The 98,649-nt window shown below is 72.4% G+C and carries 92 protein-coding genes and 1 pseudogene (1 of these 93 cut by a window edge); 43 read left to right on the top strand and 50 right to left on the bottom strand.

The annotated features are described in order from the left end of the window. Positions 1–129: 129 nt before the first annotated feature. Positions 130–771, bottom strand: a complete 642-nt coding sequence (locus tag AB0L37_RS29055; protein ID WP_365511633.1) for a MerR family transcriptional regulator — start codon at positions 769–771, stop codon at positions 130–132. A gap of 135 nt (positions 772–906) precedes the next feature. On the opposite strand from AB0L37_RS29055, the gene AB0L37_RS29050 reads away from it, so the two are divergent. From AB0L37_RS29050 to AB0L37_RS29030, 5 genes are all read left to right on the top strand, one after another. Then, entirely contained in the window at positions 907–1,893 is a 987-nt protein-coding gene (locus tag AB0L37_RS29050; protein ID WP_365511631.1) for an AfsA-related hotdog domain-containing protein, read from the top strand. Then, a complete protein-coding gene (locus tag AB0L37_RS29045) occupies positions 1,890–2,546 on the top strand; it encodes an HAD family phosphatase (protein WP_365511628.1) in 657 nt (218 codons plus the stop codon). Before AB0L37_RS29050 ends, AB0L37_RS29045 begins: the two co-directional genes overlap by 4 nt. 50 nt (positions 2,547–2,596) lie before the next feature. Beyond that, a complete protein-coding gene (gene fabG / locus AB0L37_RS29040; protein ID WP_365511625.1) occupies positions 2,597–3,301 on the top strand; it encodes a 3-oxoacyl-ACP reductase FabG in 705 nt (234 codons plus the stop codon). Positions 3,302–3,335: 34 nt separating this feature from the next. Further along, complete coding sequence (locus tag AB0L37_RS29035) at positions 3,336–3,779, top strand: ester cyclase (RefSeq protein ID WP_365511623.1); 444 nt, start codon at positions 3,336–3,338, stop codon at positions 3,777–3,779. Positions 3,780–3,859: 80 nt separating this feature from the next. Beyond that, complete coding sequence (locus AB0L37_RS29030) at positions 3,860–5,278, top strand: MFS transporter (protein WP_365511620.1); 1,419 nt, start codon at positions 3,860–3,862, stop codon at positions 5,276–5,278. Here the strand turns inward: AB0L37_RS29030 and AB0L37_RS29025 are convergent. The 5 genes from AB0L37_RS29025 to AB0L37_RS29005 form a co-directional block, all read right to left on the bottom strand. Then, positions 5,172–5,579, bottom strand: a complete 408-nt coding sequence (locus AB0L37_RS29025; protein WP_365511670.1) for a MaoC/PaaZ C-terminal domain-containing protein — start codon at positions 5,577–5,579, stop codon at positions 5,172–5,174. The two genes, AB0L37_RS29030 and AB0L37_RS29025, sit on opposite strands and share 107 nt — an antisense overlap. A 14-nt stretch (positions 5,580–5,593) precedes the next feature. Further along, on the bottom strand, positions 5,594–6,013 hold the full coding sequence (locus tag AB0L37_RS29020; protein WP_365511617.1) for a MaoC family dehydratase N-terminal domain-containing protein: 420 nt from the start codon (positions 6,011–6,013) through the stop codon (positions 5,594–5,596). Positions 6,014–6,190: 177 nt separating this feature from the next. Further along, complete coding sequence (locus tag AB0L37_RS29015; RefSeq protein ID WP_365511614.1) at positions 6,191–7,291, bottom strand: beta-ketoacyl synthase N-terminal-like domain-containing protein; 1,101 nt, start codon at positions 7,289–7,291, stop codon at positions 6,191–6,193. Beyond that, positions 7,288–8,505 (bottom strand): beta-ketoacyl-[acyl-carrier-protein] synthase family protein, encoded by a 1,218-nt coding sequence (locus AB0L37_RS29010; RefSeq protein ID WP_365511611.1) that lies wholly within the window; start codon positions 8,503–8,505, stop codon positions 7,288–7,290. The genes AB0L37_RS29015 and AB0L37_RS29010 overlap by 4 nt, the downstream gene beginning before the upstream one ends. Further along, positions 8,498–8,773, bottom strand: coding sequence for an acyl carrier protein (locus tag AB0L37_RS29005; protein ID WP_365511608.1), 276 nt, complete (start codon positions 8,771–8,773; stop codon positions 8,498–8,500). The genes AB0L37_RS29010 and AB0L37_RS29005 overlap by 8 nt, the downstream gene beginning before the upstream one ends. A gap of 189 nt (positions 8,774–8,962) precedes the next feature. Between AB0L37_RS29005 and fabD the strand changes: the two genes are divergently transcribed. The 3 genes from fabD to AB0L37_RS28990 are packed head-to-tail and all read left to right on the top strand — an operon-like array spanning position 8,963 to position 12,111. Further along, entirely contained in the window at positions 8,963–9,943 is a 981-nt protein-coding gene (fabD, locus tag AB0L37_RS29000) for an ACP S-malonyltransferase (RefSeq protein WP_365511605.1), read from the top strand. After that, the gene (locus tag AB0L37_RS28995) at positions 9,940–11,598 is read left to right on the top strand and encodes an NAD(P)/FAD-dependent oxidoreductase (protein ID WP_365511602.1); all 1,659 of its coding nucleotides are present in this window, start codon (positions 9,940–9,942) and stop codon (positions 11,596–11,598) included. The genes fabD and AB0L37_RS28995 overlap by 4 nt, the downstream gene beginning before the upstream one ends. Positions 11,599–11,601: 3 nt before the next feature. Further along, a complete protein-coding gene (locus tag AB0L37_RS28990; RefSeq protein ID WP_365511599.1) occupies positions 11,602–12,111 on the top strand; it encodes a helix-turn-helix domain-containing protein in 510 nt (169 codons plus the stop codon). On the opposite strand, the gene AB0L37_RS28985 is transcribed toward AB0L37_RS28990, so the two are convergent. Beyond that, positions 12,085–13,104: a Ku protein gene (locus AB0L37_RS28985; RefSeq protein WP_365511596.1), complete on the bottom strand. Its 1,020-nt coding sequence runs from the start codon at positions 13,102–13,104 to the stop codon at positions 12,085–12,087. The two genes, AB0L37_RS28990 and AB0L37_RS28985, sit on opposite strands and share 27 nt — an antisense overlap. 67 nt (positions 13,105–13,171) lie before the next feature. Here AB0L37_RS28985 and ligD point away from each other — a divergent pair, with 67 nt between their 5' ends. Next, positions 13,172–14,053, top strand: a complete 882-nt coding sequence (gene ligD / locus AB0L37_RS28980; RefSeq protein WP_365511593.1) for a non-homologous end-joining DNA ligase — start codon at positions 13,172–13,174, stop codon at positions 14,051–14,053. Next, positions 14,050–14,940, top strand: coding sequence for an ATP-dependent DNA ligase (locus AB0L37_RS28975; protein ID WP_365511590.1), 891 nt, complete (start codon positions 14,050–14,052; stop codon positions 14,938–14,940). Before ligD ends, AB0L37_RS28975 begins: the two co-directional genes overlap by 4 nt. On the opposite strand, the gene AB0L37_RS28970 is transcribed toward AB0L37_RS28975, so the two are convergent. The 14 genes from AB0L37_RS28970 to AB0L37_RS28905 form a co-directional block, all read right to left on the bottom strand. Continuing rightward, on the bottom strand, positions 14,886–15,575 hold the full coding sequence (locus tag AB0L37_RS28970) for a 4'-phosphopantetheinyl transferase superfamily protein (RefSeq protein WP_365511587.1): 690 nt from the start codon (positions 15,573–15,575) through the stop codon (positions 14,886–14,888). The two genes, AB0L37_RS28975 and AB0L37_RS28970, sit on opposite strands and share 55 nt — an antisense overlap. Next, entirely contained in the window at positions 15,575–17,140 is a 1,566-nt protein-coding gene (locus AB0L37_RS28965; protein ID WP_365511584.1) for a condensation domain-containing protein, read from the bottom strand. The genes AB0L37_RS28970 and AB0L37_RS28965 overlap by 1 nt, the downstream gene beginning before the upstream one ends. A gap of 76 nt (positions 17,141–17,216) precedes the next feature. Then, positions 17,217–18,497, bottom strand: a complete 1,281-nt coding sequence (locus AB0L37_RS28960) for an ATP-grasp domain-containing protein (protein WP_365511582.1) — start codon at positions 18,495–18,497, stop codon at positions 17,217–17,219. Next, positions 18,497–19,303: an alpha/beta fold hydrolase gene (locus tag AB0L37_RS28955; RefSeq protein ID WP_365511580.1), complete on the bottom strand. Its 807-nt coding sequence runs from the start codon at positions 19,301–19,303 to the stop codon at positions 18,497–18,499. The genes AB0L37_RS28960 and AB0L37_RS28955 overlap by 1 nt, the downstream gene beginning before the upstream one ends. Continuing rightward, positions 19,300–21,111, bottom strand: coding sequence for a non-ribosomal peptide synthetase (locus AB0L37_RS28950; protein ID WP_365511577.1), 1,812 nt, complete (start codon positions 21,109–21,111; stop codon positions 19,300–19,302). Before AB0L37_RS28950 ends, AB0L37_RS28955 begins: the two co-directional genes overlap by 4 nt. Positions 21,112–21,155: 44 nt before the next feature. Further along, positions 21,156–21,419: an acyl carrier protein gene (locus tag AB0L37_RS28945; protein ID WP_365511575.1), complete on the bottom strand. Its 264-nt coding sequence runs from the start codon at positions 21,417–21,419 to the stop codon at positions 21,156–21,158. Then, entirely contained in the window at positions 21,416–23,320 is a 1,905-nt protein-coding gene (locus AB0L37_RS28940) for an HAD-IIIC family phosphatase (protein ID WP_365511573.1), read from the bottom strand. The genes AB0L37_RS28945 and AB0L37_RS28940 overlap by 4 nt, the downstream gene beginning before the upstream one ends. A 26-nt stretch (positions 23,321–23,346) precedes the next feature. Beyond that, a complete protein-coding gene (locus tag AB0L37_RS28935) occupies positions 23,347–24,363 on the bottom strand; it encodes a 3-oxoacyl-[acyl-carrier-protein] synthase III C-terminal domain-containing protein (RefSeq protein ID WP_365511570.1) in 1,017 nt (338 codons plus the stop codon). Between the two features lie 80 nt (positions 24,364–24,443). After that, positions 24,444–25,922, bottom strand: coding sequence for a M20/M25/M40 family metallo-hydrolase (locus tag AB0L37_RS28930; protein ID WP_365511567.1), 1,479 nt, complete (start codon positions 25,920–25,922; stop codon positions 24,444–24,446). A 65-nt stretch (positions 25,923–25,987) separates the two neighbouring features. After that, the gene (locus AB0L37_RS28925) at positions 25,988–31,330 is read right to left on the bottom strand and encodes a condensation domain-containing protein (RefSeq protein WP_365511564.1); all 5,343 of its coding nucleotides are present in this window, start codon (positions 31,328–31,330) and stop codon (positions 25,988–25,990) included. A gap of 16 nt (positions 31,331–31,346) precedes the next feature. Continuing rightward, positions 31,347–32,588 carry an MFS transporter gene (locus tag AB0L37_RS28920; RefSeq protein WP_365511562.1) on the bottom strand — a complete coding sequence of 414 codons (1,242 nt, stop codon included), beginning with the start codon at positions 32,586–32,588 and terminating at the stop codon, positions 31,347–31,349. Further along, a complete protein-coding gene (locus AB0L37_RS28915; protein WP_365511559.1) occupies positions 32,585–33,343 on the bottom strand; it encodes a thioesterase domain-containing protein in 759 nt (252 codons plus the stop codon). Before AB0L37_RS28915 ends, AB0L37_RS28920 begins: the two co-directional genes overlap by 4 nt. Before the next feature lie 36 nt (positions 33,344–33,379). After that, on the bottom strand, positions 33,380–34,639 hold the full coding sequence (locus tag AB0L37_RS28910; RefSeq protein WP_365511556.1) for a cytochrome P450: 1,260 nt from the start codon (positions 34,637–34,639) through the stop codon (positions 33,380–33,382). Then, on the bottom strand, positions 34,636–36,369 hold the full coding sequence (locus AB0L37_RS28905; RefSeq protein WP_365511553.1) for a non-ribosomal peptide synthetase: 1,734 nt from the start codon (positions 36,367–36,369) through the stop codon (positions 34,636–34,638). Before AB0L37_RS28905 ends, AB0L37_RS28910 begins: the two co-directional genes overlap by 4 nt. Positions 36,370–36,591: 222 nt before the next feature. On the opposite strand from AB0L37_RS28905, the gene AB0L37_RS28900 reads away from it, so the two are divergent. After that, complete coding sequence (locus AB0L37_RS28900; RefSeq protein WP_365511550.1) at positions 36,592–36,810, top strand: hypothetical protein; 219 nt, start codon at positions 36,592–36,594, stop codon at positions 36,808–36,810. Positions 36,811–36,875: 65 nt separating this feature from the next. Here the strand turns inward: AB0L37_RS28900 and AB0L37_RS28895 are convergent, their stop codons facing one another. Together AB0L37_RS28895 and AB0L37_RS28890 are read right to left on the bottom strand one after the other, a co-directional pair. Next, on the bottom strand, positions 36,876–39,821 hold the full coding sequence (locus tag AB0L37_RS28895) for a BTAD domain-containing putative transcriptional regulator (protein ID WP_365511667.1): 2,946 nt from the start codon (positions 39,819–39,821) through the stop codon (positions 36,876–36,878). A 150-nt stretch (positions 39,822–39,971) separates the two neighbouring features. Next, complete coding sequence (locus tag AB0L37_RS28890) at positions 39,972–40,775, bottom strand: nuclease-related domain-containing protein (protein WP_365511548.1); 804 nt, start codon at positions 40,773–40,775, stop codon at positions 39,972–39,974. 214 nt (positions 40,776–40,989) lie between these two features. Between AB0L37_RS28890 and AB0L37_RS28885 the strand changes: the two genes are divergently transcribed. From AB0L37_RS28885 to AB0L37_RS28850, 8 genes are all read left to right on the top strand, one after another. Further along, positions 40,990–41,268 carry a hypothetical protein gene (locus tag AB0L37_RS28885; RefSeq protein ID WP_365511545.1) on the top strand — a complete coding sequence of 93 codons (279 nt, stop codon included), beginning with the start codon at positions 40,990–40,992 and terminating at the stop codon, positions 41,266–41,268. 41 nt (positions 41,269–41,309) lie between these two features. Further along, on the top strand, positions 41,310–41,939 hold the full coding sequence (locus AB0L37_RS28880; RefSeq protein WP_365511543.1) for a class F sortase: 630 nt from the start codon (positions 41,310–41,312) through the stop codon (positions 41,937–41,939). A 52-nt stretch (positions 41,940–41,991) separates the two neighbouring features. Beyond that, entirely contained in the window at positions 41,992–42,660 is a 669-nt protein-coding gene (locus AB0L37_RS28875) for a hypothetical protein (RefSeq protein ID WP_365511540.1), read from the top strand. Further along, positions 42,657–43,931, top strand: a complete 1,275-nt coding sequence (locus AB0L37_RS28870) for a HAMP domain-containing sensor histidine kinase (protein WP_365511537.1) — start codon at positions 42,657–42,659, stop codon at positions 43,929–43,931. Before AB0L37_RS28875 ends, AB0L37_RS28870 begins: the two co-directional genes overlap by 4 nt. Before the next feature lie 115 nt (positions 43,932–44,046). Further along, positions 44,047–44,403 carry an SH3 domain-containing protein gene (locus AB0L37_RS28865; protein ID WP_365511534.1) on the top strand — a complete coding sequence of 119 codons (357 nt, stop codon included), beginning with the start codon at positions 44,047–44,049 and terminating at the stop codon, positions 44,401–44,403. Positions 44,404–44,453: 50 nt separating this feature from the next. After that, positions 44,454–45,839: an FtsW/RodA/SpoVE family cell cycle protein gene (locus AB0L37_RS28860; protein ID WP_365511531.1), complete on the top strand. Its 1,386-nt coding sequence runs from the start codon at positions 44,454–44,456 to the stop codon at positions 45,837–45,839. Then, positions 45,836–47,305 (top strand): penicillin-binding transpeptidase domain-containing protein, encoded by a 1,470-nt coding sequence (locus AB0L37_RS28855; protein ID WP_365511528.1) that lies wholly within the window; start codon positions 45,836–45,838, stop codon positions 47,303–47,305. Before AB0L37_RS28860 ends, AB0L37_RS28855 begins: the two co-directional genes overlap by 4 nt. A 75-nt stretch (positions 47,306–47,380) precedes the next feature. After that, positions 47,381–47,833, top strand: coding sequence for a DUF3291 domain-containing protein (locus AB0L37_RS28850; protein ID WP_365511525.1), 453 nt, complete (start codon positions 47,381–47,383; stop codon positions 47,831–47,833). Here the strand turns inward: AB0L37_RS28850 and AB0L37_RS28845 are convergent. Then, positions 47,814–48,641, bottom strand: a complete 828-nt coding sequence (locus AB0L37_RS28845) for a hypothetical protein (protein WP_365511523.1) — start codon at positions 48,639–48,641, stop codon at positions 47,814–47,816. The genes AB0L37_RS28850 and AB0L37_RS28845 overlap by 20 nt on opposite strands. A gap of 49 nt (positions 48,642–48,690) precedes the next feature. Then, positions 48,691–49,797, bottom strand: coding sequence for a ferritin-like domain-containing protein (locus AB0L37_RS28840; RefSeq protein WP_365511520.1), 1,107 nt, complete (start codon positions 49,795–49,797; stop codon positions 48,691–48,693). 141 nt (positions 49,798–49,938) lie between these two features. Here AB0L37_RS28840 and AB0L37_RS28835 point away from each other — a divergent pair, with 141 nt between their 5' ends. The 4 genes from AB0L37_RS28835 to AB0L37_RS28820 all read left to right on the top strand — a co-directional run bounded on the left by AB0L37_RS28835 (position 49,939) and on the right by AB0L37_RS28820 (position 53,376). Continuing rightward, positions 49,939–50,877, top strand: coding sequence for a diiron oxygenase (locus tag AB0L37_RS28835; RefSeq protein WP_365511517.1), 939 nt, complete (start codon positions 49,939–49,941; stop codon positions 50,875–50,877). 189 nt (positions 50,878–51,066) lie between these two features. After that, positions 51,067–51,792 (top strand): TetR/AcrR family transcriptional regulator, encoded by a 726-nt coding sequence (locus AB0L37_RS28830; RefSeq protein ID WP_365511515.1) that lies wholly within the window; start codon positions 51,067–51,069, stop codon positions 51,790–51,792. Positions 51,793–51,812: 20 nt separating this feature from the next. Further along, positions 51,813–52,082 (top strand): hypothetical protein, encoded by a 270-nt coding sequence (locus AB0L37_RS28825; protein WP_365511512.1) that lies wholly within the window; start codon positions 51,813–51,815, stop codon positions 52,080–52,082. 136 nt (positions 52,083–52,218) lie between these two features. Then, complete coding sequence (locus AB0L37_RS28820) at positions 52,219–53,376, top strand: NlpC/P60 family protein (RefSeq protein WP_365511509.1); 1,158 nt, start codon at positions 52,219–52,221, stop codon at positions 53,374–53,376. A gap of 4 nt (positions 53,377–53,380) precedes the next feature. Here the strand turns inward: AB0L37_RS28820 and AB0L37_RS28815 are convergent, their stop codons facing one another. From AB0L37_RS28815 to AB0L37_RS28795, 5 genes are read right to left on the bottom strand one after another with little or no spacing between them, the layout of a single operon-like run. Further along, a complete protein-coding gene (locus AB0L37_RS28815) occupies positions 53,381–54,637 on the bottom strand; it encodes a styrene monooxygenase/indole monooxygenase family protein (protein WP_365511506.1) in 1,257 nt (418 codons plus the stop codon). Positions 54,638–54,688: 51 nt separating this feature from the next. Continuing rightward, on the bottom strand, positions 54,689–55,318 hold the full coding sequence (locus AB0L37_RS28810) for an ATP/GTP-binding protein (protein WP_365511503.1): 630 nt from the start codon (positions 55,316–55,318) through the stop codon (positions 54,689–54,691). Further along, positions 55,299–55,706: a DUF742 domain-containing protein gene (locus AB0L37_RS28805; protein WP_365511665.1), complete on the bottom strand. Its 408-nt coding sequence runs from the start codon at positions 55,704–55,706 to the stop codon at positions 55,299–55,301. The genes AB0L37_RS28810 and AB0L37_RS28805 overlap by 20 nt, the downstream gene beginning before the upstream one ends. Positions 55,707–55,723: 17 nt before the next feature. After that, positions 55,724–56,218, bottom strand: a complete 495-nt coding sequence (locus AB0L37_RS28800; RefSeq protein WP_365511501.1) for a roadblock/LC7 domain-containing protein — start codon at positions 56,216–56,218, stop codon at positions 55,724–55,726. After that, positions 56,215–58,878 (bottom strand): nitrate- and nitrite sensing domain-containing protein, encoded by a 2,664-nt coding sequence (locus AB0L37_RS28795; RefSeq protein ID WP_365511662.1) that lies wholly within the window; start codon positions 58,876–58,878, stop codon positions 56,215–56,217. Before AB0L37_RS28795 ends, AB0L37_RS28800 begins: the two co-directional genes overlap by 4 nt. Positions 58,879–59,322: 444 nt before the next feature. Between AB0L37_RS28795 and AB0L37_RS28790 the strand changes: the two genes are divergently transcribed. Then, a complete protein-coding gene (locus AB0L37_RS28790; protein ID WP_365511498.1) occupies positions 59,323–60,111 on the top strand; it encodes a protein phosphatase 2C domain-containing protein in 789 nt (262 codons plus the stop codon). Between the two features lie 22 nt (positions 60,112–60,133). Here AB0L37_RS28790 and AB0L37_RS28785 read toward each other — a convergent pair whose 3' ends face one another. Beyond that, the gene (locus AB0L37_RS28785; RefSeq protein WP_365511495.1) at positions 60,134–62,878 is read right to left on the bottom strand and encodes a hypothetical protein; all 2,745 of its coding nucleotides are present in this window, start codon (positions 62,876–62,878) and stop codon (positions 60,134–60,136) included. Between the two features lie 52 nt (positions 62,879–62,930). Further along, entirely contained in the window at positions 62,931–63,431 is a 501-nt protein-coding gene (locus tag AB0L37_RS28780; protein WP_365511659.1) for a MarR family transcriptional regulator, read from the bottom strand. Positions 63,432–63,715: 284 nt separating this feature from the next. Between AB0L37_RS28780 and AB0L37_RS28775 the strand changes: the two genes are divergently transcribed. Then, a complete protein-coding gene (locus AB0L37_RS28775; protein WP_365511493.1) occupies positions 63,716–64,540 on the top strand; it encodes a lysozyme in 825 nt (274 codons plus the stop codon). Between the two features lie 73 nt (positions 64,541–64,613). Here AB0L37_RS28775 and lon read toward each other — a convergent pair whose 3' ends face one another. Beyond that, positions 64,614–67,028 carry an endopeptidase La gene (gene lon, locus AB0L37_RS28770; RefSeq protein ID WP_365511491.1) on the bottom strand — a complete coding sequence of 805 codons (2,415 nt, stop codon included), beginning with the start codon at positions 67,026–67,028 and terminating at the stop codon, positions 64,614–64,616. A 164-nt stretch (positions 67,029–67,192) separates the two neighbouring features. Between lon and AB0L37_RS28765 the strand changes: the two genes are divergently transcribed. Continuing rightward, positions 67,193–67,849, top strand: a complete 657-nt coding sequence (locus AB0L37_RS28765; RefSeq protein ID WP_365511488.1) for a GNAT family N-acetyltransferase — start codon at positions 67,193–67,195, stop codon at positions 67,847–67,849. Between the two features lie 110 nt (positions 67,850–67,959). Here AB0L37_RS28765 and AB0L37_RS28760 read toward each other — a convergent pair whose 3' ends face one another. After that, complete coding sequence (locus tag AB0L37_RS28760) at positions 67,960–68,643, bottom strand: rhomboid-like protein (protein ID WP_365511656.1); 684 nt, start codon at positions 68,641–68,643, stop codon at positions 67,960–67,962. 304 nt (positions 68,644–68,947) lie between these two features. On the opposite strand from AB0L37_RS28760, the gene AB0L37_RS28755 reads away from it, so the two are divergent. From AB0L37_RS28755 to AB0L37_RS28735, 5 genes are all read left to right on the top strand, one after another. Beyond that, positions 68,948–69,634 carry a spermidine synthase gene (locus tag AB0L37_RS28755; RefSeq protein ID WP_365511485.1) on the top strand — a complete coding sequence of 229 codons (687 nt, stop codon included), beginning with the start codon at positions 68,948–68,950 and terminating at the stop codon, positions 69,632–69,634. A gap of 94 nt (positions 69,635–69,728) precedes the next feature. Further along, positions 69,729–70,466 carry a response regulator transcription factor gene (locus AB0L37_RS28750; protein WP_338700385.1) on the top strand — a complete coding sequence of 246 codons (738 nt, stop codon included), beginning with the start codon at positions 69,729–69,731 and terminating at the stop codon, positions 70,464–70,466. Continuing rightward, positions 70,463–71,590 carry a HAMP domain-containing sensor histidine kinase gene (locus tag AB0L37_RS28745; protein ID WP_365511482.1) on the top strand — a complete coding sequence of 376 codons (1,128 nt, stop codon included), beginning with the start codon at positions 70,463–70,465 and terminating at the stop codon, positions 71,588–71,590. The genes AB0L37_RS28750 and AB0L37_RS28745 overlap by 4 nt, the downstream gene beginning before the upstream one ends. A 239-nt stretch (positions 71,591–71,829) precedes the next feature. Next, positions 71,830–75,642 (top strand): multifunctional oxoglutarate decarboxylase/oxoglutarate dehydrogenase thiamine pyrophosphate-binding subunit/dihydrolipoyllysine-residue succinyltransferase subunit, encoded by a 3,813-nt coding sequence (locus tag AB0L37_RS28740; protein WP_365511479.1) that lies wholly within the window; start codon positions 71,830–71,832, stop codon positions 75,640–75,642. Between the two features lie 69 nt (positions 75,643–75,711). After that, positions 75,712–75,894: a DUF6104 family protein gene (locus AB0L37_RS28735; RefSeq protein ID WP_019058231.1), complete on the top strand. Its 183-nt coding sequence runs from the start codon at positions 75,712–75,714 to the stop codon at positions 75,892–75,894. 8 nt (positions 75,895–75,902) lie between these two features. Here the strand turns inward: AB0L37_RS28735 and AB0L37_RS28730 are convergent, their stop codons facing one another. Continuing rightward, complete coding sequence (locus AB0L37_RS28730; RefSeq protein ID WP_365511475.1) at positions 75,903–76,715, bottom strand: hypothetical protein; 813 nt, start codon at positions 76,713–76,715, stop codon at positions 75,903–75,905. Positions 76,716–76,882: 167 nt separating this feature from the next. Here AB0L37_RS28730 and AB0L37_RS28725 point away from each other — a divergent pair, with 167 nt between their 5' ends. Together AB0L37_RS28725 and AB0L37_RS28720 are read left to right on the top strand one after the other, a co-directional pair. After that, positions 76,883–77,767 carry a DUF4097 family beta strand repeat-containing protein gene (locus tag AB0L37_RS28725; protein WP_365511472.1) on the top strand — a complete coding sequence of 295 codons (885 nt, stop codon included), beginning with the start codon at positions 76,883–76,885 and terminating at the stop codon, positions 77,765–77,767. Then, positions 77,767–78,765: a helix-turn-helix transcriptional regulator gene (locus AB0L37_RS28720; protein ID WP_365511470.1), complete on the top strand. Its 999-nt coding sequence runs from the start codon at positions 77,767–77,769 to the stop codon at positions 78,763–78,765. The genes AB0L37_RS28725 and AB0L37_RS28720 overlap by 1 nt, the downstream gene beginning before the upstream one ends. Positions 78,766–78,789: 24 nt before the next feature. On the opposite strand, the gene AB0L37_RS28715 is transcribed toward AB0L37_RS28720, so the two are convergent. The 4 genes from AB0L37_RS28715 to AB0L37_RS28700 form a co-directional block, all read right to left on the bottom strand. After that, positions 78,790–79,347, bottom strand: coding sequence for a Clp protease N-terminal domain-containing protein (locus AB0L37_RS28715; protein ID WP_365511654.1), 558 nt, complete (start codon positions 79,345–79,347; stop codon positions 78,790–78,792). Further along, complete coding sequence (locus AB0L37_RS28710; RefSeq protein ID WP_306323449.1) at positions 79,347–79,556, bottom strand: helix-turn-helix domain-containing protein; 210 nt, start codon at positions 79,554–79,556, stop codon at positions 79,347–79,349. Before AB0L37_RS28710 ends, AB0L37_RS28715 begins: the two co-directional genes overlap by 1 nt. Before the next feature lie 126 nt (positions 79,557–79,682). Beyond that, on the bottom strand, positions 79,683–80,645 hold the full coding sequence (locus AB0L37_RS28705) for a zinc-binding dehydrogenase (RefSeq protein ID WP_365511467.1): 963 nt from the start codon (positions 80,643–80,645) through the stop codon (positions 79,683–79,685). Between the two features lie 126 nt (positions 80,646–80,771). Beyond that, complete coding sequence (locus AB0L37_RS28700) at positions 80,772–81,986, bottom strand: NADP-dependent malic enzyme (RefSeq protein ID WP_365511464.1); 1,215 nt, start codon at positions 81,984–81,986, stop codon at positions 80,772–80,774. A 584-nt stretch (positions 81,987–82,570) separates the two neighbouring features. Here AB0L37_RS28700 and AB0L37_RS28695 point away from each other — a divergent pair. The 3 genes from AB0L37_RS28695 to AB0L37_RS28685 are packed head-to-tail and all read left to right on the top strand — an operon-like array spanning position 82,571 to position 85,270. Further along, positions 82,571–83,524 (top strand): ABC transporter substrate-binding protein, encoded by a 954-nt coding sequence (locus AB0L37_RS28695; protein ID WP_365511461.1) that lies wholly within the window; start codon positions 82,571–82,573, stop codon positions 83,522–83,524. Between the two features lie 42 nt (positions 83,525–83,566). Then, positions 83,567–84,505, top strand: a complete 939-nt coding sequence (locus AB0L37_RS28690; protein WP_365511458.1) for an amino acid ABC transporter permease — start codon at positions 83,567–83,569, stop codon at positions 84,503–84,505. Between the two features lie 3 nt (positions 84,506–84,508). Beyond that, a complete protein-coding gene (locus AB0L37_RS28685; RefSeq protein ID WP_365511456.1) occupies positions 84,509–85,270 on the top strand; it encodes an amino acid ABC transporter ATP-binding protein in 762 nt (253 codons plus the stop codon). 235 nt (positions 85,271–85,505) lie between these two features. On the opposite strand, the gene AB0L37_RS28680 is transcribed toward AB0L37_RS28685, so the two are convergent. Continuing rightward, positions 85,506–86,282 carry a class I SAM-dependent methyltransferase gene (locus tag AB0L37_RS28680; RefSeq protein ID WP_365511453.1) on the bottom strand — a complete coding sequence of 259 codons (777 nt, stop codon included), beginning with the start codon at positions 86,280–86,282 and terminating at the stop codon, positions 85,506–85,508. Positions 86,283–86,370: 88 nt separating this feature from the next. On the opposite strand from AB0L37_RS28680, the gene AB0L37_RS28675 reads away from it, so the two are divergent. Then, positions 86,371–87,000, top strand: a complete 630-nt coding sequence (locus AB0L37_RS28675; protein WP_365511450.1) for a CGNR zinc finger domain-containing protein — start codon at positions 86,371–86,373, stop codon at positions 86,998–87,000. Here AB0L37_RS28675 and sodX read toward each other — a convergent pair. Then, positions 86,904–87,347, bottom strand: a complete 444-nt coding sequence (sodX, locus tag AB0L37_RS28670) for a nickel-type superoxide dismutase maturation protease (RefSeq protein WP_365511447.1) — start codon at positions 87,345–87,347, stop codon at positions 86,904–86,906. The genes AB0L37_RS28675 and sodX overlap by 97 nt on opposite strands. A gap of 167 nt (positions 87,348–87,514) precedes the next feature. On the opposite strand from sodX, the gene sodN reads away from it, so the two are divergent. Next, the gene (gene sodN, locus AB0L37_RS28665; protein WP_365511445.1) at positions 87,515–87,910 is read left to right on the top strand and encodes a superoxide dismutase, Ni; all 396 of its coding nucleotides are present in this window, start codon (positions 87,515–87,517) and stop codon (positions 87,908–87,910) included. A gap of 150 nt (positions 87,911–88,060) precedes the next feature. Continuing rightward, positions 88,061–88,903 carry a hypothetical protein gene (locus tag AB0L37_RS28660; protein WP_365511442.1) on the top strand — a complete coding sequence of 281 codons (843 nt, stop codon included), beginning with the start codon at positions 88,061–88,063 and terminating at the stop codon, positions 88,901–88,903. A gap of 4 nt (positions 88,904–88,907) precedes the next feature. Here AB0L37_RS28660 and AB0L37_RS28655 read toward each other — a convergent pair whose 3' ends face one another. The 5 genes and pseudogenes from AB0L37_RS28655 to AB0L37_RS28635 form a co-directional block, all read right to left on the bottom strand. Continuing rightward, positions 88,908–89,351 carry a group II truncated hemoglobin gene (locus AB0L37_RS28655; RefSeq protein ID WP_365511439.1) on the bottom strand — a complete coding sequence of 148 codons (444 nt, stop codon included), beginning with the start codon at positions 89,349–89,351 and terminating at the stop codon, positions 88,908–88,910. A gap of 74 nt (positions 89,352–89,425) precedes the next feature. Then, positions 89,426–90,346: a hypothetical protein gene (locus tag AB0L37_RS28650; RefSeq protein WP_365511436.1), complete on the bottom strand. Its 921-nt coding sequence runs from the start codon at positions 90,344–90,346 to the stop codon at positions 89,426–89,428. Continuing rightward, positions 90,343–90,891 carry a sugar O-acetyltransferase gene (locus AB0L37_RS28645; RefSeq protein WP_365511651.1) on the bottom strand — a complete coding sequence of 183 codons (549 nt, stop codon included), beginning with the start codon at positions 90,889–90,891 and terminating at the stop codon, positions 90,343–90,345. The genes AB0L37_RS28650 and AB0L37_RS28645 overlap by 4 nt, the downstream gene beginning before the upstream one ends. A 33-nt stretch (positions 90,892–90,924) precedes the next feature. Then, positions 90,925–91,242: pseudogene (locus AB0L37_RS28640) on the bottom strand (DUF952 domain-containing protein); the annotation flags it as partial. Positions 91,243–91,284: 42 nt separating this feature from the next. Next, entirely contained in the window at positions 91,285–91,872 is a 588-nt protein-coding gene (locus AB0L37_RS28635) for a dihydrofolate reductase family protein (protein WP_365511434.1), read from the bottom strand. A gap of 111 nt (positions 91,873–91,983) precedes the next feature. Between AB0L37_RS28635 and AB0L37_RS28630 the strand changes: the two genes are divergently transcribed. After that, the gene (locus AB0L37_RS28630) at positions 91,984–92,574 is read left to right on the top strand and encodes a TetR family transcriptional regulator (protein WP_365511431.1); all 591 of its coding nucleotides are present in this window, start codon (positions 91,984–91,986) and stop codon (positions 92,572–92,574) included. Between the two features lie 27 nt (positions 92,575–92,601). On the opposite strand, the gene AB0L37_RS28625 is transcribed toward AB0L37_RS28630, so the two are convergent. The 3 genes from AB0L37_RS28625 to AB0L37_RS28615 form a co-directional block, all read right to left on the bottom strand. Continuing rightward, positions 92,602–93,210: a GNAT family N-acetyltransferase gene (locus AB0L37_RS28625; protein WP_365511428.1), complete on the bottom strand. Its 609-nt coding sequence runs from the start codon at positions 93,208–93,210 to the stop codon at positions 92,602–92,604. A 328-nt stretch (positions 93,211–93,538) separates the two neighbouring features. After that, positions 93,539–94,657 carry a family 2 encapsulin nanocompartment cargo protein polyprenyl transferase gene (locus AB0L37_RS28620; RefSeq protein ID WP_365511425.1) on the bottom strand — a complete coding sequence of 373 codons (1,119 nt, stop codon included), beginning with the start codon at positions 94,655–94,657 and terminating at the stop codon, positions 93,539–93,541. 112 nt (positions 94,658–94,769) lie between these two features. Beyond that, entirely contained in the window at positions 94,770–96,176 is a 1,407-nt protein-coding gene (locus AB0L37_RS28615) for a family 2B encapsulin nanocompartment shell protein (protein ID WP_365511422.1), read from the bottom strand. A gap of 222 nt (positions 96,177–96,398) precedes the next feature. Here AB0L37_RS28615 and AB0L37_RS28610 point away from each other — a divergent pair, with 222 nt between their 5' ends. The 3 genes from AB0L37_RS28610 to AB0L37_RS28600 all read left to right on the top strand — a co-directional run bounded on the left by AB0L37_RS28610 (position 96,399) and on the right by AB0L37_RS28600 (position 98,383). After that, positions 96,399–96,632 (top strand): hypothetical protein, encoded by a 234-nt coding sequence (locus tag AB0L37_RS28610; protein ID WP_365511419.1) that lies wholly within the window; start codon positions 96,399–96,401, stop codon positions 96,630–96,632. Between the two features lie 125 nt (positions 96,633–96,757). Beyond that, a complete protein-coding gene (locus tag AB0L37_RS28605) occupies positions 96,758–97,348 on the top strand; it encodes an N-acetylmuramoyl-L-alanine amidase (RefSeq protein ID WP_365511417.1) in 591 nt (196 codons plus the stop codon). Between the two features lie 30 nt (positions 97,349–97,378). Continuing rightward, positions 97,379–98,383 (top strand): pyridoxal-phosphate dependent enzyme, encoded by a 1,005-nt coding sequence (locus tag AB0L37_RS28600; RefSeq protein WP_365511414.1) that lies wholly within the window; start codon positions 97,379–97,381, stop codon positions 98,381–98,383. On the opposite strand, the gene AB0L37_RS28595 is transcribed toward AB0L37_RS28600, so the two are convergent. Beyond that, on the bottom strand, positions 98,362–98,649 hold the final stretch of the coding sequence (locus tag AB0L37_RS28595; RefSeq protein ID WP_365511411.1) for a Na+/H+ antiporter. Its footprint extends 1,311 nt past the window's final position; only the last 288 of its 1,599 coding nucleotides appear in the window; its start codon lies off the right edge, out of view; the stop codon is at positions 98,362–98,364. The two genes, AB0L37_RS28600 and AB0L37_RS28595, sit on opposite strands and share 22 nt — an antisense overlap.

Below are 98,649 nucleotides of genomic sequence, written 5' to 3'. Positions count from 1 at the left end.
TTCCCCGCGCCCCTGAAATGCAGACGCTTCGCGTCGCATTTCCCCGATGAAGGCTGCGCGCAGCGCATGCCTTCAGGGGCGCGGGGAACTGCGCGGCCAGCCCCCACCGGGCCCGCAGACGCACAACCCTCAGGCCGAGCGCCGGGCCCCCTGGAGCTTCGACGACGCGTCCTCCTGGGCGATACGGCGCAGGGCACTCATCGCCGCGTCACCCAGGACCGTGCCGAGGACGACGCCCTCGACCTTGCCGTCCGTGCTCGGCGCGTGCGCCAGCGCCGCGAGTTCCGCCGAGGCGAGGTCGCCCGCCGCCGCCGCGTACTTGTCGAGCAGGACGAGGAGGTCGCCGCGGTCCAGGTCGCGGTAGGTCACGACGATCTGGACCAGCGACTGCCACCCGGGGTTCTCGGGCTTGGCGGCCCAGCCGTGGCGCCGGACCAGGTCGGAGACCTCCGCCTCGGCGCGCTCCCAGTCCTCCTGACTGCCGCGCTCCGATGCGGACTTGGTGACGGCGGACTGGGCGACGCCGAGCGCGCCGTGCACGGTGCGGTGCGGGGAGTCGACCTCGGCGAGGACCTCGCGGGCCGCGGCGATGGACAGGCCGCCGACCTCGAGCATCGCCCGGATCAGCTTGAGCCGGCGCACGTGCCCGTCGTCGTACGCCACCTGGTTCGGACTGGTGCGCTCGCCCGCGGGCAGCAGGCCCTCGCGCGAGTAGTACTTGATGGTCGGCACCGGAACTCCGGTCCGCCGCGCCAGTTCTCCGATACGCATTCCACGAGGATACCCGGACGGGCCCGCACCACCCCTGGCCGCTTTTATCGGCGTTGAATTCCGCTGCCATTCGAGTTCCACCGGCCACTGCGACGCTGCCGGGGCAAGACCGTTCCCCTGCCAAAGGAAACAGGTATGACCACAGACGTGGCTCCGGAGATTTCTACGGCGCCCGCGGAACTCAGTTACGGGCGCACCGTCGACCGCTCCCTGGTCCACCGGGCCGCGGTCTCTGAGGTCTTCGTCACCGACATCCGTCCGCTGGCCGAGAAGCGGGTGCGGACCGCCGTCCAACTCCCGCTCACCCACGGCTACTACAGCGACCACGCGCAGCGCCCGGCCGTCTACGACCCGCTGCTCCTCCTGGAGTCCGGCCGGCAGGCCGCGATGGCCGGGTCGCACGCGCACATCGGTCTGTCGCACGGCACCACGATGATCGTCGACACGTTCCGGATTCAACTGGGCGATCTGAAAGGCCTGTTGGTGCGGGACGAGCCGGGGCGGCTCGTCATCGACACCGAGTACGTGGGGCGGCCGACCCGGCGCGGGCGCTACCGCAAGGGCACCGTCGTGCAGCACTACACGCTCGACGGCGCCGACATCGGCGACCACGAGATGGACGTCCTCTTCCTCAACCAGCACGAGAACGAGGTCCTGCGGCATGCCCAGCGCGGTACGCCCGCCCCGCTGACCTCCGAGTTCTGTGACGGGGCGGCTGAGAGCGGGCTCGACGTCGAGCCCGGCGCCGTGGGCCGCGGCAACCCGCTCAACGTCGTCCTGTCCCGGCATCGGGCCACGGCCGCCGCCGTCACCGCCGAGGTCACCCCGCGCTTCGACAACCGGGCGCTGTTCGACCACGTCTACGACCATCTGCCGGCCATGACGCTCGTCGAGGCCGCGCGTCAGCTGGCCCTGCTCTCCACGGGCGAGCCCGCCGTCACGTACGCGACCGGTTTCGAGGCGCGCTTCTCGCGCTTCGCAGAGCTGGACGACGTCGTGACCGCCGAGGCCCCGCGGATCGGGCCCGGCGAGGGGCGGCGGGCGCTGCCCGTGCGCTTCCTCCAGGACGGCGCCGAGATCGCGTCCGTCACCGTCACCGTGACCTCGGGGAGCGAACTGTGAGCCAGGACCGCACCACCCGCCGGATCGCCGTGTGGACCGACTTCGGCGGCGTCCTGACCCCGCCGATCGCCCACACCATGGGCACGTTCTGCGCGAGCCAGGGCATCGACCCGGGGGCGCTGCACAGCGCTCTCGGCACGGTCACCGCCCGCTACGGCACCGCCGACATCATGGAGCCGATCGACACCCCGCTGGTCTCCGAGGCGGAGTGGCTCGGGCAGGTCAGCGAGGTGCTCGCGGCCGAACACGGCGTCACCGGCCTGCACTTGACGACGCTCGCCGACGCCTGGTTCGACGGGCGCGAGACCAACCACGCCTGGGTGGCGACGCTGCGCAAGGCGCGGGAGAGCGGCGCGTTCGTCGGGCTGCTCTCCAACATGGTGCCGACGTGGGACGCGCACTGGCGCCGCATGGTCGACCCCGCCGAGCTCTTCGACGACGTCCTGCTGTCGTTCGAGGTCGGCCACCGCAAGCCGTCCCCCGGCATGTTCGCGCTCGCCGCCGAGCGGGCCGGGGCGCGCCCCGCCGACTGTGTGCTGATCGACGACCTCGCGCACAACTGCGCGGGCGCCGAGGCGGCCGGCTGGCAGGCGATCCACTTCACCGACACCACCGCCGCGGCCGACCGGCTCGCGGAACTCCTCGCGGCCTGAGAACCGGACGCCGTGTCCCTCGCCGCCACGCAACCACAAGGAGCCCGTCCGTGAGCCGTTCCGTGCTCGTCACCGGTGGCAACCGGGGCATCGGCCTCGCCACCGCCCGCGCCCTCGCCGCACAGGGCGACAAGGTCGCCGTCACCTACCGCTCCGGCGAGCCGCCCGAGGGCCTGTTCGGCGTGCGCTGCGACGTCACCGACCCCGTGTCCGTGCGCCGCGCGGTGGAGGAGGCCCGGATCCAGCACGGCCCGATCCAGGTCCTCGTCTCCAACGCCGGGATCACCCGCGACCAGCTGCTCGTCGGCATGGACGACGCGGACTTCCGCGACGTCATCGAGACGAACCTGCTGTCGGCGGTGACCGTCGCCAAGGAGGTCGTCCCCGACATGCTCAAGGCCCGCTGGGGGCGCATCGTGTTCATGTCGTCGATGAGCGCGATGGCGGGCGCCCCCGGACAGACCAACTACGCCGCGTCCAAAGCCGGGTTGATCGGTTTCGGGCGGTCCCTCGCACGCGAGGTCGGCCGCCGCAACGTCACCGTGAACATCGTCTCCCCCGGCCTCATCGAGACCGACATGGTCAAGGACGTCACGGACGCCCGCCGCGAGCACGTCCTGAGCCAGACCTCCCTGTTCCGCGCCGGACGTCCCGAGGAGGTCGCGGCGGCCGTGCGGTTCCTGGTGAGCGAGGAGGCCTCGTACATCACCGCCGGCGTGATCCCGGTGACGGGCGGCCTCGGCGTCGGCCACTGACCCCCACCCATTCCCGTAACCAGAAAGGCAGTTCATGTCCAACGACACCGTTCTGGAGATCGCCCAGCAGATGGGGCGCGTCTTCAACGACCTCGACGAGAAGACCGCGTACGACCTGGTGGCCGACGACTTCGTCGACTACGAGGCCCCGCCCGGCACCCCGGGCGGCCCCGGCGGCTACCTCGGCACCGCCCGCTGGATGAACTCCGTGTTCTCGGAGGCCAGTTGGGACCACATCGACTCGTTCGCCGACGGCGACAAGGCCGTGATCCGGGTCCGCTTCACCGGCATCCACACCGGTGACTTCCTCGGCTTCCAGGGCACGGGCAACAAGGTCGACGTGGAGCACATCCACATCTACCGGGTCGGCGACGACGGCCTCGTGCACGAGCACTGGGCCTGCCGCCAGGACCTGTTCCTGCTCGCGCAGATCGGCGCCGTCGAGCTAAAGCTGCCGCCGACCGGTACGCAGGCTTAACCCCCTCCCCCACCCAGGCCGCCGGACCCGTCACCGTACGGGCCCGGCGGCCTGTCGTACGTACGAGAAAGGAACGAACGATGAAGGAGAAAGGGGCCGCGTGGGCGCTGATCGCGACCTCCGTGCCCATGTTCATGGTCGCGATCGACAATCTCGTCGTCACCAACGCGCTGACCACCATCGCCGACGACCTCGACACCCGGCAGGCGGGCCTGCAATGGGTCGTCAACGGGTATGTCCTCGCGTTCGCCGGGCTGCTCCTGGCCGGGGCCGCGCTCGGTGACCGGATCGGGCGGCGGCGGGTGTTCCTGTGGGGCATCGGACTGTTCACGGCGGCGTCCGCGGTGTGCGCGCTCGCGGACTCGGCGGGCGCGCTCGTCGCCGCCCGCGTGGTGCAGGGCGCCGGGGCCGCCGCCGTCCTGCCGGTGTCGCTGACCCTCGCCGTCGCCTCGGTCGGCGCGGACCGCAGGCCGCTCGCGGTGGGCGTGTGGGGCGGCGTCAACGGCCTGGGCATCGCGCTCGGGCCGATGGCCGGCGGCCTGGTCACCCAGGGCCTCGACTGGCACTGGATCTTCTGGATCAACGTGCCGATCGGCCTGCTCGCGCTGCCGCTCGCCCGCTGGGCGATCGCCGAGTCGAAGGGCGCGCCGCGTCCGCTCGACGTGCCCGGGGTGGCGCTGGTGACGGGCGCGGTGGTGGCCGCGGTGTGGGGCATCGTGCAGTTCGCGGACGGGTCGGCGGCCCTGGTGCGCTCGCTCGGCGGGCTCGCGCTCGCCGGGCTGCTGCTCGCCGCCTTCGGGGCGTGGCAGCGCCGGACGCCGACGCCGCTCGCGCCGCTGCACCTGTACCGGATCCGGCCGTTCATGCTGAGCAACGCGCTGGCCCTGGCGATGTACTTCGGAGTGTTCGGGTCGATCTTCTTCCTCGCCCAGTTCATGCAGGGGCCGATGGGCTACTCGCCGGTCGAGGCGGGGCTGCGGACGCTGCCGTGGACGGCGGCGCCGATGGTCGTGGTGCCGGTGGCCAGCGCGCTCGTGGGCCGGGTCGGCGGGGGCCGGCTCCAGGCGCTCGGCTGCCTGTGCCAGGCCGGCGCCCTGGGGTGGCTGGCGCTGATCTGCCGGCCGGGTCTGTCGTACGGGGCGATGGTCGGCGCGATGATCCTGGCGGGGGTCGGGATGGGCCTGGTGTTCGCGGCGAACCCGGCGACCGTCATCGGGTCGGTCGCCGAGCACGAGCACAATCTGGCGTCCGGCGTGAACAACACGGTGCGCGAGTTCGGCGGCGCGCTCGGCATCGCCGTGCTCACCGCCGTGTACCTGCACGGCGGCCTCCGGAGCGCGGTGCTCACGGGGGCCGCCGTGGTGTTCCTCGGGGCGTTCGCGGGGCTTGCGATCAGGCCGGCGGCCACGTCGTCGCCAGGACGGCCCGCGTCCGGGCCAGCACCTTCTGCCCGGCGCAGCGCACCGTCAGATCGACCCGCACCGTCCCGTCTGCCCTGACGTCGGCGACGACGCCGTCGACGGTGAGGTCCACGCCGTCGGCGGTGTCCGGGACGGGCACGGGGCGCGTGAAACGGGTGCCGTACCCGACGACCCGCACGTCCGCGCCGGCCGCCTGCCGCGCCCAGTCGGTGACGGCGGTCGCGGCCAGGCCCATGCTGAGCATGCCGTGGGCGATGACACCGGGGAGCCCCACCGCCTCGGCGCGGGTGTCGGACCAGTGGATGGGGTTGTGGTCGCCGGAGGCCGCGGCGTAGGCGACGAGGCGTTCGCGGGTGATGCGGAAGGTGCGGGCCGGCATCGTGTCCCCGGGGTTCACGGGGTCTCATCTCCCTTGCGCGATACGAGTGTCGAGGTCGTCGTGCAGACGAGGGCGCCGCCCTCTCCCGCCTCGCGGACGTGGCCGCGCAGGGTGACCACGTCGTTGCCGTCGACGGTCTCGGCGGCGACGACCTCGACGGTGACGGTGAGGCGGTCGCCGGGGCGGATCGGCCGGACCTGGTCGAAGCGCTGGTCCCGGTGGACGACGCGGCTGAAGTCGAACCCGAAGCCGGGGTCGTCGGTGACCTGCTTCTCGGCGCGCATGCTCAGGACGATGGGGTAGGTGGGCGGCGCCTCCGGCCCGGGTTCGGTGCCGAGGACGGCGGCGAACTCGCGCAGCGCCTCGCGGCCGATCTCGTAGGGGGCGGTCGGGGGGTAGGTGCGGCCTGCGTAGGCCGTGTCGAGAGGTGACACCGGGGCTTCCCTTTCGGTACGCGGACGGCTCGGGTGGTTGGTGTTCGGTGGCGAGTGCGGCGTGCGTCGTGGCTGGTCGCGCCCCGCGGCGGAGCCGCGGATCGACACGGCATCGCGCCCCTGACGGCGACGGCGCCCGCGGGATGAACCCACGGGCGCCGTCGCGGAAGGGACGCGTCAGGCCGGGCAGCGGACCACCATCGCCGCCGCGTTCCCGTCCCGGCCGATCGACGTGACCAGCGAGATCCCGGCCGGCCCTGCGGCCAGCAGCGCCGCCAGCTGGAGCGCGCCGCTCGCGCTGTACGTCTCGCCGAGCGCGTCGGCGACGCGGAGGACGCGGGGCGGCAGGGATCCGCCCAGTGCCCGGCGCAGCCCGCGCTCCTCGACCCGACCGAGGCCCCGGTGGTGGGCCGCGCCGAGGGACACCGCCGCGATGTCCGGCGCCGCGACCCCGCTGCGGCCGAGGGCACGGGTGATCGCGTCGGCGAGCCCGTCCGCGTACGACCGCGCGTCCGGCGTGAACCGGACCTCGCAGGCCAGGAGTTCGGCGAGGACGGCCCCCGCGGGCCGCTCCCGCTGGACGGTGAAGACCGCGGCGCCCTCCCCGAGCGCCGCGCCCTCGCGCAGGACGCCGGTGCGGTGCCAGGCCCAGGCCGCGGGCGCGCTGAGCTCCTCCACGCCGCCGACGAGCAGCCGGTCGGCGCGGCCCAGGGTGAGGGCGAGCCGGGCGTGCCGGAAGGCGAGCAGGGAGGCGCTCTGGCCGCCGGCGACGGTGGCGTTGAGGCCGCGCAGCCCGTTGCGGATGGCGATCTGGCCCGAGGTGCTGTTCATCACCGTGTTCGGGAAGCGGCCCGGGTTGACCAGGTACGGCTTCTCCATGGTGAGGGTGTCGTGCAGCAGCGTGCTGTGCGTGGACACCGACCCGGTGTTGGTGGCGAGGACGACGCCGGTGCGGTCCGGCGCGGCGTCCCCGGCGTCCGCCTCCAGGAGCTCCTTGCACGCCACCAGGCCCAACGAGGTGAGCCGGTCCAGGTACTTGGTGCCCTTGCGGCCGAGCCGCGCCTTCACGTCGAAGTCGCGTACGGCACGGACCGGGCGTCGCGGGTAGTCGGCCGCGTCGTCACCGAGCGGCGACGACTCCAACTCGCTGTCGGTGCGCAGGAGTTCGGCCAGCGGTTCCAGACCGTCGCCCGCCGCGGTGATGACCCCGGCGCCGGTCACGTAGAGCGGCTCGACGGGGGCCGCGGGACGGGCCCGTACGGCCGTCGCGGTGGTCACGAGACCCTCCCCAGGATGGTGATGACGTTGTTGCCGCCGAACGCGAAGCCGTGGTTCTGCACGATGTCCAGGCGGGCCGGGCGGCCGGTGCCGGGGACGCAGTCCACGCCCTCGCCGAGCGCCGGGTCGGGCACCTCGACGTTGGCGGTGGGCGGCAGGAAGTCCTGCTCCAGGGCCTTGCAGCAGGCGATCGCGCCGAAGCCCGATGCCGCGCCCATGGTGTGGCCGAGCATCGACTTGATCGAGCTGATCGGCGGGATGCGGTCGCCGAACACCGCGCGGGCGGCGGCGACCTCGGTCGTGTCGTTGGTCGGTGTGCCGGTGCCGTGCGCGCAGATGTAGTCGATCTGCGCGGGCTCGACGCCGGCCGCCCGGTGCGCGGCCTCGATGCACGCGGCGATGCTGGTGGCGTCGGGGTGCACCATGTGGGCGGCGTCGCAGTTGGCCGCGTACCCGAGCACCTCGGCGTAGATCCGGGCGCCGCGCGCCTTCGCCCCGTCGTACGTCTCCAGGACGAGGACGGCGCCGCCCTCGCCGGTGACGATGCCGGAGCGGTCGGCGGCGAACGGCCGGGGGACGTCCTCGGCCATGGCGCCCAGCGCGTAGAACCCGGCGTGCGTCAGTCGGTTGACGGCGTCGGCGCCGCCCGCGAGCATCACGTCGGCCTCGCCGCTGCGCACCAGGTCGTAGGCGTAGCCGAGGGCGTAGTTGGAGGCCGAGCAGGCCGTCGGGATGGTCTGCGTCTCGCCGGTGAGGCGCAGTTCGGCGCTGACGGCGTTGGCGATCCTGGAGGCCGGGGTCTGTCCGGCCAGTTCGCCGTCGACGGCGGACAGACCGTCCGCCACCCACTGCTCGGCCAGGGCCTGTACGACGGCGGACTCGCCGCTGGTGGTGCCGAGGATGGCCCCGGCGCCGGCCGCGGTGAGCTGCTCCTCGTCGATGCCGGCGTCGGCGACGGCGAGCCGGGCGGCGGCCGCGGCGAGCAGTCCGCTGCGGCCCCAGCGCGCCGGGTCGAGCCGCTTGAGGTGGTCGGCCGGGTCGAAGTCGAGGACCTCACCCGCGTTGGCCCGCGGGAAGGCGCTCGCGTCGAAGCTCTCGATCGGTCCGGTGCCGACGGCGCCCGCCCGTACGGCGTCGGCGAAGACGTCGGCGCCGATGCCGACGGGCGACACCGCGCCGAGCCCGGTGATGACGACGCGGCGGCCCTCAGGCATCCGCGTTCACCTCGCCGTGCTGCACGACGGCGGCGACCAGCAGGCGCAGGTTCACCAGGTCGCCGAGTTCCGTCTTGGGTATGGCCACGCCCAGCTCCTTCTCGATGCGGGAGACGACCGTGATGAGGGAGAGCGAGTCGCTCTCGTAGTCGTCGATGAAGTGGCCGCCGTCGGTGAGCTCGCCGTCCTCCAGCTCCAGTTCCTCGACGACGATCCGGCTCACCTGCTCGCGGACGTCCTGTTCGGTCCGTACGGTCTGCGCGGTCATGTCCGTTCCTCTCCTCACCTGCCGACCCCAACCGGCCGGACCTGATGGACCGTAGGAGCGCCTGGTGAAAGGCGCGTCGAGGCCGGATGAAACGCCCTTTCATCGGTACGCGATCCGGGCTCGATCGGCGTTTCAGAGGAGCCTGTGAGCATCGGCGCGTCCGCTGGATCCCTGGCAGGGAAGAGGTCGATGAACGACATGAACGGTCCACGCCTGGCACTGGTCTTTCCCGGTCAAGGAGCGCAGCAGCCCGGAATGGGGCGCCCCTGGGTGGGCCGTCCCGGCTGGTTCCTCGCGGAGCGGGCGAGCGAGGTGTCGGGGCGCGACGTCCAGGAGCTGCTGCTGCGCGCCGACGCGGAGCAGCTGCGCCGCACCGACAACGCCCAACTCGCCACGTTCGTCCTGGAGATGGTGATCCTTACCGAGCTGCGCCAGGCGTTGCCCGCGGCGGGCCGGCCGACGGTCTGCGCGGGGCACAGCCTCGGCGAGTACGCGGCCCTGGTCGCGGCCGGAGTGCTCGGCTTCGCCGACGGGGTACGCCTGGTGACGGCGCGCGGCGAGGCGATGCGGGCGGCCTGTGCGGCCCGCCCCGGCACCATGGCCGTCGTCCTCGGGCTGCCCGCCGCCGACCTGGAGCAGGCCGCCGATGAGGTCCGCGCGGAGGGCGGGCAGGTGTGGGTCGCGAACCTCAACTCGCCGCAGCAGACCGTGCTTTCGGGCGCCGCGGACGGGGTCGCGCGGTGCGCCGCGCTCGCCGAGGAGCGGGGCGCGACGCGCGTCGTGCCGATCCCGGTGGGCGGCGCCTTCCACACGCCGCTGATGGCGCCGGCCGCGCGCTCCCTCACCGCGACCCTGGCCAGGACCGAGCTGCTGCACGGCTTCGCGCCGGTGGTGGCCAACGTGGACGCGCGGCCGCGGCGCGGCGCGGACGACTGGCGGGCCCTGCTGCGGGAGCAGTTGACGGCGCCGGTGCGGTGGACGGACTCGGTGCGCACGATGGCCGACGAGCTGCACTGCGACATGTTCGTGGAGGTCGGCCCGGGCCGCACCCTGACGGGTCTGGCCCGCAAGATCGCCCCGCAGGTCTCACGGCTCACGGTGAGCGAGCCGGGCCAGCTGCCCGCCGTGCCGTCGCCGGTGCCGTCGACGCCGGTGCGGAGCGTGGCGTGAGCGGCCCGGCCGCGCGGGGCGCGGAGCGCTGGGACGCCGTCGTGATCGGCTCCGGGATCGGCGGCCTGGTGTGCGCGGCGTATCTCGCCGTGGCCGGGAAGCGGGTCCTGGTCGTCGAGCAGGCGAACGTCGCGGGCGGCAACAGCCATGTGTTCCGCAGGCGACGGGCCTACGAGTTCGACGTGGGCGTGCACTATCTCGGGGACTGCGGGCCCGGCGGGCTGCTGCCCGCGATCCTGGACGGGCTGGGTCTCGCCGGCCGGATCGAGTACCGGCCGATGGACCCGGACGGCTTCGACCGGGTCGTCGTACCGGGCGCGACCGTGGACGTACCGGCGGACTGGGACACGTACCGCACCCGGGTCCAGGCGGCGTGCCCGCCGGAGGACGCGCCGGGGATCGCCGCGTTCCTCGACGTGGTGGCGGGTCTGGGCGCGGAGCGGCGGGACGCGATCGTCGCCGCCGAGGACGTGCCGATGGCCGAACTCCCGCGGCACGCACCGCAGTCGGTGGCATGGGGGCGGCGCACGCTCGCCGAGCTCTTCGCGCACTGCGGGCTCTCGCCGCTGGCCCGCACCCTGCTCGCCGCCCAGTCCCCCAACTACGGGATGGCGCCCGACGAGGCCACGGTCGCCCTGCACGCGACCGTCACCGACCACTATCTGCGCGGCGCCGCCTACCCGCGCGGCGGCGGGCAGATGCTCGCGGCCGGGCTCCTGGAGGTGATCCGCGCGCACGGCGGCGCGCTGCGCACCCGCTGCCGGGTCACGCGGATCGAGACGGAGGGCGCGCGGGCGCGCGGTGTCGCGTTCGCCGACGGCACGGCGGTGCGGGCCGACGTCGTGGTGTCCAACGCCGACTACCGGCGCACCATGCTCGACCTGGTCGGCACGGAGCAGCTCCCCCGCAGGCTCGCCACCAAGACCCGCGACGCCCGGATGGCGCTGCCCTGGGCCGCGGTCTATGTGGCGCTCGACCGGGACATCGGGCGGCGCGCCAACCTGTGGTGGTACCGCGACGGCGACATCGAGCGGTTCTACGAGCGGCTGCGTGCCGGCACCGTGCACGGCGGCACCGACTTCCTGTTCGCGTCGTTCGCCTCGGGCAAGGACCCGGACACCCGCCGGATCTGCCCGCCGGGGCACTCCAACTTCCAGCTGATGACGCTCTGTCCGCCCGGGTTCGAGCACTGGGGCGTCACGGCGGGCGAGGCGTACCGGGACAGCCCCGACTACCGCAAGCACAAGGCGCGCCTTGTCGAGGACGTGCTCGACACCGCCGAGGAACTCCTCGGTCCGCTACGGGGACACCTCACGCACGTCGAAGCGGCGACGCCGCTGACGCACGAGCGGTACACGCGCTCCAGCGGCGGCACACCGTTCGGCATGGCGCGGTGGGGCGCTCCCGGCGCGCGCCCGGACAGCGCCACGTTCATCGAGGGCCTGTACACGGCGGGCGCCGACAGCAAGTACGGCAACGGCATCACCGGGTCCGCGGTCAGCGGCATCGCCTGCGCGGGGCAGATCCTCGGCCGCCGCCTGATGCACGAGGTGCACACCGGAGCCGTGCTCGGTGACCCGTCGCTGCTGCCGGAGCGCCCCGCTGACTGGGACCCCCTCGCGGTGTCCCGGGCCGGCCGCGGCGCACTGGTGTGACCCGTGGGGACGCTTCCGGTCCGCCGCGAGCAGGTCGTCCGCGCCGCGGTCGCCGAGTTCGCGGCGGGCGGGTTCCACGGGACGACGACGGCCGTGATCGCGGCGCGCGTCGGCGTCTCGCAGCCGTATCTGTACCGCCTCTTCCCGGACAAGCGGGCGCTGTTCACGGCGGCGGCCGAGCACTGCTTCGACGTCCTGGCCCGGACGCTGGAGGCGGCATGCCGGGGGCTGCGCGGCGAGCGGGCGCGGGCGGCCGTGGACCTGGCGTGCTCACAACTCGTGGCGCAGCGGCGCGAGATCGTCCTGCTGGTGCTCCAACTGGCCGCCGCCGCACCGTCGTTGCCCGAGGACGGCCGACAGCTGCGCGCGGCGTGGCTCGCCCTCGGGGACGGGCTGGCCGCGCGGACCGGCCTGAGCGCTCGGACGTTCGGCGTGTGCCTGGCCAGGAGCCTGGCCGCCGACGCCCTGCGGGGTGCGGCCCGGCCGTCAGGCCGAGGCGCGCTTCCTCGGTGACGCCGTCTTCTTCGCGGAGGCGGACTTCTTCGTCGAGGCGGTCTTCTTCGTGGCCGCGGTCTTCTTCGCGGTCGACTTCTTGGCCGTCGACTTCGAACCCGACTTCGCCGAGGCCGACTTGGACGCCGTCGCCTTCTTCTTCGGCGCCGCCTTCTTGCGGGTGCGTCCGGCGAGGTGCGTGACCTCCGCGACGTCGTCGGAGGCCGGCTCGCCGCGGGCCTCCTTCGCCGCGCGCACACTGCTCTCCAGCGCGGCCATCAGGTCGATGACCTTGCCGCCGCCGGACGCGGGCGCGGCGGGGGCCTCGGACGGCTCCTCGCCCGACGTCTTCGCGGTGATCATCTCCTCGACGGCTTCCCGGTAGTCGTCGTGCAGCGAGTCCATGTCGACCTCGCCGAGCGTGTCCATCAGGGCGTCCGCCAGGTCGAGTTCGGCGTCGCGCACCGTGACGTGGGTGTCGGGCGCGGCCTCGTCGGGTGCGCGGATCTCGTCCGGCCACAGCAGGCCGTGCATCGCGATGACGTCGTCGACGACGCGCAGCATCCCGAGCCGTTCGCGGCCGCGCAGCGCGAACTTGGCGATGGCCACCTTCTTGCTCCGCTTGAGGGCCTCGCGCAGCAGCGTGTACGGCTTGGCCGCGGGGACGCCGTTCGCCGAGAGGTAGTACGCCGTGTCCATCTGGAGCGGGTCGATCCGGTCGGCGGGGACGAAGGCGACGATCTCGATGGTCTTGGCCGTGGGGATCGGGAGGGCGGCGAGGTCGTCCTCGGTGATCGGGATGATCGAGCCGTCGGCGTCCTCGTACCCCTTGCCGATCTCGGCCGCCGTGACCTCCTTGTCCTCCAGCTCGCACACCTTGCGGTAGCGGATGCGGCCGCCGTCCTCCAGGTGGATCTGGCGGAAGGAGATGGAGTGGTTCTCGGTGGCGTTGACCAGCTTGATCGGGATGCTGACCAGGCCGAAGGAGATGGCGCCGTTCCATATGGAGCGCACGGTGGACCTCCCGGGTTTCCCGTTGGCCGGTTATGCGGAGATTGTCGGATTCCTATCGTATGGCGGCATGACGCCCATCACAGAAGTGGAAGGGCGGCGGATCCCCCTCAGCAATCTGGACAAGGTGCTCCACCCGGCCACCGGATTCACCAAGGGCGAGCTGCTGCACTACTACGCGACGACGGCCGGTGCGCTGCTGCCTCACCTGTACGACCGGCCGGTCTCCTTCCTGCGCTATCCGGACGGACCCGGGGGGCAGCGCTTCTTCACCAAGAACGTGCCGCCGGGGACACCCGCATGGGTGAAGACCGCCGAGGTGACCCGGTCGGACGGCATCTCGCGGCAGATCCTCGTCCAGGACCTGCCGACGCTGATGTGGGCGGCGAACCTCGTCACCGAGTTCCACACGCCGCAGTGGCGGGCGGACGCGCCGGCGCGGGCCGACCGGCTCGTGTTCGACCTCGACCCCGGGGCGCCGGCCGACATCGTGCAGTGCTGCGCGGTCGGCGTCTGGCTGCGGGAGCGGCTCGCCGCCGACGGGCTGCGCGCCTACGCGAAGACATCCGGGTCCAAGGGGCTGCATCTGCTCGTCCCCCTGGAGCCGACGCCGTCCGAGCAGGTCAGCGCGTACGCGAAGGGTCTCGCGCAGGAGGCCGAGCGGGAGCTGCCCGCGCTCGTCGTGCACCGGATGGCCAAGGCGCTGCGGCCGGGCAAGGTCTTCGTCGACCACAGCCAGAACGCGGCGGCCAAGACCACCGCGGCCCCGTACACGCTGCGCGCCCGCACGGAGCCGACCGTGTCGACGCCGGTCACCTGGGACGAGGTGGAGAGCTGCGGGCACGCCGCTGACCTGGTGTTCCTGGCGGACGACATCGCACCGCGCCTCCAGCGGTACGGGGATCTGCTCGGGCCGCTCATCAACCTCAACGCGGCCGGGCGGCTGCCGTGAAGGTGCCGGTCGACGTCGCTCTGGCGGAGTCCGTCGACGCCTTGCCGGCCGGGGGCGGATGGGCCTACGAGCCGAAGTTCGACGGGCATCGGATGGTGATCCTGCGCGAGGACGACGCGGCGGTTCTCCAGGCGCGGTCGGGGCGGCTGGTGGGGCGGGCCTTCCCGGATCTCGTCGCCGCGGCGCTCGCGCTGCCCGCCGGGACGGTCCTGGACGGCGAGGTCGTCGTCTGGCACGGCGGCCGCACCGACTTCGCGGCGGTGCAGCGGCGGGCGGCCGCGGCGTCGGCGGCCCGGGCGCGGGTCCTGGCGCGTGAGCTGCCCGCCTCGTACGCCGCCTTCGACCTGCTCGCCGAGGACGGCGCCGACCTGCGGCGGCTGCCGTACGCGCAGCGCCGGGCCCGCCTGGTCGCGCTGCTCACGCCGGTGGGCCCGCCACTCCAGGCGGTCCCGTCGACGACCGACCGCGACACCGCGCTGACCTGGTACGAGGCCCTGCCCGCGACCGGCGTCGAGGGCCTTGTCGCCAAGCGGCTCGACGGGCGGTACGCGGGCGGCCGGCGGGCCTGGCTCAAGGTGCGGCACAGCGACACCCGGGACGCGCTGGTCGTCGGCTTCACGGGGCCGCCGGCCGGCCCGCGCGCCCTGGTGGTCGTCCTGCCGGGCGACGGCTCACCGATCCTGACGACCCCGCTGCCGGGCGCCCTGCGCGGCGAGGCGGCGCGGTTGCTGCCCGCCCCCACGGGTGAGAGCGGTGTCGTCACCGCGGTGGGCGTGGGCGAGGTGACGTATCAACTCGTCGCCCCGGAGCCGGAGTTGACCCTTGAGGTGCGTCAGCGCTCCACGCGGCACGGCGCGTTCTCAGCCGAGCCGGTCAGGTTCCGCTGAGCGGGCTGTGCGGGCAGCGTGACGGCCGTCGTGAGCAGGCCCGCCGTCACCGCCCAGCGGCCGTGCAGCTCCGTCGTGGCCAGGCGGGCGGTGAAGCCGCCGGAAGCCGGGTCGAGCGCCACCTGCGCGTCATGGAAGTCCAGCCACTCGCCGGTGAGCGGGTACCAGGCCTTGAAGACGCTCTCCTTCGCGGAGAACAGGAGGCGGTCCCAGTGCACCCGCGGGTGTTCCGTCGCCAGCCGGCGCAGCGCGGCCCGTTCCCCGGGGTCCGCGATGAGCGCGCGGACCTCGGGCGGCAGCGCCTCGTGCGGTTCGGCGTCGATGCCCACCGCGCGGATCCGGGCGGTGGGCGCGACGGCCGCCGCCCGGTAACCGGTGCAGTGCGTCATGCTGCCCACCGCGCCGGCCGGCCAGCGCGGCGCCCGGTCGGGGCCCGGCAGCAGCGGCCCCGCCCGGAACCCGGCTGCCGTCAGCGCGCGCCGGGCGCACTGGCGTACCTGGAGGAACTCCGCGCGCCGTGCCGGGACCGCGTGCGCGATGTGGTCCAGCTCCTCCGGGAAGGCCGACGGCTGCCGCGGGGCCGTGCCCCCGTCGCTCTCGGCCACCGCCACGCAGGCCGGCAGGAGCCCGCGCATCACCGGACGCCGACCGGCCCGTCGGGGGTGGTGACCAGGGCGTGGACCGCGCCGAGCAGCCGGGCGAGCAGGTCGGCGGGCAGGTCGGCGCCGCACCGGTTCACATCGGCCGTGACGTGCAGGCTCAGGCCCGAGCCCGCCGTCTCGTTGAGCGCCTCGATGCGCACGGGCAGGCTGGTGTGGTCGCGCATGTCCTCCTCGACGGCGAGCAGGCCGGCGCTGAGCAGTTCGTCGCGCGGGTGGAAGCGGACGTAGTTGAACGTCACCTCGAACGGGTTGTGCCCGAGCAGCCTGCGCACCTCGGAGTGCGGGAAGCGGCGGTGCGGCAGGAGATCGTTCTCGGCGTCCAGGGCGAGCCGGCCCGCGGTGCGCCAGTTCGCGCCGGTGAGGTCGAGGCGGACCGGGAGCTGGTTGAGGAAGAGGCCGAGGGTGAGGTCGGCGCCGGTGCGCTCGGGCCGCCCGTTCAGGAGCAGGCCGACCACGGGGGTGGCCGTCTCCCAGGCCCCTCCGACGGCGGCGCAGGCGGCGGCGAGCAGCAGGCTCTTGACGGGCAGCCCCGACGCCGCGGCCAGCTCGTCGAGGCGGCGGGCGTCGTCGGCCGGGACCGGGGCGCTGACCTTGCGGTGGTCGGGGGCCTCGACGCTCGTGGTGCGCTGCGCGGGCAGCAGTCCCTTGAGCCCTTCGAAGTGCCGGGCGCTGCCGGCGTCGGCGACGGCCTCCCGCTCCAGGCGGACGAACTCGGCGTACGGCACGGGCTCGGCGAGCGCGAGTTCCTCACCGGCCAGCAACGCGGCGTATCCGCGCACGAGTTCGTTGAAGAAGACGGCCTCGCTCCAGCCGTCGAGGATCGCGTGGTGGAAGGAGTACGAGAGCCGGAACCGGCCGGCGTCGAGGCGGGCCGCGTGCACCCGCAGGAGCGGGGCCCGCTCCGCGTCGAAGGGGCGGCCGAGGCTGGCCATCGCCTCCTCGTAGCGGGCGGCGGCGCTCGTCACGTCGAGGCCCTCGTGGTCGTCGAGGGTCAGCGGGATCGGGGCGTCGCGCAGCACCAGCTGCATCGGCTCGCTGAACGTGCCGAGGTCGAAGCGGGTGCGCAGGGCGGGGTGGCGGCGCGAGAGCCGGTCGAGGGCGGCGCGCAGCACGTCGGCGTCGAGCGGACGGTTGACGGTGCGGGAGATGACGTCGAGGTAGAAGGCGCCGTCGCTGACCAGGCTCTCGTAGATCAGGCCGAGCTGGAGCCGGGCGGCGGGGAAGGCGTCCTCGGCGTCGTCGGGGACGCGGGCCCGGTCGAGGGGGCTGAGCAGGTCGGCGGCGCGGCCCCGGGCGGCGGGGGCCGCGTCGGCCAGGGCGCGGCAGGCGCCGCGCGGCGTCGGATTGCGGAACAGGTCGAGCAGGGACAGCGTCAGGCCCTGTTCCTGGGCGGCGCCGATGACCTGGAGGGCGAGCAGGGAGTCGCCGCCCAGGGAGAAGAAGTCGTCGTCGGGGCCGACCTCGTCGGCGCCGAGGATGTCCTTCCAGATCTCGGCGAGCAGGACCTCGGGAGCCAGTGTCGTGGAGCTGTCGTTCATCGTGGTGTGTCCCTCTCGGTGATGCTCGGGGTGCTCGGTGGTGTGCGGGTCCGCACGGGATACGCGGCGTACGCGGTCAGAGCGCGCCCAGGTCGGCGCCCGTGACCTCGCGGGGGCCCTCGGCGTCGAAGGCGAAGCGGTAGCGCAGGACGGCGTCGATGTCCTTGGCGATGGCGCCGAGTTCGGCGACGTCGTCGGCTTCGCCCATGACGATGTCCAGCTCCAGGGTCTGGACGCCGCCGGGCAGCGGGGTGCCGGGCCGCGCGTACGGGCGGTAGAGCGTGACGCCGGGCAGCCGCTTGACCTCGTCGGCGCCGTCGATGCCGAGGAGGGTGCCGGGGGTGCGGGGCGCGGGGTGGAACAGCTGGAAGTAGGCGCGGCCCGCGTAGGGGGCGGGCAGCTCGGGCCGTTCGCCGAGGGCGATGCGGCCGCCGAGCTCGATCAGGTCGAACCGCTGGGCGCGTACGGAGAGTTCGTTGATGCCGCCGCCGAGCCGGCCGTTGACCTCGATGAGCCGGGGCCCCTGCGGGGTCAGCTTGATCTCGGTGTGGGTGAGTCCGTCGCGCACGCCGAGCGCCTCGACGGCGCGGCGGGCCAGGTCGCGGCAGACGTCGTCCTCGTCGGCGGTGAACGGCGAGGGCCAGAACCGGCCGGTCTCGCGGAAGGGGGGCACCATCGGGAACTTCCCGGTGACGGCGAGGTCGGTGACGGCGCCGCCCTGGACGACGGCCTCGACGGACACGTAGTCGCCGAACGGGCCGCAGTCCCTGCCGTGCAGGTACTCCTCCAGGACGAGGGTGCCGCCCGCGACGAGTCCGGGCCGCTCGTCGCCGAGCAGGGATCGGGCCAGCTCGCGGCCCGCGTCGGCGTCAGTGACGTAGAAGGTGTTGCGGCTGCCGCCGCCGTGCGCGGGCTTGAGCACGGCGGGCAGACCGGTCTCGGCGACCGCGTCGTCCCAGTCGGCGAGCCGCTCGACACGCCGACAGCGCACGACGTCGACGCCGGCGGCCGACAGGGCGGCGCGCTGCTGCCACTTGTCGGTGAGCAGCCCGAGGGTGCGCCGGTCGTGGAAGGGCAGGGCGAGCTGCTCGGCGAGCGCGGCGGTCAGGTGCAGGGCGCGTTCGCTGTACGTGACGATGCCGTCGGGGGCGTGGGCGCGCAGCCGCTCGGCGGCCTCCGGCACGGATGCGGTGAGCACGACGGGCCCGAACTGGGCGAGCAGCGGCTCCATCGCTCGGGTGTGGGCGTCGGGTTCGGCGACGAAGACGATGTCGGCCCAGGAGGCGAGGCCGACGGCGATGTCACCGGGGTGCGCGGCGCCGTCCGCGTACACGACGACGAGGGTCTTGCGGGACATCAGAGGTGCCTTCCGGTGCTGAGGGCGGCACCGGCGGTCGCCGGATGACGCAAGCGGGAGCGGATCAGGGTGGCGAACTCGGCGGTGGCGCCCCGGTAGTAGAAGTGGTCGCCGGGCAGGACCGCCGCGGCGAACGGGCCGGTGGTCCAGGACTGCCAGGCGTCGAGGTGGGGGCGCTCCACCCAGGGGTCGGCGGCGCCGCCGAGGGCGAGCAGGGGAGCGGTCAGGGGGCGGGGCGGTCCGGCCTCGTAACGCGCCAGGAGCAGGTAGTCGGCGCGCAGGACCGGTATCGCGAGGTCGGCGACGTCGGCCAGCGGGGACTCGCCGAGGCCGGCGTTGCCGCCCGTGGCGAGCTCCTCGATCCAGTCGTCGCGGGTCATGGCGAGGACCACGGCCGGGTCGAGGCGCTGGAGGTCGGGCGGGCGGGCCGCGGACACAGCGACCAACTCGACGTCCCTGCCGCGCAGTTCGAGGCGGTGCGCGATCTCGTAGCTGAGGACGGCGCCGAGGCTGTGGCCGGCCAGGACGAGCGGCCCGTCGGTGTGGGCGGCGATCTCGTCGGCCGCGTCCTGGGCGAGCGCCATCAGGTCGGTGGCGTGCGGCTCGGCGGAGCGGGGCCCTCGCCCCGGGTACTGGAGCACGAGGGCCCGCTCCCCCGGGGCGCGCAGGTCGGGCAGCCACTCGCCGAGCGCGTACGCGCTGCCACCGCCGAACGGGGCGAGGACGAAGGTGCGCAGCGGGGGCTCGGGGTCGGCCTCGCGCGGCATGAACTCCCACAGCAGCGGGGTGAGCCGGCGGCGCCTCACAGGTCGACCACCGTGGCGCGTACGGGCTCGGGATCGGCCTGGGCCGGGGCGCCGGTCAGCGCGGCGGCCAGCTCGGCGATCGTCGCGTGCGCGTACAGCTGCGCGATGACCAGGTCGGGGTGGTGGCGGCGCAGCCGGGCGAAGACGGTGAGCGCCTTGAAGGAGTCGCCGCCGATGTCGAGGAAGCGTTCGTCGCGGCCGATGCCGGTGCGGCCGAGCGCCTCCTCCCAGATCCCGGCGATGAGCTGCTCGGCGCCCTCGCGGGGTGCCTGGGCGGGCGTCGCGGCCGATACGGGCGCGGCGGTGCGTACGGTCTCGCGCAGCGCGGCGAAGTCGGTCTTGCCGTTCAGGTTCGTCGGGATCGCGGCGACGGAGTGCACGGCGCCGGGCACGAGGGCGGAGGGCAGCGTGGCCCGCAGGTCGGCCAGGAGAGCGCGCGGGTCGGCGTCGCCCACGAGGTAGGCGTGGAGCTCCAACGGCGCGTCCGGCGTGGGCCGTTCGCCGGTGACGACGGCCTGGCGCACCCCGGGGCGGGCGAGGAGCGCCGCCTCGACCTCGCCGGGTTCGACGCGGTTGCCGCGGATCTTCAGCTGCCTGTCGGCGCGGCCGAGGTAGTCGAGGGAGCCGTCGGCCTCGCGTATGACGAGGTCGTCGGTGCAGTAGTGGACGCCCGCGCCGGGACCGTCCAGCTCGACGAACTTGGCCTGGGTCAGGCCCGCTTCACCGAGGTAGCCGGCGGCGACGCACGCCCCGCCGAGGTAGAGGATGCCGGGGCTGCCGTCGGGCACGGGCGCGAGGTGCTCGTCGAGGACGCGGGCCTCGACGCCGGCCAGCGGGGTGCCGATGGACAGGCGCGGGCCCGCGGTGTCGGCGGCCCGCACCCGGTGCATGGTGGCGAGGATGGTGGCCTCGGAGGGGCCGTAGCCGTTGTGGATCTCCAGGTCGGGGCGGACCCGCAGGATCTGCTCGGCGAGCCGGGGCGGGAACGCCTCGCCCGCCACCACGAGCACCCGGCGGGGCAGCAGCGCGGCGAGATCGCCCTCGGCGGCGAGCGCGGCCAGCTGCGAGGGGGTGTAGGTGAGGACGTCGGCGGGATGCGCGGCGAGGTCGGCGGCGAGCGCCCTCGGGTCGAGCGTGGTGTCGCGCGGGTAGACGTCGAGCCGGGCCCCGGAGAGGAGGGCGCCGTACACGGACACCTTGCCGAGGTCGGCGGCGAACGTGGTGGCGAGGCCGTAACTGTCCAGGCCGTCGGCGTCGACCCGCTCCTCGAACGCGGCGCAGTAGTTGAGCAGCGCCCGGTGCTGCACGACGACCGCCTTGGGCGTGCCGGTGGAGCCGGAGGTGCACACCAGGTAGGCGGTGTCGTCGGCGTGCAGCCCGGGGTCGACGGTGTACGGGGCGCCGGGCCCCTCGGCGGTGACGGTGCGCACCGGCGGGGCGGCGTCGGCGAGTCGCGGCCTGTTGCGTGCGTCGGTGAGGACGGCTGCGGCCTTGGTGGTGCCCAGCAGGGTGGCGACGCGGCGGTCGGGGTCGGTGGCCTCGATGTGGACGTAGGCGGCGCCGACGGCCCAGGCGGCGAGCACGCCGATCATGCAGCGGTGCGAGCGGTCCATCAGGGTCGCGACGATGTCGCCGCGGCCGACGCCCTGGGCGCGCAGCCACGCGGCGCTCTCCCCCGCGGCGGCGGCCAACTCCGCATAGGTCAGCTGCTGTTCGTCCTGGCGCAGGGCCGGCCGGTCGGCGGCCTCGCGCGCGGTGGCCGCGAAGACGTGGGCCGCGGTGCGCGGCGCCTGGGTGGTGCTGGTCATCGGGAGCTCCGTTCGGTGGGTCGAGGCGGATGGGGGCGCGGCGGTCATCGCTGCCGCTCCGGGTTCGCGGCGGCGATCAGGGCCGCGAGGCCGTCGACCGTCTCGGTGCCGAGGTAGGTGCGCAGGTCGAGCTTGATGCCGTAGTGCTCCTCCACGGCCGTGAGCAGACGCAGCGCGGCGAAGCTGTTCCAGTGGCCGAGCGAGTCGAAGCGGGTGTCGCCGGTGAGCTGTCCGGCGGGGACGTCGGTGACGGTGGAGATCACCTGGGCCAGGGCGGTGGGGGCCTGGGCTGCGATGTGCTCGCTCATGGGATGAGGTGTCCTTCTCGGGAGCCGGCGGCGGCCGGGGCGGTGACGGTGATCCACGGGGCGGTGGAGGCGGGTCCGGGATCCAGGGCGAGGACCCGGCGTTCGGTGCCGTCGGCGTCGGGCGCGGCCGGGGCGAAGCCGGCCTCGTCCAGGAAGCGGGCGGCGGGGCCGTTGCGCGGGGTGCGGCGCAGGTCGGCCGCGAGGCGGTCGGCGCCGGCGGCGCGGGCGGCGTCGGCGACGGCGCCGAGGACCGCGTGTTCGACGCCGCGGGCGAAGACCCGGCAGCTCATCACGGCGTTCTCGATGACCCAACAGTCGCTTTCGCGGGCGATCCACAGGGCGCCCACGACGCCCTCGTCGCCGAACCGGTCGGCGACCTCGAAGGCGTACAGGGCGTGCTGGGGCGAGTCGGCCATGCGGCGCGTGTCGGCCTCGGAGTGGCTGGTGCCGATCAGGTTGAACTGGTTGGTGCGGCCGCCGAGTTGGACGATGCGGGGCAGCGTGTACGCGTCGGCGGCGCGCAGCGTGACGCGCAGGCCGAGGCCGTGCAGATACTCCTCGGGCGAGGACTGTCCGGCGCTGAAGCGGTGGCGCTGGGCGCGCGCCCGGTACAGGCCCGTGCGTTCTTTGTCGGTGTCGGTCGTGGTGAGCGAGTCGAAGCCGCCGCGGGCGAGGATCGTGGCCGCGTGGTCGGCCGGGTCGCCCGCCAGGTGGACGACGGTGACCTCGGGCAGGGAGTGCCGGACGAGATCGCACTCGAAGGCGGAGTCGTCGGCGAAGACGATGCTGTCGAGGCCGATGTTGAGCTGGTCGGCGATCCGCCGGATGCTGTCGTCCTTGGGCCCCCAGCCGGCCTCCACGGCGACGAAGTCCGCGGCGCGGAGCAGGAGTGCGGGGTGTTCGTCGAGGACGCGGGCGACGAGGTCCGGGTCGTTCTTGCTGGCGACGGCGAGGAGGACGCCCTGGCGGCGCAGGGCGAGGGCGGTGCGCTGCACGGCGGTGTAGGCGTTGCCCGGGTAGAGCGAGCCGAGCTGGATGTTCTCCGGGCCGTCGTCGCCGAGGACGCCGCCCCACAGGGTGTTGTCCAGATCGAGGACGAGGCACTTCTTGCCGCGCCCGGTCAACGCCCTTGCACAGGCCGCCACTTCGGCCGAGTAGACGCTCTCCACGCCGGGTGCCCAGGCCATCTGCGCGAAGGCGTGCAGCCGCCCGTCGCGCAGCGGTCCCGGGTGCTCGGCGAGCAGCGTCTCCAGGTCGACGACGGCCACCCGGTCGGTGTGCTCGGCGAGGTCGAGCAGGCGCAGGTTCAGCTCGCGCCACAGCCGGGACAGGGCGGCGCGGCCGCGGTGCGAGACGACGCCGCGCAGCGCGGCCGCGGGCAGCGGCACGGTGTTCACCAGGACGGAGCCGGTGGTGCGCGCCGCGTAGGAGGCGACGGCGGCGGCGAACCGCTCCCAGCGCTCGTCGACGGCCCCGCGCAGCGCGTCGGGGTCGCCCGGGTCGGCGCCGCGCGGCAGGAACACCTCCTCGTGCACCGGGCACAGGGTCAGGTCGGCGCCGAACGCGTCGAGGTCGGTCACCGCCCCGCCCAGGCGCAGCAGTTGCTGGTCGGGCGCGGCGATCTGGAACTCGGGGGCGAAGCCGGCGGCGAGCAGCGCGACGCGCAGCGGCGCGGCGAGCTGGTCGGCGGTGAACGAGGGCGCGAGCGCCACCCGCAACGGGCGTGGCGGGTGGCCGGGCGCGCCCAGCAGGCGCGGCTCCACGGCCGCGAGGATCCGGCCGGCCTCGCGGGCGGCGGGGGTGTCGGGGCGCTCGGCGAGGCGGGCCGTGAGGCCCGGGTCGGCGGCGGCGCCGGGGGCGGTCAGGCGCCGGGCCCGGGTCAGCAGGTCGTCGTCAGCCATCGGGGGTGGGGGTCCTTCCAGGGGGTTCAGACGCGCAGCAGCGTGCAGGTCCAGTGCATGCCGGTGCCCATGCTCAGGAGGGCCACGGTGTCGCCCTCGACGAGTTCTCCGGCCGCCGACAGCCTTTCCAGGCTGAGGAGTTGATCGGCCGGGCCGAAGTGGCCCAGGGTCATGGCGAGTTCGGCGTTGGTGGCTTCCAGCGGGATGCCCAGCTCCTTGGCCAGGTCGCGGAAGGCACCGATGTTGTCGTGCAGGTAGAGCACCCGCTCCAGGGCGCCGGGGGTCAGCCCGGCGCGCGCGCAGGCCCGTTCGAGGACCTCGCGGGTGCGGGTGTGCAGCAGAGTCATGAAGTCGTACGTGGCCCTGCCGTCGCCCGCGAAGAACGTGTCCATGCGCTCGATCAGCGGGGCGATGACGGCGGGTTCGGGCTGTTCGGCGCTGAAGGGGCGGGCCGCGCCGCCGACCTCCATGCGCATGAAGTCGGCGTACCGGCCGTCACTGATCGTCTCGGTGGCGAGCCAGGCGCCGGCGGTGTGGCCGCGGCGCAGGACCGCTGCGGCGGCGCCGTCGGAGGAGAGCGAGGTGCCGGTGGCGGTGCGGTCCCAGTACGCCTCCGTGATCCGGCTGGCGGCGACGATCAGAGCCGTCCCGTAGCCGGGGTGGGTGGCGAGGCGGCCCGCCACGGTGTCGAAGGCGGTGACGCCGCCGCCGCACGCCTGGGAGATCAGGACGGCCTCCGCGCCCGTGGCGCCGAGCCGGCCCTGGAGAGCGGCGGCCGCGTCCCAGTACAGGTACTCGGGCACGTCGGGCAGCGCGAGCACGAGCAGGTCCACGTCGGCCGCGTCGAGGCGGGCCTTGCGCAGCGCGGACTCGGCGGCCCGCAGCGCGAGGTCGGTCAGGCCCTCGCCGTCGTCGGCGCGGTGCAGCCGGCGGTAGCCGAGCCCGGCCAGCTTGCGCGGGTCGGCGCCGTACCGCTCGGCCGCCTCCGCCACCGTGACGGGGCGGCCCAGGGCGTGCCCTTGGGCCACGATCCCGAATGACATGTCTCGTCCTTCCCGGGAGCCGGGGGCGGGGTGCGCCCCCGGCTCGTGTGCGGTGTGCGATGTGGGTCGCTGCTCGGCGGCTACGGGGCCGCGGTCCCGATGTCCGAGGTGTCGACGGCGAACCGGCCGATCGCCCAGGCCATCGCGCGCGTGTTCTGGTCGAGGATGGTCTTGTTGACCGCGCTCAGGACGTCGCAGGCCTGGTGGTAGCAGGGATCGAGCATCTGGCCCGCGGTGCCGCCGAACAGGTCGGCCCACGCCTGGGACTTGACGGTGTCGGAGCCCGCGTTGACGCCGCCCGCGGGGATGCCGGCGTTGATGAACGCCGAGTGGTCGGAGCGGCCGTCGAGGACCAGGCCGACCGTGGGCAGCTTCTGCTGCGCGAAGTAGCCGTTGACGAGGTCGCTGATCTTCGTGGAGCCGGCCGGCGCGGGGCCGGTCGCCGTCTGGCCGTTGTAGACCTGGCGGGCGAAGTTCGGCGAGGCGATCATCTCCAGGTTGAGGTAGAGCGCCGTCTTCGCCTTCTCGTCGGCGGTGAGCTGGTCGACGTAGTACTGCGAACCGGCCAGGCCCTTCTCCTCCGCGGCCCACCACGCGAACCGCACGCGGTTCTTCACCTGCGGGGTGTGCCGGGCGAGCTGGACGGCGGTCTCCAGGACGGCCGCGGCGGCGGCGCCGTTGTCGTTGGCGCCCGAGGTGGTGTCGACGGTGTCGAGGTGAGCGCCCATGACGACGGTGTGGTCCGCCCTGCCCGTCGGGGTGTCCGCGATCAGGTTGTACGTCTTCGTCGTCTTGTTGTTGCCGCGCAGGTCCAGGTCGAGGGTGACCGGGCCGGTCGCCGCGTCGGCGCGAAGGGCCTCGGTCTCGGCGCGGGTCAGCGTCGCGGTGGGGATGCGCGCGTCGCTCGGCGGGACCATGCGGTAGCGCAGGTTCAGGTCCGCGTTGGGCGAGTTGACGTTCATCAGCATCGCGGCGGCGCCGAGCTCGTTGAGGACCAGCTGCTTCTGCGTGATGAAGCAGTCGGTGCCCACGTCGACGAGGACGATCTTGCCCTTGACGTCCTGTCCCGCGTAGTCGTCGGCGCTGCAGCCGGTGCTCTTGCCGGCCGGCTGGGCGAGTTCGGCGCGCAGGCCGCCCTCGGGGGTGGAGACCGAGAACCGGGCGATGACGGGGTGGAGTTCGCGGGTGGCCGGCGAGACCTCCGAGCCCTTCTCGGACAGGATGTCGTAGTCGAGGAACGAGAACTCCTGCTTCCTGACCTGGTAGCCGGCCCTGGTCAGGGTGCGGGTGATGTAGTCGGCGGAGGCGTCGTAGCCGGCCGAACCGGAGACGCGGGTGCCGCCGTTGTCGACGGTGGCCTGCTGGATCGCCTCAAGACGCTTGTAGGTGTTCGCGCCGGTGACGTCGCTGGACATCGCGCGGGCCAGGGCGTCCGCCGGGATGGCGGTGGTCTCGGCACCGGCCGGCGCGGACGCGGCCAGCGGGATCAGGACGGCGCCTGCCGCCAGGGCGGCCAGCGTCCGCAGACGGTTCGGCGTGCGCCGGGATCTCGCGTTCATGTGGTGGGGCTCCTCGATGCGTGCGGTGCGGGGATGGGTCGGGTGGGCGCCCGGGGGCAGGGACATCAGTCCTCCGGGTGGTCGGTGAGGGCGGCGCCGTAGGCGTCCGCGAGGCGGGCGATCCGGTCGCCGTCGAAGAGTTCGCCGCTGTAGCGCCACAGGACGGTCAGCCGGTCGCCGTCGACGCTCGGGTAGACCTCCAGCGGGCAGGGCCGCTCCATGTCGGCCGGGCGGTCCCGGCCGACATGGTCGGTGTCCACGTCGTGCAGCACACCGGCGCCGGCCCGGAACGCGGGGGCGCCCCAGAAGGAGAACAGGACGCCCGGCACCGGGATGTCGCCGAGCGCGCGGCGCACCCGGGCGTCGGGGTGGTGGTGGCGCAGCACCTCGAAGTCGAAGCCGCTGCGGGGGACGGCACGCAGTTCGGCGGCGACGTGGGCGCGGTGCGCGGTGCGGGCGCGGCGGCCCGGCAGGGCCAGGGCGAACGGGTAGGTGGTGTTGAAGTAGCCGACGGTGCGCCCCAGTTCGAGGTCGTCGAGAAGGTCTTCGCGGCCGTGCGCGACGAGTTGCACGGCGACCTCGCCGCCGCGTGCGCCGAGCCAGGTCTGGAGCGCGCCGCCGAGTCCGCTGAGCAGCACCTCGTAGAGGGTGTGTCCGTCGGTGGCCGGCAGCGGGTGGTGGGTGGTCAGTTCGCGGGTGTTGCCCTCGGTGCCTCGCGGCCCGTCGGGGACGGTGGCGCGCTGGGCGTCCTCGTCCCAGGCCCGGTCGAGCCAGTAGCCGCCGTCGAGTGCGTCGGTGCGGGTGCGGGCCCAGTGGCCGAGCCGGTCCGCCCACTGGAAGAGGGAGGGGCCCGGGGCGCCGAGCGCCCGGTCGTCGCCGTCGCGCAGCAGTGCGTCGAGTTCGTCGGTGAGGACGTTCCACGAGTACAGGTCGACGGCCAGGTGGTGGACGACGAGCAGCAGCCGGTCGGCCTCCCCCTCGGGCGTGCGGGCGAGGGCGGCCCGGGTCACGGGACCGTGGTGCAGGTCGAGCGTCTCGTGCAGCGCGTTCGCCCGCTCGTCCAGCGCGTCGAGTGTCCGCCCCGCGGGCACGTCGCGCAGGTCGAACTCGACGACGTCCGGCGCCTGCGGGTCGGCGTACTGGCGCGGCATGCCGCCGTCGTCCCCGGTCAGCCGGGTGCGCAGCGCCGGGTGGCGTGCGGCGAGGGCGGCGACGGCGCGGCGGGCCTCGTCCAGGGTGACCGCACGGCCGAGGCCGTAGCTGACGCCGTGGTTCCAGTGGTCGGGGTTCTTGGCGCCGCGGGCCAGGAACTCCCTTTGCGGAGGTGTGAGTTCGGCCGGTCCGTCGGGCCCGGCGGGTTCCCGTACGGGCGTCTCGTCGCCGCCGCCGCTCCGCTCGGGCGGCGCGGCCGTACGGGACACGGTGGCGGCCACCGCTTCGATGGTGCGGCCGTCCAGGATGGCGCGGGGGCGCACCGGGTGGCCGAGGCGGCCGGCCTGGGAGGCGATGGCGATGGCGGCGAGGGAGTCGCCGCCGAGGTCGAAGAAGTCCTCGGTGACGCCGACGCTGTCGCGCTTGAGGTGCTTGGCCCACAACTGGGCGAGGACGCCTTCGAGTTCGGTGCGCGGTGCCACCTGGGGGGCCTGTTCGGCGCAGAGCGCGGAGGTGCGGGCGGCGGGGCCCTCGGCGGCGATCCGGGCGAGCAGCGCGCGGTAGTCGTCGAGCCAGCCGCGCACGCTGTCGGCGGCCGGGCCGCCGGGGGCGTACTGGGCGGTGGCCCGCAGCCGGTCCCCGTACTCCAGGACGGAGAGCTGGACGGGGAAGGTGGCGGCGCCCTGGCCGACGTCGAGGAGTTCGACGCCGGGGCCGCCGTCGGCGAGCGCCCGCAGCGGCTCGACGTCGCTGTTGAAGCCGAACATGGTGGCGGCGAGCGGCCGCGCCGATCCCGGCCTGGCCAGGCGCCGGATGCGGTCGGTGGGCAGGCTCTGGTGGGCGAGCGTGGTCAGGGAGGCTTCGCGGACGGCGCCGAGCAGGGCGGCGAACGGCTCGTCGGGGCGCACCTCGACGCGGACGACGAGGGTGTTGGCGTAGTTGCCGACGACGGGTTCGTCGGCGGTGGCGCGGCCGGCGGACGGCACGGCGACGGTGATGTCGCGCTCGCCGGTGATGCGCCACTGGAGCGCCACCCAGGCCGCGAGCAGCACCATGTGCGGCGTGCACCGCGCGGCGCTCGCCAACTTCCGCACCGAGTCGACGAGTTCGTCGCCCAGCGGGAGTTCGGCCCGGCCGCCGTCGCCGGTGGGGCCCGGCAGGTCGGGCTGCGGGGCACCGGCCAGGTACCGGGACCAGAAGGCGGTGAGCTCGTCGCCCTTGGCCGAGGCGAGCAGTGACCGCTGCTCGTCGACGTGGTCGAGGAAGGTGCGGTCCGTGTCCGTGCCGGGCTCGCCGGCCAGGTCGGCGAAGAGGATCCGCCAGGACCAGCCGTCGACGAAGAGGTGGTGGTGCGTGAGGAGCAGCACGTCCCGCTCGGCGTCGGCGAACCGGACGCGGATCAGCTGGTGGCGCGCCGGGAGCCGGTCGTACGGGTCGAGGGGCCTCGCCACCTCGGCCCGCAGCCGGGCGAGGAGCGTCTCGTGCCCGTCGGCGGCGGTGTGCGCGGTGAGGTCCAAGGCCAGTCGCTCCAGCGGGACGGACGCGTGCTCCGCGGGCACGACGTGCTGGCGCGGCCCGTCGTCGGTGTCCTGGAGGTACGTACGGAGCATCGGGTGCCGCCGCACGAGGGCGGCGAGCCGGCCGGCGAGGTCCTGCGGGTCGCCGGGCCGGTCGAGGAGGAAGGCCGCGGGCACGTTGTAGGCGCCGGTGTCGGGGTCGAGCCGGTCGGCGGCCCAGATGGCGGTCTGCGCTCCGGAGAGCGGGCCGCTGTCCGCGTCGGCGGCCACGACGGGTGCGGCCACCTCCCGTGTTTCGGGGACGAGTTCGGCCACGTGGGCGGCGAGCCCGGCGAGGTCCGGCAGGTCGAACAGGTCGAGTACCTCGATCTCCGTGCCGTACCGCTCGTTCAGCCGCGCCACCAGCTGCCCGCCGTTCAGCGAGTTGCCGCCCGCGTCGAAGAAGTCGTCGGCGAGCTGGAGACCCGGCTCCTTCAGAACATCGCGGGCGCAGGCCAGGACCGTGTCCTCGATGCCGAGTGCGGGTGCGGGCTCGGGCTCGGGCGCGTCGGTGGGCTCGGCCGGCCGCGCGCCGGTGGTGGCCGTGACCGTGCGCGGCCAGCAGTGCTCCTGGGCCGGGGCCGCGAGGGGAAGTTCGGCGCGGCGGCGCGGGGCCCGGCCGAGGGCGGCGGCCCAGTCGACGGCGCTGCCCCGCTCGTAGGCCAGGCACAGGATCTCCCCCGGCGACGTCGCCGCGGTGGCGGCGCGGTCGGCGAGCAGCGTGGACAGCGCACTGCCCGGCGCGAGGTCGACGACGAGGAGGTCCGTGCCCCGGTCGGCGAGGGCCGCGGCGAGCGCGTCGGCGTCCGGCGGCGCGGCCGCGGGGCCCGGCTCGGCCAGCGCGTCGAGTTCGGCGGCGACGGGGGCCCCGCCGGCCACGCGCACCGCGGCCTTGCCGACGCCGTGCGCGAGGACGAGGTCGGCCGTGACACCGGCCGCGGCGAGCACGGCCTGCGTGCCCGCGAGGGCGATGAGCCCGCGCTGCGCCGGGTTCCACTCGCCGCCCGGCAGATGCGCCTCGGCCGCGGTGACCACGTCCCCGAACGGGCGGTGGAGCTGGGCCTGTTGGCGGATCAGGGTCAGGTCGGCGTTGTCGAGATCGCCGACGGCGAGGACCAGCGCGCCGGTCGTCGCGGGGTTCGCGCTCCTGCCGTGCAGGGCCGCGTCGAGCCGGTCGAGCAGGTCGGCGCCGTCGCGCGCCGTCGTCGCGTACCGGTGGGCGGCGTGCTCGCGGCCCACGGTCAGTGTCTCGCTCGCCGCGGCCAGGTCGAAGCCGGGTACGTCGGTGGCCACCATGTCGCGCAGGGCGCGCAGTTGCTCGCGCAGGCCCTGCTCAGTGGGGGCGGACAGGACCACGGGGCGTGCGGCGCCGGTGTCGTCGTCGGGGCGCGCGGGGGCGGGGCCCTGCTCGACGACGAGGTGGGCGTTGGTGCCGCTGAGGCCGAAGCTGCTCAGCCCGGCGACGCGGGTGCCGTCCGACGCGGGCCACGGCTCGACGCGGTCGGCGACGCGCAGCGGGGTGGTGTCCAGGGCGAGCAGTTCGGAGGGCTCGCTGAAGTGGGCGGTGGGGAAGATCTCGCCGGCCCGGAACTGGGCGAGGATCCGCACGAGCCCGGCGAACGAGGCCATGCAGCCCAGGTGCCCGAGGTTGGCCTTGACGGAGGAGAGCGGGCGGACGCCGGTGAAGTCGGGGCCGAACGCGGCGGCCAGGCCCTGGATCTCGATCGGGTCGCCGATCCTGGTGCCGGTGCCGTGCGCCTCGACGTATCCGATGGCGGCGGGGCTCACCCCGGCGTCGCGCCACGCGGCGGCGACGACCTCGCTCTGGGCGAGGGGGCTGGGCGCGGTCAGTCCGGTGCTGCGGCCCGCGTCCTGGTTGACGGCGCTGCCCCGGATCACCGCGTGCACCGTGTCGCCGTCGCGCAGCGCGTCGGCAAGCCGCTTGACCAGGACGAACCCGCCGCCCTCGCCGTGCGTGGTGCCGTCGGCGGCGGCGTCGAAGGGGCGGCAGCGGTCGGTCGCGGAGAGCACGCCGAGCCCGTCGTCGGCGGCGGCGCTGTGCCGGGGCACGGCGCCGAGCACCAGCTCGTAGCCGCCGACGAGCGCGAGGTCGCTCTCGCCCCTGGCCAGCTTCCAACGGGCCTCGTGCAGCGCCACCAGGAAGGAGGAGCAGGAGGTGTCGACGACCTGGGCGGGGCCGCGCAGGTCGAGGTGGTACGAGATCCGGCCGGCGGCGTACGCGTGCAGGCTGCCCGTGGTGGCGGGACCGCCGCGCTGCTCCTCGGGCGGCAGCAGGTTGAACAGGCTGGGGTGCGGGGCCCCGTACCCGCCGACCACGACGGCCGTGTTGCTGCCGGCCAGCTCGGCGGGGGCGTATCCGGCGGCGCCGATCGCGCGCACCGCGAGCTGGAGCATGCGCCGCTGGCGCGGGTCGACGAGCTCGGCCTCGGCGCGGGAGAGCCCGAAGCGGCGGTGGTCGAACCCGGTGATGTCCTCGATCCAGCCGCCCGCCCGGTCCTCGGGGGTCGGCGCGAGGCCGGTGTCCTTGACGCGGCGCTCCGGCATGGGGCGCATGGTGTGTCCGGCGCCGCGCAGCAGCGCGGTCAGCGCGGCCCAGTCGTCGGCTTCGGGGAACTCGAACGCGACGCCGACCACGGCGAGTTGGTCGGGAGCGGCGTCGGGGGTGGCGGGGTGGGCCATGGGGGTGCCTGCCTCTTCAGCGAGGGTTGACTTCTTGTGGGGCGCGTCCGGTGATGGCGCGGGCGTCCGGCAGTGCGATCACGGCGAGGTTGGCGACGAGGACCAACGCCGCCGCGGTGACGAGCGGCAGCGCCTCACCGGTCAGGGCCGCGACCGGCGCGGCGACGGCGAGCCCGAGCGGCCGGGCGGCGAACGACAGGAGCGCGTCGTAGGAGTCGGCGCGGGCCAGCGCCTCGGCCGGGAAGTGCCGCTGCATGGTGGTCTGCCACAGCGTGTTGAGCACGCCGATGCCGAGCATGGCGATGCCGTAGGCGACCGCGTCGGTCCAGGTCGGCCAGCCCGCGGCGAAGGTGATCAGCGGCAGCGCGAACAGGGCGCCGCACAGCGAGGTCACGACCAGCGGCCGCCGCACGTTGAGCCGGGGCGCGACGAACGCGCCGATCAGCATGCCGGCCATGCCCGCCTGGTAGACGAGGACCCAGGCGAACTCGCCGCCGAGCCGTTCCACGGCGATCAGCGGGCCGAGCGTCATCAGGACGCCGGCGGCCAGGTTGGACACGCCGTGGCCGATGAGGTTGGACCAGAACCAGGGGCGGCTGCGCACTTCCTGCCAGCCGTCGGCGAGCTGGCGGAAGAAGCCGGTGCGCCCGTCGCGGGCCGGGGTGACCGCGGGCAGGCCGCCCAGGGTGACGGCGGCGCAGCCGAACACCGCGGCAGTGGCGAGGAACGCCCAGCCCGCGCCGACCGCGACGACCAGGACACCGGCCACACCCGGCCCCGCCACCAGCGCGATGCCGCGGGCCACGCCGAGGTGGCCGTTGGCCCGCAGCCGGGCCTCGGGCGGCACGGTGGCGGCGACCAGCGGCGACATCGTGGGCGTACCGAAGGCGATGGCGGCGCCGGTCACCGCGGACAGCGCGGCCAGGTCGATGATGCGTACCGACCCTGCCAACAGCTCGACACCGATGGCGAGTTGAGCCAGGCCCCGGACCAGGTCGGCGGCGAAGGCGACCCGCTGGGCGGGGAACCGGTCGGCGACGACCCCGCCGATCGGCAGCAGCGCGAGCTGCGGCACGAGTTCGGCGGCGAGCACCAGGCCGAGGTCGGTGGCGCTGCCGGTGGCCTCGATGACGGCGAGGGTCAGCGCCGTCGGCACCAGGGCGGTGGCGAGGAACGACAGGGAGCGGCCGGTGAGCAGCCGCAGGAAGCCGGGCAACTTCAGTACGGACACGGGCGCCTGGGTCTTGACGTCGGTCACGGGCGGGCCGCCAGCGCGGCGCCGAGCGTGCCGAGGAGTTCACCGGGGGCGTTCAGAAAGGCGTAGTGCCCGCCGGGCAGCACCGGGAACGTGACGTCGTCCGCGTACTCCCGCCAGCCCTTGAGCTGGTCCTGGGTGACCTCCGGGTCGTCGGCCCAGTGCAGCACGCCGATCGGGAACGGCACGTGGGTGGCGGCCTGCCGGGTGTAGACGCGGTTGGCGTCGAGGTCCTCCTTGAGGACGGCGAGGGCGAGGTCGAGCAGCTGGGGGTGGGCGATGCCGCCACGCAGCAGGGTCAACTCCTCCAGTTCCGCCCGGAGTTCGGCGTCCGTCATGTCGAGGAAGCGGTCGTGCGGGCAGTGGTGCGGGGCGACCTGCGCGGAGACGAAGACCCGCTCGGGCAGCGGCAGTCCGCGCTCGGCGAGCAGCCGCGCCGTCTCGAAGGCGGGCAGCGATCCCGCGCAGTGCCCGAAGAACACGAAGGGCCGGTCGAGGTGCGGGGCGAGCGCGTCGACGAGCTGCTCGGCCAGCAGCTCGTACGTGCCGTAGTGCGGCTCGCGCAACCGGCCCTCGCGGCCGGGGAGTTGGACCTGGCAGACCTCGACGGAGTCGTCGGGGCCGAACCGCTTGGGCCAGGCGTTGAACATGGACGCGCCGACGCCCGAGTAGGGGAAGCAGAAGACCCGGGCGGCGGCGTCGGCCGCGGGTTTGCGCAGGAGCCAGCGGGAGGAGGGCAGGGTGGTGCCGGCGGACATGGGGGTGTCTCGCAATCTGGTGGAGGGGCGCGCGGGTCAGCGGGGTTCGGTCAGCACGGGCAGGTGGGTGAGCCCGGCGATGAACACCGACCGCAGATGGGTGGCGGGGCCTGCGGTCTCGACCGACCGGAAGGCGCGGAGGAACTCGTCGAACAGGACGCGGAAGGTGATCCGGGCGAGCGGGGCGCCCAGGCAGTAGTGCGGGCCGTAGCCGAAGGCGATGTGCCTGTTGTCGTCGCGCAGCACGTCGAAGCGGTACGGGTCGGCGAAGACGCGCTCGTCGCGGTTGGCCGAGCCGACCCAGACGGCGACGGCGTCACCGGCGGCGACCCGGCCGCCGGCCAGCTCGGTGTCCTGGACGGCGTACCGCAGGAAGCTGCTGGCGGGCGAGGTCCAGCGCAGCCCCTCCTCGACCAGGGAGGGGATCACCGCGCCGGGGTCGCCCGCCGCCTTGCGCAGCTGGTCGGGGTGCTCGCTCAGGGCGAGCAGCGTGCCCGAGACGGTGTGCGGGGTGGTCGCGTTGGCGCCCAGCAGGATGCTGTAGCAGTTGTAGATGACCTCTTCGTCGGTGAGCGGGGCGTCGCCCGCGCTCATCGTCATCAGATGCCCGATGAGGTCCTCGGCCGGGCCGGGCCCTGCCTCGGGCCGCTTCCTGCGCTCGCGCACCTGCGCGGCGAAGTACTCGAAGGTCTGGTGGTGGGCGACGGCGAGGGTGGCGGCGGCGCTGCCGATGCGGAACTCGGCGTCGTCGGGCGCGGCGGCCATCGCCGTCCAGCGCACGAGCTCGTCCCAGTCCTCTTCCGGTACGCCCATGAGGGCGCCCGCGACGGTCATGGGCAGCCGGTAGGCGCGCTCGGCCACGTCCCAGATCCCGCCGTCACGGGCGGGGGCGAGGAACTCGGTGACGGCCTGCCGGATGCGGCCCTCCCAGTCGGCGAGGGCGCGCGCGGTGACCCGGCGGTTCATGGGGCGGCGCAGCTCGCTGTGGCGGGGCGGGTCGGTGGAGACCAGCATCTTGCCGGAGGAGACGTCGTCGTGGCCGAGCTGGGTGAGCACGGAACCACGCTCGGAGGTGAACTCGCGGTGGTCGCCGAGCACCCTGCAGACGTCGTCGTAGCGGGTCACGTTCCAGAACCGCCGTCCGTCGGGCAGCACCTGACGGTGCAGCGGGGCGTGCTCACGCAGATGGGCCCAGAGGGCGTGCGGGTCGCCGCTCGCGTGGTACTCCGGGTCGAACAGGTCGGCGGCGGCCACGTCCACGGGCTCGTCCGCCGCGGGGGCGGCGCCGATCCTCATCGGTCACCGCCGGCCTGCACGACGGCGTCGGCGAGGCCGGCCGGGGTGGGGGCGAGGTAGAAGGTGACCGGGGAGATCTGGACGCCGTACTCGCGCTCCAGGTCGGCGGTGATGCGCACGCCGACCAGCGAGTGGCCGCCGAGTTCGAAGAAGTCGTCGTCCGCGCCGATCCCGTCGATGCCGAGGTGGTCGCTCCACAGGTCGGCCACGGCGGTTTCGATGCCGGGGGCGGGGGTGCGGTAGTCGGCGTTCAGCTCGGGCCTGGCCGGGGAGACGTCGGCGGCGAGCGCGGTCCTGTCGACCTTCCCGTTCCCGGTCAGCGGCAGGGCGTCGACCACCCGGACGTGCGAGGGGACGGCGTACGAGGGCAGCACCTCGCCCAGTTCGCGGCGCAGGGCAAGGGTGGCCGGCCGGGCGCCGGAGCGGCCGGTGACGAAGGCCACGAGCCGCTTGCCGCCGCCCGGTTGGGGCTGGGCGACGACGGCCGCCTCGGCGATGTCGTCGCGGGCGGCGAGCGCCGCCTCGATCTCCCCGGGCTCGATCCGGAAGCCGCGGATCTTCACCTGGCGGTCGGCGCGGCCGTGGTACTCGATGACGCCGTCGGGGCGCCGGCTGACCAGGTCGCCGGTGCGGTACATGCGGGCGCCGGGCCGGTCGTCGAACGGGTCGGGCAGGAAGGCGCGGGCGGTCTGTTCGGGGTGGCCCAGGTAGTCGAGGGCGAGGCCGTCGCCGGTCGCGAAGAGCTCACCGGTCTCGCCGTCGGGCACGGGCCGCAGGCCGGCGTCGAGGATGTGCACGCCGGTGCCGCGGATCGGGCGGCCGATGGGCACGGCGCCGTCCACCGGCTCCGTGATCGTGTGACAGCAGGTGAAGGTGGTGTTCTCGGTGGGCCCGTAGCCGTTGACGAGGGTGAGGCCGGGCAGCGCGGCGAGTGCCTGGTTGACGTGCGGCGGCGACAGGACGTCCCCGCCGGCGAGCAGCACCCGTACGCCTGCGAGGTCGTCGAGTCCGTACTCCACGACCTGCTGGAACAGGCCGGCGGTGAGCCACAGGACGGTGATCCCGAAGTGGCCGATGTGTTTGGTCAGTTCACCGACGGACAGGTCGCGCTCGGGGGCGCAGTCGAGCCGGGCGCCGTTGAGCAGCGGCCCCCAGATCTCCAGGGTGGAGGCGTCGAAGGCGACCGGTGCGTACTGGAGCACGACGTCGTCGGGGCCGATGGTGAGGAAGTCGGCGTCCACGACGAGCCGCAGGACCGCGCGGTGCGGGACCCTGACGCCCTTGGGGGTGCCGGTCGAGCCCGAGGTGTAGGCGACGTACGCGACGTCGTCCGGCCCGGTGGTGACGGGCTCGGGCGCAGGCCCCTCGGGGACGGCGTCGAGGTCGTCGCGGGTCAGGGTGAGAACGGCGCCGCTGTCGGCAAGGACGACCCGGCGGCGCTCGGCCGGATAGCGCCGCTCCAGGGCGAGATAGGCGGCGCCCGCCTTGAGGATGCCGAGGAGGGCGACGACGGTGGCGGCGCGGCGGTCGGCGTCGAGCGCGACCACGTCGCCGGGGCGGACCCCCTGGTCCTGCAAGTGCCGTGCCACGTGGTCGGAGCGCCGGTCGAGCTCCGCGTAGGTCAGCTCGGCGTCCTCGCCGCGCACGGCGGTCCGCTCGGGGGTGCGGGACGCCTGCCGCGCGAAGTGCGCCGCGATCGACGGGGGGTGCGTGCCGTACTGCGCGTCCACGGACCATCCTCCAGGTGCGGGTCGGACGCGGTCACCGGGTTTCGGTCACCGCCTCGGCCCATCCTGGAGACGGCCCCTACCGGTGCGCTTTCGGCCGTATATCGGGCGCGGGTAGCGCGGTGATAGGCCAAGCGATAGCGAGCCGATAGCGGGGCTGCATAGCATCGCTGTACCGAGCAACCAGTACTCGGCCGACCCATCGGCTTCGGAAAGCGAGCAGACGTGCGGAAGACCCTCTCGATCGTGGTGACGTCCCTGGTAGCAGCGGCAGTCCTGCCGGTGGCGCTCAGCGGGCAGGCTGCCGCCGACACCCCCTGGCCCTCCCCGAACGACCAGAGCGTGAGCGCCTCGGCGACCCCGCTGGACACGCCGTGGCCGGGCCCGGGCACCGGTTCGACGACCGCCGCCGCCGACGACGACACCCCGTGGCCGCTGGGCTGAGCCGTCCCGGGGGCCCGACCGCGGCATGCCGGGCCCCGAACCGTTCAGCGTGACGACCGCGCGGCTCAGCAGTGCAGACCGCGTGGCCCCGAACCGCCGGACGGGGTGACCCTGTCCTCCAGGGCGACCTCCAGCTGGGCCAGTTCCAGGCGCACCTCGGCCGCGCCGACCCGGTCCATGATGCGTTCCCGCGTCGCTATGGCTGCGCGCAGCAGACGCTGGGCGTCGTCGTTGCGGCCGAGCCGGGCACTGACGCCGCCGAGCCGCTGCAGTACCCGTGACTCCCCCGCCACGTCGCGCCGCTCCCGCACCTGTCGCAGCAGGTCGGTGAGGACGTTCTCGGCTTCCTCGTACCGCCCCTGACGCTGCATCAGATCGCTCAGCACATAGCGCACTTGCAGCTCGACACGGCGGCTGCCCGCGCCCTGGCAGATCTCCAGGGCCTCGTGGAGATAGCCGCCGGCGGTGCTCCAGTTGCCGCGGTCGCCCTCCAGACGGGCCATGTGGACGAGCACGCTGGCCGCGCCGACCTGGTCGCCCGCCTCGCGGAACTCGCCGAGCGCCACCCAGAAGCGGCCGAGCGCCGCGTCCAGATCGCGGTTGCGCAACTCCAGGAGGGCGAGGTTGCGCCGGGCCAGCGCGCAGCCGTGCACATCGCCGAGGCCGATGAACAACTCCAGTGCGGGCACCAGGCGTTGCCGGGCCGCCTTGAGCTGCGAGCGGCTCAGGTGCAGGGAGCCGAGCGAGCACAGCAGGGCCGCGCGGCCCCGCTCGCCGCCGGCGTCGCGCACGCAGTCGAGCGCCTGGAGATGCGTGCGCTCCCAGTCCTCGAAGTAGCAGCGCGCCTCGAACAGCGAGACCAGGCCGGTGGCCAGGTCCCAACAGGCCTCGGCCTGTCCGGTGCGGGCAGCGAGGCCGACGGCGGCGCACACGTTGGCCCGCTCGGACTCCAGCCAGCCCAGCGGGTCGGCGAGGACCCGGTGCAGGGCGAGTCCGGCCGGGCTGCGGCGCGGAGCGGAGCCGTGCAGGATGGTGAAGTCGCCGCCGTAGATGCGCCGGTGGGCCTCGTCGACAAGGCTGAGCCAGCCGCCGACCACCCGCTCCAGGGCGGCGTCGCCGCCGTCGGTGTCGCGGTGGCGTTCCAGTTCCTCGCGGGCGAAGAGCCGGATCAGGCCGGGCAGCCGGTACCGGGGGCTGGAGGTCGGGTCGTTGCCCACCACTTCGAGGAGCTGCGCCTCCACCAGCTGGTCGAGCAGGTCGACCGCGTGGAAGAGATCCACGTCGAGCAGGGCCGCGGCGACCCAGCCGCCGGTCCAGGGCCCGTCGAGCAGGCTCAGCAGGCGCAGCAGCCGGCGGGCGCTGTCGTCCAAGGCCTCGTAGGACAGGGCGATACCGGTGCGGATGGCCAGGTCCCCGTAGGCCAGTTCGTCCAGGCGCCGGTGTTCGTCGGAGAGCCGCTCGACCATCCAGGCCAGCGACCAGTGCGGGCGGGCGGCGAGCCGGGCCGCCACGATCCGCAGGGCCAGCGGCAGCCGGCCCACGATGCGGCCCAGCGTCTCGGCGGCCTGCGCCTCGCTCGCCACCCGCTTCTCGCCGACGACGGCGGCGAGCATCCGCAGCACCTCGTCGTCCTCGAGGACGTCGACGGTCAGCGCCCGCACCCCGGGCAGACCGGCCGCCCGCGGGCTGCCGGTGACGAGGACCGCGCCGGCGCCGGGGCCCGGCAGCAGCGGGCCGAGCTGGGACTCGGTCGCCACGTCGTCGAGAACGACGAGCATCCGACGCCCGGCGAGCAACTGCCGGTACAGCGCGGCGCGTTCGTCACAGGACGCGGGCAGCGCCTCGCCCGGCACACCGAGTGCCCGCAGGAACCGGCCCAGGACATCGCTCGCGGTGAGCCTGCTGCCGGGGGCGCCGCCGAGGTCGCAGTACAGCTGTCCGTCGGGGAAGTGGCGGGCGATCCGGTGGGCGGCGTGCAGCGCGAGGGCACTCTTGCCGATGCCGGGCGGCCCGGTCAGGGCGACCGCGCGGACGTCGCCCGGCCCGGTCAGCAGGTCCTCGACGGTCCGCAGCCGGTCGGCCCGGCCGACGAAACCGGCGACGTCCGGCGGGAGTTGGCGGGGCACGGGCAGCCCTTCGGCCCCGCGGGCCCCGTCGGCGGCGTCGGCGTCGGCGGCCGGGACGCCGTCCGCGACGGTCTCCGCGACGGCGGGGGCAGGAACAGCGGCGGGGCCCGGCGCCGCGGGCGCGACGCCGCCCGCCTCGCCGGAGAGGATCGCGAGCTGGATCTCCTTCAGCTCGTCGCCGGGCTCAAGCCCCAGCTCCTCCACGGCGAGCCGGCGCCCGGCGCGATACGCCTCGAGCGCCTCGGCGGTGCGGCCCGAGCGGTGCAGGGCGAGCATCAGCTGCCCCCGTATTCGCTCGCGGAGCGGGTGCTCGGCGAGCAACGACCGCAGTTCCCCGACCAGTTCGGCATGGCGTCCCGCGTCGAGCCGGAGTTCTGTGTACGTCTCCAGGGCGCCGAGGCGAGCCTCCTCCAGATGCTGGGCGCGCACCCGCAGGAGGTCACTTCCGGTGCCGCTCATTGCGGGCCCGCGCCACAGGGAAAGGACCGAACGGAGAATCTCCTGCGCGTCTTCGGCTCGGTTTTCCCTGAGCAGCGCGTGAGCCTCGGAAATACCGGAAAGGAGAACCTGACTGTCGAGTTCACCTTCGGAAACCTGAATCATGTAACCGGGCCCTTTCGTGACGATGTCCGAAGGGCGCCCGCTTTCCGCGAGCAGTGTCCGCAGGCCGGAGATGCAGGTCTGTATCTGGGTACGTGCGGTAAGGGGCGGCGATTCACCCCATACCGCCTCCATCAGGGACTCTGTGCTGACAACACGGTTCGCCTCCAGCAACAGGGCGGCCAGTACCGTCTGTTTTCGGCCACGCGGCACCCGGCTCTCGGGCAACTGCTCGAAGGCGACTTCGAGCGGGCCCAGAATTCGATACACCGGACCGTTCCGCATGACCATGCACATCCCCCAGCTCAGCGGCGGCCCCAGCCCCTCATGAGGCTGCTCCCTCAGACCGCCCAAACCACTGGACTATACATGCGGACGGGTACGCTCCATAACGGCCGCAGCGCGACGAAATCGCAAATAATTCGGCGCTCCCGTTCATACACGCGCCCATGTCCCGCGATCCCTGGCCATCGCGTGCAGGGCTTCCACATCGGCCGGTTTGAGCAGACCGCCGGAGCGCGCGAGGCCCGAGACGTCGGGCACCGTCAGGATCCGGACGTCCCGCGGCGCCGCGAGCACGTCCACCGCGACCGGCTCCGTCACCACCAGCGCGGCCCGCACCTCCGCGGTGAGCGCGAACGAGGCGCGGGACGCGTCCGCGCGCACCCGGCGCAGCAGCGGCTCCGGGTCCGCGCGGCCCACCGAGACCATCGGGTCGCTGACCCTGACCCGCTGGCGGCGCGCGGGCAGGACGTGCAGCGCGAACAGTCCGCCGGGGCCGATCAGAAGGTGGTGCAGGCGCGAGCCGCCGGGCAGCGGGACCGAGTGCAGCACCCGCCAGCCGGCCGCTTCGAGCCCGTCGAGGAGCTCGCCGACCATCTGCTGCGCGGCCAGCGCCCGGCGCCTCGGGTCGGTGCGCAGCCTGCGCTGCGGTCCTGGTTCGCGGTCGAGGGAGATCACGAGGGCCTCGCCGGGCCGGTTCGGCGCGAGGTCGTCGTCGGGGTGGAGGCTGAGCCTGGCCAGCTCGGCCGGGGTGGGCACCGGCGGCGGTCCGACGGTCACCTGTCCGGTGAGGAACGGCCCGAGCACGTCGAGGACATCCTGTCTGCTGCTCTCGCTGAGCAGGTTGACCCTGGCCGCCTCCCGGTCGTACCAGGCGACGTTCCTGCCGTCGTCCCCGCACACGTAGAGCCGCTCCTGGCCGTGCCGCCAGGTCGGTATGACGCGCAGTCCGCTCATGCCCCATCACCCCATGACCATGGGAGCAGCAAGGGCCGCCGCAGGGCAAGAAGCCCGCAACCGCGACATGCCTCCCTTAACCGTCGGGACCGGCGGCATTAACCACATCGGGCGCAGAGCTTGGCCCCGCTGTTACACAGTCGCCGAAGTGCCGTGATGGCCGACTTTTACGGTGAATGCACCACACGGGATGTCAAACAGGACGGAGTCACTCATGCGCCCGCGCCTCACCCTTCTCCGCAGCGCCGTCGTCGCCGCCGCGGCCGGCGGCGCCCTCCTGGTGCCCGCCGCCGCGTTCGCGGACAGCCCGGCCGCCCCGGCGACCGCGACCGCCGGGGCCGACGCGGGCCAGGTCCGCGAGCGGCCCGCGGCCCAGGCGCCGGACGAGGCCACGGTCAACCCGTTCTTCCTCGCGGCGGGCGGCACGATGGCCGCCGCCGGCGCCGCGGGGCTCGTGTACTCCACGGTCCGCCGCGGCCGGGCCGACGCCTAGGACCCGACGTCGAACTCCCCCACACCCCTCCTGGAGCCCCCGTGAAGATCCCCGCCCGTATCGCCGCGACCGCACTCCTGACGGCCTCCCTCGCCGCCGGGGTCACCGCCTGCGGGCAGGGTGGCCAGGACAGCGGTGGCCCGGCGCCCGACGTGAGCGTGAGCAGCACCACCGCCCCGGCCGGCCGCGCGGCGCACGCGGCGGCCGCGATGGACCGCAGCGCCCCGACCGGCCTGCGCATACCCGCCGCCGGGGTCGACGCGCACTCCATGCTGCGGCTCGACCTCGACACGGACGGCGCGCTCCAGGTGCCGTCGGTCGCCGAGGCCGAGGAGCCGGGCTGGTGGACGGGGTCGCCGACGCCGGGGCAGAAGGGCGCCGCGGTCCTCGTCGCCCACTACGACACGGCGAACGGACCGGCGCTGTTGCGGAACGTGGCGAAGGTGAAGACGGGCGACCGGATCGAGGTGCCGCGGGCGGACGGCAGCACGGCCACGTTCGAGGTGCGCGAGATCCAGCAGGTCAATAAAAAGGAATTCCCCACCCATAAGGTGTACGCGAGCACCGACCGTCCCACGCTGCGCCTCGTGACCTGCGGCGGCCCGATCGTGGACGGTCACCGCAGTGACAACATCATTCTCTTCGCGGACCTCGTCGGGGGACGCCCGTGATGCGGCACCGGCAGTCAGGAGTGCAGTGAGGAACAGGCGCCGAAGCGGACCGGTGGCCGCGGCCGCCGTCGTGTGCGCCGCCGCCCCGCTCCTCGCGGGCTGCGGCGACGCGGGCGGGCTGCGCAGCGCGGGCCCGACACCGACGGCGGTGGGCCCGGAGCGCCTGTGGCCCTCGCTGCCGCCCGCCACCCGCGCCGCCGACGACTACGGCGCCGGCGAGACCGCGGTGATCAAGGGTGTCGACGTCCCCGGCGGCAAGCTGCGCAAGGTCGACCCGGTGACGATCGTGCGGGCCCGCGTGACCTCCGACCCGCAGGACTACAAGGACGTCGTGGACGCGCTCGCCGACTGCGGCGACCCCGGCCCGCGGACCGCCGGATGCCCGGTCCTCGACGCCTACTACCGGGACCTGAGCGGCGACGGCGCGGACGACCTCCTGGTCGCCGTGCGCGCGCCCAAGCGGCAGCTGTACACGCAGGTCTACACGTACACGGGCGGCAAGCTGATCCAGATCATGGACGACAAGGACGCCGTCATCAACGTCCAGCTGGCCGGGCGCAGCGTCGTCGTCCGCTCCGCCGCCGACCTGCCGGGATACGAGTACCGCACCTCCTGGTCGTACGACCCGCACCAGAAGGCGATGCTGCCGGCGCGCGACGAGATCATCCGCACCGGCGCACCGAGCACCCCGGCGCCGTCGCCCTCCCCGAGCCGCTCATGACGTCGGCGCAGCGGCCCCGGCTGCCGTCCTGGACCGCGACGCTGACCTGGAAGGCGGCCGCGTTCATCACGGTGATGTGCTGCGCCCTGGCCGCGCTGCTCGGCATCCTGGTGCACGTCTCGGTCACCAACCAGACGGTGGGCCAGGCCCGGGAGCGGGCGCTCACGCTGCTCGCCGAGGCGACGACGCGGTACGAGGCCGGGCGCCGCCTGCCGCCCGGCGCGGGCGTCGACCCGCCGGACCTGCCCGGCGCCCTGCACGCGCTCGCGGTGAAGGGGCAGCGCGGCACCACGGTCGGCCGGCACGAAGCGCGGCCGACGATGTGGGCGGCGGGCCCGGCGGAGGGCGGTCGCACGCTCGCCGTGCAGATCGACTACTCGCAGGGCTCGCGCACCATCGACGGCCTCGACCAGGCGATCCTCGGCTCGTCCGTGCTCGCCATCGGGGCGACGCTCCTGGTCGGCGCGTTCGCCGTGACCCGGGTGACGCGGCGGCTGCACACGACGGCCCGGGTCGCCCGCAAGATCAGCGCCGGGGACCTGGACGCCCGCGTCAACGACCCCCGGACGAAGGACCCCGCGCGCCATCAGGACGAGGTGGCCGCGGTGGCCGGCGCCCTGGACAGCATGGCGTCCTCGCTCCAGGCCCGGATCCTCACCGAGCAGCGCTTCACCGCGGACGTCGCGCACGAGCTGCGCACCCCGCTGACCGGCCTGCACGCCGCGGCCGAGCTGCTGCCGCCGGGCCGCCCGACCGAGCTGGTCCGCGACCGGGTCGCCGCGCTGCGCACCCTCACCGAGGACCTCCTGGAGATCTCCCGGCTCGACGCCCGCAGCGAGCGCGTCGACCTGGACGCGAACTGGCTGGGACCCGTGGCCGAGCGCGTGGTGCGCGCGTCGGGGACGCGGACCGAGGTCGTCGTCGTACGGGACGTGTGCGTGGTGACCGACCGGCGCCGTCTGGAGCGGGTCCTCGGCAATCTCGTGGCCAACGCCCACCGGCACGGCGGCCCGCCCGTCGTGCTGACGGTGGACGGTCCGGTGATCACGGTCAGGGACCACGGCGAGGGCTATCCGCAGTACCTGGTGGAGCACGGCCCGCAGCGGTTCCGTACCGAGGGCGGCGCGAAGGGACACGGCCTCGGCCTGACGATCGCGCTCGGCCAGTCCGAAGTCCTGGGTGCGCGGCTCGTGTTCACCAACCCGGCGGACGGAGGGGCCCTCGCCACGCTGACGCTCCCCTACGACGAGCCCGCGGCCTGGCCCGGGTGAAGCGCCCAGCGTCACCCTGGCGGAGTCCGCCGCCGTGCGCATCCCCCGTCCGGCGCATTAGGTGAGAGGCAGGGCCCCGACCGGCCCGGCATCCCAGCTCCCTCAGGAGACCCGCATGAGCGCACGGACCGCAACCACCCGCCTCGGCATAGCCGTCGCCGCCGTCGCCACCCTGGCCGCGACCGCGACGCCCGCCCTCGCCGCCGACAGCGCGAGCGGCGCGAACAACAACCCGCCGGTCTACAAGGGCCGCGTCACCGCCAAGTCCGGCCTGCTGCTGCGCGACGCCCCCACCCGCGGCAGCCGCGTCATCCGCACCGAGCCGTACCACGCGATCGTCCCGATCTTCTGCAAGACGGGCGGTGACGACGTCGGCGGCAACAACCTCTGGTACCTGCTGACCGACGGCACCTGGGCCTGGGGCTCGGCCAAGTACATCGACAACATCGGGCCCGCGCCCCGCTGGTGCTGACATAAGCGGATATCACTGAATATCGCGGACTTGCTTGCTACGTTCCCGGCATGACCGGATCAACGGGTCCCACGGGAACCACAGCACCGTCCTCGGTACCCGCGGTCCGTGTGCCGAAGAAGCGCGGCACCGAACTCGCCCTGATCGTCCTGGCCGTCCTGCTCAGCGTCTACGGCTACTGCGACGTGGGGCTCGCGAAGAATGGTTCCGTCCCGCCCGGCGCCGCCGGTTACGGCGCCGGGCTCGGCGTGCTCGCGCTCCTCGCCCATCTCGCGGTCCGCTTCCGCGCCCCGTACGCGGACCCGCTGCTCCTGCCGATCGCCGTGCTCCTCAACGGCCTCGGTCTCGTCCTCATCTACCGCCTCGACCTGGAGACCCCCAACGACGAGGCGGCCCCCACCCAGCTGATCTGGTCGACGCTCGGGGTGGGCCTGTTCATCGCGTTCGTGGTCTTCCTGCGCGACCACCGCGTGCTCCAGAGATACGCGTATCTGTCGGTCGTCACGGCGCTGATCCTGATGATCCTGCCGATCTTCTTCCCCGCCGTGAACGGCGCCCGGATCTGGATCCGGATCGGCAACTTCTCCATCCAGCCCGGCGAGTTCGCCAAGATCCTGCTCGCGATCTTCTTCGCCAGCTATCTGGCGGCGAACCGCAACGCCCTGCGCTACACGGGCAAGAAGATCTGGAAGCTCCAACTGCCCACCATGCGCGTCTTCGCGCCCATCCTCGCGATCTGGCTGATCAGCGTGGGCGTCCTGGTCCTGGAGACCGACCTCGGTACGTCGCTGCTGTTCTTCGGCCTCTTCGTCGTGATGCTGTACGTGGCCACGGGCCGGGCCGGCTGGATCGCGATCGGGCTCGTGCTCGCCGCGGCGGGCGCGGTCGTCGTCGCCTCCTTCGAACCGCATGTGCACAGCCGCGTCGAGGACTGGCTGCACCCCTTCGCGTCCATCGACGCGGGCGAGGGCGCGAGCCAACTCGCCCAGTCCCTCTTCGCGTTCGCGGCGGGCGGCATGCTCGGTACCGGGCTCGGGCTCGGCCACTCGATCCTGATCGGCTTCGCCGCCAAGTCGGACTTCATCCTGGCGACGGCCGGCGAGGAGCTGGGCCTGGCAGGACTGACCGCGATCTTCCTGCTGTACGCGCTTCTCGTGGAGCGGGGCTACCGGGCCGGGCTCGCGCTGCGCGATCCGTTCGGCAGGCTGCTCTCCATCGGCCTCGCCTCGATCGTCGCGCTCCAGGTCTTCGTCATCGCGGGCGGCGTGATGGGCCTGATCCCGCTGACCGGTATGGCGATGCCGTTCCTCGCGCAGGGCGGCTCGTCCCTCGTCACCAACTGGATCATCGTCGCGATCCTGATCCGCGTCAGCGACCAGGCCCGCGGCGGGCTGCTGCCCGAGACCCCCCTGAACCCGGCGGAGGGCGCCAAGTGACCAAGTACATCCGCCGCGCCTCGGTCTTCTGCCTGATCCTGCTGGTCGCGCTGCTCCTGAACGCGGCCCGCATCCAGGTCTTCCAGGCCGAGTCGCTCGACGACAACTCGGCCAACCGGCGTTCCACGATCCAGCGCTACGACCAGCCGCGCGGCAACATCCTCGTCCAGGGCAGGACGGTCACCGGGTCGAAGGACACCGGGGAGTCGCTGCGCTACGAGCGCACGTACAAGAACGGGCCGCTGTACTCCCCCGTCACCGGGTACGCCTCGCAGACGTACGGGACGACGTTCGTGGAGAACGCCGAGGACGACATCCTCTCCGGCACCGACCCGATGCTGTCGCCGATCCCGTTCTGGGACGAGATCTCGCGCACGCAGGAGCCCGGCGGCAACGTCGAGACGACGATCAACGCCACCGCGCAGCAGGCCGCGTACTCCGGGCTCGGCGGCAAGAAGGGCGCGGTCGCCGCGATCGACCCGTCGACCGGGAAGATCCTGGCGCTGGTCTCCACACCGTCGTACGACCCCGGGGACATCGCCGGGACGGGCAGTTCCACGACGGGCGCGTGGGCGCGGCTCAACGCCTCCTCCGACCAGCCGATGCTCAACCGGGCGATCCGGCAGACGTATCCGCCGGGGTCGACGTTCAAGGTCGTCACGGCCGCCGCCGTCCTGGAGAACAACGTCGTGGGCGGCATCAACACGCCGACCGACACCCCGTCCCCGTACACGCTGCCCGGCACGACGACGCAGCTGACGAACGAGTCCGCGTCGGCGGCCTGCGAGGACGCGACGCTGGAGTACGCCCTCCAGGTCTCCTGCAACACCGTCTTCGCCAACCTCGGCGTGCGGGTGGGGCTCTCCGACATGGTGAAGATGTCGGAGAACTTCGGCTTCAACGACTCCGGCATCAAGGTGCCGATGACCGCCGCCAAGTCGAACTTCGACACCGACATGAACAAGTCGCAGCTGGCCCTGTCCTCCATCGGGCAGTACGACACCGCCGCCACGCCGCTCCAGATGGCGATGGTCGCGGCGGCCGTCGCCAACGGCGGGACGCTGATGTCCCCGCACCTGGTCGACAGGACGACGACCAGCGACGGCGACACCGTCTCCAGCACCGGCAACAAGACCTACAAGCAGGCCATGTCCCCGTACACGGCGACCCAGTTGCAGCAGATGATGGTGAACGTGGTGGAGAAGGGCACAGGGACCAACGCCCGGATCTCCGGCGCGACCGTCGGCGGCAAGACCGGCACCGCGCAGAACGGCGTGAACAACGAGGGCATCCCCTACGCCTGGTTCATCTCCTACGCGCAGGCCGACGACGCCTCGCAGCCGCAGGTCGCGGTGGCCGTCGTGGTGGAGGACGCCTCCGCGAACCGGGACGACATCAGCGGCGGCGGCAGCGCGGCGCCGATCGCCAGGGCCGTGATGGAGGCGGTCCTCAACTCCGCCGAATAGAGCGCGGATTGGTCCCCGTCCCGGCCTGCGGATTGGCTCTGTGCGCCGGCCCGCCGCCCCCGTACCGTCCCGATCATGACGACGTACGAACTGGCGCAGGTGAACATAGGCCGCCTCACAGCGCCGCTCGACGCCCCCGGGATGAAGGACTTCACGGACAACCTGGAGCCGGTGAACGCGGTCGCCGACGCGGCGGACGGGTTCGTGTGGCGGCTTCAGGGCGACACCGGCGACGCGACCGGCTTCCGGATCTACGGCGACGAGTGGCTCTTCCTCAACATGTCGGTGTGGCGCGACACGGACGCGCTCACGGCGTTCATGTACCAGGGCACGCACCGTGAACTCCTCGCCCGCAGGCGGGAGTTCTTCGAGCGCATGAGCGAGGCGGTGACGGCGCTGTGGTGGGTACCGGCCGGGCACCGGCCGACGATCCGGGAGGCGGAGGAGCGGCTCACGCATCTGCGCGAGCACGGCCCCACCGCCTTCTCCTTCACCTTGCGGAAGCCGTTCAGCCCACCGGCTTCCTGATCTCCGCGCGCACCTTGGCGGCCGTCTCGGCGGCCGCCTCCAGGTCGATGCTCTTCGGGTCGGGGCTGAGGTCCGCGGCGTCGATCTCGCCGACGGAGGCGCCCGTGTTGTCGTCGACCCAGGCGCACATCGCCATGGTCAGCTCGGTGCCCGCCTGGTTCTTGGTGAGCACTTCGCAGGTGATGGTGGTGTCGGCGCCGGCCGGGTGGAAGTCGCGCGGCTCGACGACGACCTTCGCGCCGTCGGACTCCGCGGCGCCCTTCATCATGTTGTCGCGGGAGTCGTCGGTGTCCTTGAAGCGGCCGTACATCCCGGAGATGACGAGGACGCCCTTGGCGGCGTCGCCGCCGGGCGCGTACTGGGCGACGACGGCCGTGGCGTCCTTGGCGTTGTACGCGCCGTCGGCCTCGTCCTCGATCTGCTGACCCTCCGAGCCGTCCGACATGTCGTCGGCCAGCTCGTACTTCCCGCCGAGCAGCTTCTGCGGCAGCGTCAGCTTGTACTCGGCGTCGGGGAAGGAGCCCTCGACCTGCGACCCGATGAAGGCGAGCGCGCCGATCCCGACGACGACCACGCCCACGACACCGGCGACGATGCCGATGATGAGGCCGGTCTTCTTCTTGGGCGGCGGCGGGGCGCCCCACGGGGCGCCGTAGGGCATGCCGCCCTGCTGCTGCGGGAAGCCCGGGTAGGCGGGCGGCTGGCCGTAGGGCTGCTGCGGCTGACCGTACGGGGCCTGCGGCGGCTGCTGGGGCTGCTGGTGCGGGGGCCCGTAGGGGCCGGGCTGAGGCGGCGGTGGCGTGGACACGTCCGAAACGCTACTCCATCCGGGCCGCTGCCCGGCCCGGCCCGGCGCCTCAGTCGCCGGTCCCGGCGCGGATCGCGGCGTCGACCTCGGCGACCCGCTCGTGCTCCTCCGCCGCGAACCGCTCGGCGTCCAGCTTCTCGGCGATCTCCTCGTCCTGCGCCATCAGCAGATCGAGGTTGGAGTCGCCCATCTCGAAGACGCCCATGTCGACGTAGGCCTGCTGGAGCCGCTTGCCCCACAGTCCGATGTCCTTGACGCACGGCACGATCCGGCTGAACAGCAACTGCCGGAACAGCGCGAGGAACTCGGACTGCTCGGTGTACTCGTCGGCCTGCGCCCTGGGGATGCCGAAGTCCTCCAGGACCTCGACGCCGCGCAGCCGGTCGCGCATCAGGTAGCAGCCCTCGATGACAAACTCCTCGCGCTCGCGGAGCTCGGCGTCGGTGAGCTGCTTGTAGTAGTCGCGCAGCGCCATCCGCCCGAAGGCCACATGGCGGGCCTCGTCCTGCATCACGTAGGCGAGGATCTGTTTGGGCAGCGGCTTGTCGGTGGTGTCGCGGATCATGCCGAACGCCGCGAGGGCGAGGCCCTCGATGAGGACCTGCATTCCGAGGTAGGGCATGTCCCAGCGGGAGTCGCGCAGGGTGTCGCCGAGCAGCGCCTGGAGGTTGTCGTTGATCGGGTACAGGAGCCCGATCTTCTCGTGCAGGAAGCGGCCGTAGATCTCCGCGTGCCGGGCCTCGTCCATGGTCTGGGTGGCGGAGTAGAACTTGGCGTCGAGGTCGGGCACGGACTCCACGATGCGCGCCGCGCACACCATCGCGCCCTGCTCGCCGTGGAGGAACTGGCTGAACTGCCAGGAGGCGTAGTGCTTGCGCAGCTCGCCCTTGTCCTTGTCGGTCATCTTCGCCCAGTGGGGCGTGCCGTACAGGGACATCGCCTCGTCGGGGGTGCCGAGGGGGTCGTACGGATCGACTTCCAGGTCCCAGTCGATGCGCTTGGCGCCGTCCCACTGCTTGTCCTTGCCCTTCTGGTACAGGGCGAGGAGACGGTCGCGTCCGTCGTCGTATTCCCAGCTGAAGCGGGCCGAACTGGCGGACGGTACCTGCCAGTTGGGCTCGTCCGGTGCCCTGGTGTACAGCTCATGCGTCGCCATACCGGCAGGCTCACACGGTGGTAGACGCGGGGTCAACAAGTCGCGCACAAGGGATTGACGCCCTTGCTGACAAGCAGTCTCATAAGACGGAAGGCGAGCGTGACCGCCGGTAACCGAGACTCCAGAGACTGGGGACAGCCGATGACGACCATGACGGAAGCCGACGCCCTGGAAGGACTGCGGGACGCGCTCGGTCTGCTCAAGGACCGGGAGCAGGTGGCCGAGCGGCTGCTCGACTCTTCCGCCAAGCACTCCTTCGACCCGGACAAGGAGCTGGACTGGGACGCGCCGTTCGAGGACGGCAAGTGGTTCTGGCCGCCGGAGCTCGTGTCCCTGTACGGCACTCCGCTCTGGAAGAAGATGAGCGAGGAGCAGCGCATCGACCTCTCGCGCCACGAGGCCGCGGCGCTCGCGTCCCTCGGCATCTGGTTCGAACTGATCCTGATGCAGCTGCTCGTGCGGCACGTCTACGACAAGGCGGCGACGAGCGCGCACGTCCGGTACGCCCTCACGGAGATCGAGGACGAGTGCCGGCACTCGAAGATGTTCGCGCGCCTGATCACGCGCGGCGAGACCCCGCACTACCCGGTGGCGCCGGTCCACCACAATCTGGGCCGCCTCTTCAAGACGATCTCGACGACGCCGGGTTCGTTCACGGCGACGCTGCTCGGCGAGGAGATCCTCGACTGGATGCAGCGCCTGACGTTCCCGGACGAGCGCGTGCAGACGCTGGTCCGCGGCGTGACGCGCATCCATGTCGTCGAGGAGGCCCGCCATGTCCGGTACGCCCGCGAGGAGTTGCGGCGCCAGATGGTGACGGCCCCGCGCTGGAGCCAGGAGTTCACCCGCCTGACCTCGGGCGAGTTCGCGCGCGTCTTCTCGGTGGCGTTCATCAACCCCGAGGTCTACACGAACGTCGGCCTCGACAAGCGCCAGGCCATGGCCCAGGTCAAGGCGTCGGGGCACCGCCGCGAGATCATGCAGACCGGAGCGAAGCGCCTCACGGACTTCCTGGACGACATCGGCGTCCTGCGCGGCGTCGGCCGCAAGCTGTGGCAGTCGTCGGGACTTCTGGCCTGACCCCCGCCTTGGGCAATCTGCCGCCTTGGGCGGCAGGGTGGGCAAGGCGGCACCCCGGCGCGGGGTGAGCGCTTCCAACCGGCGTCCAGCTCGGTTCGGCTGGTTCATCGCCGGGTGCGGCCCGGTGGGGGCTGGTCGCGCAGTTCCCCGCGCCCCTGGCGGGGCACTTCCCCGGTTACGCTGCGGAGCATGACCTCGGCAACCGGCACGCCCGCCTACCGGCGGCTCAGCGTGGAGCAGCGGCGGGCCCAGCTCCTCGAAGCGGCGCTGTCGCTGTTCGCGCACCGGGCGCCGGAAGAGGTCTCCCTCGACGACGTCGCGGAGGCCGCGGGGGTCTCGCGGCCGCTCGTCTACCGCTACTTCCCTGGCGGCAAACAGCAGCTGTACGAGGCCGCGCTGCGCTCGGCGGCCGATGTCCTCGAGCAGTGCTTCGCGGAGCCGCCCGAGGGGTCGCTGACCTCACGGCTCACCCGCGCCCTCGACCGCTATCTGGCCTTCGTCGACGAGCACGACATGGGGTTCGCGGCGCTGTTGCAGGGCGGCAGTGTCGTCGAGACGTCCCGTACGACGGCGATCGTGGACGGAGTGCGGCGGGCCGCGGCCGAGCACATCCTCAGCCACCTGGCCGCCGCCGAGCCGGGCCCGCGTCTGCGGATGACGGTCCGCATGTGGATCACGGCGGTCGAGGCGGCCTCCCTCATCTGGCTCGACGAGGACAAGCAGCCCCCGCTGGACGAACTGCGCGACGGCCTGGTCGACCAGTTCATGGCGGTCCTCACGGCGACGGCGGGCCGCGACCCGCAGACCGCCGAGGTCGTCCGGGCCGCCCTCGCCCTGGAGACCCCTGACGGGCCGGTCGGCGAGCTGGCGCGCCGGGTGCTGCCCGTGGTGAGCGACGCCGCGCACCTGCTCTGAGCGGGCCCCACACTGATGGGGTGAAGAGCGAAGACATCCCGTTCGTCGGCGGCCCCCTCGACGGCCGCACGCTGCCGGTCCTGACCACCGCCACCGGCAACCCGCCCAAGGTCTACCGGGTGCCCGTGCCCGCCCACGAGGACGGTGCCGGCGGCCCCGACACCGTGCTCGTGTACGTACGCGAGCCCGTGCCCGGAGGCAGAACGGTGGGCTTCGTGCGCTGGCGGTACGTGTTCGCGCCCGACGGGAAGGCCGGGCGCAATCTGCGATGGCCGTGGTCGAAGGCGTAAAGGCGGCTCGCCGCGCGTCCACCACAGGAGTGGCGGAGTTGGGCCGAAGCGAGCAGCGTGCCGCGTGGACCTGGTGCCTGTCTGTTGATGTTCACGGTGTGGGGTACGACGGCTGCCCCGCACCGGAGGTGATGAGGTGTCAGGCAGGCTCTCGACCCGCCTAGTGCGGTGGGTGTGCACGGCCGCGGTCGCGGGGGCGCTGCTCGCGCCGGTACCCGCGGGGGCGGTGCCGGAGCCACCGGAGCAGGGGACGGACCGCTCCGTCGCCGAACTCCTGACGGATCTTCAGCGCCTGTACCGGGAGGCGGAGGAGGCCTCCGAGACGTACAACGCGACCGCGGAGACGCTCAAGGAGCGCCGCAAGGAGGCGGAGGAGCTCGCCGGGAAGCTCGCGAAGGCGCGGGGCGCGCTGCACGGCAGCCGGCTGGACGCCGGGCGCCTGGCCCGCGAGCAGTACCAGGGGCGCAGCGAGATCTCCCCGTACGTGCGGCTGCTGCTGGCCCGCGATCCGCAGCACGCGCTCGACCAGGGCCATGTGCTGCGCCGGGCGGCCAAGGAGCAGGAAACCACCGTCGAGCGTCTGGTGAGCGGTGAGAAGAAGGCCGACGAGCTGGCGACGAAGGCGCGGGCCGCGCTCGACGCGCAGTTGCAGCTCGCCGAGAAGCAGAAGAAGGAACGGGACGCCGTCGACGGCCGTCTCAAGGAGGTCGAGGAGCTGCTCGCGTCCCTGACCACGAACGAGCTCGCCGAGCTGTCCCGCCTGGAGAACGCCGGGACGGCCGAGGCCCAGCGCTCGTTCATGGCCTCGGGCGCCCTCAGCTCGGTCGGCCGCTCCCCCTCGAAGGCGGGCGCCACGGCACTCACGTACGCGGTGAAGCAGATCGGCAAGCCGTACGTGTGGGGCGCGGAGGGCCCGAACGCGTACGACTGCTCGGGGCTCACGTCGCAGGCCTGGGCGCACGCGGGGCGGCCGATCCCGCGCACCTCGCAGGAGCAGTGGGCGACGCTGCCGCGCGTGCCGCTGTCCCGGCTGCGCCCCGGCGACCTCGTCATCTACTTCCCGAAGGCCACGCACGTCGCGATGTACCTGGGCGACGGGATGGTGGTGCAGGCGCCGCGCCCCGGCGCCCGCGTGAAGGTCTCCCCGATCGCGGCCAACCCGCTGCTCGGCGCGGTGCGTCCCGACCCCGGGGCCGGGTCGATGACCGGGTACCGGGCACCGGAGCTGCCGCCCGGGGCGATGTCGGGCGGGGACGCGGGGTACGGGGACGCCGGCGCCCCCGCGCCCCGCTGACGCGCTACGCCCCGGTGACCGACGCCAGGTAGGCGCCGGTCTTCTCCGGCTCGTAGAAGAAGTTCTCGAAGTCGGCCGGGTTGTTGAAGCCGTTCGCGAACCGGTCGGCGACGGGCTGGAGCTGGCCGGCCGCGCCGATCAGGTTGAGGACGTGCTCCGGGGGCGCCTGGAGCATGGTGTTCGTCCACTTGGTGACGTGCTGGGCGGTGTCCCAGTAGCGGTCGAACGTGGCCTGCATCCACTCCTCGTCGAACGGCTTGTCGCCGTGCTCGACGATCGAGGCGAGATACGCGGCGGCGCACTTGGACGCCGAGTTGGAGCCCTGGCCGGTGATCGGGTCGTTGGCGACGACCACGTCGGCGACGCCGAGGACCGAGCCGCCCGAGGGGAGGCGGCCGATGGGGTTGCGTACGGTCGGCGCGTAGCGGCCGGCCAGCGTGCCGTTGGCGTCGGTCAGTTCGACCTTGGTGGCGCGCGCGTACTCCCAGGGCGTGAACTTCTCCATCAGCTCCAGCGTGAGCGCCAGGTGCTCGGAGGGGTCCTTGATGCCCTTGAAGGCGTCGAGCGGGCCGCCGGGGATGCCCTCCCAGAAGAGGATGTCGGCGCGGCCGGAGGTGGTCAGGGTCGGCATGACGAAGAGTTCGCCGACGCCGGGTACGAGGTTGCAGCGCACCGCGTCCATGTCCGGGTGCTCCGGGCGCGGGCCGAGGCCGTGCACGTACGCGACGGCGAGGGCGCGCTGCGGCTCCGTGTACGGGGACTTCTCCGCGTCACGGCCGAACATCGACACCAGCTCGCCCTTGCCCGCGGACACGAGCACGAGGTCGTACGTACGCGAGAAGTAGTCGAGGTCGGAGACGGCCGCGCCGTGGATGACGAGCTGCCCGCCGCGCTGCGCGAACGTCTCCATCCAGCCGGCCATCTTCACGCGCTGGTCGACGGACTGCGCGAAGCCGTCGAGCCGGCCGACCCAGTCGATGGCGCGCTGCGTGGGACCCGGGTCGTGCGATCCGGGGGCGGCGACGGAGACGCCGAGGCCCTCGATCCGCGGGGCCTGCGACTCCCAGAAGTTGAGCTGGAGGTCGCGCTCGTGCTGGAGCGCGGTGTGGAACATGCACTGCGTCGACATGACCCGCCCGGAGCGGATCTCGTCGGCCGTGCGGTTGGACATGAGGGTGACCTCATAGCCGTGGGACTGAAGGCCCAGAGCGAGCTGGAGACCGGACTGGCCGGCTCCGACGACGAGTATCTTCCGCGACATAACGGCTGCCTCTAACTGATGACTGGCGTAAGGGACTGAATAAGGGGGTCGCTACTCAGGCGTGGCGTCCAGGGCGTGGCCGACCAGGGCGAGCAGCGTCTCGATCACCGATATCCGGCGGCGCGCGTCCATCACGAGGACGGGCACGTGCGGCGGCACGGTGAGCGCCTCGCGCACGTCGACCGCTTCGAACTCCTCGCTGCCGTCGAAGTGGTTGACGGCCACGACGTACGGCAGCCCGCAGCTCTCGAAGTAGTCGAGCGCGGGGAAGCAGTCGGACAGGCGGCGGGTGTCGGCGAGCACGACGGCACCGATCGCGCCGCGCACCAGGTCGTCCCACATGAACCAGAACCGCTGCTGGCCCGGTGTGCCGAAGAGGTAGAGCACCAGGTCGTCGTCGAGCGTGATGCGGCCGAAGTCCATGGCGACGGTCGTGGTGACCTTGTCCGGCGTCGCGGTGAGGTCGTCGGTGTCCTCGCTCGCCCGGGTCATCAGCGCCTCCGTCTGGAGGGGCTGGATCTCCGAGACGGCGCTCACCAGCGTCGTCTTGCCGACGCCGAAGCCGCCCGCCACGACGATCTTCGTGGCGATCGGGGCCCTGGTCCGGTCCGTCTGCCAGGGCTGCAACTGCTCGTCCTCGGCCGGGAGTCCGGCCACGAGGTCAGAGACGGCGGAGTCCACTCAGCACCCTTTCGAGGAGCGCGCGGTCCGGCTGTCCCGGGCCGTGACCGGTTCCGTACACGCGGATCTTTCCCTGGTCGGCGAGGTCGCTCAGGAGCACGCGGACCACGCCCAGGGGCATCTTCAACAGCGCGGCGATCTCGGCGACCGTGCGCATGCGGCGGCACAGCTCGACGATGGCGCGCATCTCCGGCATGACGCCCGCGAGGGTGCCCTTGCCCAGCTCCAGGCGCTCGTCGGCCGCTTCCAGTTCGAGCGCCGCCACGAACGTCTCGACCAGCAGCACGTGCCCGAAGCGGGTGCGGCCGCCGGTGAGGGAGTAGGGCCGTACGCGGGCGGGCTTGCGGCCGCCGCCGCGCACGGGGAGCTTGCTCGTACCGCTGGTCATGCTCGTACTGCCGGCTGTCATCGGGTGGTCTCCATCGACTGGCGCAGCTCGCTGCGGAGTTCGGGCGTCAGGACGTGCCCGGCACGGCCGACGAAGAGCGCCATGTGGTACGCGATGACGCTCATGTCGCAGTCCGGGGTGGCGTGCACGCCGAGCAGGGAACCGTCGCTGATCGACATGACGAAGAGGCTGCCCTCCTCCATCGCGACCATGGTCTGCTTGACGCCTCCGCCGTCCATCAGCTTGGCGGCGCCGATGGTGAGCGAGCCGACGCCGGACACGATGGTGGCCAGGTCGGCGCTCGATCCCTTGGGGCCGCCGCTGCGTACCTCCGGGGCCTGTTCGTTCCTTCCCGGGTCGGAGGAGAGCAGGAGCAGCCCGTCGGACGAGACGACCGCGACGGAGAGCAGGCCTGGCACCTCCTCGACCAGATTCGTCAGCAACCAGTGCAGGTTGCGTGCTGCGGTGCTGAGAGAGCTGAGAGCTCCGGGTGCAGGGGTGGGCGCAGTCAACTGCTTGCCTCCTCGGCGGTGTCCCCCTTGGCTTCTCCACTAAGTTCTGGGCCCTCGGCCAGCTCGACCTCGACGTCCCTGCGGCCCTCCTGGGCGCCGCGGTGGAAGCCGCCGAGCCTGCGCCGCAGCGCCTCCGCGTCGACGGAGCCGGTGCGCGGCTTCGGAGCGGGGGCTGCGGCGGTGACCTTCGGGGTGCGCTTGGGCAGGCCCTTGTCGGTGAGGCGCTCGCGGGCGGCCGTGCGCTGCGGCGGCACCTCGGCGACGGGCACCTCGGCGACGGGCTCGGTGGCCGGCGGCTCGGCGGGGCTCTCGTCCGGGGTGCGCTCGTGGGCGTCGGGCTCGGGCCGGGGCCGCGGCTGACGCTGCGGCGCGGGCCGGGGCGCGGGCGCGGGCCGGGGCGCGGGCTCGGGCTGCGGCTCGGGCTCGGGCTGCGGCTCGGGCTGCGGCTTCGGCGCGACGAGTTCCATCGTCGTCTCGGCCTCGGACTCCCGTACGGCGTGCTCCGCTGCCTCGATGAGCGGGTCACCCGGCCCGGACCCGGGCAGCGAACGCCCGTCCAGGACATTGGAGTTGGCCTCCGCCTCGGAGCCCGGCAGATGCACGGCGGGCGCGCCGCCCGGCACCGGCACGGCGGGCGGTACGGCGGTGGCGGGCACCGGCGCGAGCAGCGCGGTGGGCAGCACGACGACGGCCGCGACCCCGCCCTGCTTCTGCTCGCGCAGCCGGACCCGCAGGCCGTGCCGGGCGGCGAGGCGCGCGACGACGTACAGGCCGAGCCCGAGCCCGTCGGCGTCCTCCGGGTCGTGGGTCTGCTCGGCGCTGAAGGACGCGAGCCTGGCGTTCAGCTCGCGCATCCGGTCCTCGGCCATGCCGATGCCCTCGTCCTGCACGGAGAGCATCACCTCGCCGTTCTCCAGGAGCCAGCCGGAGACCTCGACGGAGGCGTCGGGCGGCGAGAACGACGTGGCGTTCTCCAGGAGTTCGGCCACCAGGTGGCTGAGGTCGTCGGCCGCGAACCCGGCGATGTGGGCGTGCGGCGGCAGCGCGGCGATGCGGACGCGCTCGTACCGCTCGATCTCGGAGACGGCGGCGCGCGCGACGTCGACGAGCGGCACGGACCCCGCGTGCTGCTGTCCGTGCTCGGCGCCCGCGAGGACCAGCAGGTTCTCGCTGTGGCGGCGCATGACGGTGGCGAAGTGGTCGAGCTTGAAGAGGGTGGCGAGCCGCTCCGGGTCCTGCTCGCGCTCCTCCAGGCCCTCGATGACGCCGAGTTGGCGCTCGACGAGGCCGAGGGTGCGCAGGGCCAGGTTGACGAACGTGCCGTGGATGGAGTGCCGGGCGCGCTCCAACTGGGCGGCCGCCTCGTCCAGTTCGGCGCGGAGCGCGTCGCGCTCGTCGGCCATCCGCTGCCGCTCGCCGATCAGGTGCTTGCGGTCGGACTCCAGGGTGGCCTGGCGTTCGTGCAGGGCGACGGCGTGCGCGTGCAGGGCGTTGACCGAGCGGACGACCTGGGCGAACTCGTCGTTGCGGCCGGTGAACTTGACGGGTTCCTGGCCGAGCGGCTCCTCGGCCAGGCGCGCCGAGCCGATCCGCAGCACGGCCAGCGGCCGGGTCAGGGAGCGGGCCGCGCCCATGGCCACGCCCACGGCCGAGAGCAGCAGGACGCCGACGAGCGCGATCCGCAGTTCGAGCGCGGTCACGTCGTCGTCGCGCAGCTGCTCCAGGCGCTTGACGCGCTGGTCGCCGAGGGCGGCCTCGGCGCCCCGCATGAGGTCGATGCGCGAGGTCAGGGCGGCGTCGACGGCCTTGCTCTTGTACTGGAGTTCGGCATCGGAGAGCGTGGGCGCGTCCGTCAACCGCTTCAGGTACGCGTCGGCCTTGTTGACGTCGGGTCCCGTGACCGTCGAGTCGTACGAGGCCACGGAGGCGGCCGGGGCCGATGTGCGGAAGTCGTCGAGGGCGGCCCGCTCGCGGACCCGGGCCAGCTGGGCGGCCGCGCTCAGCTCGTCCTGCTGCTTGCTGTCGGAGGACTCCTCGCTCCGCACGGCCGTCGGCAGCCCGGTGACGGGGTCGATGACGGTCGTGGTGGCGGTGGAGCGCGGCACGGCGTACGCGGCGAGCAGCAGCCCGCGCGCGGCCGAGGCCTGCTCGACGGCGCGGTCCAGGTCGGCGAGGGCGTGCGCGCCGGTGCCCGCGCGGGCCGGGATCCGGTCGGCGAGGTCCTCGGCGAGCCGGTGCAGCTCGGCGATGGCCTTCGAGTACGCGGTGTGCGCCTCCAGGGCCGAGCCCTTGCCGGTGAGGGCGGCGCGGCGGACGGCGGCGATGTCGTCGATGGAGCGGCGCAGCGAGTCCGGCGCGTCGGCGCGCAGCTCCTGCACCTGCCGGTCGACGCGGGCGCTGCGCGACTCGGTGAGCCCCTTGCCCTTGGGGCGTCCCGCGGCGATGTAGACGGTGACCTCGTCACGCTCGTCGGCGAGCGCGTGCGACAGGGAGAGCGCGAGCTGGGTGCGTCCGGCGTCGTCGACCAGTTCCTGCGTGTCGCCGAGCCGGCCCGACGCGGCGACGACGGCGGGGACGCCCGCCCCCGCGATGGCGGCGGCGACGACGGCCACCGCGACGATCAGCCGGTTGCGCACGCGCGCGCGTTTGCCGTTGCCGATCACGGGCGCGACGTTCCCGTGTGCTGGTGAGGCCGGTGAGACGCCAAGACCGCTGTCCCCGTTACCGCCGGAGGTGTTCCGCAACCTGGTGCTCGCATTCCTGACTCGTCCTACCCCTGGGCCGGATGACGGTCCGTCAACACACGCGCCCCTCTGGCATGGCTCCTGACCATTCCAGTGCCGGTGAGCAGCGGGCGTGCATCACCTTGCCCGCCACCCGAAGGAGTGAACATCGACCGGGAGTTGGGGAGCAAGTTCCTCTGTCACGGTCACCACCCTTTCACGGGGCGCCGGTTGGACGTCCTTCACGGCCTTTGGCAAGATGCCCCGCCGCCCACCCACCGGAGTTGATCATTCCGCCCCAAACCCCCCACGGTGACCTGCTGGTACGGTCCAACTTCCGCCATCCGTCCACGCTGTGAAGGCCTCGTGCAGACTGGCCGAATGCGCATCGAACTGACCACCGAGCCCGGCGACCCCGCCCGCCCGAACGAGGACTACGCGTCGGTCGCGGTTCCGGCGTCCGGACAGGGCGGATCACTCGTCGTCCTCGACGGCGTGACCCCTCCGGCGGGCGATGCCGGATGTCTGCATTCCGTCCCCTGGTTCACGGCCCGCCTCGGCGGCGCACTGTCCGAACTGTCCGCTACGCGGCGGGATATGACCTTGTTTGACATCCTCGCGGCCGCCATCGCGAGGACGGCCGACGCCCACCGAGGAACATGTGACCTTTCTCACCCGCGCACGCCTCAGGCAACCGTCGTCCTCGCCCGCTGGGACGAGGACACGGTCGACCACCTGGTCCTCTCCGACTCGGCGCTGCTCGTCGAGGCGCCCGACGGCACGGTGACCGCCCTCCTCGACGACCGCCTGGCCCGCCTCCCGCGCTCGAGCCTGGTCTCGGACGAGGTGGCCGACGCGACCGTACGCAACAAGGAGGGCGGCTTCTTCACGGCGGCGGCCGACCCGTCGGTGGCGGCCGAGGCGGTCACGGGCACGCTCCCGCGCTCCGAGGTCAGGGCGCTGGCCGCGATGACCGACGGGGTCACGCGCTGGGCGGAGAAGTTCCAGGAGGGCGACTGGACGGACCTGTTCAGGCTCGTCCGCAAGGAGGGGACGGCGGCGGCGCTGGCCCGGGTGCGCGCCCTGGAGACGGCGGACGCGCGGACCCGTACGTACTTGCGCCGCAGCAAGACCCACGACGACGCGTCGCTCGTCTACGCGGAGCTGTGAGCCGGGGCCGCGGCCGGGCGGGTCAGTGACCGCTCGGGCCGGGCGTCGGACTTCCGGTCACCGGCGGCGGCGTCTGCTCCGCGGTCTGGTCGGGCACGGCCCAGAAGCCCACAAGAGCCGTGGCGAGCGCGGTGGCCACGGCGACCACGACCGTCGTCGCGGGCACGGCGAGCGTGGACAGGGAGCGGAAGTTGCGGATCTGCCCCCAGCGCAGCCCGGCGGCCCTGACCTGGCGGGCCTCCCAGTACAGGCCGAGGACGAGGAACACGGCGAGACAGTCGCCGCTCGTGAGCAGCAGCTTGATGCCGAACTCGGCGGGTTCCATGCCCTGGTAGAGGAGTGACGCCAGTTCGGCGGGGAGCACGACGGCGAGCAGACACATCGCCTTGCCCAGGGGTGTTCTGCCGCGCAGCCAGGAGTACAGATAGCCGTACACGAATCCGTACAGCGGCCACCGCAGGGCCGTCGACCAGACGGCCACGCCTTCGGCGGCCTCGCCGCTGTCGATGCCGACCACCTTCGACGGCAGGGTGTAGGCGGTCCAGGGCAGGCTGAGGACGGCGAGGAGGGTGGCGGCGGCGATCCCGTTGCGCCAGGCGGTGCGGCCGCCGGAGGAGCCGAGTGCGGCGGCCCGTACCTCCTGCCAGCGCTGCTGCGGAGACTTGCCGCCCTCGGCACGGCCGCCCAACTCCCGCCACCGCGCGCTCCATTGACGTGCCGTGAGGGTACCGTCGGCCAGTGCGGAGTGTGCCCCGCCGAGGAACGTGCGCCGCCCTGCCGCCAGGGTCTGATCCTTCAGCAGGCGGTGGACGGCACGGGTGTGCCCGGCGCTGGTCGCGCCGTGCAGGCGCAGCGCCTCGCTCTGCCCGGACAGCGGGATCAGCCAGGCGAAGCCGACGGAGGCGACGGCCAGGGCGAGGAAGAGCCCGCTGTCCTGATGGCTGTCGTACACGAAACTGGCGAAGCCCTGTTCCGTGAGCACGGTGCCCACCGCGGCCACACCGAGTGCGAGCACGGCCGGGCGGGCGTACCGGGGCCAGTGCCCTGCTGCGGCGCCGCCGGTGGGCCGCAGCGTCACGAGCGCCAGGCAGACGACCAGGGTCTGCACGACGACGAGCGGATGATTCGCCGCTGTGGTCCCGCCGATGCCGACGTCGTACCAGGCGCCGTCCTGCATCCTTCCCCAGGAGTACAGGTCGTTGCCGTCGGCCGCGAGCAGCCACCAGGCGCCGGCCGCCGCGAGAGCCGCGGGCCCGCGCGGTATCCCGAGGACCCACAGCGTCACCAGGAGCGCGGCGGGCCAGAACCAGCAAAGACCCCACGCGGCAAGCGAGTTGGCGTTCGCCCAGGCCGTGCCCGTGTCGATCCCGTAGACGGCTTCGTCGCCCAGCGGCAGTCCCGTGCCGGGACCGGCCGCGGCGACCGCCACCGCCGACACGGCCGCCGCGGTCGCGGCCCAGCGCCGTCCGATCGGCCCCAGGAACCCGGCCCGCAGCACCAGGGCCACGGCGCCCGCCGCGCCCACCGCCGCGGCACCCTGCACGAACAGGACGGGCCCGGACCGCCCTTGCGCCGTGAGCACCGCCGCGGGAGCGAACACGGCCGCGCCCGGCAGGGCGAGCAGCGCGAGCCGGCCGGCCCCGGGCGGCCTGCCGGTTCCGGCCCGCACGGCCCAGGACGCGACCAGCAACGGAAGCACGACCCACCCCCACACGACGAGGGCTGTGCCCCGCAGTTGGGTCTCCGCGCTGTCGTCCAGCGTCCCGGCCAGCAGCACCCCGGTGACCACGGCCGCCCCCGCGCCCGTCAGTTCCCACCGGCGCCGGGCAGCCGCAGGGGCCCACCGGCCGAGGAACGGCACGACGAGACAGGCCGCGAGGGCGCCCATGGCCGCCGCCAGGAGGAGCCTTTCCCGCAACGGAACTCGGCTGTCCTGCAGCGCCGAGCTGAGCACCATCACGTCACCGATCTCGCGCCCGATGCCGTCGGCCCGGTCCAGATAGACGTCGGCTTCGCCGCGCTCGCTCAGAGTGAACTCCGCACTGCTGCCCGCCTGTTCCACGACCCGGCCGCCGGCCAGGGCCACGATCCGGTATCCCTTGGTGCGGACGACTACTTTCCAGCTGTCGTAGAGGCCCCCCTTGCCCAGGAGAGTGCCGTCCGTCTTCAGCTTGAGGGCGAAATGGGCCAGGGGCGAGGGATACCGGGAACAACTGGTGAAGCTCTCTCGGCCCTGCCAATCGCTCGACGCGGCGACACGGACGACGGATCCGCTCTGGTCGACCCGGTTGCTCTCGAAGTCGTCCTGCTCGAGACGCTTGATCGCACAGTCGTCGATGCCGGAGTAGTCGCTCATCGTGAACGGCAGCCAGCGCACGAGCTTCTGCGTTCCTCCGCGCAGGTCACCCACCATCGGGTCGCCACTGGGCAAGGTCAGACGGTGCGTGGCCTCGACGCTCCACGTTCCGCCCTGCTCCACCTCCATGCCGTTGGACGAGACCGTGATCGTCGTCGTCCCCGTGCGCGCGGGGTGCTTCTTCGCGCGATAGCGGTCGCCGGCCTTGCGACGCTGCGCCGCCTCATCGGCCTCACTCCGCGCCGCTGCCTCCTCCCCCGCCGCCTGCCGCTCCGCGGCCCGCGTGGCGAAGCGATCCTCAGCCGCCCGGACCCACCCCAGATGCGCGAGCACGCACACCGCGACCACCCCGGCGGCCAGCAGCGCCCCCGCTGCCGCCCGCCCGTACCACCGCGCCACACCACCGGCCACTCGCACCGCCCCCGTCGCTCGCAGAGCGACAGGGTAGCCAGACGGTGCCGCGCTACTCGGCCCCGGCATTCAACTGATGCAGCAACCGAGCCAGTTCGGCCACCTCGAGCCGATCCCAGCCGGCCAACTGCCGTACGTACCGCATCCGCCGAGCATCCCGCACCTCACGAAAGTTCTCGCGCCCGCGCTCCGTGAGCGAGACGAGCCACGCCCGCCCGTCCGCGGGATCGGGCTCGCGGGAGACGAGCCCGAGGTCCTCCAGGGCGCGCAGCTGCCGGCTCATCGTCGCCTTGCCGACCCCGATGTACGCGGCCAGCGCGGTCGCCCGCTGCGCGCCGCACTCGTCGAGGCGGACGAGCAGCCCGTACGCGGCCGGCTCCAGGTCGGGATGGACCTCGCGGGCCATCTCCCCGGAGGAGGCGCGGGCGCGGCGCAGGAACACCGTCAACTCCCGCTCCAGGGCCAGGAATTCGTGGTCCACACCAGTCGGCGCGGGGGCGGAGTTCGCGTCGCGTTCCGCGTTCCGCCGCTCGCCGTTCCCGTCTTCGTGCACGTCAGCACCCATGGCCAGAGATTCCCCGGGTTTCCGAATTCTGAAAGTTTTCGCCAATCGCCGCCATCGCCGCAGCTCCGCCAGTATTTCGCAGGAGTAGACCAACGGCGGCATCCAGGCCCTCTTCCCTCCCCCAGGTCTACATGCGTAGCGTCATGCACGACAGCCCGCATGGCATGTCCACAGCATCGACATGTCGATGGCGCGCTGCCGCACAGGTCAGCCCAGCACAGGTCACCGATCAGCACCCCCTGATCCCCCACGAGGCCTTCGGAGGCACTCCCATGCCCGTGCACAGACCCGGAACCAGCCGCCGCACCCGCGCCACCGCGGCCGGAGCCCTGCTCGCAGCGCTCTCCCTCTTCTTCACCCTCCCGAGTGCGGCCCAGGCCGCCGACACCCCCACCCGCGGCGAGGCCTACCTCGGCATGGGCGTCCCGTCGCACGACGGCGACACCGGCCAGGGCCCCGTCACCCGCGCCACCCAGACCGAGGGCGTCGACGTCAGCGGCCACCAGGGCAACGTCTCCTGGTCCACGCTCTGGGGCAGCGGCGTGAAGTGGGCCTACGTCAAGGCCACCGAGGGCACGTACTACACGAACCCGTACTTCGCGCAGCAGTACAACGGCTCCTACAACGTCGGCATGATCCGCGGCTCGTACCACTTCGCGACCCCGGACACGACGAGCGGCGCCACGCAGGCCAACTACTTCGTGGACCACGGGGGCGGCTGGTCGCGGGACGGCAAGACGCTGCCGGGCGCGCTCGACATCGAGTGGAACCCGTACGGCGCCGCCTGCTACGGCAAGACGCAGAGCGGGATGGTGACCTGGATCCGGGACTTCCTGAACCAGTACAAGGCCCGCACCGGCCGTGACGCCGTCATCTACACGGCGACCAGCTGGTGGACCCAGTGCACGGGCAACTACGGCGGCTTCGCCACGGCCAACCCGCTGTGGATCGCCCGCTACGCCTCCGACCCGGGCACGCTGCCGGCCGGCTGGGGCTACTACACGATGTGGCAGTACACGTCGTCAGGCCCGACGGTCGGCGACCACGACAAGTTCAACGGCGCGCTGGACCGCGTACAGGCGCTCGCCAACGGCTGAGCACCCACGCGCTTGAAGGAGAAAGCGGCCGGACACCCCCACGGAGTCCGGCCGCTTTCGCCCGCACAGACGATCAGGCAGCGACCGGAACCTTCACCTCGGCCGAAGCAAGCGCCAGTTCGAGAACCTGCCGCACATCCGTCACCGGATGCACATCCAGCTTCTCCAGCACCTCCGCCGGCACATCGTCCAGATCCGCCTCGTTCCGCTTCGGGATGATCACCGTGGTGATCCCCGCCCGGTGCGCGGCCAGCAGCTTCTGCTTCACGCCGCCGATGGGCAGCACCCGCCCCGTCAGCGACACCTCCCCGGTCATCGCCACGTCCGTACGGACGAGCCGCCCGCTCAGCAGCGACGCAAGAGCCGTCGTCATCGTGACGCCCGCGCTCGGCCCGTCCTTGGGCACCGCACCCGCCGGGAAGTGGATGTGCACGCCGCGCTCCTTCAAGTCGGCGACGGGCAGCTCCAGTTCGGCGCCGTGCGAGCGGAGGAAGGACAGGGCGATCTGGGCGGACTCCTTCATCACGTCGCCGAGCTGACCGGTCAGGGTCAGACCCGCCGCACCCGTCTCCGGGTCGGCCAGGGACGCCTCGACGAAGAGCACGTCACCGCCCGCACCGGTCACGGCGAGCCCGGTCGCGACACCCGGCACCGCGGTGCGCCGCTCGGCCGGGTCCTGCGCGGACTCGGGCACGTGGTGCGGCCGCCCGATGAGGTCCCGCAGATGGCCCTCACCCACGGTGAACGGCAGTTCCCGCTCGCCGAGTTCGTGCTGCGCCGCGACCTTGCGGAGCACGCGCGTGACGGCCCGCTCCAGGTTGCGGACGCCGGCCTCGCGCGTGTACTCGCCGGCGAGCTTGCGCAGCGCGTCCTCGCCGATGACGACCTCGTCCTTGTCGAGCCCGGCCCGGTCGAGCTGGCGCGGCACCAGGTGGTCACGGGCGATGACGACCTTCTCGTCCTCGGTGTACCCGTCGAGCCGGACGAGCTCCATACGGTCGAGCAGCGCCTCGGGGATGGACTCGAGGACGTTCGCGGTCGCCAGGAACACGACGTCGCTCAGGTCGAGTTCGACCTCCAGGTAGTGGTCCCGGAAGGTGTGGTTCTGCGCGGGGTCGAGCACTTCGAGGAGGGCGGCGGCCGGGTCGCCCCGGAAGTCGGAGCCGACCTTGTCGATCTCGTCGAGGAGCACGACCGGGTTCATCGACCCGGCTTCCTTGATGGCCCGCACGATCCGCCCCGGCAGCGCGCCGACGTACGTACGCCGGTGTCCGCGGATCTCCGCCTCGTCCCGTACGCCACCGAGCGCGACGCGCACGAACTTGCGTCCCATGGCGTGGGCGACGGACTCACCGAGACTCGTCTTTCCCACACCCGGAGGACCGACGAGCGCGAGCACGGCACCGCCGCGCCGCCCGCCGACCACGCCGAGCCCGCGGTCCGCGCGCCGCTTGCGCACGGCCAGGTACTCGGTGATCCGCTCCTTCACGTCGTCGAGCCCGAAGTGCTCGGAGTCGAGGACGGAGCGCGCGCCCTGGATGTCGTACGCGTCCTCGGTCCGCTCGTTCCAGGGCAGTTCGAGGACGGTGTCGAGCCAGGTCCTGATCCAGCTGCCCTCGGGCGACTGGTCGCTGGACCGCTCCAGCTTGTCGACTTCCTTGAGGGCGGCCTCGCGCACCTTCTCGGGCAGGTCGGCGGCCTCGACGCGGGCGCGGTAGTCGTCGGACTCCTCGCCCTCCTGCTCGCCGTTGATCTCCCGCAGTTCCTTGCGTACGGCTTCGAGCTGGCGCCGCAGCAGGAACTCGCGCTGCTGCTTGTCGACGCCTTCCTGCACGTCCTTGGCGATGGTCTCGGCGACGTCCTGCTCGGCGAGGTGCTCGCGCAGCTGCGCGGTGGCGAGCTTGAGGCGGGCGACCGGGTCGGCGGTCTCCAGGAGCTCGACCTTCTGGGCCGTGCTCAGGAAGGGCGAGTAGCCGGAGTTGTCGGCGAGCGCGGAGACGTCGTCGATGGCCTGGACGCGGTCCACGACCTGCCAGGCGCCGCGCTTCTTCAGCCAGTTCGTGGCGAGCGCCTTGTACTCCTTGACGAGCTCGGCGACGGCGCCGGGCAGCGGGTCGGGCACCTCTTCCTCGACGGTCACACCCTCCACCCACAGGGCGGCGCCGGGACCCGTCGTGCCCGCACCGATGCGCACACGGCCGCGGCCGCGGATGAGGGCGCCCGGGTCGCCGTCGGCGAGGCGTCCCACCTGCTCGACGGTGCCGAGCACGCCGGTGTTGGCGTACGTGCCGTCGACGCGCGGAACAAGGAGCACCTTCGGCTTGGTTCCCCCGTCGGGCCCGCTGGAGCGGGCGGCGGCCTGAGCGGCCTCCACCGCGGCGCGCACGTCGGTGTCGTTCAGGTCCAGCGGCACCACCATTCCGGGCAGCACGACCTCGTCGTCGAGGGGCAGCACCGGCAGGGTGAGTGGGTTGGACGTCGAAGCCATGATCTCTCCCTAGGCAGTCAAGTTGAGCTATGTCGACTCAATGCATGGGCGCCTTCGAATGTTCCCAGCCGCGCGTTCGCTCTGAGCGATCACCCCTGTCGCGGCGGATCCCGCCCTACGTAAGGTTCACTCATCGACATCGACCATTACATCCGGGAGTGGGCATGGGCGCGGACGTGGATCACGTACGGGAGTGGGTCGACGGCTGGGTCGTCTCGCGCGGGGCGACTCCCCCGCTGGTCGAACCGTGGGGTTACACGATCCACGTGGGTCTGCCGCAGCATGTCGGCCGGCACGTCATCGGCGCCACGAACGACGCGGTGCGCGAGGACGACGTCCGCAAGGCGGCCGAGTCGACGCGCGGCCGGAACACGCACCTGAAGGTCTTCGCCGACCCGGCGCGGGTGCTGCCCTGGCTCGGCCCCGCATGGAAGCCGTACGGCTCGGGCGACTACCTGATGACGACGGACCTGGCACCGGCAGCGGCCCCCGCGGTCCCGTCCGGGTACCGGCTGCACTCCTGGACGCGCGGCGGCGTCACCCGCCTCCTGATCACCGACGCCGACGGCTCCTTCGCGGCGCGCGGCCAGGTCGCGCCGACCGGCGCGAGCGCGGTGGTCGACCAGATCGAGACGTCCGAGGACCACCGCCGCAAGGGCCTCGGCCGCGTCGTCATGGGCACGCTCCAGGCGGCGGCCCACGCCCAGGGCGCGACCCGCGCGGTCCTGGCGTGCACCCCCGAGGGCCGCCTCCTGTACGAGGCGGTGGGCTGGCGGATCGTGGCTCCGCTGACGAACGCGACGTACGTAGGGCCACGCTGAGCACTGGGCCCGCGCCTTCGCCCGGGCCCCGTCTGCCGGGTTGGCCCTCGTCGTGAGATCACCGGCGAGCCGGTCCTCGTACGGCACCCAGGACGAAGTCCCTCAGTACATCAAGCAGATGTGGCACTGCCTCGTGCGGTTCGGCCGGCCGGGGGCCGGCTCCGCCACCGCCGGACCAGCGGCCACGTCGCCACACCGATCGCGAGGGCCAGCAGATGCCCCCAGTTGCTCAGCGGATCGGTGAACGCCACCAGGTCCGCGACGAGCATCCCGCCGAACCCGAGCAGCACGAGCAGGCGCGGCCAGAGTGTGAGCAGTCCGGCGAGGGCTCCGATGCTCGCGGCGACGCCGAAGCTGATGCCGTAGTCGAGGCGGTGCAGGGAGCTGTCGGGCAGGTGCCCGGCCATCACGGAGAGCCCGACCGGGACCTCGGTGGCGAGGGTCGCGAGGACATGGCCGAGCAGGAAGACCCCGGCCGCGCGCAGGCCGCCGATGCGCCGCTCCAGCGCGGTCAGCACCACGACGAACGCGATCACGAACGGTGACGTGATGCCGCCCGCGATCCACAGGGCGCTGGCCAGCAGGACGAGCACCGGCGTCTGGGCCAGATGGGCGACATCGGTGCTGGATGCACGCAGCAGCGAGGAGACCGTGTCCGGGTCCCCGAACTCCATGTAAAGGGAGGTGGCGGCGAGGACGACGGCGTAGGTGAAGGTGAAGGGCGTCCCGGTCGGCGTCGGCAGCAGCCGCCACGGCCGCAGCCGGGCGAAGCGGCCTCGCGTCGCCCGCTCCAGGGCGGGCGCCCCGGGCTGCGCGGGGACGGCGGGCAGCAGGCCTCGCGGGTCGCGCAGGCCGCGTATGTCGGCGTCGGCCGTCACATCCGGTTCCACGCGGGACACCCCTTTCGTGCCGATCGACCCCACCCTTCGCCCCACCGGGCGCGGTTGTCAGTGACCGGCGACACGTGAGACGCGATGCACAGCAACCTCACAGCCGCGCACGGCGTCCGCAACCGGCGGGCCGCGCTCCGTGCGCCCACCCTAAGGTCCGGCGAAATCGTCTCCCGCTCCCCGCAGCCCGTACGCAAAACTGTTCCGCATGAGCACCGCGTACCCGGAAGAGAACACCGTCGTCCTGGACCGCCGCGAGAGCCCCTTCGGCGAAGTCGTGCTGCGGCGGCGTGGCGACCTGCTCCAGATCATCGCCAACGGCACGTTCCTGATGGACACGTCCGACGGCCGCTCCGAGCGGCTGCTCGTGGACGCGGCCCTGGACGCGCTGCCTGGCGATCGCGAACACCCCGACGTCCTCATCGGCGGCCTCGGCGTCGGCTTCTCGCTCGCCCACGCGGCGGCCGATCCGCGCTGGGGCCGGATCACGGTCGTCGAGCGCGAACCGGCGATCATCGACTGGCACCGTGAAGGGCCGCTGCGTCATCTGTCGGCCGCGGCGCTCGCCGATCCGCGCACCGAGATCGTCGAGGCCGATCTCGTCCACCACATCCACACAACCTCCGCGACGTACGACGCTCTCTGCCTCGACATCGACAACGGACCGGACTGGACGGTGACCGAGGACAACGAGAACCTCTACTCCCCCGCAGGTCTCGCGGCCTGCGCGGCCCGTCTCAACTCCGGTGGTGTGCTTGCCGTTTGGTCCGCACAGCCCTCCGCAAATTTCGAAAGAACCTTGCGGAATGCCGGATTCCGGGCGGTCCGCACCGAAGAGATCCCCGTTGTCCGAGGCGTACCCGACGTGGTGCACCTCGCAGTAAGGGCCGCGTAGCCGACCGGCGGTAACTCCCCGTACGCTGACGTCCGAAACCCAGATCATTCAAGCGTCAAGCGCGTCACGAGGGCGCGCACTCAGGGGCGGGGCGATGGAGCAGACACACACCTCCCACAACACCAGCACGGCGGCGCCGGGTGCCCAGCGACGGGTCCTCGTCGTCGAGGACGACCCCACGATCGTGGAGGCCATCGCCGCCCGGCTGCGTGCCGAGGGATTCCTCGTGCAAACCGCACAGGACGGCCCCTCGGCGGTCGACACGGCCGAGGCCTGGCAGCCCGACCTGCTGATCCTCGACATCATGCTGCCCGGCTTCGACGGCCTCGAGGTCTGCCGCCGCGTCCAGGCCCAGCGCCCGGTTCCGGTGCTGATGCTGACGGCCCGCGACGACGAGACCGACATGCTGGTGGGGCTCGGCGTCGGCGCCGACGACTACATGACCAAGCCGTTCTCCATGAGAGAGCTGGCGGCCCGCGTGCACGTCCTGCTGCGCCGCGTCGAGCGGGCCGCGCTCGCCGCCGCGACCCCGCGCAGCGGGATCCTCCGCCTCGGCGAGCTGGAGATCGACCACGCGCAGCGCCGCGTGCGGGTGCGCAGCGAGGACGTCCACCTCACGCCCACCGAGTTCGACCTCCTGGTCTGCCTGGCGAACACGCCGCGCGCCGTCCTCTCCCGTGAGCAGCTGCTCGCCGAGGTGTGGGACTGGGCCGACGCGTCGGGCACCCGCACCGTCGACAGCCACATCAAGGCGCTACGCCGGAAGATCGGCGCGGAGCGCATCCGCACCGTGCACGGCGTCGGCTACGCACTGGAGACGCCGACCCCATGAGCGCCGGGGACCGGGCACCGCACGCACGGGCGCCCAAGCCGCCCCTCAACCCGCACTGGGCATCAGGCGGCCTGCGCCCGTTCTCGATCAAGGCGAAGCTCGGCACGCTCGTCGTGGTCTCCGTCTTCATCACCACGGGTCTGCTCATGGTGGCGATGTACACGGCGACGGAGCTCCGCTTCATCACCGTCTTCTCCATCATCGCGACCCTGCTGATCACGCAGTTCGTGGCGCACTCGCTGACCGCGCCGCTGGACGAGATGAACACGGTGGCCCGCTCCATCTCGAACGGGGACTACACGCGCCGCGTGCGCGGCGACAGCCGCCGCGACGAACTGGGCGACCTCGCCGTCACGATCAACCGCATGGCCGACGAGCTGTCCGCGCAGGACCAGCAGCGCAAGGAACTCGTGGCGAATGTCTCCCATGAACTGCGCACCCCCATCGCGGGCCTGCGCGCGGTCCTGGAGAACGTCGTCGACGGGGTGATGAGCCCCGATCCCGAGACGATGCGCACGGCACTGAAGCAGACGGAGCGGCTCGGCCGGCTCGTCGAGACCCTCCTCGACCTGTCCCGTCTGGACAACGGGGTCGTGCCGCTCAAGGCCCGCCGCTTCGAGGTCTGGCCCTATCTCTCGGGCGTCCTGAAGGAGGCGAACATGGCCGTCTCGCAGCGCGCCGGGATCGCCTCGGGCTCCGGTACCCATACGCGTACGGACGTCCACCTGCACCTCGACGTCTCGCCCCCCGAACTGACGGCGCACGCCGACCCGGAGCGCATCCACCAGGTCGTGGCGAATCTCATCGACAACGCGGTCAAGCACTCCCCCGCGCACGGCCGCGTCACCGTACGGGCCCGGCGCGGCCCGTACCCGGAGTCCCTGGACCTCGAAGTCCTCGACGAGGGCCCCGGTATCCCGCAGTCCGAATGGCACCGGGTCTTCGAGCGCTTCAACCGCGGCGACGCGAAGAACGGCGGCAAGGGCGACGGCGGCACGGGCCTCGGCCTCGCCATCGCGCGCTGGGCGGTGGACCTGCACGGCGGCCGGATAGGCGTGGCTGAATCGGCACGCGGCTGCCGGATCAAGGTCACCCTTCCGGGAGAGCCGAGAACGCAAAGTTGACGTAGGGTTTCGGTCAGGCAGGGGTCAAGCCGCGCCAAGGCGTACGCGAACGCGCCGGGCGCGGATCCGAACGTACGCAAACCCCGGTTGTTTCCCGCCATTCCCCGGCCCGAAACACGGCTTCCAGTGTGACTTACGCGACGGATACCGGCCCGGACTGCACGTCCCGCTGATGGAGGCGTAGCCTTTATTCCCGCTGTCCATCACCTTGTGAGAAGCGGAAGAGGGCGGTTCACGCCGTGTCGCCACAGTCCCCCAGTAACTCGAGCATCTCCACCGAGACCGACCAAGCCGGGCAGGGCAAAAACCCTGCTGCCGCCTTCGGTCCGAACGAGTGGCTCGTCGACGAGATCTATCAGCAGTACCTCCAGGACCCGAATTCGGTTGACCGAGCCTGGTGGGACTTCTTCGCCGACTACAAGCCCGGTGCCGCAGCCGCGGGGGCTGCGCCGACTGAGCCTGTGAAGACACCGGCCCAGAAGCCCGCGGCCCCGGCCGCACAGCCCGCGCCCGCAGCGCAGGCTCCGGCCGCCCCCGCGACCCCGGCCCCCGCGCAGCCCGCAGCAGCCGCAGCTCCCGCACAGACTGCCGCCGCTCCGGCCTCCGCGCCCCAGCCGGCCACCGCCACCCCTGCTCCTGCACCTGCACCGAAGAAGGCTGAAGAAGTGACGACCGAGGCCCCTGCCGGCCCCGAGTTCGTGACGCTGCGCGGTCCCGCCGCCGCCGTCGCGAAGAACATGAACGCCTCCATCGAGGTCCCCACCGCCACGTCGGTGCGTGCCGTCCCGGTGAAGCTGCTGTTCGACAACCGCATCGTCATCAACAACCACCTCAAGCGCGCCCGCGGCGGGAAGATCTCCTTCACGCACCTCATCGGGTACGCGATGGTGCAGGCCATCAAGGCCATGCCGTCGATGAACTACTCGTTCGCGGTCAAGGACGGCAAGCCGACCCTGGTCAAGCCGGAGCACATCAACTTCGGCCTCGCCATCGACCTCGTGAAGCCCAACGGCGACCGTCAGCTGGTCGTCGCGGGCATCAAGAAGGCCGAGACGCTGAACTTCTTCGAGTTCTGGCAGGCCTACGAGGACATCGTCCGCCGCGCCCGCGACGGCAAGCTGGGCATGGACGACTTCACCGGTGTCACGGTCTCGCTGACCAACCCCGGCGGCCTCGGCACCGTCCACTCGGTCCCGCGTCTGATGCCCGGACAGTCGGTCATCATGGGCGTCGGCTCGATGGACTACCCGGCGGAGTTCCAGGGCACGTCGCAGGACACCCTCAACAAGCTCGGCATCTCGAAGGTCATGACGCTCACGTCGACCTACGACCACCGGGTCATCCAGGGCGCCGCCTCCGGCGAGTTCCTGCGCATCGTCGCGAACCTCCTCCTCGGTGAGAACGAGTTCTACGACGACATCTTCAAGGCCCTGCGCATCCCCTACGAGCCGGTCCGCTGGCTCAAGGACATCGACGCCTCGCACGACGACGACGTCACCAAGGCCGCCCGCGTCTTCGAGCTGATCCACTCCTACCGGGTCCGCGGCCACGTCATGGCCGACACCGACCCGCTGGAGTACCGCCAGCGCAAGCACCCCGACCTCGACATCAACGAGCACGGGCTCACGCTGTGGGACCTGGAGCGCGAGTTCGCCGTCGGCGGCTTCGCCGGCAAGTCGATGATGAAGCTGCGCGACATCCTCGGCGTGCTGCGCGACTCGTACGTGCGCACCGTCGGCATCGAGTTCATGCACATCCAGGACCCGAAGCAGCGCAAGTGGATCCAGGACCGTGTGGAGCGCCCGCACTCGAAGCCCGAGCGCGAGGAGCAGCTGCGCATCCTGCGCCGGCTGAACGCCGCCGAGGCGTTCGAGACCTTCCTGCAGACGAAGTTCGTCGGCCAGAAGCGCTTCTCCCTGGAGGGCGGCGAGTCCGTCGTCCCGCTGCTCGACGCGGTCATCGACTCCGCCGCCGAGGCCCGCCTCGACGAGGTCGTCATCGGCATGGCCCACCGCGGCCGCCTGAACGTCCTGGCGAACATCGTCGGCAAGTCGTACGCGCAGATCTTCCGCGAGTTCGAGGGCAACCTCGACCCGAAGTCGATGCACGGCTCCGGCGACGTGAAGTACCACCTGGGCGCCGAGGGCACCTTCACCGGTCTCGACGGCGAGCAGATCAAGGTCTCGCTGGCCGCCAACCCGTCCCACCTGGAGACGGTCGACCCGGTCATCGAGGGCATCGTCCGCGCCAAGCAGGACATCATCAACAAGGGCGGCACGGACTTCACGGTCCTGCCGGTCGCCCTGCACGGTGACGCGGCCTTCGCGGGCCAGGGCGTCGTGGCCGAGACGCTCAACATGTCGCAGCTGCGCGGCTACCGCACGGGCGGCACGGTCCACATCGTCATCAACAACCAGGTCGGCTTCACCGCCGCCCCGGAGTCGTCGCGCTCCTCCATGTACGCCACCGACGTGGCCCGCATGATCGAGGCGCCGATCTTCCACGTGAACGGCGACGACCCCGAGGCCGTCGTCCGCGTTGCCCGTCTGGCCTTCGAGTTCCGCCAGGCGTTCAACAAGGACGTCGTCATCGACCTCATCTGCTACCGCCGCCGCGGTCACAACGAGTCGGACAACCCGGCGTTCACGCAGCCGCTGATGTACGACCTGATCGACAAGAAGCGCTCGGTGCGCAAGCTCTACACCGAGTCCCTCATCGGTCGCGGCGACATCACCCTGGAAGAGGCGGAGCAGGCGCTCCAGGACTTCCAGGGCCAGCTGGAGAAGGTCTTCACCGAGGTCCGCGAGGCCGTCTCGCACCCGGCCGCGGCGGAGATCCCCGAGCCGCAGGCCGAGTTCCCGGTGCCGGTGCAGACCGCGATCTCCCAGGAGGTCGTCAAGCGCATCGCCGAGTCCCAGGTCAACATCCCGGACAACATCACCGTCCACCCGCGTCTGCTGCCGCAGTTGCAGCGCCGCGCGTCGATGATCGAGGACGGGACGATCGACTGGGGCATGGGCGAGACCCTCGCCCTCGGTTCGCTCCTCCTGGAGGGCACCCCGGTCCGCCTGTCCGGCCAGGACTCGCGCCGCGGCACGTTCGGCCAGCGCCACGCGGTCCTGATCGACCGGGAGACGGGCGAGGACTACACCCCGCTCCTCTACCTGTCGCCCGACCAGGCCCGCTACAACGTCTACGACTCGCTGCTCTCCGAGTACGCGGTCATGGGCTTCGAGTACGGCTACTCGCTGGCGCGTCCCGAGTCCCTCGTGATGTGGGAAGCGCAGTTCGGTGACTTCGTCAACGGCGCGCAGACGGTCGTCGACGAGTACATCTCGGCCGCCGAGCAGAAGTGGGGCCAGACGAGCGGTGTCACGCTCCTCCTCCCGCACGGCTACGAGGGCCAGGGCCCGGACCACTCGTCCGCGCGTGTGGAGCGTTTCCTTCAGCTCTGCGCCCAGAACAACATGACGGTCGCCATGCCGACCCTCCCCTCGAACTACTTCCACCTCCTGCGGTGGCAGGTGCACAACCCGCACCACAAGCCGCTGGTGGTCTTCACCCCGAAGTCGATGCTGCGCCTCAAGGCCGCCGCGTCGAAGGTGGAGGAGTTCACGTCGGGCGGCTTCCGTCCGGTCATCGGCGACGAGTCGGTCGACCCGAACGCGGTCAAGAAGGTCGTCTTCGTGGCGGGCAAGCTGTACTACGACCTGGATGCCGAGCGGAAGAAGAGCGGTATCACCGACACCGCGATCATCCGCGTCGAGCGTCTGTACCCGCTGCCGGGTGCCGAACTCCAGGCGGAGATCAGCAAGTTCCCGAACGCCGAGAAGTACCTGTGGGCCCAGGAGGAGCCGGCGAACCAGGGTGCGTGGCCGTTCATCGCGCTCAACCTGATCGACCACCTGGACCTGGCGGTCGGCGCCGACATCCCGCACGGCGAGCGCCTGCGCCGCATCTCGCGGCCGCACTCCTCGTCCCCGGCGGTCGGCTCCGCGAAGCGCCACCAGGCCGAGCAGGAGCAGCTGGTGCGTGAGGTGTTCGAGGCGTAACCGCCCCGGCCTCTCCAGCAGGGCCGCACTCCCGTCAGGGGGTGCGGCCCTGCCGCATATCCTGGATCCATGTACTTCACGGACCGTGGCATCGAAGAGCTGGAGAAGCGGCGAGGCGAGGAGGAGGTCACCTTCGAGTGGCTCGCCGAGCAGCTGCGGACCTTCGTCGACCTGAACCCCGACTTCGAGGTGCCGGTGGAGCGCCTGGCGACGTGGCTGGCCCGCCTGGACGACGACGAGGACGACGAGTAGGCCGGCTGCTACGCGCGGCCGGCCCGCATCCTGTCGTACGCGAATCCGAGCGCCCCGTGGGCGAGCAGGACGGCCCCGGCCGTGGCCCAGCCGCCGCTGCGGCGGCGCAGACCGTAGAGCGTGAGCGGCAGCCCGGCGGCGAGCTGGGCGGCGGCCACACAGCGGGCCTTGGGACCGCGCAGCCAGGGGCCGATGCTGCTGGACTCCACGACGTCTAGCTCGGCGTGGACGGCGTCCCGCCACCCCGACCACTCCACACGCTCCACGTCCGGCTGGACCCGGGCGACCTCGCGCAGCCGGTCCGCCGGTTCGCCGGGGGTCAGGCCCGCGGGGAGGGTCAGGCCGGTGCGGGTGAGGACGGCGAGCAGGCCGCGCATCCGCGCGCGGGCGTCGGCCTCGGAGTCCGGCTCGGCCAGGGCTTCGAGGGCTTGCATGTCGAGTACGGGGTCGAGGCCGAGGCGGGCGGCGAAGGTGCGCAGGGCCTCGTGCTCACCGACCGGGGTGCCGTTCGCCAGCCATTCGTAGCCGACGGGGCGGCGGAACCCGGAGGCGAGCGTGAAGCCGCTGTGGTCGGTGTCCCACCACAGGGCGAGCACCGGCCAGGTGGCGCCCACGGCGAGCGCTCCGGCCCAGCCGCCGAGGACCCGGTCGACGGGCTCGCCCTCGGCCGCCCACGGCTTCTCCTCCGGTACGAGGACGCTCCACTCGCGTCCGGCGGAGGTGAGCAGCATGGTCCGGCGCAGCAACTGCGCGGCGGGGCCTACGACGGCGGGCTCGGCCCGGCACAGCAGGAGCGCACCGGCGGATTCAGGGGACGGCATGGCCCCACGCTAGGCGAATTTGCCCTACTTGGACCACAAATGAGCCCACGTATGACCCCCCAGACGAACCCGGAGATGTCGCGACAGTCTTGACTTCCCGGAACCGCGATATATCGTGAGTGTCAGGGAACGCGATATGGCGCGTTCGCTTCCGAGGAGGTCGCACCATGCCCGAGTGGTCCGTCGCGGAGCCGCAGAAGCTCGCCTTCGACGAGCCGGTGACGGCCCTGCACGTACGCATCGTGAACGGAACGGTGAACGTGGTGGGCACCGACGAGAGTTCCGCCCGCCTGGAGGTCTCCGACATCGAAGGGCCACCGCTCCTGGTGAAGCAGGCGGCGGACGGCACCCTGTCCGTCGCCTACGACGACCTGCCCTGGAAGGGCTTCCTCAAGTGGCTCGACCGCAAGGGCTGGCACCGCAGCGCGGTCGTCTCCCTCGCCGTCCCGTCCGGCACCAGGGTCGAGGTCGGCGTGGTCGGCGCCGGTGCGGTCGTCTCCGGCATAGAGGGGCGCACGGCGGTGAAGGGCGTCACCGGCGACACCACGCTGGTGGGAGTCACCGGGCCGGTGCACACCAGCACGGTCTCCGGCAGCGTGGAGGCGCAGGCGGTCACGGGCGACCTCCGGTTCGAGTCGGTGTCGGGGGACCTGACCGTGGTGGACGGCTCGGGCCCCTCCCTCAAGGCGGACACCGTCAGCGGCTCGATGATCGTGGACCTGGACCCGGCGGGGCCCACGGACGTCAGCCTGGCGAGCGTCTCCGGCGAGATCGCCATCCGCATCCCGCACCCGGCGGACACGGAGGTCGAGGCGAACACGGCGAGCGGCGCGGTGTCGAACGCCTTCGAGGGCCTGCGGGTCTCCGGCCAGTGGGGCGCGCACAAGATCACCGGTCGCCTCGGCGCGGGCACCGGCAAGCTCAAGGCGACCACGGTCTCCGGCGCGATCGCCCTCCTGCGCAGGCCACCGACGGACGACGCGGCACCGGACGCCGCGGCACCGGCCGACTCCCCCGCCGACCAGCCCGCCGCCGACAAGAAGGTGCTCTGATGGCTCCCGTCTTCGCCCACGGCCGACTGCGCCTCTACCTCCTCAAGCTGCTCGACGAGGCCCCGCGCCACGGGTACGAGGTGATCCGCCTCCTGGAGGAGCGCTTCCAGGGCCTGTACGCCCCGTCGGCGGGCACGGTCTACCCGCGCCTGGCCAAGCTGGAGTCCGAGGGCCTGGTCACGCACACCACCGAGGGAGGCCGGAAGGTCTACGCGATCACCGACGCGGGCCGCGCCGAACTGGCGGACCGCAGCGGCGAGTTGGCGGACCTGGAGCTGGAGATCCGCGAGTCGGTGGCCGAGCTGGCCGCCGAGATCCGGGACGACGTACGGGGTGCGGCGGGCGATCTGCGCCGCGAGGTCCGGGCGGCCACGTCCCAGGCGCGCTCCTCGGGGCCCAAGGAAGCGGCGGACTTCAAGGACCCGGAGTCCTGGCGCGCGGCCAAGGAGGAGCTGCGCCGCGCCAAGCAGGAGTGGAAGGAGCAGGCGCGGCGGGCCAAGGACGAGAGCCGGCGCGCCCGCGACGAGGCCCAGCGGGCACGCCGCCAGGCCAAGGAGACCCAGGACAAGGTGCGGGCGCAGGCGCAGGAGGAGTTCCAGCGGATGGCCAAGCGCGTGCAGGACCAGGTCCAGGACCACTTCGCGCGCGGCGACTGGCCGACGGGCGTCCGCGAGGGCCTGTCCGAACTGGCCAGGGAGTTCGGCGAGTTCGGCAAGACCTTCGGCAAGGACACCACCGCCACCCGCCCGGCCCCCGAGCCCCAGTACCGCCCCCCGTCGGACGACATCCCCACCGAGTACCTCCCGCCCTGGGCGACGGAGGACCCCACCGGCGACCCGTCCCGCGACCTGGACCGCCTCCTGGACCGCTTCCGCGACGACATCCGCGACACGGCCCGCGACCACGGGGTCACCCCCGGCCAGCTCGACACGGCACGCCGCCACCTGTCGGAGGCGGCGGCCCGCATCGGGGCGACGCTGCGGACGCCGAAGGGGTGAGCGACCGGGGTGGGGAGGCAGCGGTCAGCTCGCCGCCGCCTGCCCGCCCCCGTAGAGCACCCGCTCCACGGACCGCGTCGTCACGCCGTGCTCGGCCAAGGCCTCGGCCGCGATGCCGGGGCGGGCGGTCAGGGCGAGGAGGAGATGTTCGTCGCCGATGGCCCGGTCGTGGTGGGCGAGGGCGCTGCGCAGGGACGATTCCAGGACGCCCTTGGCCTCGCGGCTGAAGGGGCGCCGGCCGCCCAGCCGGCGGCCACCGGTCAGCGCGCCGACGCCGTGGGCCTGTTCGACCCGCGCGACGATCTCGTCCACGTCGATGCCGAGTCCGGCGAGGGCGTCCGCGTCCGCCCGGCTCAGGCCCGCGCGGCGGCGGGCGTCGGCCAGGGAGCGGCCGATGACCTCCCGGCGTCCGTCGGCGTCGACGCCGAGCGCGCCGAGGGCGAAGGAGCCGCGGGTGCCGCGCCGGTCGAGGAGCGAGAGCAGCAGATGGCCCGCGTCGACGGACTGCGCGCGCTCCTGTTCCGCGTGGGTGACGGCGCCCTTGACCACGTCGCGGGCGCCCTTGGTGAATCGCTCGAACATCATCGCCTCCCGTACTTCTTGTGCACGGCCTGCCTGCTGATCCCGAGCTCGGCCGCGATCTCCTGCCACGACCAGCCCTGATTGCGCGCACTGCGCACCTGTACCGCTTCCAGCTGCTCGAGCAGCCGCCGCAGCGCGGCGACCGCGCGCAGCCCGACCCGCGGATCGCGGGCGCCCGCCTGCTCGGCGAGATCCGTTGCCTCGGTCATGGTGTCAATGTAGGTTGACACGACCCACGTCGTCAACCTTGGTTGACATGGAGAGCGAACGAAAGGGCGCCCCGGCGAATCCAGGGCGCCCTCGTCCTCGTCCTCGTCACACAGCAGGTCGAGCGGTCAGACCGTCAGGACGATCTTGCCGAACAGGTCGCCGCCCGCCATCTTCTCGAAGCCCTCGCGCGCCCGGTCGAGCGGCAGCACCTCGTCGATGACCGGGCGCACGCCCGTCGCCGCGCAGAAGGCCAGCAGGTCCTCCAGCTCGTCCTTGGAACCCATCGTCGAGCCGACGACCTTCAGCTCCAGGAAGAAGATGCGGTTGAGTTCGGCGGCCTTCGGGTTGGGGCCGCTGGTCGCGCCCGAGATGACCAGGGTGCCGCCCGGCCGCAGGGACTTGACCGAGTGCGACCAGGTCGCCGCGCCCACCGTCTCGATGACCGCGTCCACGCGCTGCGGCAGCCGCGCCCCCGACTCCAGCGCCTCGACGGCGCCCAGCTCCAGGGCACGCTTGCGCTTGGCCTCGTCCCGGCTGGTCGCGAAGACACGCAGTCCGGCCGCCTTGCCGAGGACGATGGCGGCCGTGGCGACGCCGCCGCCCGCGCCCTGCACCAGGACCGAGTCGCCGGGCCGTACGCCCGCGTTCGTGAAGAGCATCCGGTACGCCGTCAGCCACGCGGTGGGCAGGCACGCGGCCTCCTCGAAGGAGAGCTCCTTCGGCTTGGGCAGCACGTTCCACTGCGGCACGGAGACCTGCTCGGCGAAAGTGCCCTGGTACTTCTCGGTGAGGATGGAGCGCCCCTCGCGCGGCCCGACCCCGTAGCCGGTCTGCCCGATGACGGAGTGCAGCACGACCTCGTTGCCCTCGCTGTCGATCCCGGCGGCGTCGCAGCCAAGGATCATCGGCAGCGCCTCCTCACCGAGTCCGACCCCGCGCAGGGACCACAGATCGTGGTGGTTGAGGGAGGCGGCCTTGACGTTCACGGTGGTCCAGCCGGGCCGGTTCTCGGGGGCGGGCCGCTCCCCCAACTCCAGGCCGTTCAGCGGCTGATCACGGTCGATGCGGGCTGCGTAGGCGGCGAACATAACCGTGACGATAGGTCGCCCGGCAGGCGCACGGAACCACCCCCGCCTGTGACACACATCCCCTGGCGCGGGGCACGGAAAAGGCCCCGCCGACAGGGGCAGGGCCTTCACCATGTACGGAAACCGCTAGCGGCGGGCGACGCCCTCGGCGCGGGCCGCGGCCGCGACCGCCGCCGTGACCGCCGGCGCCACGCGCTCGTCGAACGGCGACGGGATGACGTAACCGGCGGCGAGCTCGTCACCCACCACGGCGGCCAGCGCGTCGGCGGCGGCGATCTTCATGCCCTCGGTGATCCGGGAGGCGCGCACCTGGAGGGCGCCCGCGAAGATGCCCGGGAACGCGAGGACGTTGTTGATCTGGTTCGGGTAGTCCGAGCGCCCGGTCGCGACCACGGCCGCGTACTTGTGGGCGATGTCGGGGTGCACCTCGGGGTTCGGGTTCGCCATCGCGAAGACGAAGGCGCCCGGCGCCATGGAGGCGACCGCCGGCTCGGGGACCGTACCGCCCGAGACGCCGATGAACAGGTCGGCCCCGGCGAGCGCGTCCTCCAGGGAGCCGCTCAGACCGGCCTTGTTCGTGATCTCGGCGAGCTCACGCTTGACCGGCGTGAGGTCCTCGCGGTCCCGGCTGACGATGCCCTTGCGGTCGGTGACCGCCACGTCGCCGAGGCCCGCCTCGAGGAGGAACTTCGCGATCGCCACGCCCGCCGCACCGGCGCCGGAGATCACGCCGCGCAGCTCGCCGAGCGACCGCCCGGACAGCTTCGCCGCGTTCTTCAGGGCGGCCAGCGTGACCACGGCCGTGCCGTGCTGGTCGTCGTGGAAGACCGGGATGTCGAGCTTCTCCTGGAGCTTGCGCTCGATCTCGAAGCACCGCGGCGCCGCGATGTCCTCCAGGTTGACGCCGCCGAAGGACGGCGCGAGCCGCACGACGGTGTCGACGATCTCGTCGACGTCGGTCGTCGCGAGCGCCAGCGGCACCGCGTCGACGCCGCCGAACTGCTTGAAGAGAATGGCCTTGCCCTCCATCACCGGGAGGGACGCCTCGGGACCGATGTCACCGAGTCCGAGCACGGCCGTACCGTCCGTCACGACAGCCACGACGTTCGACTTCCACGTGTAGTCGTGGACGAGTTCGGGCTGCTCGGCGATCGCGCTGCACACTTTCGCGACGCCGGGCGTGTACGCCAGGGACAGGTCGTCCTTGTCGCGGACCGGCACGGTGGCCTGCACGGCCATCTTGCCGCCGCGGTGCAGCGCGAACGCCGGATCGAAGGGCTCGTCGGTGCCTTCGTTGCCGGTACTGCTGTCGCTGCGAGGATTGACGATCTCCGCTGCCACTTGTCTGACCCCTTAAGTCTTATTGCATCAGTGAGGGTGTCCGCTCCTGGTTGAGGAGCGGGCGGGCACCGCGTACGCACCGCTCGGTTCACGTTGGTGAACCGCTGCACGGGCACGTACACGACGGGCGCGCCGCACGCGCGCCCTTGAGCCTGAACGGCTCTGCCCCGGATGAGGGGTGTAAAGAACCTTCTTACCTGACGGACGGTGTCGCGCACGAGTGCATACGTGATCGATCACGCGGCGGTGACATGACTCATAGCCGAATATGTGGACAAGTCATCGACTCGCGCTCAAAGACCGATGAAAGAACGCCCGAATGGTGAGACACCGGACGGTTCGCCGGAGAATCTCCGGTCGCCGGGCGCTGCGCCCGCAGATGATGTGGCGTCCATGCACCTTGATGTGCGGGCCTGTTGGACGTCTTGGTTCACCTGTTATCCGATTTTGACATCTCAGACCCCCTGAACCGGCCAGTCCGAATGGCAAGATGCCGTCATCACACGAGGTCGCGACACCCGAAGGTGTGTGCCACACGTCGACCTATGCACGGCAACTCCCTCACCCTGCCGGAGGAACCAACCATGACCGCAAGCACCACCCGTCGTACCACCGCGAAGTCCCGGATAGCCGCGGTCGGCGCGATCGCGGTCGCCGGCACCCTGCTGCTGACCGGCTGCGGTGACCAGACGAAGTCCGAGGAGGGCTCCGCGAAGTCCTCCACGAAGTCCGCGCCGCTCGCGAGCAAGCTCCCGAAGGAGATCCGCGACAAGGGCGTCATCCGCGTCGGCTCCGACATCGCGTACGCGCCGGTCGAGTTCAAGGACAAGTCGGGCAAGGCCATCGGTATCGACCCCGACCTCGCGGACGCCCTCGGCAAGCAGCTGGGCGTGAAGTTCGAGTTCCAGAACGGCACCTTCGACACCCTGATCACGGGTCTGCGCTCGAACCGCTACGACATCGCCATGTCGGCCATGACCGACACCAAGGACCGCCAGGACGGTGTCGACTCCGACACCGGCAAGAAGGTCGGCGAGGGCGTCGACTTCGTCGACTACTTCAACGCCGGCGTCTCGATCTACACACCCAAGGGCAAGACCCAGTCCATCAAGACCTGGGACGACCTGTGCGGCAAGAAGATCGTCGTCCAGCGCGGCACCGTCTCGCACGACCTCGCCAAGGCGCAGGCCAAGAAGTGCAAGGGCGGCAAGAAGCTCGGCATCCAGGCCTTCGACGACGACCAGCAGGCGCAGACCCGGCTGCGCTCCGGTGGCGCCGACGCCGGCTCCTCCGACTTCCCGGTCGCCGCGTACGCGGTGAAGACCTCGGGCGGCGGCAAGGACTTCGAGATCGTCGGCGACCAGGTCGAGGCGGCGCCGTACGGCATCGCGGTGGCCAAGGACCAGACGCAGCTGCGCGACGCCATCAAGGCCGCGCTCGACGCCGTGATCAAGAACGGCGACTACGACAAGATCATCGCCAAGTGGGGCGTCGAGGCCGGCGCCGTGAAGGAAGCCACTGTCAACGGCGGCAAGTGACCGCATCGCGGGCTCAGTTGACGTCGTTGAAAGGCAAGATCCGTGTCTGCTGACATAAAGAAGACGGGCGGCGGCCCCCAGGACACGCCGCCGCCCGTGACCGTGCCGGAAGCCATCAGGGCGATCCCGGTCCGGCATTACGGGCGCTACCTCGCCGCGGTCATCGCCCTCGGGCTCCTCGGCTCGATCATCTACGCGTTCGGCCAGGGCAAGATCCAGTGGGGCACGGTCCCCGAGTACTTCTTCGACGACCGCATCCTGACGGGCGTCGGCAAGACCCTGCTCCTGACCGTCCTGTCGATGCTGATCGGTGTCGTCGGCGGTATCACCCTCGCCGTGATGCGCCTGTCGAAGAACCCGGTGACCAGCTCGATCGCCTGGTTCTACATCTGGTTCTTCCGCGGCACCCCGGTCCTGGTCCAGCTGTTCATCTGGTTCAACCTGGGCCTGGTCTTCGAGTACATCAACCTCGGGCCGATCTACAAGGACTACTGGTCGTCCTTCATGACGCCGCTGCTCACGGCCCTCCTCGGCCTGGGGCTCAACGAGGCGGCGTACATGGCGGAGATCTGCCGCGCGGGCCTCATGTCCGTCGACGAGGGCCAGACCGAGGCGTCGCACGCGCTCGGCATGAGCCACTCCAAGACGCTGCGCCGCATCGTGATCCCGCAGGCCATGCGGGTCATCGTGCCGCCGACCGGCAACGAGTTCATCAACATGCTGAAGACCACCTCGCTCGTCGCGGCGGTCCAGTTCAACGAACTCTTCCGGTACGCCCAGGACATCGGGCAGCAGTCCGGCGCCCCGGTGGAGATGTACTTCACCGCGGCCGCCTGGTACCTGGTCATGACGTCGATCCTGAGCGTCGGGCAGTTCTACATCGAGCGTTACTACGCGCGGGGCACGACGCGGCAGCTGCCGAGCACGCCGTGGCAGAAGGTGAAGGCCAACATGGTTTCACTGTCCGCTTGGAGGCGATGACCTGTGAACGCAATGGTCAAGGCTGAGGGCGTCCACAAGTCCTTCGGCAACGTGGAGGTCCTCAAGGGCATCGACCTGGAGGTCAAGCAGGGTGAGGTCTTCTGCCTCATCGGCCCCTCCGGCTCCGGCAAGTCGACGTTCCTGCGGTGCATCAACCACCTGGAGAAGATCAACGGCGGTCGGCTCTACGTCGACGGCGAGCTGGTCGGCTACCGGCAGCAGGGCGACAAGCTCTTCGAACTCCGCGACCGGGAAGTCGCGTTGAAGCGGCGCGACATCGGCATGGTGTTCCAGCGCTTCAACCTCTTCCCGCACATGACGGCGCTCGAGAACGTCATGGAGGCGCCGGTCCAGGTCAAGAAGCAGTCGAAGGCGCAGGCCAGGGAGCGGGCGGCGCAGCTGCTCGACCGCGTCGGTCTCGCCGACAAGGCGGGCAACTACCCCTCGCAGCTCTCCGGCGGCCAGCAGCAGCGCGTCGCCATCGCGCGGGCCCTGGCGATGGACCCGAAGCTGATGCTGTTCGACGAGCCGACGTCCGCGCTCGACCCGGAGCTGGTCGGTGACGTCCTCGACGTCATGCGCGACCTCGCCGAGTCGGGCATGACGATGATCGTCGTCACGCACGAGATGGGCTTCGCGCGCGAGGTCGGCGACAGCCTGGTCTTCATGGACGAGGGCGTCGTGGTCGAGTCGGGCCACCCGCGGGACGTCCTGACGAACCCCCGCCACGAACGCACGCAGGGCTTCCTCTCGAAGGTCCTGTAGGCGTCCGGCAACGGAAAGGACCCGGCAGCGCGTCTGCCGGGTCCTTTCCGTTGCCGGGTGCGGGTTGCGTCGTGGCTGGTCGCGCCCCGCGGCGGAGCCGCTGATGTCACAGCCCCGCGCCCCTGAAGGCGAGCGCCTTCGCCGCTCAGCCTTCATCGGGGAAATGCGCGCGAAGCGCAGGCATTTCAGGGGCGCGGGGAACTGCGCGACCAGCCCCCACGCACCCGCAGACGATTCACTTCACGGCAAGAACCATCGCGTCCGACGGCGACGCCCACACCACCCGCGCCTCCCCGAACCCGGCATCGCGGAGCGCCCCCGAGTGCCAGCCGGCCGACGGAGTCTCCCCGTCCGCGTGCTCCCCGTAGATCTCGAACCGCCGCGCCGTCGGCTCGGCCAGGACCGGGTCCTTCGCGGCCAGCGCCCACCACTCGGCCCAGTCCACCGCCCCGCCCGTCTTCGCCGCGTCCATCCGCGCATGCCGCAGCGCCCGCTCCGCGGCGTTGATCCGGGGCGTCGAGGGGTCGATCATGTGGTCCGCGTTCATGAAGACACCGCCGTCCCGCACCAGCGGGCCGAGTCGGCCGTAGAGCGCGGCGAGGGGTTCGGAGTGCAGCCAGTGCAGGGCGGTGGCCGTGAGCACGGCGTCGTACGAGTCGTGCGGCAGCGCCGACGTCCACTGCGGGTTCTTGAGGTCGGCGGTCACGAAGCTGACCCGCTCGTCGCCCTCGAACGTGCCGCGCGCGATGGCGAGCAGCGCCGGGTCGAGGTCGACGCCCACACTCGTCGCCTCCGGGAACCGCTTCAGGAGCCGGTCCGTGATACTTCCCGTACCGCACGCGAGATCGAGCACCCGGGGCGCGGGCCCGACGAACGCCTCGACCATGTCGAGCATCACCCGGAACCGCTCCTCGCGGTCGGGCATGTACCACTCCTGCTGCCGGTCCCAGCTGTCCTGCCAGGCACGCCAGTCGGTCGCCGGGGCGGTGTCGGGGGCGGTGGTCTCGGTCATGGAAGGTCCCTCCCGTAATACCCTTGAGCGCGAAGCGAGCATTACTCTCGCCGACCCCGACGATAGACCGCACCGGTAAGGACTACAAGTGGAACTGGCCTATTACTCGGACTACGCCGTGCGTCTCGTCAACACCGAGGAACCGGGGCGTGGCAAGGACACGTTGACCTCGGTGGAAGCGGTGCGCGAGCTCTTCGGCGCCAGCCAGGACGCGGCCCGCCGCGCCACCGACGCCGACCTGACCCGCTTCCGCGGCATCCGGGCGCGCCTGCGCACCGTCTTCGAGGCCGCCGACGGAGGCGACGAGGAGCTCGCGGTGAACCTGCTGAACTCGCTGCTCCTGGAGTTCCCGGTGAGCCCGCAGATCTCCGGGCACAACCACCGCGACGAGGACGGCCGCCCGCTGTGGCACATGCACCTGGCGGACCACCCGTCGAACGCGACGGCGGGCTACGCGGCGATCGCCGCGATGGGCCTCGCGTTCCACCTCACCGAGTACGGCGTGGACCGCCTCGGCATCTGCGAGGCGACGCCCTGCCGCAACGCGTACCTCGACACGTCCACGAACCGCTCACGGCGCTACTGCTCGGACCGCTGCGCGACCCGCGCCAACGTCGCCGCCTACCGCGCCCGCAAGCGCCTGGAGGCCGACCGGTCCGAGAGCACGGGGCGTACGGCGGAGAAGACCCAGGACAGCACGGCCGTCACCGACCGCTGACCCTCGCCCTCGGCCCACGGCCTGCGGCGCCGCAGCCGCCCGCGCACCTTGGCGAGCACCAGCTCGTCCGGCACGACGCCGTACACGGTGCTGTCGCCGCCGGCCCCCGGGTTGTCGCCGAGGACCCACCAGCCGCCGTCCCTGCGCTCGGCGATCCGCTTCACCACCAGAAGGTCCTGCTGGAAGGGGTGGCGCAGCACGATGACGTCCCCCGGCCGCACGCGGGCGCCGTGCTGCACCAGCATCCAGTCACCCGGATACAGGGTGGGGACCATGGACGGACCGTCCACCTCGATGATCTGAAACGGCACCTTCGCCTCGCGCACTTCCTCGACCGCCTCGGGCATCAGACATCCTCCCCGGTTCCCGCCGTGCTCGGCACCTGTTCCATCCTCCACCAGTCCCAGTCTGACCCCGGTCTTTTGACCTAAGCCCCCGGGGGCACCCGAGAAAACCCGTCCTGCACGGAGTAATGTCGCACCCGAGAAGACGATCACGAGGAAGGAACAGCTACATGCTTTCCCGCCTGTTCGCCCCCAAGGTGAAGGCCAGCGCCCACTGCGACCTCCCCTGCGGCGTGTACGACCCCGCCCAGGCCCGCATCGAGGCCGAGTCGGTCAAGGCCGTCCAGGAGAAGATGGCCGGCAACGACGACCCGCACTTCCAGGCGCGCGCCACGGTCATCAAGGAGCAGCGTGCCGAGCTCGCCAAGCACCACGTCTCGGTGCTGTGGAGCGACTACTTCAAGCCCCCGCACTTCGAGAAGTACCCGGAGCTGCACCAGCTGGTCAACGACACCCTGAAGGCCCTCTCGGCCGCCAAGGGCTCGACCGACCCGGCCACGGGCCAGAAGGCGCTCGACTACATCGCCCAGATCGACAAGATCTTCTGGGAGACGAAGAAGGCCTGATCCAGGCCTCGTTCACGTCCGCGGAACCGGCGGGCGGTGCACCCCCGCGGGTTCGCTGCGTGCACATCTCCGAAGGGCCCGACCGGGCATCCCCCGGCGGGCCCTTCGCCATCCCCTCCCCCGCCCTCAGCCCCGTACAGGAGTCGTTCCATGTCCCGCCGTCCCCGCGTCCTCTACGTCACCGACCTCGCGTACGAGGCCCGTGGCCGGCGCTACTGCGACGAGGACATCCGGCTCACCTCGCGGCTGCGCGCGACATTCGACCTCGCGCTGTGCCATCCGCTGGACGCGGCCGCGCTGATGGACGGCTTCGACGCGGTCGTGGTGCGCAACAGCGGCCCGGTGCTCGGCTACCAGGAGGCCTACGAGGCGTTCCGCGCGCAGGCCCTGGAGCGGGGCGTGAACGTCTACAACCCGCTGACCGGCCGCGCCGACATGGCCGGCAAGCAGTACCTCCTGGACCTGACCGCCGCTGGGTACCCGGTCATCCCGACCGTCGACCGGGCCGAGGACCTGGGGCTGCTGCCCCGCGCCGAGAGTTACGTGGCGAAGCCGAAGCTGGGCGCGGACTCGATAGGACTGCGTTTCGTACGACCCGACGACCTTGCCGAACTCCCTTACGGAGACGGCCTGTTGGTCCAGCCGCGCATCGACTTCGCGTACGAGGTCTCCTTCTACTTCGTCGACGACCGGCTCCAGTACGCCCTGTACGCGCCCGACCCGGACCGCCGCTGGGAGCTCGTCCCGTACCAACCCACCGACTCCGACCGGGAGTTCGCCCGGAGCTTCGTCGAGTGGAACACCCTCGCGCACGGCATCCAGCGCGTCGACGCCTGCCGCGCCCCGGACGGCGAACTGCTCCTCGTGGAGCTGGAGGACCTCAACCCCTATCTTTCACTCGACCTGGTGGACGAGGCGACGCAGGAGGCGTTCGTCCGGGCGATGGCGGACTCGATCCGCGCGACGACCGATGCCCGTACGCCGGTGAACTAGACGCTCACCACCGCCACTTGGGGACTTCGCGCAGCGGATGGAGCTCCTCCTCGGTGCGGGCCCGCGAGTTCTGCTGCGCCACGCGCGTGCCGAACTCGATGTGCGAGCGGAAGGCCGCCCGGAACCCCTCGTCGTCCGGCAGCCCCGCCTCGTCGAGCGCCTCCTCGTACAACTCGGCGAAGCGCACCCGCTGTTCGTCGGTGATGTCGAGACCGCGGTGCACGTCGACGAGGTGCCGGAAGCCGAGTTCGCTCGTGAAGCGGTCCGGGCCGCCGAGGGACTCCGCCGTGAACCAGGTCAGATGCTCCACGTGGTGCGGCCGCCGGTGCGGGAAGAGGGCCTTGAGGACCGGGTCGGCAAGCACCTTCCCGTAGAAGATCTCCTCCACGCGGTGCAGTCCCTCGTCGCCGCCCACATGGTCGTACAGCGTTTCCTCGTTGTCCGTCATGAACAGCACCCCCTGGCGACATGACCGTCACATCGGAACGTAGCGGACATCCCGACGCCGCGGAACAGACCGGCTCACGCCGGCTTCAGCACCGCCTCGGCGTTCGCGAGCATCCGGTCCCGGTCGGTGCGCACCGCCTCGAACTCGGCCCGGTGGAGGGCCAGTTCACGCCGCTGGAGCCGGTTCGCCACCGCCCACCACACGCCTGCCGTGTTGAGCGCGCGCTTGCACTCGATGTCGGCGACGGCCGTGCCCAACTCCCTCGGTGTACGGGCCGTGTTGCCGTCCTGGCCCCGCTTCCACTCCTTGGCGCCGTAGGCCGCGGCGGGATCGGAGTACCGCTTGAACCCCTTGTCCACCACACAGTCGGCCCACGCCGTGAACGCGCGCCGCATCCGCGGATCCCGCTCGACCCGCTTACGTATCACCGCGCCGCGCCCGCTCACGTACGTCCACGTCCGTCTGACGTTCCGCACCCCGCGCTCGAGCCGCAGGGACGCCTCCCCGTAGCAGCCGCTGTGCGAGGTGCGCCGGTCGCCGTAGTAGACGTCGGACTCCTCGGCCGTCATCTCCCGCCCCTCCGGCTCGGGCGGCGACGTCCTGCGCCGCGGGTCCCAGCCGTAGCCCCAGCGGCGCGCGGCGCCCAGGTCGTAGAGGCCGACGGGTCCGGTCGCCACGATCACGAGCGCGCGCATGGTCGTACCCCTGCCCTGACCCGGGTACTTCGGGTCCCGCGGGAATCCGGCGAAGCCGTGCCGGACCATGCAGCGCTGCGTGAGCAGCTTCCTGGCCTGCTCCAGGCGGTCGTACGCCTTCCCGTTCACCGCCGTGAACTCGTAGGCGTCCAAGGGAAGTTCGGGCATCTCGTTCTCCGCCCACACGACCGGCGTCCCGTCCGCCCAGGCCTTCGGGTGACCGGCAAAGCCCTGGTCACCCCCGGCGAACCCCACGAGCAGCGCCCCCGCGAGGACGCACACCGCCCCCCGGCGTCTCACTCCCCGGCCCTCCCGAGCTTCCGTACGACGCGCGCCGGGTTGCCGACGGCCACCACGTCCGGCGGCAGGTCGCGAGCCACGACGGAGCCCGCTCCCACCACCGTGTTCGCGCCGATGGTGACACCGGGGCAGACGATGACACCGCCGCCCAGCCAGACGTTGTCGCCGATCGTGATCGGCTTCGCCGCCTCCCACTTCGCGCGGCGCGGCTCCGGGTCGATCGGGTGAGTGGGGGTGAGGAGTTGGACGTTCGGGCCGATCTGCACGTCCTCCCCGATCCTGATCGGCGCGACGTCCAGCATCACGGCGCCGCAGTTGACGAAGGTGCGCGCGCCGATGCTGATGTACCGGCCGTAGTCGACGGCGAGCGGCGGGCGCACCACCACGTCCTCGCCGACCTCACCGAGGAGTTCGCGCAGCAGGGCGCGGCGCGCGGGCAGGTCGGTGACGCTGCTCGCGTTGTACCGCTCCCCCAGTTCGGCGGCGCGCAGCGCGTCCGCCTCCAGTTCCGGGTCGTCGGCGAGGTAGAGGTCGCCGGCGAGCATGCGTTCCTTCTGGCTACGGTTCTCAGGCCGCGGCCAGTCCCGTACCTCGGTCACCGCGGCGGCCGGCAACGGACCGTAGATGTGCGGGAATTGAGGCCCTCCGGGCTTGATCTCCTCGACGCGCACCGGCACGTCCAGCCGGGCCGGGTCGATGACGAGCACCACCAGTTCGCCGGGCGCGGGCGCCGCCCCGTACAACAACTCGGCGACGCCGCGCACCTGATGCGGGAACGAGCAGTGGATGAACCCCTCCTCCTGAAGGGTCCTGCCGCGGGTCGACCAGGTGTACGTGCCCGCGGTCCGGGCGCTCTCCCACAGGGCGCGCTCGGTGATGTGCAGCAGTTCGCTCATGCCGGACAACCTATGAGGTCGCGCGGCCGCGACAGCCTGGCATCACGCCCTCCGTGCGTACCGGCGGACGATCGCGCCGTTGCCGAAGATCCAGTTCTCCTCCAGGGAGAACTGCGCCAGGGAGTACGCGCGGCCCCCGAACATCGGCATGCCGCCGCCGAAGACCACCGGGTACGTCTTGACCACCAGTTCGTCGACCTCGTCCGCGAGCAGCCCGGCCAGCTGTGCGCCGCCGCACAGCCAGATGCCCAGCTCGCCGTCCTCCGCCTTGAGTTCGCGGACCTTCCCGACGACGTCGTCGCGGATCAGCTCCACGTTCGGGTGCGGGGACTCGGTGAGGCTGCGCGTGGCGACGTACTCGCGCAGATGCCCGTACGGGCTGGTGACGCCGGCGTCGAGGCCCACCTGATAGCTGCCGCGGCCCTGGACGACGGTGTCGAACTTCTTGTTCGCCGCCCCGTCGAGGCCGAACGACGGGCGGGCCTGGGTGGGGAGCGTCTCGGGATACTCGCTGGTCAGGAACCCGAGGTACTCCTCGTCGAGGAAGGACATGAACACGGATCCGTCTCCGGACTCGTCTCCGATGAAGCCGTCGATGGACGCGGCGATGAAGTACGTGAGCTTGCGCAAGCCGGTCTCTTTCCGCAGGGGGCAAGGGAGTTGGGGCGTACACCGCCCGAACCACTTCAGTTATAGTGCTTCAGGTGTAGTGGTTACAAGTGTTTTTCAGGAGGCGTCACCATGGCGAGGAATCCGGAGCGCAGGGCCGCCCTCGTGGACGCGGCCGTCGAGGTACTGGCGGCCGAAGGCGCGCGGGGTCTGACCTTCCGTGCGGTGGACACGGCGGCGGGCGTCCCCATCGGCACGTCGTCCAACTACTTCGCCAACCGGGACGACCTGCTCCACCAGATCGACGGCTGGCTGCACCAGCGGCTCGCGCCGAAGCCGGAGATCATCGAGAAACTGCTCGCGCGGCCCCGGGACCGGGCCCTGGTCACCGCGTTCATGCACGACATGATGGACCGCGTCCGGGGCGACCGCACCGGCTTCCTCGCCCTGATGGAGATGCGCCTGGAGGCGAGCCGCAGGCCCGAACTGCGCGCTTCCCTGATGACGTCGCTGCGCGGCGACCTCGACTCCGGCATCGCGTTCAACGCCGAGGCGGGGCTGCCCGGCGACGCCGAGGACATCACGCTGCTCTACCTGGGCATGCTCGGGCTGATCCTTGAGCAGCTGACGATGCCGGGGATGCTGGACGGGGCGATCCCCGGCGTGAGCGTGCCGGACGGTGTGGTGGAGCGGCTGGTGGAGCGGATCGTGCCCGCGGGATGAGTCACGCGGGGTCACTCATGCGGCAGCTCAACTCGCCTGCGGCTCCCGCCACATGGGCCACAGCGTCGGCCCGTCCGGCAGGTCGAGCGCCGTCCCCGTGAACACGAACCCGAGCCGCTCGTACAGCGCGCGGCTGCGCGGGTTGCTGGCTTCCAGATAGGCAGGCAGCCCCTCCCGGTCGCAGCGCTCCAGGACCGGTGCCATCAGCGCGCTGCCGAGGCCCTCGCCCTGCCGGCCCGGCACGACACCGATCATCCAGAGGTAGACGTGCGCGCGGCCCACGGGGTGGATGCCCGCCGTCCACCGGGCTATCTGCTCGACCCGTTCGTTGTCCGGGTCGACGGCGGCGCGCACGGCCGCGGCCTGTTCGGCCAGTTCGGCCTCGGTCGGCGCGTGGAACTCCTCCGGCATGTCCATCCACAGGGCGACCGCCGCGTCGTCCTCCACGAGGTCGATGTAGCCGTCGGCGAGCGTGGCGTCGGTGAACGCCGCCATCAGCCCCGCGTGCCGGGCCCGCCGGTACTCCTCACTGGGGAAGACCCAGCCGCTGACCGGATCGTCCATGAACGCCTCGTCGAGCAGTCGTACGACGAGGTCCCGATCACCCTGCTCCGCCCGCCGGATCCGCACACCCACGCCGACCGCCCCCTGCCTCAACCCTCAACACGCCTGTCCTGTCCGGTCGTTGGCAGCCTAAGTGATCAGCGGGGCGGACGGGCACGGGCCCCGCGCTCCGCCCGGAAAGCGGCGGAATGCGGGGCGCTGCGGTGCCGGGTGGGTTGTGCCGGGGGGCGGTACCGGGTGGGAGGAGACGAGGGGCGGTGCCGGGTGGGAGGAGACGGGGGGCGGTGCCGGGTGGGCGGTGCTGTGCGGTGCCGGGTGGGTCAGCCGCCCGCCACGCTCTGGTTGAGCGTGTCGCTGCGGCTCATCGCCGGAACGCCTCAGCGCGCCCGTCGGTAAGACGTCAGTAGCCGCGCCACGTGACGAACTCCGCCAGCGACAGCAGCCCGTCCGCCGCCTCCGGCACCGGGACCGCCCGGGACAGCTGGTGCACGGCACGGGCCATCTGGTCCGCGGCCTCCGTCTGCGCCCAGTCCCGACCGCCGGCCCGCTCGACCGCGAGCGCGATGGCCTCCAGGTCAGCCGCGCTCTCCGTGCCGGAGCCCGGCGGCTGCCCGTACAGCGCCGCCAGTTCGGCCGCGGCCGGGCCGCCCGCGGCGAGGCCCGCGACGACCGGCAGGGACTTCTTGCGTACGGCCAGGTCGGCCCCGGCCGGCTTGCCGGTGCGGGCCGGATCGCCCCAGATCCCGATCACGTCGTCGATCAGCTGGAACGCGAGGCCCGCCGCCCGCCCGAATGCGTCCAGCGCCTCGACCTCCTCCGGCGCCGCCCCCGCGTACAGCCCGCCGAGCGCACACGCGCAGCCGAGCAGCGCCCCGGTCTTGGCCTCCGCCATGGCGAGGGTCTCCCCCAGGGTCACCTCCCCGGGGCCACGCCGCTCCAGGGCGACGTCCGTGGACTGGCCTGCGCACAACTCCACGACGCAGTCGGCGAGTCGGGCCGCCGCGGCAGGCGCCGCCGGGTGCCGGTCCTCGGCGAGCAGGCGCTGTGCCAGGGCCTGGAGCGCGTCGCCCGCCAGGATCGCGTCGGCGTCCCCGAACACCTTCCACGCGGTCGCCCGGTGCCTGCGGGTGGCGTCCCGGTCCATCACGTCGTCGTGCAGCAACGTGAAGTTGTGCGTCAGCTCCACCGCTGCCGCCGCCCGGACCGCCTGCTCGGGCCGCCCGCCGAGGGCCCGCGCCGCGGCCAGGACGAGGGCGGGCCGTACGGCCTTGCCCGCGTTCCCCGCCGCGGGCGTACCGTCCGCGTGCTCCCAGCCGAAGTGGTACAGGGCGACGCGGCGTATGGAGCCCGGCAGGGACTCGACGGCCCGGCGCAGCTCGGGGTCGACGGCGCCCCTGGCCTGCGCCAGGATCACCGCCGCCTCCTGCGTCTCGTGCCCGTCGCTGACCGTGCTCACCGTGCTCACCGCCACCGGATCGGCAGGCTCTGCCGCCACTCGCGTCTCCGTCGTCTGCGTCATGGACTCACCCCGGAGAGGGTGCGGACGGTGGCGGTTCCGCTGGTGCTGGGCGCGTACCCCCTGGTTGTACCCGCCCCGGCGGGCGGGGACACGGGCCGCCGGGGGGTGGGTGTCACCGCCACCGCCCCACCTCCACGTTCTCCAGGACGCCGAGCGCGTCGGGCACCAGGACGGCCGCCGAGTAGTACGTGGTCACCAGGTACGAGATGATCGCCTGCTCGCTGATGCCCATGAACCGCACGGACAGGCTCGGCTCGATCTCGTCCGGGATCCCGGACTGCCGCAGGCCGATGACGCCCTGCTCCTCCAGTCCCGTACGCATACAGATGATGGACGTGGTCCGGGCGTCCGAGATCGGGATCTTGGCGCACGGGTAGATCGGCACACCGCGCCAGGTCGGGATGCGGTTCCCGCCCACGTCGATGCTCTCCGGCACCAGGCCCCGCTTGTTGCACTCGCGGCCGAACGCGGCGATCGCCTTCGGGTGCGCCAGGAACAGCTTGGAGCCGCGCCGCCTGCTGAGCAGCTCGTCCATGTCGTCGGGGCTGGGCACACCGTCGTGCGGCTGGAGCCGCTGCTCGTACTCGCAGTTGTTGAGCAGTCCGAACTCGCGGTTGTTGATCAGCTCGTGCTCCTGGCGCTCCTTCAACGCCTCGACGGTCAGCCGGAGCTGGTGCTCCGTCTGGTTCATGGGCTGGTTGTAGAGGTCGGCGACGCGCGTGTGGATGCGCAGCACGGTCTGCGCGACGCTCAGTTCGTACTCGCGCGGCGCCGACTCGTAGTCGACGAACGTGCCCGGCAGGACCGCTTCCCCGACGTGGCCCGCGGAGAGGTCGATCTCCTTCTCGCCGTACTTGTTGGCCCGCTGCTCCGGGACCGCCCGCAGCGCCTGAAGGTGGTCGCGCAGCGCCTCGGACCGCTCGGCGATCTGCTCCAGGTCGCGGCGCGGCAGCGTGAGCACCGTGCACGCGGTGACCGCACGGGCCGTGTACTCCCAGATGCTCTCCGGGTCGAGCAGCGCCTGGTCGCCGAAGTACGAGCCGTCGGCGAGGACGCCGAGCACGGCGTCGTCCCCGTACGGTCCCGTGCCGACCTTCTCCACGCGGCCGTGGGCGAGGAGATACACCTCGTCCGCCTGGCTGCCGAACGAGGCGAGCACCTCGCCGGCCGCGAACTCGCGCTGCGTGCAGCGCTGGGCCAGCTCACCGAGGACGTCCAGGTCCTCGAAGTCCCGCAGGGCGGGCAGCTCGCCCAGCTCCGCGGGGATGACGCGTACCTGGTCCCCCGTCTTCACGAACGTGATGCGGCCGTCCCCGACCGAGTAGCTGAGTCGCCGGTTCACCCGGTACGTGCCACCCTGCACATCCACCCAGGGCAGTGTCCGCAGCAGCCAGCGGGAGCTGATCTCCTGCATCTGCGGCGCGGATTTGGTGGTGGTGGCCAGATTCCGCGCGGCGGACGTGCCGAGGCTCTTCTGCGACCCCGACTGCTCCGTGCGGACCTCTTCGCCTACCGACATGTACGTGCCCTCCCGATCATGAACTGGCCTGCGACGACCACCCTTCCAGCACGGAGCGTGGTCGCACCATTACACAAACGAGCGGGATTGGATCAGGCGCCGACGGGGCATTGGTGGCGCTTTTCGAACCCGGCTCGCGTCCCGCCGCCGGATTTCGGAACCACGGGCTCCCGGCGGACGTTGATCGGGAAACGGATGTCGGACAACAGAGGAGACACACCCATGGCTGGCTTTCTGGACCGCGCCAAGGAGCAGGCACAGCGCGGACTGACGCAGGGCAAGGCGAAGCTGGACGACGTGCAGGCGCAGCGGGCGGGCGGTGACCTGCTGAAGAAGCTGGGCGCCGCGTACTACGCGGAGCGCAAGGGCACGGGCAGCCCGCAGGCCACCCAGCAGGCGCTCCAGGCCCTGGAGTCGCACATCGCGACGAACGGGGACGGGTTCCTGCACAGCTGAGGCCCCTGTCCGGAACGGCTCGCACGGCGTACGAACGAGTAGTGGCTGTACGGCAGTTCCTGTACAAGCAGCGGTACGAGACGGAGTGCGACCGGCGCCCGTCGCGCCCCGCTAAGGAGACGGCCATGGCCCCACCCATGTCCGCGAGCAGCTTTCTCAATGCCCTCAGGGACGAGGGCCTGACCGTGGTCGAAGTCGGTGACTGGCGCCATCACAATCGCAACCACAAGGGCGCCTGGGGCCCGCTGAACGGCGTGATGATCCACCACACCGTCACCTCGGGCAGCGAGCACACGGTCCGTATCTGCCGCGACGGACATCCGGACCTGCCGGGTCCGCTGTGCCACGGCGTCATCACCAAGGACGGCCGGGTCCACCTGGTCGGCTACGGCCGCGCGAACCACGCGGGCCTCGGTGACGACGACGTGCTGCGGGCGGTGATCGCGGAGAAGGCGCTGCCGCACGACAACGAGGCGAACACGGACGGCAACAGCCGCTTCTACGGCTTCGAGTGCGAGAACCTGGGCGACGGGAACGACCCGTGGCCGGAGGCCCAGCTGCTGGCCATCGAGAAGGCCGCCGCGGCGATCTGCCGCCACCACGGCTGGTCGGAGCGCTCGGTCATCGGCCACCTGGAGTGGCAGCCGGGCAAGGTGGATCCCAAGGGGTTCACGATGGCTTCGATGCGGGGGCGCATCCGCGACCGGCTCAAGTAGCCCGGGGCGCTGCGACGGGCACCCGGACACATGTCCGACAATGACCGGGTGTCCCGTCCGCCCCTCGCCGCTCCGCGCCCCCGGCTCCCGTCGCCCCTCACCGAGGTCGACGACGACCGCTTCGCGCGCCACGGTGTCCGGCTGCTCCTGAAGCGGGACGACCTGATCCACCCGGATCTCATCGGCAACAAGTGGCGCAAGCTCGCCCCGAACCTCGCCGCCGCGCGGGGCCGCCCCCTGGTCACCTTCGGCGGCGCCTACTCGAACCATCTGCGGGCCACAGCCGCGGCGGGCCTCCTCCTGGGCGTCCCCACCATCGGCGTCGTCCGAGGTCATGAACTCGCCGGGCGCCCCCTCAACCCGTCCCTGGCCCGCTGCGCGGCCGACGGCATGCGACTGCACTTCATCGACAGATCGACGTATCGGCACAAGACCGATCCGGACACCCTCGCCGCGCTCCTCGACGCCGCCGGCGCCCAGGACGCGTACGTGATCCCCGAGGGCGGCAGCAACTCCCTGGCCGTCCAGGGCTGTACGGCCCTCGGCCACGAGCTCGGCGACCGGGCCGACGTCGTGGCGCTCGCCTGCGGGACGGGCGGCACCCTCGCGGGCCTCGCCGCGGGGCTCGCCCCCGGCCGGCGCGCCGTGGGGGTCTCCGTCCTCAAGGGCGGCTTCCTGGACGCGGAGATCCGCTCCCTACAGGAGGCCGCCTTCGGCGGAGAGCGCGGCGACTGGCATGTAGAGGACCGTTTCCATTTCGGCGGCTACGCGCGCGTGCCCGCGGAACTGGCCGCGTTCGCCGAGGACTTCGAGCAGCGTCACGATCTGCCCGTCGAGCGCCTCTATGTCGCCAAAATGCTCTACGCCCTTGTCGCCCTCGCCGCCGAGGGCGCCTTTCCGCGGGGCACACGGCTGGCCGCCGTCGTCACGGGAGCGCCGGGCCCGGAAGCTCAGTCGTCCCCGCCGTCCCCGCCGTCCCCGCCGTCCCCGCCGTCCCCGCCGTCTCAGTCGTCTCAGTCGTCGACTTCGCGATAGGCGGCGGCCTCCTCCAGGTCCAGCTTGCGCAGCAGCGTCCGCATCATCTCGTCATCGATGCGCCGCTCGTCCCGCATCTGTACGAAGACCTCGCGCTCGGCGGCGATCGCCTCGCGCGCGAGGCGGCGATAGGTGTCGTCGGCCGACTCCCCGGTCACGGGGTTGGGCTGCCCGAGCCGCTCCCACACGGAGTTGCGGCGCCGTTCGAGAACGGTGTGCAGGCGGTCCTGGAGGGGCTGCGGCAGGCAGTTGCGCTGGTCCCGCAT

Origin of the sequence: Streptomyces sp. NPDC052225 (assembly GCF_040679615.1) — a bacterium.
Taxonomy (GTDB): Bacteria; Actinomycetota; Actinomycetes; order Streptomycetales; family Streptomycetaceae; genus Streptomyces.
The sequence above is the reverse complement of the archived record's forward strand: the minus strand, read 5'-3'. Positions and strand labels throughout refer to the sequence as shown.

What these genes read in the sequence shown, in the direction of transcription:
- AB0L37_RS28610 (WP_365511419.1), top strand. Translation starts at nt 96,399, where the DNA reads ATGGCTGGCTTTCTGGACCGCGCCAAGGAGCAGGCACAGCGCGGACTG.
- sodX (WP_365511447.1), bottom strand. Translation starts at nt 87,347, where the DNA reads ATGCCCGAGGCGGTCGAGGAAGTGCGCGAGGCGAAGGTGCCGTTTCAG.
- AB0L37_RS28945 (WP_365511575.1), bottom strand. Translation starts at nt 21,419, where the DNA reads ATGAGCGAGCACATCGCAGCCCAGGCCCCCACCGCCCTGGCCCAGGTG.
- AB0L37_RS28835 (WP_365511517.1), top strand. Translation starts at nt 49,939, where the DNA reads ATGACGACCATGACGGAAGCCGACGCCCTGGAAGGACTGCGGGACGCG.
- AB0L37_RS28705 (WP_365511467.1), bottom strand. Translation starts at nt 80,645, where the DNA reads ATGTTCGCCGCCTACGCAGCCCGCATCGACCGTGATCAGCCGCTGAAC.
- AB0L37_RS28755 (WP_365511485.1), top strand. Translation starts at nt 68,948, where the DNA reads ATGAGCACCGCGTACCCGGAAGAGAACACCGTCGTCCTGGACCGCCGC.
- AB0L37_RS28965 (WP_365511584.1), bottom strand. Translation starts at nt 17,140, where the DNA reads ATGAACGACAGCTCCACGACACTGGCTCCCGAGGTCCTGCTCGCCGAG.
- AB0L37_RS28715 (WP_365511654.1), bottom strand. Translation starts at nt 79,347, where the DNA reads ATGTTCGAGCGATTCACCAAGGGCGCCCGCGACGTGGTCAAGGGCGCC.
- AB0L37_RS28655 (WP_365511439.1), bottom strand. Translation starts at nt 89,351, where the DNA reads ATGACGGACAACGAGGAAACGCTGTACGACCATGTGGGCGGCGACGAG.
- AB0L37_RS28660 (WP_365511442.1), top strand. Translation starts at nt 88,061, where the DNA reads ATGTCCCGCCGTCCCCGCGTCCTCTACGTCACCGACCTCGCGTACGAG.
- AB0L37_RS28815 (WP_365511506.1), bottom strand. Translation starts at nt 54,637, where the DNA reads ATGTCGCGGAAGATACTCGTCGTCGGAGCCGGCCAGTCCGGTCTCCAG.
- AB0L37_RS28895 (WP_365511667.1), bottom strand. Translation starts at nt 39,821, where the DNA reads ATGCGGAACGGTCCGGTGTATCGAATTCTGGGCCCGCTCGAAGTCGCC.
- AB0L37_RS28720 (WP_365511470.1), top strand. Translation starts at nt 77,767, where the DNA reads ATGGCTCCCGTCTTCGCCCACGGCCGACTGCGCCTCTACCTCCTCAAG.
- AB0L37_RS28710 (WP_306323449.1), bottom strand. Translation starts at nt 79,556, where the DNA reads ATGACCGAGGCAACGGATCTCGCCGAGCAGGCGGGCGCCCGCGATCCG.
- AB0L37_RS28695 (WP_365511461.1), top strand. Translation starts at nt 82,571, where the DNA reads ATGACCGCAAGCACCACCCGTCGTACCACCGCGAAGTCCCGGATAGCC.
- AB0L37_RS29055 (WP_365511633.1), bottom strand. Translation starts at nt 771, where the DNA reads ATGCGTATCGGAGAACTGGCGCGGCGGACCGGAGTTCCGGTGCCGACC.
- AB0L37_RS28940 (WP_365511573.1), bottom strand. Translation starts at nt 23,320, where the DNA reads ATGGCTGACGACGACCTGCTGACCCGGGCCCGGCGCCTGACCGCCCCC.
- AB0L37_RS28680 (WP_365511453.1), bottom strand. Translation starts at nt 86,282, where the DNA reads ATGACCGAGACCACCGCCCCCGACACCGCCCCGGCGACCGACTGGCGT.
- AB0L37_RS28830 (WP_365511515.1), top strand. Translation starts at nt 51,067, where the DNA reads ATGACCTCGGCAACCGGCACGCCCGCCTACCGGCGGCTCAGCGTGGAG.
- AB0L37_RS28910 (WP_365511556.1), bottom strand. Translation starts at nt 34,639, where the DNA reads ATGAGGATCGGCGCCGCCCCCGCGGCGGACGAGCCCGTGGACGTGGCC.
- AB0L37_RS29005 (WP_365511608.1), bottom strand. Translation starts at nt 8,773, where the DNA reads ATGACCGCGCAGACCGTACGGACCGAACAGGACGTCCGCGAGCAGGTG.
- AB0L37_RS28960 (WP_365511582.1), bottom strand. Translation starts at nt 18,497, where the DNA reads ATGTCCCGCAAGACCCTCGTCGTCGTGTACGCGGACGGCGCCGCGCAC.
- AB0L37_RS28840 (WP_365511520.1), bottom strand. Translation starts at nt 49,797, where the DNA reads ATGGCGACGCATGAGCTGTACACCAGGGCACCGGACGAGCCCAACTGG.
- AB0L37_RS28930 (WP_365511567.1), bottom strand. Translation starts at nt 25,922, where the DNA reads ATGAACGCGAGATCCCGGCGCACGCCGAACCGTCTGCGGACGCTGGCC.
- AB0L37_RS28765 (WP_365511488.1), top strand. Translation starts at nt 67,193, where the DNA reads ATGGGCGCGGACGTGGATCACGTACGGGAGTGGGTCGACGGCTGGGTC.
- ligD (WP_365511593.1), top strand. Translation starts at nt 13,172, where the DNA reads ATGACGCCCATCACAGAAGTGGAAGGGCGGCGGATCCCCCTCAGCAAT.
- AB0L37_RS28850 (WP_365511525.1), top strand. Translation starts at nt 47,381, where the DNA reads ATGACGACGTACGAACTGGCGCAGGTGAACATAGGCCGCCTCACAGCG.
- AB0L37_RS28630 (WP_365511431.1), top strand. Translation starts at nt 91,984, where the DNA reads ATGGCGAGGAATCCGGAGCGCAGGGCCGCCCTCGTGGACGCGGCCGTC.
- lon (WP_365511491.1), bottom strand. Translation starts at nt 67,028, where the DNA reads ATGGCTTCGACGTCCAACCCACTCACCCTGCCGGTGCTGCCCCTCGAC.
- AB0L37_RS28620 (WP_365511425.1), bottom strand. Translation starts at nt 94,657, where the DNA reads ATGACGCAGACGACGGAGACGCGAGTGGCGGCAGAGCCTGCCGATCCG.
- AB0L37_RS29050 (WP_365511631.1), top strand. Translation starts at nt 907, where the DNA reads ATGACCACAGACGTGGCTCCGGAGATTTCTACGGCGCCCGCGGAACTC.
- sodN (WP_365511445.1), top strand. Translation starts at nt 87,515, where the DNA reads ATGCTTTCCCGCCTGTTCGCCCCCAAGGTGAAGGCCAGCGCCCACTGC.
- AB0L37_RS29035 (WP_365511623.1), top strand. Translation starts at nt 3,336, where the DNA reads ATGTCCAACGACACCGTTCTGGAGATCGCCCAGCAGATGGGGCGCGTC.
- AB0L37_RS28645 (WP_365511651.1), bottom strand. Translation starts at nt 90,891, where the DNA reads ATGCTCGCCGGCGACCTCTACCTCGCCGACGACCCGGAACTGGAGGCG.
- AB0L37_RS28925 (WP_365511564.1), bottom strand. Translation starts at nt 31,330, where the DNA reads ATGGCCCACCCCGCCACCCCCGACGCCGCTCCCGACCAACTCGCCGTG.
- AB0L37_RS28735 (WP_019058231.1), top strand. Translation starts at nt 75,712, where the DNA reads ATGTACTTCACGGACCGTGGCATCGAAGAGCTGGAGAAGCGGCGAGGC.
- AB0L37_RS28745 (WP_365511482.1), top strand. Translation starts at nt 70,463, where the DNA reads ATGAGCGCCGGGGACCGGGCACCGCACGCACGGGCGCCCAAGCCGCCC.
- AB0L37_RS28915 (WP_365511559.1), bottom strand. Translation starts at nt 33,343, where the DNA reads ATGTCCGCCGGCACCACCCTGCCCTCCTCCCGCTGGCTCCTGCGCAAA.
- AB0L37_RS28950 (WP_365511577.1), bottom strand. Translation starts at nt 21,111, where the DNA reads ATGACCAGCACCACCCAGGCGCCGCGCACCGCGGCCCACGTCTTCGCG.
- AB0L37_RS28865 (WP_365511534.1), top strand. Translation starts at nt 44,047, where the DNA reads ATGAGCGCACGGACCGCAACCACCCGCCTCGGCATAGCCGTCGCCGCC.
- AB0L37_RS28885 (WP_365511545.1), top strand. Translation starts at nt 40,990, where the DNA reads ATGCGCCCGCGCCTCACCCTTCTCCGCAGCGCCGTCGTCGCCGCCGCG.
- AB0L37_RS29030 (WP_365511620.1), top strand. Translation starts at nt 3,860, where the DNA reads ATGAAGGAGAAAGGGGCCGCGTGGGCGCTGATCGCGACCTCCGTGCCC.
- AB0L37_RS28615 (WP_365511422.1), bottom strand. Translation starts at nt 96,176, where the DNA reads ATGTCGGTAGGCGAAGAGGTCCGCACGGAGCAGTCGGGGTCGCAGAAG.
- AB0L37_RS28730 (WP_365511475.1), bottom strand. Translation starts at nt 76,715, where the DNA reads ATGCCGTCCCCTGAATCCGCCGGTGCGCTCCTGCTGTGCCGGGCCGAG.
- AB0L37_RS28970 (WP_365511587.1), bottom strand. Translation starts at nt 15,575, where the DNA reads ATGCGCGGGCTCCTGCCGGCCTGCGTGGCGGTGGCCGAGAGCGACGGG.
- AB0L37_RS29025 (WP_365511670.1), bottom strand. Translation starts at nt 5,579, where the DNA reads ATGCCGGCCCGCACCTTCCGCATCACCCGCGAACGCCTCGTCGCCTAC.
- AB0L37_RS28860 (WP_365511531.1), top strand. Translation starts at nt 44,454, where the DNA reads ATGACCGGATCAACGGGTCCCACGGGAACCACAGCACCGTCCTCGGTA.
- AB0L37_RS28775 (WP_365511493.1), top strand. Translation starts at nt 63,716, where the DNA reads ATGCCCGTGCACAGACCCGGAACCAGCCGCCGCACCCGCGCCACCGCG.
- AB0L37_RS29010 (WP_365511611.1), bottom strand. Translation starts at nt 8,505, where the DNA reads ATGCCTGAGGGCCGCCGCGTCGTCATCACCGGGCTCGGCGCGGTGTCG.
- AB0L37_RS28805 (WP_365511665.1), bottom strand. Translation starts at nt 55,706, where the DNA reads ATGACCAGCGGTACGAGCAAGCTCCCCGTGCGCGGCGGCGGCCGCAAG.
- AB0L37_RS28600 (WP_365511414.1), top strand. Translation starts at nt 97,379, where the DNA reads ATGTCCGACAATGACCGGGTGTCCCGTCCGCCCCTCGCCGCTCCGCGC.
- fabD (WP_365511605.1), top strand. Translation starts at nt 8,963, where the DNA reads ATGAACGACATGAACGGTCCACGCCTGGCACTGGTCTTTCCCGGTCAA.
- AB0L37_RS28605 (WP_365511417.1), top strand. Translation starts at nt 96,758, where the DNA reads ATGGCCCCACCCATGTCCGCGAGCAGCTTTCTCAATGCCCTCAGGGAC.
- AB0L37_RS28750 (WP_338700385.1), top strand. Translation starts at nt 69,729, where the DNA reads ATGGAGCAGACACACACCTCCCACAACACCAGCACGGCGGCGCCGGGT.
- AB0L37_RS28935 (WP_365511570.1), bottom strand. Translation starts at nt 24,363, where the DNA reads ATGTCATTCGGGATCGTGGCCCAAGGGCACGCCCTGGGCCGCCCCGTC.
- AB0L37_RS28790 (WP_365511498.1), top strand. Translation starts at nt 59,323, where the DNA reads ATGCGCATCGAACTGACCACCGAGCCCGGCGACCCCGCCCGCCCGAAC.
- AB0L37_RS28870 (WP_365511537.1), top strand. Translation starts at nt 42,657, where the DNA reads ATGACGTCGGCGCAGCGGCCCCGGCTGCCGTCCTGGACCGCGACGCTG.
- AB0L37_RS28890 (WP_365511548.1), bottom strand. Translation starts at nt 40,775, where the DNA reads ATGAGCGGACTGCGCGTCATACCGACCTGGCGGCACGGCCAGGAGCGG.
- AB0L37_RS28725 (WP_365511472.1), top strand. Translation starts at nt 76,883, where the DNA reads ATGCCCGAGTGGTCCGTCGCGGAGCCGCAGAAGCTCGCCTTCGACGAG.